107 protein-coding genes and 1 pseudogene are annotated in these 115,343 nt (G+C 68.6%); 39 read left to right on the top strand and 69 right to left on the bottom strand.

Annotation, left to right across the window (positions count from 1 at the left end; translation table 11 throughout):
* Positions 1-129: 129 nt before the first annotated feature.
* Positions 130-1,302 (top strand): Gfo/Idh/MocA family protein, encoded by a 1,173-nt coding sequence (locus HDA44_RS17670; RefSeq protein ID WP_184835778.1) that lies wholly within the window; start codon positions 130-132, stop codon positions 1,300-1,302.
* A 164-nt stretch (positions 1,303-1,466) separates the two neighbouring features.
* Entirely contained in the window at positions 1,467-2,294 is an 828-nt protein-coding gene (locus HDA44_RS17675; RefSeq protein WP_202887414.1) for a hypothetical protein, read from the top strand.
* Here the strand turns inward: HDA44_RS17675 and HDA44_RS17680 are convergent.
* From HDA44_RS17680 to murI, 5 genes are all read right to left on the bottom strand, one after another.
* Positions 2,220-2,906, bottom strand: coding sequence for an acyl-CoA-like ligand-binding transcription factor (locus HDA44_RS17680; protein WP_184835783.1), 687 nt, complete (start codon positions 2,904-2,906; stop codon positions 2,220-2,222). The genes HDA44_RS17675 and HDA44_RS17680 overlap by 75 nt on opposite strands.
* Complete coding sequence (locus HDA44_RS17685) at positions 2,903-4,408, bottom strand: DHA2 family efflux MFS transporter permease subunit (protein WP_184835785.1); 1,506 nt, start codon at positions 4,406-4,408, stop codon at positions 2,903-2,905. Before HDA44_RS17685 ends, HDA44_RS17680 begins: the two co-directional genes overlap by 4 nt.
* 131 nt (positions 4,409-4,539) lie before the next feature.
* Entirely contained in the window at positions 4,540-5,358 is an 819-nt protein-coding gene (locus tag HDA44_RS17690) for an alpha/beta fold hydrolase (protein ID WP_184835787.1), read from the bottom strand.
* 10 nt (positions 5,359-5,368) lie between these two features.
* Positions 5,369-6,115 carry an MBL fold metallo-hydrolase gene (locus tag HDA44_RS17695; RefSeq protein WP_184835789.1) on the bottom strand — a complete coding sequence of 249 codons (747 nt, stop codon included), beginning with the start codon at positions 6,113-6,115 and terminating at the stop codon, positions 5,369-5,371.
* A gap of 163 nt (positions 6,116-6,278) precedes the next feature.
* The gene (gene murI, locus HDA44_RS17700; RefSeq protein WP_184835791.1) at positions 6,279-7,082 is read right to left on the bottom strand and encodes a glutamate racemase; all 804 of its coding nucleotides are present in this window, start codon (positions 7,080-7,082) and stop codon (positions 6,279-6,281) included.
* A gap of 167 nt (positions 7,083-7,249) precedes the next feature.
* On the opposite strand from murI, the gene HDA44_RS17705 reads away from it, so the two are divergent.
* Positions 7,250-7,612 (top strand): hypothetical protein, encoded by a 363-nt coding sequence (locus HDA44_RS17705; protein ID WP_184835793.1) that lies wholly within the window; start codon positions 7,250-7,252, stop codon positions 7,610-7,612.
* Positions 7,613-7,725: 113 nt separating this feature from the next.
* Here HDA44_RS17705 and HDA44_RS17710 read toward each other — a convergent pair whose 3' ends face one another.
* The 3 genes from HDA44_RS17710 to HDA44_RS17720 are packed head-to-tail and all read right to left on the bottom strand — an operon-like array spanning position 7,726 to position 9,419.
* The gene (locus HDA44_RS17710) at positions 7,726-8,673 is read right to left on the bottom strand and encodes a PLP-dependent cysteine synthase family protein (RefSeq protein ID WP_184835795.1); all 948 of its coding nucleotides are present in this window, start codon (positions 8,671-8,673) and stop codon (positions 7,726-7,728) included.
* A gap of 10 nt (positions 8,674-8,683) precedes the next feature.
* Positions 8,684-8,962 (bottom strand): MoaD/ThiS family protein, encoded by a 279-nt coding sequence (locus tag HDA44_RS17715; protein ID WP_184835797.1) that lies wholly within the window; start codon positions 8,960-8,962, stop codon positions 8,684-8,686.
* Position 8,963: 1 nt separating this feature from the next.
* Positions 8,964-9,419 (bottom strand): M67 family metallopeptidase, encoded by a 456-nt coding sequence (locus HDA44_RS17720; RefSeq protein ID WP_319039221.1) that lies wholly within the window; start codon positions 9,417-9,419, stop codon positions 8,964-8,966.
* Between the two features lie 103 nt (positions 9,420-9,522).
* On the opposite strand from HDA44_RS17720, the gene HDA44_RS17725 reads away from it, so the two are divergent.
* Positions 9,523-9,906: a hypothetical protein gene (locus tag HDA44_RS17725; protein ID WP_184835801.1), complete on the top strand. Its 384-nt coding sequence runs from the start codon at positions 9,523-9,525 to the stop codon at positions 9,904-9,906.
* A 162-nt stretch (positions 9,907-10,068) separates the two neighbouring features.
* On the opposite strand, the gene HDA44_RS17730 is transcribed toward HDA44_RS17725, so the two are convergent.
* Together HDA44_RS17730 and clpS are read right to left on the bottom strand one after the other, a co-directional pair.
* Positions 10,069-10,620, bottom strand: a complete 552-nt coding sequence (locus tag HDA44_RS17730; RefSeq protein ID WP_184835803.1) for a DUF2017 family protein — start codon at positions 10,618-10,620, stop codon at positions 10,069-10,071.
* Positions 10,617-10,904, bottom strand: a complete 288-nt coding sequence (gene clpS / locus HDA44_RS17735; protein WP_184835805.1) for an ATP-dependent Clp protease adapter ClpS — start codon at positions 10,902-10,904, stop codon at positions 10,617-10,619. The genes HDA44_RS17730 and clpS overlap by 4 nt, the downstream gene beginning before the upstream one ends.
* Positions 10,905-10,998: 94 nt before the next feature.
* Between clpS and HDA44_RS17740 the strand changes: the two genes are divergently transcribed.
* The gene (locus HDA44_RS17740; RefSeq protein ID WP_202888283.1) at positions 10,999-12,288 is read left to right on the top strand and encodes a nicotinate phosphoribosyltransferase; all 1,290 of its coding nucleotides are present in this window, start codon (positions 10,999-11,001) and stop codon (positions 12,286-12,288) included.
* On the top strand, positions 12,285-12,758 hold the full coding sequence (locus HDA44_RS17745) for a MarR family winged helix-turn-helix transcriptional regulator (RefSeq protein ID WP_184835809.1): 474 nt from the start codon (positions 12,285-12,287) through the stop codon (positions 12,756-12,758). The genes HDA44_RS17740 and HDA44_RS17745 overlap by 4 nt, the downstream gene beginning before the upstream one ends.
* Before the next feature lie 18 nt (positions 12,759-12,776).
* On the opposite strand, the gene HDA44_RS38555 is transcribed toward HDA44_RS17745, so the two are convergent.
* Together HDA44_RS38555 and HDA44_RS17755 are read right to left on the bottom strand one after the other, a co-directional pair.
* Positions 12,777-14,000, bottom strand: coding sequence for an FAD-binding protein (locus tag HDA44_RS38555; protein ID WP_337906086.1), 1,224 nt, complete (start codon positions 13,998-14,000; stop codon positions 12,777-12,779).
* Positions 13,988-14,191, bottom strand: coding sequence for a hypothetical protein (locus tag HDA44_RS17755; protein WP_184835811.1), 204 nt, complete (start codon positions 14,189-14,191; stop codon positions 13,988-13,990). The genes HDA44_RS38555 and HDA44_RS17755 overlap by 13 nt, the downstream gene beginning before the upstream one ends.
* Between HDA44_RS17755 and HDA44_RS17760 the strand changes: the two genes are divergently transcribed.
* Positions 14,184-15,182 (top strand): YdcF family protein, encoded by a 999-nt coding sequence (locus tag HDA44_RS17760; RefSeq protein WP_184835813.1) that lies wholly within the window; start codon positions 14,184-14,186, stop codon positions 15,180-15,182. The genes HDA44_RS17755 and HDA44_RS17760 overlap by 8 nt on opposite strands.
* Positions 15,183-15,196: 14 nt before the next feature.
* On the opposite strand, the gene HDA44_RS17765 is transcribed toward HDA44_RS17760, so the two are convergent.
* From HDA44_RS17765 to HDA44_RS17780, 4 genes are all read right to left on the bottom strand, one after another.
* The gene (locus tag HDA44_RS17765; protein WP_184835815.1) at positions 15,197-15,976 is read right to left on the bottom strand and encodes a TSUP family transporter; all 780 of its coding nucleotides are present in this window, start codon (positions 15,974-15,976) and stop codon (positions 15,197-15,199) included.
* A 68-nt stretch (positions 15,977-16,044) separates the two neighbouring features.
* Positions 16,045-16,710, bottom strand: coding sequence for a response regulator (locus tag HDA44_RS17770; protein WP_184835817.1), 666 nt, complete (start codon positions 16,708-16,710; stop codon positions 16,045-16,047).
* Positions 16,707-17,888: a histidine kinase gene (locus HDA44_RS38560; RefSeq protein WP_184835819.1), complete on the bottom strand. Its 1,182-nt coding sequence runs from the start codon at positions 17,886-17,888 to the stop codon at positions 16,707-16,709. The genes HDA44_RS17770 and HDA44_RS38560 overlap by 4 nt, the downstream gene beginning before the upstream one ends.
* A gap of 66 nt (positions 17,889-17,954) precedes the next feature.
* Complete coding sequence (locus tag HDA44_RS17780; RefSeq protein ID WP_184835822.1) at positions 17,955-19,511, bottom strand: WD40 repeat domain-containing protein; 1,557 nt, start codon at positions 19,509-19,511, stop codon at positions 17,955-17,957.
* A 203-nt stretch (positions 19,512-19,714) separates the two neighbouring features.
* On the opposite strand from HDA44_RS17780, the gene HDA44_RS38565 reads away from it, so the two are divergent.
* From HDA44_RS38565 to HDA44_RS17805, 5 genes are all read left to right on the top strand, one after another.
* Positions 19,715-23,845, top strand: coding sequence for a LamG-like jellyroll fold domain-containing protein (locus HDA44_RS38565; RefSeq protein ID WP_184835824.1), 4,131 nt, complete (start codon positions 19,715-19,717; stop codon positions 23,843-23,845).
* A 2-nt stretch (positions 23,846-23,847) separates the two neighbouring features.
* Positions 23,848-29,712, top strand: a complete 5,865-nt coding sequence (locus HDA44_RS17790; RefSeq protein WP_184835826.1) for an RHS repeat domain-containing protein — start codon at positions 23,848-23,850, stop codon at positions 29,710-29,712.
* Between the two features lie 48 nt (positions 29,713-29,760).
* Positions 29,761-30,540: an SDR family NAD(P)-dependent oxidoreductase gene (locus tag HDA44_RS17795; RefSeq protein ID WP_184835827.1), complete on the top strand. Its 780-nt coding sequence runs from the start codon at positions 29,761-29,763 to the stop codon at positions 30,538-30,540.
* Positions 30,541-30,617: 77 nt separating this feature from the next.
* Positions 30,618-31,196, top strand: coding sequence for an isochorismatase family protein (locus HDA44_RS17800; protein WP_184843801.1), 579 nt, complete (start codon positions 30,618-30,620; stop codon positions 31,194-31,196).
* A 43-nt stretch (positions 31,197-31,239) separates the two neighbouring features.
* Positions 31,240-32,208: a hypothetical protein gene (locus HDA44_RS17805; protein WP_184835829.1), complete on the top strand. Its 969-nt coding sequence runs from the start codon at positions 31,240-31,242 to the stop codon at positions 32,206-32,208.
* Positions 32,209-32,221: 13 nt separating this feature from the next.
* Here the strand turns inward: HDA44_RS17805 and HDA44_RS17810 are convergent, their stop codons facing one another.
* From HDA44_RS17810 to HDA44_RS17820, 3 genes are all read right to left on the bottom strand, one after another.
* The gene (locus tag HDA44_RS17810) at positions 32,222-33,085 is read right to left on the bottom strand and encodes a hypothetical protein (RefSeq protein ID WP_184835831.1); all 864 of its coding nucleotides are present in this window, start codon (positions 33,083-33,085) and stop codon (positions 32,222-32,224) included.
* The gene (locus HDA44_RS17815) at positions 33,082-33,702 is read right to left on the bottom strand and encodes an RNA polymerase sigma factor (RefSeq protein ID WP_184835833.1); all 621 of its coding nucleotides are present in this window, start codon (positions 33,700-33,702) and stop codon (positions 33,082-33,084) included. Before HDA44_RS17815 ends, HDA44_RS17810 begins: the two co-directional genes overlap by 4 nt.
* A gap of 108 nt (positions 33,703-33,810) precedes the next feature.
* Positions 33,811-35,685, bottom strand: coding sequence for a bifunctional metallophosphatase/5'-nucleotidase (locus HDA44_RS17820; RefSeq protein ID WP_184835835.1), 1,875 nt, complete (start codon positions 35,683-35,685; stop codon positions 33,811-33,813).
* Positions 35,686-35,798: 113 nt separating this feature from the next.
* On the opposite strand from HDA44_RS17820, the gene HDA44_RS17825 reads away from it, so the two are divergent.
* Positions 35,799-36,605 (top strand): polysaccharide deacetylase family protein, encoded by an 807-nt coding sequence (locus HDA44_RS17825; RefSeq protein WP_202887415.1) that lies wholly within the window; start codon positions 35,799-35,801, stop codon positions 36,603-36,605.
* Positions 36,606-36,609: 4 nt separating this feature from the next.
* On the opposite strand, the gene HDA44_RS17830 is transcribed toward HDA44_RS17825, so the two are convergent.
* Positions 36,610-37,365 carry a hypothetical protein gene (locus HDA44_RS17830; RefSeq protein WP_337906087.1) on the bottom strand — a complete coding sequence of 252 codons (756 nt, stop codon included), beginning with the start codon at positions 37,363-37,365 and terminating at the stop codon, positions 36,610-36,612.
* A gap of 96 nt (positions 37,366-37,461) precedes the next feature.
* A complete protein-coding gene (locus HDA44_RS17835) occupies positions 37,462-38,667 on the bottom strand; it encodes a homogentisate 1,2-dioxygenase (protein ID WP_184835837.1) in 1,206 nt (401 codons plus the stop codon).
* A gap of 74 nt (positions 38,668-38,741) precedes the next feature.
* Here HDA44_RS17835 and HDA44_RS17840 point away from each other — a divergent pair, with 74 nt between their 5' ends.
* Entirely contained in the window at positions 38,742-39,602 is an 861-nt protein-coding gene (locus HDA44_RS17840) for a hypothetical protein (RefSeq protein ID WP_184835839.1), read from the top strand.
* The gene (gene fahA / locus HDA44_RS17845) at positions 39,599-40,804 is read left to right on the top strand and encodes a fumarylacetoacetase (RefSeq protein WP_184835841.1); all 1,206 of its coding nucleotides are present in this window, start codon (positions 39,599-39,601) and stop codon (positions 40,802-40,804) included. The genes HDA44_RS17840 and fahA overlap by 4 nt, the downstream gene beginning before the upstream one ends.
* Here the strand turns inward: fahA and HDA44_RS17850 are convergent.
* The 3 genes from HDA44_RS17850 to HDA44_RS17860 form a co-directional block, all read right to left on the bottom strand.
* On the bottom strand, positions 40,797-42,182 hold the full coding sequence (locus HDA44_RS17850) for a lanthionine synthetase C family protein (RefSeq protein ID WP_184835843.1): 1,386 nt from the start codon (positions 42,180-42,182) through the stop codon (positions 40,797-40,799). The two genes, fahA and HDA44_RS17850, sit on opposite strands and share 8 nt — an antisense overlap.
* Complete coding sequence (locus tag HDA44_RS17855; protein ID WP_184835845.1) at positions 42,182-44,956, bottom strand: thiopeptide-type bacteriocin biosynthesis protein; 2,775 nt, start codon at positions 44,954-44,956, stop codon at positions 42,182-42,184. The genes HDA44_RS17850 and HDA44_RS17855 overlap by 1 nt, the downstream gene beginning before the upstream one ends.
* Positions 44,957-45,104: 148 nt before the next feature.
* Complete coding sequence (locus HDA44_RS17860; protein ID WP_184835848.1) at positions 45,105-45,278, bottom strand: hypothetical protein; 174 nt, start codon at positions 45,276-45,278, stop codon at positions 45,105-45,107.
* Positions 45,279-45,492: 214 nt separating this feature from the next.
* Between HDA44_RS17860 and HDA44_RS17865 the strand changes: the two genes are divergently transcribed.
* Complete coding sequence (locus HDA44_RS17865; RefSeq protein ID WP_184835850.1) at positions 45,493-49,269, top strand: endo-alpha-N-acetylgalactosaminidase family protein; 3,777 nt, start codon at positions 45,493-45,495, stop codon at positions 49,267-49,269.
* Between the two features lie 78 nt (positions 49,270-49,347).
* Here the strand turns inward: HDA44_RS17865 and HDA44_RS17870 are convergent, their stop codons facing one another.
* From HDA44_RS17870 to hppD, 7 genes are all read right to left on the bottom strand, one after another.
* Positions 49,348-49,761: a hypothetical protein gene (locus HDA44_RS17870; RefSeq protein WP_184835852.1), complete on the bottom strand. Its 414-nt coding sequence runs from the start codon at positions 49,759-49,761 to the stop codon at positions 49,348-49,350.
* Between the two features lie 87 nt (positions 49,762-49,848).
* A complete protein-coding gene (locus tag HDA44_RS17875; protein ID WP_184835853.1) occupies positions 49,849-51,093 on the bottom strand; it encodes a HAMP domain-containing sensor histidine kinase in 1,245 nt (414 codons plus the stop codon).
* A gap of 3 nt (positions 51,094-51,096) precedes the next feature.
* The gene (gene cseB, locus HDA44_RS17880) at positions 51,097-51,795 is read right to left on the bottom strand and encodes a two-component system response regulator CseB (RefSeq protein WP_131293492.1); all 699 of its coding nucleotides are present in this window, start codon (positions 51,793-51,795) and stop codon (positions 51,097-51,099) included.
* 15 nt (positions 51,796-51,810) lie between these two features.
* Complete coding sequence (locus HDA44_RS17885) at positions 51,811-52,392, bottom strand: hypothetical protein (RefSeq protein WP_184835855.1); 582 nt, start codon at positions 52,390-52,392, stop codon at positions 51,811-51,813.
* 138 nt (positions 52,393-52,530) lie between these two features.
* The gene (locus HDA44_RS17890; RefSeq protein WP_184835857.1) at positions 52,531-53,907 is read right to left on the bottom strand and encodes an FAD-binding oxidoreductase; all 1,377 of its coding nucleotides are present in this window, start codon (positions 53,905-53,907) and stop codon (positions 52,531-52,533) included.
* A 90-nt stretch (positions 53,908-53,997) separates the two neighbouring features.
* Positions 53,998-54,471 (bottom strand): hypothetical protein, encoded by a 474-nt coding sequence (locus tag HDA44_RS17895; protein ID WP_184835859.1) that lies wholly within the window; start codon positions 54,469-54,471, stop codon positions 53,998-54,000.
* A 264-nt stretch (positions 54,472-54,735) separates the two neighbouring features.
* Positions 54,736-55,938, bottom strand: coding sequence for a 4-hydroxyphenylpyruvate dioxygenase (gene hppD, locus HDA44_RS17900; protein ID WP_184835861.1), 1,203 nt, complete (start codon positions 55,936-55,938; stop codon positions 54,736-54,738).
* Positions 55,939-56,089: 151 nt separating this feature from the next.
* On the opposite strand from hppD, the gene HDA44_RS17905 reads away from it, so the two are divergent.
* Positions 56,090-56,560, top strand: coding sequence for an Lrp/AsnC family transcriptional regulator (locus HDA44_RS17905; RefSeq protein ID WP_184835863.1), 471 nt, complete (start codon positions 56,090-56,092; stop codon positions 56,558-56,560).
* 178 nt (positions 56,561-56,738) lie between these two features.
* On the opposite strand, the gene HDA44_RS17910 is transcribed toward HDA44_RS17905, so the two are convergent.
* Positions 56,739-57,383: a helix-turn-helix domain-containing protein gene (locus HDA44_RS17910; protein ID WP_184835865.1), complete on the bottom strand. Its 645-nt coding sequence runs from the start codon at positions 57,381-57,383 to the stop codon at positions 56,739-56,741.
* A 145-nt stretch (positions 57,384-57,528) separates the two neighbouring features.
* On the opposite strand from HDA44_RS17910, the gene HDA44_RS17915 reads away from it, so the two are divergent.
* A complete protein-coding gene (locus HDA44_RS17915; protein WP_319039192.1) occupies positions 57,529-58,278 on the top strand; it encodes a hypothetical protein in 750 nt (249 codons plus the stop codon).
* Positions 58,279-58,297: 19 nt separating this feature from the next.
* Here the strand turns inward: HDA44_RS17915 and HDA44_RS17920 are convergent, their stop codons facing one another.
* Positions 58,298-59,530 carry an MFS transporter gene (locus tag HDA44_RS17920; protein ID WP_184835869.1) on the bottom strand — a complete coding sequence of 411 codons (1,233 nt, stop codon included), beginning with the start codon at positions 59,528-59,530 and terminating at the stop codon, positions 58,298-58,300.
* Positions 59,531-59,547: 17 nt separating this feature from the next.
* Positions 59,548-60,309, bottom strand: a complete 762-nt coding sequence (locus tag HDA44_RS17925) for a phytanoyl-CoA dioxygenase family protein (RefSeq protein ID WP_184835871.1) — start codon at positions 60,307-60,309, stop codon at positions 59,548-59,550.
* 121 nt (positions 60,310-60,430) lie between these two features.
* Between HDA44_RS17925 and HDA44_RS17930 the strand changes: the two genes are divergently transcribed.
* Together HDA44_RS17930 and HDA44_RS17935 are read left to right on the top strand one after the other, a co-directional pair.
* Positions 60,431-61,090 (top strand): helix-turn-helix transcriptional regulator, encoded by a 660-nt coding sequence (locus tag HDA44_RS17930; protein ID WP_184835873.1) that lies wholly within the window; start codon positions 60,431-60,433, stop codon positions 61,088-61,090.
* A gap of 14 nt (positions 61,091-61,104) precedes the next feature.
* The gene (locus tag HDA44_RS17935) at positions 61,105-61,653 is read left to right on the top strand and encodes an NUDIX hydrolase family protein (RefSeq protein WP_184835876.1); all 549 of its coding nucleotides are present in this window, start codon (positions 61,105-61,107) and stop codon (positions 61,651-61,653) included.
* Positions 61,654-61,813: 160 nt separating this feature from the next.
* On the opposite strand, the gene HDA44_RS17940 is transcribed toward HDA44_RS17935, so the two are convergent.
* A complete protein-coding gene (locus tag HDA44_RS17940) occupies positions 61,814-62,542 on the bottom strand; it encodes an SDR family oxidoreductase (RefSeq protein ID WP_184835878.1) in 729 nt (242 codons plus the stop codon).
* Positions 62,543-62,643: 101 nt separating this feature from the next.
* On the opposite strand from HDA44_RS17940, the gene HDA44_RS17945 reads away from it, so the two are divergent.
* A complete protein-coding gene (locus tag HDA44_RS17945) occupies positions 62,644-63,486 on the top strand; it encodes an MmyB family transcriptional regulator (RefSeq protein WP_184835879.1) in 843 nt (280 codons plus the stop codon).
* 490 nt (positions 63,487-63,976) lie between these two features.
* Here HDA44_RS17945 and HDA44_RS17950 read toward each other — a convergent pair whose 3' ends face one another.
* Both HDA44_RS17950 and HDA44_RS17955 read right to left on the bottom strand, forming a co-directional pair.
* Complete coding sequence (locus HDA44_RS17950; RefSeq protein WP_184835881.1) at positions 63,977-65,770, bottom strand: DEAD/DEAH box helicase; 1,794 nt, start codon at positions 65,768-65,770, stop codon at positions 63,977-63,979.
* 58 nt (positions 65,771-65,828) lie between these two features.
* Entirely contained in the window at positions 65,829-66,401 is a 573-nt protein-coding gene (locus HDA44_RS17955) for a Uma2 family endonuclease (protein ID WP_184835883.1), read from the bottom strand.
* Between the two features lie 121 nt (positions 66,402-66,522).
* On the opposite strand from HDA44_RS17955, the gene HDA44_RS17960 reads away from it, so the two are divergent.
* Positions 66,523-66,792, top strand: coding sequence for a DUF3039 domain-containing protein (locus tag HDA44_RS17960; RefSeq protein ID WP_184835885.1), 270 nt, complete (start codon positions 66,523-66,525; stop codon positions 66,790-66,792).
* Positions 66,793-66,887: 95 nt separating this feature from the next.
* Here the strand turns inward: HDA44_RS17960 and HDA44_RS17965 are convergent, their stop codons facing one another.
* Genes HDA44_RS17965 through HDA44_RS17975 form a run of 3 tightly spaced genes read right to left on the bottom strand, consistent with a single transcriptional unit; the run spans position 66,888 to position 69,304 of the window.
* The gene (locus HDA44_RS17965) at positions 66,888-67,445 is read right to left on the bottom strand and encodes a YqgE/AlgH family protein (protein WP_184835888.1); all 558 of its coding nucleotides are present in this window, start codon (positions 67,443-67,445) and stop codon (positions 66,888-66,890) included.
* 36 nt (positions 67,446-67,481) lie between these two features.
* Positions 67,482-67,877, bottom strand: a complete 396-nt coding sequence (locus HDA44_RS17970) for a VanZ family protein (RefSeq protein WP_337906091.1) — start codon at positions 67,875-67,877, stop codon at positions 67,482-67,484.
* Positions 67,874-69,304, bottom strand: coding sequence for an NAD-dependent malic enzyme (locus HDA44_RS17975; protein ID WP_184835890.1), 1,431 nt, complete (start codon positions 69,302-69,304; stop codon positions 67,874-67,876). The genes HDA44_RS17970 and HDA44_RS17975 overlap by 4 nt, the downstream gene beginning before the upstream one ends.
* 119 nt (positions 69,305-69,423) lie before the next feature.
* Here HDA44_RS17975 and HDA44_RS17980 point away from each other — a divergent pair, with 119 nt between their 5' ends.
* The gene (locus tag HDA44_RS17980) at positions 69,424-70,419 is read left to right on the top strand and encodes a LacI family DNA-binding transcriptional regulator (protein WP_184835892.1); all 996 of its coding nucleotides are present in this window, start codon (positions 69,424-69,426) and stop codon (positions 70,417-70,419) included.
* Between the two features lie 6 nt (positions 70,420-70,425).
* Here the strand turns inward: HDA44_RS17980 and HDA44_RS17985 are convergent, their stop codons facing one another.
* From HDA44_RS17985 to HDA44_RS18040, 12 genes are all read right to left on the bottom strand, one after another.
* A complete protein-coding gene (locus HDA44_RS17985; RefSeq protein WP_184835894.1) occupies positions 70,426-70,647 on the bottom strand; it encodes a hypothetical protein in 222 nt (73 codons plus the stop codon).
* A gap of 59 nt (positions 70,648-70,706) precedes the next feature.
* Positions 70,707-71,711, bottom strand: coding sequence for a substrate-binding domain-containing protein (locus HDA44_RS17990; protein WP_184835896.1), 1,005 nt, complete (start codon positions 71,709-71,711; stop codon positions 70,707-70,709).
* 39 nt (positions 71,712-71,750) lie between these two features.
* Positions 71,751-72,782 (bottom strand): ABC transporter permease, encoded by a 1,032-nt coding sequence (locus tag HDA44_RS17995; RefSeq protein ID WP_184835898.1) that lies wholly within the window; start codon positions 72,780-72,782, stop codon positions 71,751-71,753.
* Entirely contained in the window at positions 72,779-74,335 is a 1,557-nt protein-coding gene (locus tag HDA44_RS18000) for a sugar ABC transporter ATP-binding protein (protein ID WP_184835901.1), read from the bottom strand. Before HDA44_RS18000 ends, HDA44_RS17995 begins: the two co-directional genes overlap by 4 nt.
* A 173-nt stretch (positions 74,336-74,508) precedes the next feature.
* Positions 74,509-76,023: an ABC transporter substrate-binding protein gene (locus HDA44_RS18005; protein ID WP_184835903.1), complete on the bottom strand. Its 1,515-nt coding sequence runs from the start codon at positions 76,021-76,023 to the stop codon at positions 74,509-74,511.
* 11 nt (positions 76,024-76,034) lie between these two features.
* Entirely contained in the window at positions 76,035-76,811 is a 777-nt protein-coding gene (locus HDA44_RS18010; protein WP_184835905.1) for an exonuclease/endonuclease/phosphatase family protein, read from the bottom strand.
* On the bottom strand, positions 76,808-77,398 hold the full coding sequence (locus HDA44_RS18015) for a histidine phosphatase family protein (RefSeq protein WP_184835907.1): 591 nt from the start codon (positions 77,396-77,398) through the stop codon (positions 76,808-76,810). The genes HDA44_RS18010 and HDA44_RS18015 overlap by 4 nt, the downstream gene beginning before the upstream one ends.
* Entirely contained in the window at positions 77,395-78,384 is a 990-nt protein-coding gene (locus HDA44_RS18020) for an ABC transporter ATP-binding protein (RefSeq protein WP_238353135.1), read from the bottom strand. Before HDA44_RS18020 ends, HDA44_RS18015 begins: the two co-directional genes overlap by 4 nt.
* A gap of 55 nt (positions 78,385-78,439) precedes the next feature.
* Positions 78,440-79,441, bottom strand: a complete 1,002-nt coding sequence (locus HDA44_RS18025; RefSeq protein ID WP_184835912.1) for an ABC transporter ATP-binding protein — start codon at positions 79,439-79,441, stop codon at positions 78,440-78,442.
* On the bottom strand, positions 79,441-80,322 hold the full coding sequence (locus tag HDA44_RS38570) for an ABC transporter permease subunit (RefSeq protein WP_202887417.1): 882 nt from the start codon (positions 80,320-80,322) through the stop codon (positions 79,441-79,443). Before HDA44_RS38570 ends, HDA44_RS18025 begins: the two co-directional genes overlap by 1 nt.
* A 1-nt stretch (position 80,323) precedes the next feature.
* On the bottom strand, positions 80,324-81,250 hold the full coding sequence (gene nikB, locus HDA44_RS18035; RefSeq protein WP_184835914.1) for a nickel ABC transporter permease: 927 nt from the start codon (positions 81,248-81,250) through the stop codon (positions 80,324-80,326).
* Positions 81,250-81,903, bottom strand: coding sequence for a helix-turn-helix domain-containing protein (locus HDA44_RS18040; protein ID WP_184835916.1), 654 nt, complete (start codon positions 81,901-81,903; stop codon positions 81,250-81,252). The genes nikB and HDA44_RS18040 overlap by 1 nt, the downstream gene beginning before the upstream one ends.
* Positions 81,904-82,082: 179 nt before the next feature.
* Here HDA44_RS18040 and HDA44_RS18045 point away from each other — a divergent pair, with 179 nt between their 5' ends.
* From HDA44_RS18045 to HDA44_RS18055, 3 genes are read left to right on the top strand one after another with little or no spacing between them, the layout of a single operon-like run.
* Positions 82,083-83,027 (top strand): DUF6772 family protein, encoded by a 945-nt coding sequence (locus HDA44_RS18045; RefSeq protein ID WP_184835918.1) that lies wholly within the window; start codon positions 82,083-82,085, stop codon positions 83,025-83,027.
* Positions 83,028-83,031: 4 nt separating this feature from the next.
* The gene (locus HDA44_RS18050; RefSeq protein ID WP_184835920.1) at positions 83,032-83,349 is read left to right on the top strand and encodes a hypothetical protein; all 318 of its coding nucleotides are present in this window, start codon (positions 83,032-83,034) and stop codon (positions 83,347-83,349) included.
* Between the two features lie 18 nt (positions 83,350-83,367).
* Entirely contained in the window at positions 83,368-84,453 is a 1,086-nt protein-coding gene (locus HDA44_RS18055) for a LacI family DNA-binding transcriptional regulator (RefSeq protein ID WP_184835922.1), read from the top strand.
* Between the two features lie 48 nt (positions 84,454-84,501).
* On the opposite strand, the gene HDA44_RS18060 is transcribed toward HDA44_RS18055, so the two are convergent.
* From HDA44_RS18060 to HDA44_RS18070, 3 genes are read right to left on the bottom strand one after another with little or no spacing between them, the layout of a single operon-like run.
* Entirely contained in the window at positions 84,502-85,647 is a 1,146-nt protein-coding gene (locus HDA44_RS18060; protein WP_184835924.1) for a CoA transferase, read from the bottom strand.
* 46 nt (positions 85,648-85,693) lie between these two features.
* Complete coding sequence (locus HDA44_RS18065) at positions 85,694-86,719, bottom strand: alpha/beta fold hydrolase (protein WP_184843816.1); 1,026 nt, start codon at positions 86,717-86,719, stop codon at positions 85,694-85,696.
* A 2-nt stretch (positions 86,720-86,721) separates the two neighbouring features.
* On the bottom strand, positions 86,722-88,563 hold the full coding sequence (locus tag HDA44_RS18070) for a hypothetical protein (RefSeq protein WP_184835926.1): 1,842 nt from the start codon (positions 88,561-88,563) through the stop codon (positions 86,722-86,724).
* Between the two features lie 72 nt (positions 88,564-88,635).
* Between HDA44_RS18070 and HDA44_RS18075 the strand changes: the two genes are divergently transcribed.
* On the top strand, positions 88,636-89,388 hold the full coding sequence (locus HDA44_RS18075; protein ID WP_319039169.1) for a MerR family transcriptional regulator: 753 nt from the start codon (positions 88,636-88,638) through the stop codon (positions 89,386-89,388).
* Between the two features lie 247 nt (positions 89,389-89,635).
* On the opposite strand, the gene HDA44_RS18080 is transcribed toward HDA44_RS18075, so the two are convergent.
* From HDA44_RS18080 to HDA44_RS18090, 3 genes are read right to left on the bottom strand one after another with little or no spacing between them, the layout of a single operon-like run.
* Entirely contained in the window at positions 89,636-89,878 is a 243-nt protein-coding gene (locus HDA44_RS18080; protein WP_184835928.1) for a hypothetical protein, read from the bottom strand.
* A 49-nt stretch (positions 89,879-89,927) separates the two neighbouring features.
* Positions 89,928-91,211, bottom strand: coding sequence for a hypothetical protein (locus tag HDA44_RS18085; RefSeq protein ID WP_337906093.1), 1,284 nt, complete (start codon positions 91,209-91,211; stop codon positions 89,928-89,930).
* Between the two features lie 54 nt (positions 91,212-91,265).
* A complete protein-coding gene (locus HDA44_RS18090) occupies positions 91,266-92,720 on the bottom strand; it encodes a flavin-containing monooxygenase (protein ID WP_184835930.1) in 1,455 nt (484 codons plus the stop codon).
* Between the two features lie 67 nt (positions 92,721-92,787).
* On the opposite strand from HDA44_RS18090, the gene HDA44_RS18095 reads away from it, so the two are divergent.
* The gene (locus HDA44_RS18095; protein WP_184835932.1) at positions 92,788-93,411 is read left to right on the top strand and encodes a TetR family transcriptional regulator; all 624 of its coding nucleotides are present in this window, start codon (positions 92,788-92,790) and stop codon (positions 93,409-93,411) included.
* A 343-nt stretch (positions 93,412-93,754) separates the two neighbouring features.
* On the opposite strand, the gene HDA44_RS18100 is transcribed toward HDA44_RS18095, so the two are convergent.
* Complete coding sequence (locus HDA44_RS18100; RefSeq protein WP_184835934.1) at positions 93,755-94,330, bottom strand: helix-turn-helix domain-containing protein; 576 nt, start codon at positions 94,328-94,330, stop codon at positions 93,755-93,757.
* Positions 94,331-94,424: 94 nt separating this feature from the next.
* Between HDA44_RS18100 and HDA44_RS18105 the strand changes: the two genes are divergently transcribed.
* Positions 94,425-94,961 (top strand): GNAT family N-acetyltransferase, encoded by a 537-nt coding sequence (locus HDA44_RS18105; protein WP_337906094.1) that lies wholly within the window; start codon positions 94,425-94,427, stop codon positions 94,959-94,961.
* 149 nt (positions 94,962-95,110) lie between these two features.
* Here HDA44_RS18105 and HDA44_RS18110 read toward each other — a convergent pair whose 3' ends face one another.
* A complete protein-coding gene (locus HDA44_RS18110; protein WP_184835936.1) occupies positions 95,111-95,314 on the bottom strand; it encodes a hypothetical protein in 204 nt (67 codons plus the stop codon).
* A gap of 74 nt (positions 95,315-95,388) precedes the next feature.
* Here HDA44_RS18110 and HDA44_RS18115 point away from each other — a divergent pair, with 74 nt between their 5' ends.
* From HDA44_RS18115 to HDA44_RS18145, 7 genes are all read left to right on the top strand, one after another.
* Positions 95,389-95,664: a hypothetical protein gene (locus HDA44_RS18115; RefSeq protein ID WP_184835938.1), complete on the top strand. Its 276-nt coding sequence runs from the start codon at positions 95,389-95,391 to the stop codon at positions 95,662-95,664.
* 80 nt (positions 95,665-95,744) lie between these two features.
* Entirely contained in the window at positions 95,745-96,665 is a 921-nt protein-coding gene (locus tag HDA44_RS18120; protein WP_184835940.1) for an ABC transporter ATP-binding protein, read from the top strand.
* Positions 96,662-97,396 (top strand): ABC transporter permease, encoded by a 735-nt coding sequence (locus tag HDA44_RS18125; protein ID WP_184835942.1) that lies wholly within the window; start codon positions 96,662-96,664, stop codon positions 97,394-97,396. The genes HDA44_RS18120 and HDA44_RS18125 overlap by 4 nt, the downstream gene beginning before the upstream one ends.
* A 64-nt stretch (positions 97,397-97,460) precedes the next feature.
* Positions 97,461-98,612 carry a histidine kinase gene (locus HDA44_RS38575; protein WP_184835944.1) on the top strand — a complete coding sequence of 384 codons (1,152 nt, stop codon included), beginning with the start codon at positions 97,461-97,463 and terminating at the stop codon, positions 98,610-98,612.
* The gene (locus HDA44_RS18135; RefSeq protein ID WP_184835946.1) at positions 98,609-99,217 is read left to right on the top strand and encodes a response regulator; all 609 of its coding nucleotides are present in this window, start codon (positions 98,609-98,611) and stop codon (positions 99,215-99,217) included. Before HDA44_RS38575 ends, HDA44_RS18135 begins: the two co-directional genes overlap by 4 nt.
* A 40-nt stretch (positions 99,218-99,257) precedes the next feature.
* Positions 99,258-100,391 carry a sulfite oxidase gene (locus HDA44_RS18140; RefSeq protein ID WP_184835948.1) on the top strand — a complete coding sequence of 378 codons (1,134 nt, stop codon included), beginning with the start codon at positions 99,258-99,260 and terminating at the stop codon, positions 100,389-100,391.
* 99 nt (positions 100,392-100,490) lie between these two features.
* Complete coding sequence (locus tag HDA44_RS18145; protein WP_184835950.1) at positions 100,491-100,670, top strand: hypothetical protein; 180 nt, start codon at positions 100,491-100,493, stop codon at positions 100,668-100,670.
* 5 nt (positions 100,671-100,675) lie between these two features.
* On the opposite strand, the gene HDA44_RS18150 is transcribed toward HDA44_RS18145, so the two are convergent.
* From HDA44_RS18150 to HDA44_RS18185, 8 genes are all read right to left on the bottom strand, one after another.
* Complete coding sequence (locus HDA44_RS18150; protein WP_337906096.1) at positions 100,676-102,235, bottom strand: multicopper oxidase family protein; 1,560 nt, start codon at positions 102,233-102,235, stop codon at positions 100,676-100,678.
* Positions 102,236-102,240: 5 nt separating this feature from the next.
* Positions 102,241-102,654 (bottom strand): hypothetical protein, encoded by a 414-nt coding sequence (locus HDA44_RS18155; RefSeq protein WP_184835952.1) that lies wholly within the window; start codon positions 102,652-102,654, stop codon positions 102,241-102,243.
* Entirely contained in the window at positions 102,651-103,184 is a 534-nt protein-coding gene (locus tag HDA44_RS18160) for a DUF1707 SHOCT-like domain-containing protein (protein WP_184835954.1), read from the bottom strand. Before HDA44_RS18160 ends, HDA44_RS18155 begins: the two co-directional genes overlap by 4 nt.
* A gap of 266 nt (positions 103,185-103,450) precedes the next feature.
* Entirely contained in the window at positions 103,451-104,806 is a 1,356-nt protein-coding gene (locus HDA44_RS18165; RefSeq protein WP_184835956.1) for an ABC transporter substrate-binding protein, read from the bottom strand.
* Entirely contained in the window at positions 104,806-105,687 is an 882-nt protein-coding gene (locus tag HDA44_RS18170) for a carbohydrate ABC transporter permease (RefSeq protein ID WP_184835958.1), read from the bottom strand. The genes HDA44_RS18165 and HDA44_RS18170 overlap by 1 nt, the downstream gene beginning before the upstream one ends.
* Positions 105,684-106,625, bottom strand: coding sequence for a carbohydrate ABC transporter permease (locus HDA44_RS18175; protein WP_337906097.1), 942 nt, complete (start codon positions 106,623-106,625; stop codon positions 105,684-105,686). The genes HDA44_RS18170 and HDA44_RS18175 overlap by 4 nt, the downstream gene beginning before the upstream one ends.
* A 71-nt stretch (positions 106,626-106,696) precedes the next feature.
* Positions 106,697-108,832, bottom strand: coding sequence for an alpha-galactosidase (locus HDA44_RS18180; RefSeq protein ID WP_184835960.1), 2,136 nt, complete (start codon positions 108,830-108,832; stop codon positions 106,697-106,699).
* A gap of 347 nt (positions 108,833-109,179) precedes the next feature.
* Positions 109,180-110,091, bottom strand: a complete 912-nt coding sequence (locus HDA44_RS18185; RefSeq protein WP_238353142.1) for a nucleotidyltransferase domain-containing protein — start codon at positions 110,089-110,091, stop codon at positions 109,180-109,182.
* Between the two features lie 185 nt (positions 110,092-110,276).
* On the opposite strand from HDA44_RS18185, the gene HDA44_RS18190 reads away from it, so the two are divergent.
* The gene (locus HDA44_RS18190; RefSeq protein WP_184835964.1) at positions 110,277-110,858 is read left to right on the top strand and encodes a winged helix-turn-helix domain-containing protein; all 582 of its coding nucleotides are present in this window, start codon (positions 110,277-110,279) and stop codon (positions 110,856-110,858) included.
* Positions 110,855-111,526, top strand: coding sequence for an SRPBCC family protein (locus HDA44_RS18195; protein ID WP_184835966.1), 672 nt, complete (start codon positions 110,855-110,857; stop codon positions 111,524-111,526). Before HDA44_RS18190 ends, HDA44_RS18195 begins: the two co-directional genes overlap by 4 nt.
* A gap of 52 nt (positions 111,527-111,578) precedes the next feature.
* Here HDA44_RS18195 and HDA44_RS18200 read toward each other — a convergent pair whose 3' ends face one another.
* Positions 111,579-113,885 (bottom strand): M4 family metallopeptidase, encoded by a 2,307-nt coding sequence (locus tag HDA44_RS18200; protein ID WP_184835968.1) that lies wholly within the window; start codon positions 113,883-113,885, stop codon positions 111,579-111,581.
* Positions 113,886-114,747: 862 nt separating this feature from the next.
* Here HDA44_RS18200 and HDA44_RS38910 point away from each other — a divergent pair.
* Positions 114,748-115,005 (top strand): annotated as a pseudogene (locus HDA44_RS38910) (FHA domain-containing protein); the annotation flags it as partial.
* Between the last annotated feature and the right edge of the window lie 338 nt (positions 115,006-115,343).

Here is a 115,343-nt window from a genome sequence, read left to right on the forward strand (position 1 = left end):
GCACCGAGCGAGACGCCGATGTGCGGCGGGTGACGGGCAGCCCAATTCCACCTGGAGGATCGGTGATTGATTGACAGAATTGCTCGGAGTTAGGCTGTTGCAAACATCTATGTGCAGGAGTTGCCTGGTATGAGTGATCTTCGGTTCGGCGTGGTGGGGCTCGGGGCCCGCAGCCGCCTGGCGCAGTACGCGCACCGTCCCGGCGAGGGGTCCGAGGTCGTGGCCCTGGCCGACCCGTCCGCTCCGCAGCGGGACGCGGCCCTGGAGTTGTACCCGCGGGCGTCGGCGTACGCCTCCCACACCGAGCTGCTGGACCAGAAGCTCGACGGGGTCTTCCTGACCACGCCCGACGACCTGCATGAGGGGCCGGCGGTCGACTTCCTCCAGGCCGGCGTCTCGGTGTTCGTCGAGAAGCCGCTCGCGATCACCACCGAGGGCTGCGACCGGGTCCTGCAGGCGGCGTACGGGTCCGGCGCCCGGCTGTACGTCGGCCACAACATGCGCCACATGCCGGTCGTACTGACGATGCGGAAACTGATCCAGGACGGCGCGATCGGTGACGTGAAGGCGATCTGGTGCCGGCACTTCGTCGGCCACGGCGGCGACTACTACTTCAAGGACTGGCACGCCGACCGCAGCCGTACGACCGGACTGCTGTTGCAGAAGGGCGCCCACGACCTCGACGTGATGCACTGGCTGGCCGACGGCTACACGACCCGGGTCAACGCGATGGGCGCGCTCACGCTGTACGGCGGGATCGAGGACCGGCAGGACCGGTCCGGCCAGCGGTTCGGTGACTTCGTGTCGATCGACCACTGGCCGCCGCTGGAGCAGAAGGGGATGGCTCCGGTGATGGACGTCGAGGACATCTCGATGGCGAACCTGCTGCTCGACAACGGCGTCTTCATGACGTACGAGCAGTGCCACTACACGCCGGACTACTGGCGCAACTACACCGTCATCGGTACGCACGGCCGGCTGGAGAACTTCGGTGACACCGCCGGTGGCGTGGTCAAGGTGTGGAACAGCCGCCGCTCCGGGTACCGCGAGGACGCCGACCTGGTCGTCGAGATCACCGGCGAGAACGAGGACCACGGCGGCGCGGACCCGCATCTGGTCGCCGAGTTCGTGCAGTTCGTCCGCGACGGCGGCGCGACGCTCACCTCTCCGATCGCCGCCCGCGCCGCGGTCGCCGCCGGGTACGCCGCGACTCAGTCGTTGCGCGCGAACGGCGTCCCGCAGGACGTCCCGGCGCTCGACCCCGCCCTGGTCAGCTATTTCGAGAACGGCCAGGCAAAGTAAGGGGTGCTACCATCCACGATGTGACCTGGTACGCCACGATGCGAATGCTGAGCCCTCGGTACGGAGGACTCTAGCGGCGTACGCACCTGTGCTTGCAGCGAGAGGCCCCCTGTGTCGGGGGCCTCTTTCGTTTCCCGAACCTGCAACCACTTGTGGAGCTTCCCGTGTACCCGATCACCTATGTCACCGACTGTTTCGACGGCAACGCCCGGGCCAGACTCAGTACCCGGATCGGCGCCCTGTTCGGCCAGTCGCCGACCATCGTCGCTGCCGACGGACCCGATCCGGAGTCGTTCGCCGCGCTCACCTTGCTCGACTGCCTGATCGCGACCGAGTCCCTCGGCGAAGAAGGTCACCCGACCATCACCCTGCTGAACATCGCGCCGCGCGACGGTGTGTGGCCGAACGGCGTCCCGTTCTGCTGGTTCCGGTACGGCAAGCACCTGGTCGCGAGTACGTTCAACCCGCGCGTACTCGCCCAGGTCCAGCGCGAGCTCGGGATCGAGCGGGTGCACGTCACCGACATCCGCGCCGCGGTGACGGCGGCCGGGTTCGCCCCGGCGGAGGTGGACAAGATCGCCGGCACCCAGTTCCGAAGTCTCTGGTACCTGCCGTTGCTGGCCAAGTGGGTCGCCGACGGCCGGGACGTACCTTCGGCCGAAACCGCGATACCGGAAACGTACGACCCCGAGCCGGTCGTTGCCGTCGTCGACAACTTCGGCAACTGCAAACTCGACCGCCGCTTGGACCTCACCTTCGGCGCCACCCTGACCGTTGCCCAGCGCAACGATGATGGCAGTACGACCCCGGTGGACGTGATCTGCTACCCGCACCTCACCGCCGTACCCCGAAACTCCCCCGGCATCATCCCCGGCAGCTCCGGCACCGGCTACACCGAACTCGTAATCCGCGGCGCCTCAGCCGCAACCACCTTCGGCCTCCAACCCGGCGACCCCCTGACCACAACCGCCGACATCTGCTCGGTCGCTTGAGCTGAGCTTCAGTCCGTCGAGTTGGTCGAAGGCCAGGTCCATGGTTTGCAGGTACTTGGGGAGGGGGGCGTCGATCGCCAGTTGGCGGTAGGTGGCCATCATGACGCCGACGACCGCGCCGGCCCAGGCGCGGACGGACAGGTCGTCGGGGGCGCGGCCGGTGCGTTCGGCGGCGAGGGTGACCAGGAGATCGATGCCTTCGTAGAGCTGGTCGAGCATTCGGACCCGGAGTTCGGGGGCGTTCATGACGAGGCGCTGGCGCTCGGACTCCAGTTCCCATTCGTCGTCGGTCAGCTCGGACATGCTCTGCCGGATCGCCGCCTGGAGGGCCTCGGTCGGGGTCAGTTCAGCGGGCTGGCTACGGAAGAGTTCGATCATCACCGGATCGAGCCGGTCGAGGACGACGGTGTCCTCCTTGGTCGCGAAGTACCGGAAGAACGTCGCCGGTGACACCTCGGCCGCGGCCGCGATCTCCTGCACGGTCGTCTCGGCGTACCCCTGATCCTTGAACAGCCGCAGCGCGTGCTCCTGGATGGCGGCCCGGGTCTTCGCTTTCTTGCGTTCGCGCAGCCCGAGTGGTTTCCCCGGCGGCTCGGCCCTGTGCGCGGTCATGCTCCGATTGTGGCAACTTTCTCCGCCGGCGCGACGGCACCCCGGGTCCGGCGTGGCAGGAAGACCAGCGCGAGCACGATCGACAGCACCGCGATCCCGCCGCACACCCACAGCGTCAGGTCCATCCCGGTCACGAACGCGGCCCGCGCCGACCGGGTCAGCTCCGGCGAACCGATCGCGATCGCGCCGGATGCGCTGTCACGGGCGGCGGTGGCGGCCGCGGGTGGCAGGCCGGTGACGTCCAGGTGATTCCGGTACGCGGCGTTGAGTACCGTACCGAGTATCGCGACCCCGAGCGTGCCGCCGACCTGACGGGACGCCTGGATCAACGCGGACCCCGATCCGCTCTGTTCGAGCGGCAACGCGGCGAGCGCCAATCCGTTCATCGGCGGCAGCGTGAAGCCGATGCTCACCCCGACCAGACTGACCCAGATCGCGGTGTACCCGTACCCGTCGCCGACCTCGGTGAACGCGCCGAGCACCAGCCCGGCCAGCATCAACCCGAACCCGATCAGCACCGGCACTCGCGCGCCGGCCGTCTCGACCAGCCGCTCGGCGACCTTGGCGCCGACCAGCATCCCGCCGATGATCGGCAGCAACCGCAGCCCGGCCTGGAACGCGTCCGCGCCCTGCACCGCCTGGAAGAGCTGCGGTAGCACGAACATCAACCCCACCAGCGCGAACGACGCCAGGGTCGCCAGGACCGTACCCCAGGTGAACCCGGGCGACCGGAACAGCCCGAGGTCGATCAGCGGATGCGTCGCCCGCCGCGCCCAGGCCCAGAAGGCGAACAGCAACAGCACGCCGACCGCGATCGCACCGAGCGTCCAGCCCGATCCCCAACCACGCTCGCCGGCCGCGATGAACCCGTACGTCAGCGCGACCAGCCCGGCCGCGGACAGCCCGATGCCGGGTACGTCGATCCGCCGCGACCGATGCCCTCGCGTCGCCGGAATCAGCAGTGCCACCGCGACCAGACCGACCACGACCAGCGGCAGGTTGATCAAGAAGATCGAGCCCCACCGGTAGTGGTCGAGCAGCCAGCCGCCGAGCACCGGACCGAGCGGGATGCCGAGCGAGTTCGCCATCAGCCAGATCGTCATCGCGCGCTGCCGCTCCGCCGGCGCGAACAGCAGGTTCAGCAGCGACATCGACAACGGGATCAGGAACGCCGATCCGATCCCGAGCGCGGCCCGCGCCGCGATCAGCTCCCCCGGCGTACTCGCGAACGCGCACGCCGCCGACGCCAGCCCGAACACCACCAGCGCCCCGAGCATCAGCCGCTTCGGCCCGAACCGGTCACCCAGCAACCCGGCCGGGAGCAGCAACGACGCCAGCACCAGCGTGTACGCGTTCGCGAACCACTGCAGCTGGCTGGTCGACGCCTGCAGATCCGTGGCGAGCGTCGGCAGCGCGACGTTCAGCACGGTCAGGTCAAGCCCGATCACGATCAGGCTGACGGACATCGCCGCCAGCGCCCACCACCGACGTGGATTCAGCATCCCGAACACCTTTCTGAGATCAGCTCTAATTTGAGAGTAGATCTCAGAATTAAGATTTGTCCACTGCCCAGGCGGCTCCTGGACCGGCCGGCGCTGGACCGGCCGGCTCCTGCCGACGCCGGGCCGGCGGGCTACTCAACCGCGGCGCGCAGCACCTCCCGGACCAGCTCGGGCTGCTCCAGCCATGGCGAGTGGCCGGCGTCCGGGATCAGCTCGAATGTGTGGTTCGGCGCCGCCTCGGCCAGCTCGCGGACCGCGGTGGCCGGACGTGGGTCGTGTTCGCCGTGTACGAAGGTGATCGGCGCCCGGACCGCCGCCACGAGTGCCTTCACCTCCTCGGCCGACCAGCCGTTGATCTCGGCCCCCAGCGCACTGTTCGCCGCGAAGTTGATCGGCAGGTCGACGACCGCGCTCGCGTACGCCCAGGTCATCGCCCGCTCGCGATCCGCGTGATCCGTGAACCACGACAACGCGCGAAACTCGGTCTCCTCGGCGGAGCTCCTGGGCCGGCCGGACACCTCGGTCCGGCCGGACAGTTCCTCAAGCCGCGCGGCCTGCTCGGGCGTCATCCGGCGGGCGCGCTCCGCGTAGTACGGCGTACGCCAATCACCGACGCCGACCCCGTCGAGATACACCACGCCCGCAACCCGATCGGCGTACGCGGCCGCGTACTTCAACGCGAGCGTCGCGCCGAAGGAGTGGCCGATGACAACGATCCGCGAATGACCGAAGTACGCGCGCAACTCGTCGATGTCCCGCGCGAGCCGCGCCATCGTCTGCGTAGCGGACGGGTCCGACCGCCCACAACCGCGCTGGTCGAAGCGATGCACGACGGTCAGGTCGTCGAGCATGCCGGCCAGGACCTCGTAGTCGTCCCATAATCCCGGACCACCATGCAGGATCACGACCGGCGCGCGGCGCGTGCCGACACCGGTTGTGGCCGTCCACAACCGGACACCGTCAGATGTCGAAAACGGCATTCGTACTGGCGATTTCGATCGGCCCGCTGAACGTACGCCGCGCATGCTCCGCTTGGACGACCGGGTCGTACCAGGGTGGAACGTGCGTGATCACGAGCCGTTTCGCACCGGCCTTCGTGGCATGTTCGCCGGCATCGGACGGGGTCAGATGCAGGTCGGCCGGATTGCCCGGATCGCCGTCCGGAAGCGCCGCTTCGGACAGCAACACGTCGGCGCCACGGGCCAGCTCGATCAGCGCTTCGTTCGGCCCGGTATCGCCGGTGTAGACGAGCACCCTGCCGCCGTACTCGACGCGGATCGCGTAGGCCGGGACCGGATGCACCATCGGCGCGGTCCGGATCGTGAACGGCCCGATGGCCTGAACTTCCTGCCAGGCATGGAAGTCCAGCTCCTCCTCCATCCCCGGATCGAGCGGCAGATCGTACGCGAGGGCCATTCGCTCCGACGCACCCGGCGGCCCGTACACGGGGATCCGCGGGATCGGCGCGCCCGGCGCGTACCGGGCCGCGACGTACAGGCCGCACAGGTCCATGCAGTGGTCAGGATGCAGGTGGGAAAGGCCGATCGCCCCGATCTCCGGCACGGCGAGATGCCGTTGCAACGTGCCGAGCGCGCCACTGCCGAGGTCGAGGACCAGGTTGAATCCCTCGGCGGTGACCAGATAGCTCGAGGCGGCCGAGTCCGGCCCGGGGACGGACCCGGAGCAACCGATCACGGTGAGCTTCATACCCGGAACCCTACCGGCGACCACCGACCTTCGCAGGCCGCGCGGACGCGTCGATCCGGTTACCACACAGGCATCCGGGTACCGACCGATGCCCCCGACAACTTCAGCACATTCTTGCGGACATCAACCAATCTTCAACCGAACCGGCAGCGAACCGGCGACGTCAGCGAACCCAGGCGAACTGATCGACGGCGGACAGCACCGGCCCGAGGAAGCGGGAGCCGATCGCCGCGAACTCGTCCGGACTGCCGGTGGTGACGAACCGATGCTGCGGCGCGGGCAGACTGTCCGGGCGGAGCAGTCCGGTTTTGGTCAGCACTCCGTACACGTCCTTGGCGCACTCGTCGGCGCTGCTGACCAGAGTGACATTGTCGCCCATCACGTACGAGATGACGCCGGTGAGCAACGGGTAGTGCGTGCACCCGAGGATGAGGGTGTCGACGCCGGCCTCGACCATCGGGTCCAGGTACTCGTGCGCGGCCTCGATCAGCTCCGGGCCGGACGTCACGCCGGACTCGACGAACGGGACGAACTTCGGGCAGGCCTTGGTGAACAGCTCGATCTGCGGCGCGGCCGCGAACCCGTCCTCGTACGCCAAGGACTGCGCGGTCGCCTTTGTACAGATCACGCCGACGCGCTGGTTCCGGGTCGCGGCGACCGCGCGCCGGGCGGCCGGCAGGATCACCTCGACGACGGGCACGTCGTACCGCTCGCGGGCGTCCCGGAGCATCGCGGCGCTGGCCGAGTTGCACGCGATCACCAGCATCTTCACGCCGGCCTCGACCAGATGGTCCAGGCACTCCAGCGCGTACTCGCGTACCTCAGCGATCGGCTTCGGGCCGTACGGCTGCCGGGCGGTGTCGCCGAGATAGAGGATCGGCTCGTGCGGCAACTGGTCGAGTACGGCGCGCGCGACGGTGAGTCCGCCGAAGCCAGAGTCGAAGATCCCCACCGGTGCATCAGCCACGGGAAGAGCTTATACAGGTCCGCCGCCGGGCAAGCAGGAAGCGAGCCTTACCTAACCCGAATCGGCGACACGCCGGAGTTGTCCACATCTTTACGTTATCGAATTGCCTTTTCCCGTGATGCACGCCACTCTGGAGCGATGTTTGTTCGACCGCCCCTCGTGATGCCATGAACCTGGCGCACCAGATCGCGGTGACGCTCCTGAGCAGCACCGCCGCACCAACTCCGCAACCCGACCACGTGACTGCCGCCTCGGCGGCCGGTCAGGCCACGGAGTCCAGCCAAGGCACCGCCGCAGCCGTCGCGTCGTCCCTCGGGCCGACCGGGCTGTTGCTGTTACTGGCCATGGCGACGATTGCTTTCTACGTCGTCTCGCTGACCCTGCACCCGAACGCGAAATGCAATCGATGCAAAGGTGCCGGCCGGCACCACGGCAGCATGTTCAGCTACGCCCAGCGCCCCTGCAACAGTTGCAAGGGCCGCGGCGTCCATCCCCGACTCGGCCGCAAGGTCCTGTTCAAACAACCCTAGGCGGTGACCATCAGCTCATAGATGCCTTAGGCAACAATCGCGGTACGGCGCTCCGCCCGCCGGCCCGCTCCCCTGCTGGGCTCACGCCCAGAGCTGATCACGCCCAAAGCTGATCACGCCCAGAGCTGGCCTTCGAGCCGGTTCTCGGCTTCGTCCACGGTGCCCTCGTACGCGCCGGTGGACAGGTACTTCCAGCCACCGTCCGGGACGACGAAGGCAATGTCGGCAGGCACGCCCGCACGTACACACTTGGCCGCCTGACCGAGGGCCGCGTGCAGGATCGCGCCGGTGGAGACACCCGCGAAGATCCCTTCGTTGTCGAGCAGCTCACGCACCCGGCGGACCGCGTCCCGCGGGCCGACCGAGAAGCGGGCGTCGATCAGCGTCTCGTCGTACAGCTCGGGGACGAACCCCTCCTCCAGGTTGCGCAGGCCGTAGACCAGCTCGCCGTAGCGCGGTTCGGCGGCGACGATCTTCACCTCCGGCTTGTGATCCCGGAAGAACCGGCCGGCGCCCATCAACGTACCGGTGGTGCCGAGGCCGGCCACGAAATGCGTCACCGACGGCAGGTCGTCGAGGATCTCGCGCGCGGTGCCGTCGTAGTGCGCCAGCGCGTTCGACGGGTTGCCGTACTGGTACAGCATCACCCAGTCGGGATGTTCGGCCGCGACCTGCTTGGCCACCCGGACCGCCTCGTTCGAACCACCGGCGGCGGGCGACGAGATGATCTCGACACCCCACATCCGGAGGATCTGGCGGCGCTCCTCGGAGGTGTTCTCCGGCAGTACGCAGACCATCCGGTACCCGCGCAGCTTGGCCGCCATCGCGAGTGAGATGCCGGTGTTGCCCGAGGTCGGTTCGAGGATCGTGGTGCCCGGGCGGAGCCGGCCGTCCTTCTCCGCGTCCAGCAGCATCCGCAACGCGGCCCGGTCCTTGATCGAGCCGGTCGGATTCCGGTCCTCGAGCTTCGCCCAGAGCCGTACCTCCGCCGACGGCGACAACCGCGGCAGGCCGATCAGGGGCGTACCGCCGACCGAATCGAGCAAGCTGTCGAAGCGCACGGCCGCTCGCTCAGCCGCCGGCGACCGCGGGCAGTACGACGACGACGTCGCCGTCCTTCACCTCGGTCTTCAGGCCGCCGGTGAACCGGACGTCCTCGTCGTTCACGTACACGTTCACGAACCGGCGCAGCTCCTCCGGCTCACCCTCCACGATCCGCTCCTTGAGCCCCGGGTGGTTGCCGTTCACGTCGTCGATGAAAGCGGCCAGGTCGGTACCGTCGCCGGTGACCGCCTTCGCTCCGCCGGTGTAGGTGCGCAGGATCGTCGGCACGCGCAGTTCGATCGCCATCTCAGTGCTCTCCTTCGGTCTCTTGATAGGAACCAACCACGCGGACTTCTTCTTCCCTGACCTCGCCGTCGACGATCCGGTACGAACGGAACTCGACCGGCCCGTCGTACGCCGCGGCGTGCGCGCCGTCCCGGGTCGACACCAGCACGTAGTGCGCGCCCGGCTCCTGGGCCAGGTTGATGTCGGTACGCGACGGGTAGGCCTCGGTGCCGGTGTGCGAGTGGTAGATCACCACCGGCTCCTCGTCCCGGGCGTCCATCTCCTTGTACAGCCGGAGCAGATCACCGGAGTCGAACTCGTAGAACGTCGGCGACATCGCCGCGTTCAGCATCGGCACCAGCCGCACCGCCCGATCGGACCCGACCGGTCCCGCGACCACCCCACACGCCTCGTCCGGATGATCCTTCCGCGCGTGCGCGACGATCGCGTCGTACGTCTCCTGCTCGATGGTCAGCACCCCTCCACGGTAGTAGCCCCAACCCCCCGATCCCGCCGACCGCCCGTGCCGTCCAGATAGTGGATGGTTTCGGAGAGTAGTTCTCTGGTGATACTGCGTGAACATGAGGGGATTGCGAAAGTACTGGGGATATCTGCTGTTCGTCGCGCTGATCACCACGGCGTGGACCTGGACGCTCGGACCGGGCGTACTGGTCGCCGCGTGGGTGCTGGTCACGGCGTTCTTCTTGTTTCAAGCGCCGGTGTACTGCGGCGCCGAGACCCGAGCCGGTCAGCTGTGCCGCAACAACGCGAACGGGATTCTGATGGGCTGCAGCTTCCGCCAGCACAAGTGGCAGAAACTGAAACTGGCCTTCGTTCCACGACGCTGGCGCGAGCTGAACAAAGGCTTGTGGGTCAGCGGCGGCAAGATCCTGGCGACCCTGAGCGCGATCGTCGCCGTCGTCTCCGGCGTTGTCAGCACGACGCTCGCAGTCGTCAACGCCTGACGCTGTTGACTTGTTACCCCTCCCCCGCACCCGCCGGCACCGCCCCGAACAAGAGTGGATATCCACCGCTCTGGTGGGTTCTCCACCCGCATACCGGTGGAGGACCCACCAAACGAGTGGAGAACCCCGCCGACCGCCGGTCCGTCCAGGATGCGGACGTGCTCAGCGCATGTTGTGGAGGAGGGCGGACTGGAGGTAGCCGAGCCAGTCGTAGAGGTCGTAGGTGAGGCGGCGGGGGTCGTCGTCGGCGAGGGATTCCCAGGTGGTGTAGTCGTCCTCGTCCTTGATGTCGAGGCGGGTGCCGATGGCGAGGCGGAGGTCGTTCAGGGCGCGCAGCCAGGAGAGCTGTTCGCCGGGTTCGAGGGCGATCTCGTCGGCGCCGGACTCCTCCAGCGCGGACAGCACCCGCTTGGCGTCGGTGACCTTGCCCTCGCGCAGGCCGCGCTCGGTGAACCGGCGGAACTCGGCCGATGCCATGTCGTCCTGTTTGTACGCGTCCGGAAGCAGCCGCTGGAGCACGACGTCCTCCGGCGGTGCGGTCGGACCGTCCGAGTCGAGTAGGGCCGCGAACGGGTCGGAGGACTCGGTGGTCCGCGGCGGCAGGCCGTCGTACAACAGCTCGACGAGGTTGCGGAGCAGGTTCGCCAGGATGTCGGCCTCGTGCTCGGCGAAGCTGACGACGACCGTCTTGCGGCGCTTGCGGAACCGCGTCACGACTTCTCGCAGGTGGCCCACAGGCCGTAGGTGTGCATCGCTTCCACGTCGCGTTCCATCGCTTCCCGGTTGCCGTTCGACACCGCCGACTTGCCTTCGGCGTGCACCTGCATCATCAGCTTCTCCGCCTTCTGCTTGGAGTAGCCGAAGTAGGTCTGGAAGACGAACGTGACGTAGTCCATCAGGTTGACCGGATCGTTCCAGACGATGGTCACCCAGGGTGGGCTCAACTCGATCGCCTCGTCAACCTCGGCGCTCTCGAGTTCGCTTGGTGCGGTGGTCACCTGTCCATTCTCTCCATCATCGGTTCCGCGTTCGCAATAGGCTGCCCTTGTGACCCACTCGACGGCGCTGCTGACCGACCATTACGAGCTGACGATGCTGCAGGCCAGTCTCGCCGACGGCACGGCGGAGCGCCGCTCGGTCTTCGAGCTGTTCGCCCGCCGGTTGCCGGACGGCCGCCGGTACGGCGTGCTGGCCGGCGTGAACCGGCTGCTCGACGCGCTCGAGCAGTTCCGTTTCGACGAGCCGGCGATCGCCTTCCTGGCCGATCACGGCGTCGTCGACCAGGCTACCCGGGACTGGCTGGCGGACTACCGGTTCAGCGGCGACATCTCCGGGTACGCCGACGGCGAGATCTTCTTCCCCGGCTCCCCGGTGCTGGTGGTGGAGGCGAGCTTCGCCGAGGCAGTACTCCTGGAAACCGTTTTCCTTTCCATCCTCAACCACGACTCGGCAGTCGCCTCGGCGGCGTCCCGGATGACCTGGTGGGCCGGCGGCCGGCCGTGTATCGAGATGGGTTCGCGGCGTACCCACGAGGAGGCGGCGGTCGCGTCCGCGCTGGCGGCGTACATCGCCGGCTTCACCGCGACGTCCAACCTGGAGGCGGCCCGCCGGTACGGGATCCCCAGCACCGGCACCGCCGCGCACTCGTTCACCTTGCTGCACGACCAGGAGCGCGACGCGTTCCGCTCCCAGGTCGATGCGCTGGGCAAAGGTACGACGCTGCTGGTCGACACGTTCGACGTGGCCGAAGCGGTCCGGACCGCGATCGAGCTGACCGGCCCGGAGCTCGGCGCGGTCCGCCTGGACTCCGGCGACCTGCCGTCGCTGGCCGGCCAGGTCCGCGAACAGCTCGACTCGCTCGGCGCGACCAAGACCCGGATCATCGTCACCAGCGACCTGGACGAGTACCAGATCGCCGCGCTCGCCCCGGCCCCGGTCGACGGGTACGGCGTGGGTACGTCGCTGGTCACCGGCTCCGGCTACCCGACCTGCGGTTTCGTGTACAAACTGGTCGCCCGCGAAGACGCGAGCGGTGAGCTCGTCCCGGTGGCGAAGAAGAGCCCGGACAAGATCTCGATCGGCGGCCGGAAATGGGCGCTGCGGCGGCGTACGCCGGCCGGCGTCGCCGAGGTCGAGCTGATCGGCGTCGGCGAACCACCGGTCGACGACGGCGACGATCGCGTACTGCTCAAGCCGCTGGTGGAGTCCGGCAAGATCGTCGGCCGCACCACGCCGGCCGAATCGCAGGCCCACCACGAGAAGGTACGCGACGAGCTGCCCCGATCGGCCAGCCAGCTCAGCCGCGGTGAGCCGGTGATCCCGACCGAGTACATCGGCGACTACGACGCCCGAAACCCGTTCCGGGCGCGGAGCCACACATGAGTGCAACCGAGAAGCAAACGTGGTCCCCCGACGCGCCGGCGGACGAGGCGGACGTACTGATCGCGCTGCGCTTCGCCGACCGCGCCGCCCGCAAGGCAGTAGCCGAGGAGCTGAGCGGGACTGTCCTGCACACGGGCCAGGAGCTGGTGCTCGCCAAGCTGCTGCTGCACGGATCGCTGACGGTGGCGCGGCTGGCCAAGGTCCTTGACGTCGAGGTGCCGACCGCGACCAAGACCACCCAGCGGATGGAAGCGGCCGGGCTGGTCCGGCGGGTGCGGAGCGCGACGGACGGCCGGCAGGTCGGCATCGAGCTGACCGACCACGGCGTCGAGCTCGCCCACACCGTTCAGGAGGTGTACGACCGGGCCGGCCGCCGCGCCCTGGCCGGCCTCGGCCCCGAGGACCGCCGTGTCCTCCGCAACCTGCTCTGGTCCATCACTGGCAACATAGAAGACCTCAACCAGCTCTAGAAACTAGGTGTGCCGGCCTTAACCCCGAGGCAGGTAAGTGTCCAGGTACCCGTTGCGGAACTTGCCGTTCGGGTCGTGCGTATTTGCCAGCGCGATGAAGTCCTGCACCTTCGGATACTGCTCGGTCAGCCCGGTGAAGACCTTGCCCCAGTGCGGCCGCGCGCCCAGCGGCGCCAGCGCCGCTTCGAGCGCGTCGACCACCGGGCGTACCAAGCTCTCGTCCTGAATCCAGGTGAAGTGCAAAGCGACCGTGTCCCGGCCCTGGCTCGGGCTCAGCCAGAGGTCGTCGGCGGCGATCGTCCGCACCTCCGACACTTGCAGTACCGGCGCGAACCGGTTGCCCAGGGCACGCAGTACGCCGATCGCCTCGCCCGCCCGGTCACGCGGTACGAAGTACTCCGACTGCAATTCGTCGCCGTTGCTCGGCGTGAACTCGAGCCGGAAATGCGGCAGCCGCTCGTTCCACGGCCCCGGCACCCCGCCTTGCTGGGTGGCGTACCCGGCCGGCATCACCTTGATCGGATGCCGCGGCCCGTCCGCCAACCGAGCGCCGAGCCATTCCGGCGCGGGTGCCTCCAGCTCGCGCCGTTTGCGCCAGACCATCACGTCCGGGTCGACCCAGTCGGTGAAGGCGCTGACGCTGTAGGCGCTGCTCATCACCGCGTCGAAGTCCGATTCGAGCCGGTCGACCGGTAGCCCGTCGTACACCACCTGACTGATCTGGTACGCCGGCTGCACGTCGAGGGTCAGGCTCACCACGACGCCGAGCGCCCCGAGCGAGACCACCGACCCGGCGAAGTCCGGATCGGCCCGAGTCAGGGTCACCAGCTCGCCGTCCGCGGCCACGAACGTGATGGAACCGACCGCGTCGGCCAGCGGACCGTTGCCGTCACCGGAGCCGTGCGTACCGGTCGCACAGGCGCCGGAGACCGAAATGTGCGGCAGCGACCCGAGGTTGTGCAGCGCGAGCCCTTGGGCCTGCAGCGCGGCGGTGATCTCGCCATACCTGAGTCCGGCCGACACCGTCACGCCGTCCGCGCCGACGTCGACCACCTTCGGCAGGTCCAGCACGCTGACCAGCTCGCCGGTACTGTCCGCGATCCGGTTGAACGAGTGACCGGTGCCGAGCACGCGGACCTTCGCCGCCGCGGCGACCAGCTCCTGCAGTTCCTCGACCGTCCGCGGCCGCCGGAGCTCGCTTGCGAAGTGCACGTTCCCAGCCCAGTTCGTCACAGCACCCACGGCCCGACCTCACTCTCCTCGATGAACCCGACCCGGACGATCCAGCAGACGATCACCGCGCCACCCGGCCGCCCGAGCGTCGCACACCACCGCCGCTTCCGCCGCTCCGCGTCCAAACCCCGGGCGGCCCTCCGGGCGTGGGAGACCCGGCCGCGGCCACGGAGCGTGATTTGATGACGCCCGATGTTCATCTGTTTCGGGATCGCCGCGTTCTGGTTCGTGGTCTTCGGCGTCAGCTTCCTGCGCGACCGGCGGCTGTTCAAGAACGGGATCTTCCTGGTCCTGACGCTGATGTTCGCCGGCCTGGGCGTGATCCTCGCGGTCGAGACGATCAGTCAGCAGGCCGCGCGGGTGCTGGTGCTGCTGATCCTGGCCGCGATCCCGGTCGCGATCTTCGTCCTCGCGGTGTTCCTGGTGATCAACGGCGTCACGATGCTGCGCCGCGAACGCCGCCGGCTGTCGAACCTGCTGTCCTTGCTGGTCGGCCTCGGCATCATCGGCTTCGTCATCTTCAGCGTGCTGGTGCAGAAGATCGGATGGGAACCGCTCGCGATGGTCCGCTGGGCGCTGCTCGGCGTACTGACGTACATCTCCTTCCTGTTCCTCTGCTTTCTGCTGTACGCGTTCGTGTACAGCCGGGTGCGCTCTTCGCGGAAGGTGGACTTCGTCGTCGTACTCGGCTCGGGACTGATCGGTTCCCGCGTACCGCCGTTGCTGGCCAGCCGGCTCGATCGCGCCAAGCAGGTGTACGAGCGCGCGCTCCGCAAGGGACGTTCGCCCCGGCTGATCACCTCCGGCGGGCAGGGCCCGGGCGAGGACCTGCCGGAATCGCACGCGATGGCGGCGTACCTGGTCGCGCAGGGCGTGGCCGCCGATCAGATCATCCGCGAGGACAAGTCGACGACCACCTGGGAGAACCTGATCTTCAGCCGCGATCTGATGGCCGGGGAGCGGCCGCAGTACCGGTGCCTGATCGTGACGAACAACTTCCACGCCTTCCGGGCCGCGATGACCGCCCGGAAGGCGAAGGTCAACGGGCAGGTGATCGGCTCCCCGACCGCGGCGTACTACTGGCCGACGGCAACGATCCGCGAGTTCGTCGCGATCCTGGTCAGCCATCCGTACCTGAACGGCGGGATCTGCCTGCTGATCGTAGCGGGCGCGATCCTGTCGTACCTCTAGCGCGGCGTCAGGATCTAGCGCAGCATCAGGCACGCGGCGATGATCCCGGCGAGGACGATCAGGGCGCGGAGGAGCGGGGCGGGGAGGCGGCGGCCGAGGTGGGCGCCGGCGTAGCCGCCGACGAGGGAGCCGGCGGCGAGCAGGCCGGCGGCGGTCAGGTTCAGGTCGGCGATGAAGACGAAGATGATGCCGGCGACCAGGTTCGCGGCGAACAGGGCGATCGTTTTGAGGCCGTTGACCACGCGGAGGTCGAGGTCGAGACCTACGGCCAGCACGGCCATCATCATCACGCCGGCGCCGGCGCCGAAGTAGCCGCCGTACACGCCGGTCAGGGTGGTGAAGACAGTGGTTGCCGGGGACAACGATCGGTGGAGGCGGCGCGGGTGCTCCGAGCTCGGGTGGTTCGAGCGGGCGCGGAGGCGGCGGGAGATCAGCGGCTGGACGCCGACGATCAGGCAGGTGAAGAGGATCAGCCAAGGTGCGGCGGTGGCGAAGACCTGGGATGGTAGGGCGAGTAGCAGTACCGCGCCGCCGATCGCACCCAGGGCGCAGAGCAGGACGACTGTGATCGTTTGCGCGCGGGGGATCTCGCGTAGTTCGCGGCGGTAGCCGAACGTACCGCTGAGTGCGCCGGGGAGTAGACCGAGGGTGTTCGAGGCGTTCGCGACCACCGGCGGGATGCCGAGCGCGATCAGGACCGGGAAACTCAGCAGTGAGGCGACGCCGACGGTCGAGGTGAGTATCCCGGCACCCAGCCCGGCACCGACCACCGCCAACTGCTCGGCCCCGGTCACCCGTATCTCACCTGTCCGCTCACCGCCCCCGATTATCGATCACACCACCACACACCCGACTGTGGGGGTCACCGGCCGCGGGGTTGGACGAGGTTTGATTCGTAGGCTGCGATCACCAGCTGGGCTCGGTCGCGGGCCTGGAGCTTCGCGAGCAGGTGGCCGACGTGGGACTTGACGGTGCCGTTGCCGACGTGCAGATGAGCGCAGATCTCCTGGTTCGACAGGCCGCGGGCGATCAGCGTCAGGACCTCCCGCTCGCGGTCGGTCACGCCGTCCAGCCCGGACAACGGTGCCTGCCCCGGCTCGGCCATCCGGGCGAACTCGGCGATCAACCGCCGCGTCACCGAGGGAGCAAGCAGCGCCTCACCCGACGCGACCACCCGGATCGCCTGCAACAGCTCGGCCGGCGGAACATCCTTCAGCAAGAACCCGCTGGCGCCCGCGCGCAGCGCCGCGTACACCGCGTCGTCCAGATCGAACATGGTCAGGATCAGCACCCGCGCCGCGTTGCCTTCCGCGCACAGCTGCCGGGTCGCCTCGATCCCGTCCAGGCGGGGCATCCGGACATCCATCAGTACGACATCGGGCCGCTCCCGCCGCGCCAGCTCGACCGCCTCGGCGCCGTCGGCCGCCTCACCGACAGTCGTCAGGCCGGGCGTGGTGTCGATCAGTACGCGGAAACTGCCCCGCAGCAGCGCCTGGTCGTCGGCGACCAGGACCTTGATGTCGTTCATGCGCTCCCCCGGTGGTACGGCAGCCGGACCACTACCTCGAAACCGCCGGCGGTGCCTGGTCCGGCGCGGTACGTTCCGTCGTACACGCTGACTCGTTCCCGGATTCCGATCAGGCCGTGACCATCGCCGACGGCATCGGCAGCGCCAGTACCGTCGTCGGTGACGGCGAGGTCCACCGCGTTCGCGTCGCCACGTACGACGACGCTGCATTGCCGAGCCTGGGCGTGTTTCGTCACGTTGGTGAGGCACTCCTGCACGATTCGGTGGACGGTCAGCTCGACCGCTTCGGGAAGCGGCTCGGATACTTCGATGGTGAGCTCGACGCGTACGCCGGTCGACTCGACCCGCGCGGCGAGGTCCGGGAGCGCGGCCAGTCCGGCCGGTGCGGCGAGGTCGGCGGGCTCGTCGGACGTACGCAGCAGGCCGAGCATGTGCCGGAGCTCGACCAGTGCGTCCCGGCTGGTCGACTCGATGACCGACAGCGCGTCGGACACCTCCTCCGGGCGTACGGCGAGGACGTGGTTCGCGACGCCTGCTTTGACCGCGATCAACCCCATGCTGTGGGCAACGATGTCGTGCAGCTCGCGGGCGATCCGGAGCCGTTCCCCGGCCACTGCTCGCTCGGCCAGCGCCTGGGCGGCGCGAGTCGCCGCGGCTCGGCGGTCGCGGACAACCTGGCCGAGTACCCAGGCGCCGTACATTGCCGCGATCCCGGTGAGGACGAGGGTGACGCTGAACTGACCGGCCGGGGCGCCGGCCATGAAGGCGAGGAGAAGGATCAGGAATCCGCCTCCGCCGGCCAGACCGATCAGGCGGCGGCTGGACACCGGGTGGGGCGCGGGGCGGGTCAGGGCGACGTAATAGAGGACGTAGGACGCGGCGAGTAGCGGGTCGCGCAGGGCTTCGACGCTGACGGCGATCACGGAGACGACGGCCACGACGGCGAGGGCCGGCATCGGCCAGATCCGGCGTAGCGCCATCGGCAGTGCGAAACCGACGGCGACCAGCGCACTCCATCCCCGTCCGGCCGATTCGGCGGCGATCCCCACGACCACCGCGTACCCAACCGCAACGACCACGTCGGCAACAACCAACTGCCGCCGACTCAACCCGTGCCCACCGCCGACAGCGGTGACCGGCTGCCGGCGGCTCAGCTCGTGGCCCCTGCTGTCCGTCACGGTGTGAACCTATCCGAGCGGGCCAGCCGCCGCCTCGGCCCGTGGTCCGTCGGCCCGGGGTCCGACTCAGCGCACCTTCACGCTGACCGTCGGGCTCTTCCGGGTGTTGCGGCCGTCGCTGACCAGCACGTGGTACGACAGCGTCTGCCCGCTGGTCAGGCCGGAGTCGGTCATGGACGTGACGGCCGCCTTCGTCCAGGAGTTCGACGAACGGGTGTACGCACCGACGCGGGTGTTGCCGCGGTACACCAGGTACGTGAGCGAGATGTTGTCCCGGTCGAGCACCGTCGGGAAGGCGATGGTCACCTTGTTCGGGCGCGCGCTCGCAACCTTCGGCGCCGCCGGACGGGCCGGCGCGGCACCACCGGGCACGTTGGTGAACCGCGTCAGCCCTTCCTGCGGTACGCCGTTGACCTGGGTGAAGTCGCCGCCCGCCCAGAGGTCGTTGCCGCCCGACGCGAACGCCAACGGGCCGACCAGCGTCTCGCCACCCGCGTTGGTGTTCGGGAACCACGGCCCGAGCTTGCCGGTGAGCGTGCTGTACACGAGCAGGTGATGCATCCCGGTCTTGTCCGGGAACTCGCCGTCCGCGCTGCAGTCGTGCGCGTGCGAACCCTTGTACAACCAGTTGCCGATCGCCTTGATCGCCTCGGTGGCACCCAGACAGTGGCTCTGCCAGATCAGCTTGCCGCTCTTCGCATTGGCGGCGAGTACGCCGTCGTAGCAGCCGACGCCCGCGCCCGCGTTTGCCGCGAACACCTTGTCCCCTTGGACTTCCAGATCCTTGACGCGACTGTCGCAGCCCGGCGTCAGCTCCGGGATCGCCGCGGCCGCGGGCATCGCGTACGCCGCGCCGGTGCTCGGGTTGACCATGGCGAGGGCGTGGTCGTCGCGGCCGCCGATCTGCGTGAACCCACCGCCGACGAACACCCGCGAACCATCGGTGGACGTCTCCAGCGCGTGGACGTCGTCGTCGGCATCGGGATTCCAGGGCAGCAACGCGCCCGTACTCGAACTGACCGCGGCGACCCGGTTGCGGGCCACCTTGTCCACCAAGCGGAACGAACCGCCGAGGTACACGGTGCTGCCGGTCACCTTCAGTGCCGCGACCCGGTAGTTGACCGCCGGATCCCAGCCGGCCACAAGCTTGCCGGAGGCAACATCGAACATCGCGACCCGGGACCGCGGCACCCCGTCCACGACGGTGAAGTCGCCGCCGATCACCACCCGCTTGCCGTCCGGCGAGGTGGCGACGCTCCAGACCGGCCCGTTCACCCGCGGCGCGAACTTGGTCGGTACGCCGGTGGTCCGGTTGAAGACCGCGAAGTACTTCCGCGGCGCGTCACCGACACCACTCGCGTTGCCCGGCGGGCGGACCCGGGTGAACAGCCCGCCCGCGAAGACCAGGTCTCCGCTGACGGCCAGCGTGTTCACGCTCGCGTTGGTCTGCCAGGCCTTCGACTGCACCGACGACACCGCCGACCCGAACCCGCGCGGCGCGCTGGTCCCAGCCTGCGCGGCCTGATCAGCCTCGGTAGCGGCCTGTACCTTCGGCCCGGCCGGCACCAGCGCCGCGACCAGCACGACCGCGCCGGTACCGGCAGCGAGAACAGCCTTCTTCATGAGCGAATCCCCCAGGGCCTCGCGCTGGCGGAAGCTACCGGCCCACATCTCGGTGACAATCTGCCGTCAAACAGTAACTGCCGGCACAGGTCCGGTGGTCACCGGCCCAGCCGCCGACGCCGCGCAAGCCGCGCGCAAGGCCGGCGCAAGTCCCCCTCCCTACCGTGGTCGCGCCGCGGTGCCCGCCACGGCACAGTCCTCCGGTGCGTGCCCGTCGCGCGCCCCGCGCCACCTGTGAGGTCCCGATGTTCGGTCCCCGATGGCTCTCCCCGGCTCGCTGGATCGCCGCGCTGCTGCTGGCGGTGGCTCTGGTCGCCACCGTCGCCGTTCCCGCCCGGGCCGGCGACGAACCACCGGACGGCGACCTGCCGCTGCCCGAGTGTCCGGCCTTCACCGGCGATCCGTCCGCCGCCGACGAGTTGGAGGCGTACAAGCTCGCGCTCGCCTGTGGCGTCAACATCGAGGTCATGTCATTGCGGGACGTCGATCGGCAGGCGTACGCGACGCCGGCCGGTCTGCTCGACACCCAGATCGCGGTCGAGCCGTACTGGGTCCAGAACGCGGCCGGCGCCTGGGTCGACATCGATCCGGGCTTCGTCGCCCGGCCGGACGGTTCCGCCCAAGCGGCGGCGACGGTGATCCGAGTCGAGACCGGTGCCGGCGGGACCGCGCCGTTCGTGACCGCGACCGACGCGGACAGCGGCGCACTATCGCTGACCTGGCCGAAAGGCTCCCTTCCCAAGCCGGTACTGAACGGAGCGGTGGCCACGTACCCGAATGTGCTGCCCGATGTCGACCTGGCGGTCCAGGCCGAGGCGGTCGGCTTCTCCTGGGTGCTGGTCGTGAAGACCGCGGAGGCGGCGAAGAATCCGGAGCTCGCAACCATCCGGGTCGGGATCACGACGACCGGGCTGACCGTGGCGGAGGACCCTGAGGGCACTGGGTCCGGCCGCGTCGATGTACTGGACGCGAGCGGCAACGTGGTCTTCGAAGCCGGGCAGGGCATCATGTGGGATTCCTCGACGGCCGGTACCGCCCGAAGCCCGCGCCCCGCCAGTACCACCCCTACCGCCACACCTACCACCACCGGGGCCGACCCCGGCCGGATCGGCGAGGTCGACGTCCGGAAGACCGGGACGGGGCTCACCCTGACCCCGGACCCGAAGCTGCTCGCCGACCCGGGCCTGACCTTCCCGCTGTACATCGACCCGCCGTTCACCTCCACCCGCAAGGCCTGGGCGAACGTGTTCCAGGGGCGGGCGAGCACGGGCTGGACCGGCGACACCAGCTGGCCACGGTCCGGCGGTATGCGGGTCGGCCGGGACACCTGGAGCACCTGCGGCGACGGCTGTGGTTTGTGGCGATCGGTGATCAAGCTCGACATCGGGAAGCTGAACGGCAAGTACATTGCCTCGGCGAGCGTCAACATGCTGCAGACCCATACCGGTGGCTGCGCGAACCAGGGCCTGCAACTGTGGCGTACCGCGGAGATCTCGAACGGGACCTCCTGGAACGGCGTCGACTGGCTCTACGGCGATCCGCTGCAGTCCAAGTCGGTGCCGTCGTCGAACACCACCGGCTGCTCGGGCAAGTCCGACGAGTGGGTCGAGTTCGACGGCGCGAACGTGAAGAAGCGCGTCCAATCGGCGGCCGACCACAAGTACGACGCGATCAGCTTCGGCCTGCGGTCGTCCGACGAGGGCTCCCGGGACGCGTGGCGGCGGATCAAGACCTCCACGGTGAAGCTGCACGTCACTTACTACATCTACCCGCCGCACCCGGACCGGCTGACGGTCGACGGTGCCGGCTGCGACCCCACCGAATCCGGTTCACCCTGGGTCAACGAGCGGTACCCGGTCTTCTCCGCGCGGGCCCGGTCGTCGGAGTCCGAGTCCGTGTACCTACGGTTCCGCGTACGCAAGGTTGCCGAGGAGACCAACTTCTTCTGGTACCGCACGCCGGCTCCGATCGCGGCCGGTGCAACACACGCCAAGAAGACCACCACCGCGTTGCCCGATGGCCCGTACAAGTGGCAGGCGCGGAGCGACTCGCGCCAGACCGAAGCGGTGAACTCCGGCTATACGGGCTATTGCTACTTCAAGGTGGACGCGACGACACCGACCGTACCGGTGGTGACCGGGCCGACGGGGGCTGTCACCGAAGGTACGACCGTCAGCCTGCCGATCTCGGCCACCGACCCGTTGGTGAACGGTTCCCGATCGGGCCTGAACCGCTTCGAGTACTCCTGGAACACCGACACCTTCGATCAGCAGGTTGCGTCGACCGGTACGGCGACGATCAAACGTCAGGCGGTCGCGGCGGGGCGGCACGTCCTGTACGTCCGCGCGGTCGACAACGCCGGCAACAAGTCGAGCCACAAGGTGTTCACCTTCTTCGCCGGCCGGAACATCCCGGCCACGCCGATGGCCGCCTGGCGGCTGGGTGGGGATCTCGTCGACGACACCGCGCACGGCAAGAACCTGACCGTCCGTACCGGCACCCCGGGCTTCGCGACCGATCCCGGCGATCCCGCGAACACCGCGGTCAAGTTCGGCGGCAACGACTGCCTCAGCGGACCGACGACGATCCGTACCGACGCGGCCTTCACCGTCGCCCTGTCGGTCCGGATGGACGCGATCAGCGGCAGCGGGTACTCGAAGGTGCTTGCCCAGGGCAACGCGAGCCACTCGATGTTCCAGATCCAGCACAACAGTACTGACAACCGGTGGTCGTTCTCCCTGGTGGACGCGCCGGGCGACACGTACGGCTGGAAGAGCGTCAGTATCGCCAGCCCGGTCGCGCTCGGGAAGTGGTTACGGATCGTCGCGACGTACGACCCGGACGCCGGGCTGTCGAGGCTGTACTTCAACGGCACCCAGGTCGGTGAACTCCCGGTCAGCTTCACGCCCTGGAACGCGACCACCTTCTTCAGCCTCGGCTGCCTGCCGACCGCGAGTGGCCGCGCCGCGCACGGGTTCACCGGCGCGGTGGACAACGTCGGCCTCTGGCAGGGCTTGCTGACCGCGGCCGACATCAAGGCCGGCGCGGTGCTGCCGGCCGGCGAGGTCGCGCGCTGGGAACTGCGCGGCGACGGCACCGACAGCAGTGGTTTCGATCGAGGCCTCACGCTGCCCGCCTCGGCCGAGCCGGACTTCGACCCCTTCGGCCGGCCGGATGGCGCACTGGTCCTGGACGGACAGTCCTGCGCGACCACGAATCCACCGATCGCGCCGTCCGACGCGCCCTTCGGGATCGGCGCGTGGGTCAAACCGGCCCGGCTGACCGGAGGCCGTCAGGTCCTGTTCTCCCAGTCCGGCTCGGCCGGCGCCGGGTTCGCGATGATGATCACCGCGGACGGCAAATGGGAGCTGGGCGCGGTCTCCCAGCTCGGGACCGCGACGATGGCGCCGCGCTCCGCAGGCTCCTACACCCCGCCGAAGCTCGGCTGGCAGTACGTCGAGTTCCAATACCACGGCGACGGGCAGTGGGTGGTGAGCGTCGACGGCGGCCGCGGGCAGTCCTGGTCGCGGGGCGTACCCGGTATCGCGAACGCGCCGCTGAAGGTCGGCTGCCTCGATACCGGAACGGGGCCACGGGACGGTTTCGAGGGCATGCTCCACGACGTCCAGGTGTGGCGCGGCATCAAGCCGGTGACCTCGCCGCGGACCTCGCCACCGGCCGAGCTCGCGTCGTGGTGGGCACTCGAGGAGAGCGGAGCCGACGAGTCCGGTAACGGCCGGAACCTCAGCTTCAGCGCCGAACCCCGGTTCAACGACGGCTGGTGGGACAACCCGGACAGCGCGCTCGAGCTCACCGGTTCGAGCCATGCGGCGACCGCCACACCGGTCGTCGGCACTGATACCTCCTTCACCGTCGGTGCCTGGGTGCGGCTCGACTCACTCGGCGCCGACCAGACCGTGCTGTCGGCGGCCGGCGCGAACACGACCGGCTTCGCGCTGCGATTCAACGCAAGCGAGCAACGGTTCGAATTCGGGATGGCGTCGCAGGACGCCGGTACCGACGTCACCTACGGCTGGGCCCGCGGCGGCCCGGCGCCGGTAGTGGGCACCTGGTACTTCCTCGTCGGCAGCTTCGACCTGCGCACCAAGGCGACCCGCCTGTATGTGGACGGCGCCCAGGTCGCCGCCGGCACCGGACCGGCTCGCCCTTGGAAGGCCGCGGGGCCGTTCGCCCTCGGCGCGGCCGCCACCACCAGCGGTACGCCGTCGGGCCACCTGACCGGGCGCATCGACGATGTCGTTGCCTGGCGCAACGTCGTCTCCGCTCACGCGGTCGCGAACATGTTCGGCACCAATGAGAAGGCGGTGAGCTAGCGATGCGGATTCGCAGCGGTCACAAACGTCGCACGGTCGGAGCCGGTCTCGTCGCCGTCTCGATGATCCTGTCCATCCTCGTCCACACGTCGGCCCCGGCCTTCGCCGGCTTCGAGCGCAACCCACAGGCGTACTCGTCGACCCCTGTCGAGGCCGTCGCCGGCGCTGATTCGGCCTTCCGGGACGCGGCAGCGAACTGGTCCGGACGGCCCGCCGACGCGGGTGGCGACGCCGACGACGGCGACTGGTCCGCCACCGACCTGGCGGCGGCCGGTTCCTGGGCGCAGGGCGGCTCGTCCGGAGCCTTCTCCTACACGTACGACCTGCGGCTGCCACCTGCCGCCGGACCGGTGCCCTCGGTCGGACTGGCCTACTCCTCCGCCGAGCACGACGGCCGCACGTCGGGCACCAACAACCAGGCGTCGGTGGTGGGCGACGGCTGGTCGTCCTCGCCCAGCTTCATCGAGCGGACGTACGTCGCCTGCACCGACGACAAGGGTGGCAATCAGGGCACCGCGGCGACCGGTGACCGCTGCTGGGACGATGACTCGCCGGCGCTGACGATCACGCTCGACGGCGTCAGTACGGCCCTCGTCCGTGACGACGGCACCGGGCAATGGAAGGCCGCCGACGATGTCGACTGGCGGATTCAGCACTCCGGTTCGCGGGCCACGGCGAGCGGCGCGAGTACGGAAACGTGGACCATCACGACCACCGACGGCACCAAGCACGTCTTCGGTTCCGCCGCCGCGTCCCGCTGGACGATGCCGGTGTTCGGCAACCACTCCGGCGAAGGCTGCTTCCGCTCCGGCGACTTCAAGGCGTCGCGGTGCGATCAGGCGTACCGCTGGATGCTCGACAGGTCCGTCGACGTGCACGGGAACTCCGCGCGGTACACCTATCAGACCGAGACCGGCCGGTACTCGGCCGCGGCCGACCTTGGCACGCAGGCGACGTACGTCCGCGACGGCTGGCTGAAAACCGTCGAGTACGGGCTGCGGACCGACGCGACCGCGGTCCGGACGGCCAAGGTGGAGTTCGCGATGGGCGATCGCTGCCTGGCCGACTGCCGCGAAGCGAACGGTGATCCGAAGCGGACGAAGTGGCCGGACACACCGTGGGACCTGGACTGCAAGGCGGGTACCAAGTGCGAGCAGTACTCGCCGGCGTTCTTCACCACCAAACGGTTGACCGGCGTGACCACGTACGTTGCGAACGGCAACGAGTACGCACCGGTCGACTCCTGGGCGCTCACGCACAAGTTCAAGGACTACGGCGACAAGGAGCAAGTCGTCCTCTGGCTGGCGTCGGTGCAGCACACCGGACGGGTCGGTGGCACGGCGGCGACACCGCCGATGGAGTTCGGCGGGACGTTCCTGCCCAACCGGGTCGACAACGGCGAGGCGTTCCCTGGGATCTGGCGGCCGCGGCTGACCTCGATCAAGAACGAGACCGGCGGCGTCACGACGATCAACTACACCGAACCGGACTGCAAGGCCGGGAGCCTGCCGGCCAGTCCGGCCCAGAACGACCGGCGCTGCTTTCCCGCCCGCTACGCGCCTGAAGGGCTGACCGAGCCCGTCGACGTCTACTTCCACAAGTACGTCGTCCGCTCGATCGCGGAGTCGGACGCGACCGGTGGCGGCGACACCGTCTGGAAGTTCTACGAGTACTCGACCACCGGCGGCGGCACGAAGGCACTGTGGGCGTGGAACGACGCCGAGTACGTGCCGAAGAAGAACCGGGACTGGAACCAGTGGCGCGGCTACGCGCAGGTCGTCACCCTGACCGGCGACCCGGCCGGTCCAGGACCGCGGTTGCGATCCCAGGCCCGGTACTACCGCGGGCTGGACGGCGACAGACTGCCGAACGGCCAGAAACGTTCGGTCGCGGTCACGGATTCGGCCGGCAACACCGCGCCGGATCATCGCGCCCTCGCCGGGGCCGAGTGGGAAACGGCTACCTACGACGACACGACCCTGATCGGCACCGAGACGACCTGGTACTGGACGTCGCGAACCGCGAAACGCGGCTACGACGGCGGATCGATCGAGGCCTGGCTGACCGGGGATCGGCGCACCGATACCCGGACGCTGCTGGCGGCCTCGACCTGGCGGACCGCGCGCACCGAGACCAGCTATGACGATCACGGCCGGGAGGTGCAGGTGGATCAGCACGGCGACATCGGCCGCGGCGGTGACGAAAGGTGTGTCCGAACGACGTACGCGGACAACACCGCTGCCTGGCTGCTGGAGTCCGTCTCGACGGTTGAATCGGTGTCGGCCGGCTGCGCGGCGACGGTGAATCGGCCCGCCGACCTGATCGGCGCCGTGCGGGCCTACTACGACGGCAGCACGTCGCTCGGCGCCGCGCCGGCCAAGGGACTGATGACCCGGTCGGACGCGCTGGAGAGCTGGGACGGCGGCCCGGTCTACAAGCCGATCGGATCGTCCAGCTTCGACGCGCTCGGTCGTCAGGTCACGGCGACCGATGCCCTCGGCAACAAGACCACGACCGCGTACACCCCCGCCGCCGGCGGGCCAGTCACTACGGTCGTCAGCACCAACGCCCTCGGGCACGCGACGACCACAAAACTGGCTCCCGCCTGGGGCACCGCGATCGAGACGGTGGACCCGAACGATCGGCGTACGGTCGCCAAGTACGACCCGTTCGGCCGCCGGACCGCTCTCTGGCTGCCCGGCCGGGATCCGGCCGCGGAGAGCGCGAGCCAGAAGTTCACGTACCAGATCTCACCCACCGCCCCGGCCACGGTCAAGACGGAACGGATGATTCACGACGGCTCGTACCTGACCAGCGTCACCCTGTACGACTCGCTGCTGCGCGAACGGCAGGTCCAGGCGCAGACGAACGGCGGCCGGCTTGTCTCGCAAACGGTGTACGACTCGTACGGGCGGGAGCGGTACACGTCCGGCCCGGTGTACAACAACGAATCCGGACCGGACAGCAAGCTCGTACGCATCAGCCGGACGAACGATTTGTCCCGCACCGAGCTCGGGTATGACGGCGCCGGGCGAGTCACGGACGAGGTGTTCGTCGTCAAGGACCAGGAAAAGTGGCGTACGTCGTACCGTTTCGGCGGCGATGCGACGAACTGGCGGACCACCGTGATCGCGCCGGAGGGCGGGACGAGCCGATCCACTCTCGACGACGCGCTGGGCCGGACGGTCGAACTTCGGCAGTACCACGATCGAAGCGCGACCGGCGGTTTCGACTCGACCAAGTACGCCTACGCCCCGAGCGGTCAGCTTCGGCAGGTCACCGATCCGGCGCTGAACAAGTGGACCTACGAGTACGACCTGCGCGGGCGGCGCACCGCGCTGCACGATCCGGACACCGGTACGTCGACGACCGCGTACAACCCGGGCGGGCAGGTCACGGCGACGACCAACGCGAACCGCGAGACCTTGACCTATCAGTACGACTCGTTGAGCAGACCAACCAAGATACTGAATGGCTCCACGGTACTCGTCGATCGCGGGTACGACACCGCCGAGTACGGCATCGGGATGCCGGCGACGGCTACCCGCTGGGTCGACGGTCAGGCGTGGACGACCGAGACCCGCAAGTACACGGCGGAAGGGCGGCCCAAGCAGGAGTACACCACGTTGCCGAGTGCCGCCGGGCCGTTGGCCGGTTCGTACTGGGAGGCGTACACGTACAACGAGGACGGTTCGTTGCACACGTACGGCGCGAAGGGCGCCGGCGGCCTGGCCGCGGAGGTGATGACGCAGTCCTACGATGCGATGGGCCGTCCCGGCCGGGTGACCGCCTGGGGCGACGACTTCGGCTTCGGCAAGGTCTATGTCGACGAAGCCACCTACTCGCCGTACGGGCAGCTGTTGCAACGCAAGCTCGGGGATCCCGTCGACGCCGCCGGCACCTCGGGACAGGTCTGGCAGACGTGGGTGTACGAAGAGGGCACCCGCCGGCTCGCGGAGTTCTACTTCGACAAGGACACCGCCGGTGAGTTCGACGGGACGAACTACGGGGTCGCGGCGTTGTCCTACCGGTACGACGCCGCGGGGAACGTTCTGTCCATCGCCGACGACCCGGTCCACACGTTGAAGGAGCTCGATCCGGAGTTGCAGTGCTTCCGCTACGACTCGCTGCAGCGGCTCACTGCCGCGTGGGCACAGGCGGGTGCGTCCGCTGCCTGCGCGACCGAACCGGCGACCGCGGTCGGTGGACCGGGTCCGTACGGGGCGACGTACCAATACGACGCCATCGGCAACCGGAAGGGCGAAACGCAATGGACTGCCAAGGGCCCGGTGACAAAGGTCTACTCGTACGACGGTCAGGACGGCGCAGGGCCGCATGAGCTGACCGGGGTGACCTCGACCGGTGGTGCATCGACCGCATTCAGGTACGACCAGGCTGGGTTCACCACGGGCATCGACCGCGGCGGCCAGGCCGACGTACTGAACTGGAACCCGGCCGGGCGGCTGGACACGATCAAGTCGAACGGCGGAACGTCGAAGTTCGTCGACGACGCGGACGGGCAACGCATCCTGCGCGCCGACCCCAACGGTGATCTGACCGCATGGGTCGCCGGGTACGAGCTGACGTACACCAAGGCGACCGGGAAGGTCGAGGCCACGCGCTACTACAAGCATGGCGCCGAGGTCGTCGGCGTCCGCAACGGCCGGGGCGACCTCCAGTGGCTGAGTGGCGATCATCATGGGACGAACCAATGGATCGTCAACGGGAACACGCTGACCGTGTCGGTGCGCCGGCGTGATCCGTTCGGGAACCCGCGCGGTCCGGTCCCGGCGAGCTGGCCGGACGACCGTGGCTTTGTCGGCGGGATCGAGAACGACGCGGTCCAGTTGACGACGGTCGGAGCCCGTGAGTACGACTCGGCGACCGGGCGGTTCGTCTCGGCTGACCCGTTGATGGATCTGACCGATCCACAACAGCTCAACGGGTACGCGTACGCGAACAACTCACCGGTGACGACGTCCGACGCGAGCGGGCTGAAGAGCGTCCGAGGGGGACCGAGGGCGCCGGCACCGGCGAAGCGGCCGAAGAAGCAGTCGAAGAGTGCCGGTGGGCAGCGCGGCGGCAAACAGCAGAACACGTCCGCGGTCGCCCGCCAGGGCAACAGCGGCCAGTCCCGGCGGGGGCCGAGCAACGAAGCCCAACCGCCAAGAGCCCCGAAGGGCATCCCCGACCGCCCCGAAAACCCCAAACAACCAGGCAACCGCATCACCAAGGCCGGCGGAGTCGGCGTGGGCGTCTCGATCCCCGACGACCGGGAGTTCTGGGCCTGGAGCGACGCGGTGTGGACCGCGAATCGAGCCGTATGTACCGCGTTGAGCTCGTCGGCGGCGTGTTTGCTCGGATCGACGGATGACCCACCAGGCGGCTACGGAGTGTGCGGCGGCGCGAGTGCGGCGGCCGTCGTGATGGTGGGCGCCAGCATGTGCGCGGTCTACACCAGGGACGACGGCATGGTGTTCTCCACCGCCACGCAGAAGGGGTTCAGCTCGAATGTCAGCGCCGGCATCAACGTCGGTCCGATGCTGACCGAGTCCAGCTCTGCCGACGCGATCGGCGGCACTGGCAAGGGCGGCAGTGTCGAGTCCGGCTTCTGGGACTTCCTCGGGCTCGGGAACACCGTGGTCGTCGCGGACGGGTCGGGCGACCTGACCATCAATCCGTATCTCAGCGCCGGCGTCGGCCTGCTTCCGGTCAGCTTCACAGGCTTCGAGGAATCCGCCCAGGCCTGGACCTTCGACGAGATCGGTGATTGGGGCATCCTCGACCCCTCCTGGCTGGGCACCGGCGGTTCCCCCCTGGGGATGACCTCCGGGCACCTGACCGCAAGCTTGCCCAAGGTTTGTTAGTCGGCTAAATTCTTTGTGTAGCCGACTAACAATATCAAGGGGCAGGTCATGGAGCTGGGGTTCAAGGACGTCGCGGTGCTGGTGACGGGCGCATCGTCGGGGATCGGGCGGGCGACCGCGATCGCGTACGGGCGCGAGGGCGCCCGGGTGGCGATCACCTACAACTCGCGGCAGGACGCGGCCGAGGCGGTGGTGAAGGAGATCGAGGCGGCCGGCGGCGAGGGGTACGCGGTGCCGATGGATCTCGGCGCGCCGGAGACGATCGCGGCCGCGGCCCGGTCGGTGATCGAGCACTGGGGTGGCCTGGACGTGGTGGTCGCGAACGCGGTCAGCTGGGGCACGCTCGGGTACGACGACCGGCCGGAGAAGATCGAGGACTCCAAGCCGGAGTGGTGGACCCAGATCCTGCGGGCGAATCTGGAGGGCAACTACCACCTGGTCCAGCAGGTCGCGCCGGCGCTGCGGCGCTCGGAGCAGGGCCGGCTGGTGCTGATCTCGACCGATCTCGCGGAGCGTGGCATGGCCGGCTCCTGGGCGTACGGCGCGGCCAAGGCCGGACTGCACGGCCTGGCCGCGAGCCTGCAGTGCGATCTGGGCGCGGACGGTGTCCTGGTCAATGTCGTACTGCCCGGCATCACGCTCGAGAACGGCGAGCACCGGGCGATCCCGCGACCGGCGCTGGACCAGATCGCCGCCAAGTTCGCCGCCCGGCACCTGCCGGAGACGACCGAGCTCGCCGACGCGATCCTGTTCCTGACCTCGCCGCGGACCAAGTCGGTCCAGGGCCAGTTGCTCCGCGTCAACGGGGGCGACCTGCTGCTCGGATGATCACAATGCGCGATTGCCGGGGCTGACGCCGGTACGGTGGCATCAGGGAGCAGCAACTCCGGATGAAGGGCGTCGCGATGGCTCGGGCACTGATCGTGGTGGATGTGCAGAACGACTTCTGCGAGGGCGGGAGCCTGGCCGTCGCCGGAGGGGCAGACGTCGCGTTCCGGATCGGTGAGTTGCTGCACCAGTGGCACGAGGCGGATCCGGACGAGCGCCAGTACGCGTATGTCGTGGCCACCCGGGACCATCACATCGACCCGGGTGACCACTTCTCCAAGGAGCCCGACTACGTGCACTCCTGGCCGCCGCATTGCGTCGCCGGTACGGACGGTGTCAGCTTCCACCCGAACCTGGATCCGCAGCCGTTCGACGCGATCTTCGACAAGGGCGAGTACGCGGCCGCGTACTCGGGCTTCGAAGGCAAGTCCCACGAAGGCGGTCACGCGCTCGCCGACTGGCTGCGCGGCAAGGGCGTCACGGACGTCGACGTCTGCGGGATCGCGACCGACTACTGCGTCCGCGCCACCGCCTTCGACGCCCACCAGGCCGGTTTCGGCACCACGGTCCTCACCCACCTGACCGCCGGCGTCGCCCCGGCCAGTACCGAACAAACCCTGGTCGACCTCCGCAACGCCGGCATCATGCTGCTCTGACCTCGCGACGCCCGATGACCGGTTGGGTCCCTACTCTGCTGAAATGAGCGAGCGGACCCGGGCGGGCGCCCTCCGGGTGGTGGTGTTCGGCGGGCTGGCGATCGGCGCCGTCGTCGCGCTGCCGGTCGCGATCGTCACGGCCGTGGTCGCGGACCAGAGGTGCACGCCGGACGAGGAATGCCTGTCGATCGTTGCCGGCCTTGGAGCCGGAGTGCTCGGCGGCGCCGTCGCCCTGGTGATCGCAACGATCCTGCTGGCCCTGCGGCTGCGGCTCGGGGTGATGATCGGCATCGGGCTCGCACTGGGATCGGTGCTGTTCCTCGGCGCCGCCCTGGCAGCCTTGTGGACCGAGCTGATGGAGCCGTTCGTGTTCCTGGCGGCGCTCGGCTTCGCGGTCGCCATGGTCGTGATCCGCGGCCGTCAGCCAACCGCTGACGGCAGGAGCTGGACCCGACCGTCACTCGGGGTGGTTCTGGTCGCAGTGGGTGTCGTGGCGCTCGGTGCACTTCCCACACTGCTCAAGCTCAACAGCGTGTCGTCAGAACAGAAACGGATCGAGGCCGTGATCGCGCGCCCACTGCTGAGCGATGAGCACTGGCCATTCGCCGTCCGCCCCCGGGACGCCGGCTTCGAGTACGACGTGCTGGAACCTGAGCCGGACGGCAGCAAGATCGCGCGCTTCACCGTCACGCTTCGCAACCTCCCGCCGGGACAGGCTCCGTGTGGCGGCTTCACCGACTGGAGTGGCGGCCCGGTCCGGGTCACCGGCTGTACGAAAGTCGGCCCGAACCTCTGGCGCGGGACCGACTCTCGTGGCGAGACCAGGTACTTCGTCCACGACGGCGACCGGCAGTGGGCGCACGTCCGGACCGAGCCGTCCGGCGGCGCGGACGCCCGGCGCGAGCGTGACGCCCGCGCCGGGCAGTTCGCCAGGTCCCTCCGGCCGCACTCCGCGTTCCCCTTGGCCGCGGACACGGCCGGCTGCCGATTCTGCGAGTGGCTCCCGCGCTGATCCCGCGTACTGGTCAGCGGGGGGCTGACACGAAGAGCACGGCGTGGTCGAGCTTGAGCAGGGTGCCTTCCCGGACGATCCAGTTCGCGGGAACCTCGTCGCGGGCATCGGTGTAGTTCGGCCTGACGTTCACCCGGTACTCGGCGCTCACCCCGCGGTCCGTGAGCAGCTTCTTCACCGCGCCGACCGTCATGCCCTGGTACTTCACGCCGGCCAGCGGTTCACCACGCGCGGCCAGGTCACCCGCGGAAGCCAGCTCCTCCCCCGGCTTGGCGGTACGGCCGATGTACAGGTCGGCCTGCCCCTTGTACGGCAGCGGGATGGTGAACTCCGGTACGCACGGCGACGTCATCGCCTGCAGACAGCCGGCCGGCTCGAAGGTGGTCTTGATCCAGTCCGAGCCCTCGCTGAACCCCGCCGCGGGGCTGGTCCCGACCACCGACGGAGAGACCGGCAACAGCCGGAGCTTGATGTTGAGTCCGTGCGCCTCGAACTCTTTGTTGAAGCGCGCCGAGTCCGCCTCCGGGTCGAGGATCTTCACCTTCATCACGTTGCCCTCGGTGACGAAGGACAGTGCCGGGCCGAGCGCCTCCTGCTTCGTACCGCCCGGCCGCTCGATCAGGGTGACGGCCGCACCGGCGACCAGGGCGCCGACGGCGAGCACCGGGACCAGCTTCCGGGCGAGCGGACGCCGGACGGCCGGGCGCCCGGCGCCGGCATTCGCGGTACCGACCACCCGGGTGGCCGGTCCGGCCGGCGAGTGGCCGATCCGGGTCCGCAGCTCCTCCCGGGACTCCGCGCTGACCGCGGCGGCCGGGTCGTCGTTCGCGATCGGGTCCAGGCGCCTGATCAGGTCGAGGTTTTCGGGCTTGCTCATCGGGTCTCTCCTCGGGCAGGCGCCGGCTGCTCGCCGGACACCGAACGGTTCCCATCGGGCTGGTACGGGTGGCTCATCAGACGATCGAGACGACGCCGGGCGCGGTGCAGGCGGACGGCCGCGGTGCTGCGGGTGCAGCCGATCGCGGCGGCCAGCTGGGTGGTGTCGAGACCTTCCCAGGCGACCAGCGACAGCAGCTCCCGGTCGGCGTCCGAGAGCTGACGGAAGACCTCCGAGGCGTGCCGCAGCTCCAGCGCGATCTCGGCCTCGGCCGGAACCGTGCGCAGGTCGTCACGGAGCCGGTCGGCCAGCCCGTGCCGGCGGACCTCACCGCGGCGGTGATTCGCGAGCACCCGCCTGGCGACGCCGTACAGCCAAGGCAGCGGCTGCTTGCCTGGCACCGCGTCCATCCGCCGCCAGGCGACGAGGAAGGTCTCGGCGACCAGATCGGCCGCGTCGGCGCGGATGTCGAGCCTCCGGACGAAGTACCGCAGTACGTCGTCGTGATGGCAGCGGAACAGGGTGTCGAACCCGTTCGGTCCGGGATCCGGCGGCCCACCAACCACACGTGCCGCCTCCCCCGACCCCAGTCCGGGTGTCGTCTGTATGAGCGTCATACCCCGTATCTGTCCGGCGGGCGGGACCGATTACAGGCATTATCCAGACTTTCTGCCCATACGGTCCCGCCCGGCGACAGCATTCGGTAGCCGAGCCCTGACGTGGGGTTACTTCGTGACGGTGATCGGCGCGCCGTTCGAGGTGAGCGACCAGTCGACGGTGTGGAAGGTCTTCGGGTCGACCGTGCCGGTGGCGGTGACGTAGTCGATCATCAACTGGCGGATCTCCACCTGGCGGTTGTAGACGACCGGAGCGGTCTTGACGTGCGGGAAGTTGCCGCCGCCGGACTGCCGGTAGTTGTTGACCGCGACCACGAACTGCTGGTCCGCGGTCACCGCGACCCCGGCGTACGCGAGGTCCGTGATCCGTGCGCCGCCCGGCTTGGCGATGTCGATCTTGTACGTCAGCGGCTTGGCCAGCCCGCCGAGGATGTCGTAGTTGTAGTCGGGCGTACCGTTCGGCGCGGTCGCGGTCGGAGCGTTCGTGACCTGGGCGGACGGGAACGGTCCGGTGCCGGTGACCTGCTTGAAGTACAGCGCGGAGAACTCCAGGTACTCCTTGATCTGCGCGCCGGTCATGGTGACCGCGAGCAGGGTGTTGTCGAAGACGTACAGGCCCGCGACGTCACGCACCGACACGTCGCCGGCCGGGATCGCCGCGTCGCGGTTGAACGGTGCCGCGATCGCGAGTACCGGAAGGGCAGCCTGCGGCGTACCGGCGAGGATTTTCGCGACCGCGTCGGCCTGGACGAAGTTCACGAAGTCCAGCGCGGCGGTGTCCTCCCACGGCGCGGTCGCCGCGGACATCGCCTCGGTGCAGTTGCCGATCTTCGAGTTGACGTACTCGACGACCTTGTCGTGGTCCTTCTGCAGCAGCGCGACCACCTCCGGGTCGGCGGCGACGGTGTTCGCGTTCAGCACCTGGCTGTGCCGGCCGACGACCTTCCACCGGCCACGGTCCTTCCGCAGGTCCAGGTCGATCAGCGACAGCCGCATGCCCCACTTGAGCGGCTCGGTCAGGACGACCTGCTCGCCGGTGAGCTTGTTCGTGACCAGGCGCTCCGGGATCTCCAGGTGCGCGTGGCCGACCAGTACGGCGTCGATGCCCGGAACCGTCTCGGCCATCAGGGCGGCCGCGTTCTCCGGGTACGGCAGCGCGTCGCCGTACGACGAGGACAGGTCCATCCCCGAGTGCACCGACACCACGACCACGTCGGCGCCGGCCTTGCGAACCCGCGGCACCCAGACCTTCGCCTGCTCGACGATGCCGCCGAACTTCAGCTTGTTCTCGACGTTCGCCTTGTCCCAGATCGCGATCCCGGGGTTGGTGATGCCGAGGATGCCGACCGTGATCGGCTTCTCGCCGGGCACGTGCACCCGCTTCAGCACGTACGGCGGGAACGCGGGCAGCCCGGTGGTCCAGTCCTGGGCGTTCGCACCGAGCAGCGGGAACCGCAGCTGCCGCTGGAACTTCCGCAGGATGTCCATCCCGTAGTTGAACTCGTGGTTGCCGAGCGCGGCCGCGTCGTACCCGATCCGGTTCATCGCCGCCGCCATCGGGTGCGTGTGACCACCGGTGATGGGCTCGATCTTGGCGTAGTAGTACGCCAGCGGGGTGCCCTGGATGGTGTCGCCGGCGTCCAGCATCAGCGGGCGCGGCGCGCGCCGGTCGGCGGCGATCCGGTCCCGGACCGCGGTGACCAGGGTGGAGATCTTCGCCAGGCCGATGTCGTTGTGCGCGGCGTCGTCGTACTCGGCGTTCTTGAAGTAGTCCCAGTTGAAGACGTTGCCGTGCAGGTCGGTGGTACCCATCACGGTCAGCCGGACGGTCTTGCCCGGCCCGTGCCCCGAACCTTGCCCCGAACCTTGCGCGGTCTCGCCGGCGTCCGCCGGGACGGCCGTGAACCCGGCCGCGGCCAGCGCGGACGCGCCGCCGATCAGGGTCCGTCTGGTCATCGTCGTCCGCTCACCACTGTTCGTCATCAGGCGCCTCACTCGTCTGCTCGCCGGGATCTCCGGCACGAAAGCACACGATACGGCCGACGTACCCCAACCCGGTTTCGCCCGGCGCTCGCGTACACGAGAAGATGCCCTCCATGACCAAGCCGCCCGGCAAAGTGCTGCCGTTGGTCGCCGCTCTGCTCTGCGGTGCCGTCCTCGCCCAAGCCGCCACTCCGGATGCCGGCTCCGCTCCGGCCGCGTCGCCCGCGGTCCGGATGTCCGCCGGGCCGAGTACGCCCGTCGGTTCGAAACGTGGTGAGCCGTCGTCGAGCAAACCGGTCGTGCCGTCAGTACCGCCGGTGCCGCCGCCGGGGCGACCGGCGGTGCACAAGCCGGGGCCGGGTGATGACTGGAATCTGACCGGGCACGGGAAGGTGCTGTACCTGACCTTCGACGACGGACCGCAGCACGTGTGGACGCCGCGGGTGCTGGCGGTGCTGCGCAAGCACAACGCGCACGCGACGTTCTTCGTCCTCGGCATTCAGGTCGCGCAGTTCCCGGAGCTGGTCACCGCCGAGCGGGCGGCCGGCCACCGGGTCGGCAATCACACCTTCGATCACAAGACGCTGACTCTGCTGCCGGAGGCGAAGATCCGGCAGGAGATCGCCGGCGGCGTACGGTCCAAGTGCCTGCGTCCGCCGACCGGCGCGACGAACGCCAAGATCCAGGCGATCGCGGCCGCGTACCACCAGCGTCAGGTGCTCTGGGACGTCGACACCAGGGACTGGGAGAAGCCCGGCGCGGCGCGGGTCGAGCACGCGATCCTGGCCGGTGCGCGGCCGGGCGCGATCATCCTGATGCACGACGGCGGCGGCGACCGGTCCCAGACCGTCGCCGCGCTGGACCGGGCGCTGACGAAGCTCAGCAAGCAGGGCTACACGTACCGCGCGCTGCCCTGCTGAGCTTCTAGCGGACCACTCCGGCAGTGCCGCCGGAGAAGTGCTTGAGTGCCTCGTCGATGACGTGTACCGGCTGGTCGAGTGCCTTGACCAGGAACATGCCGGTCGGCCGGAGCAGCGGGTTCGGCTTGACCACGGAGCGTACGGACGGCTGATCCAGGCCGCGGACCCCCGCGGTCGTGGCGCCGACGCCCCGGGCCAGCGCGATGTCGAGCGTGTACTGCCCGAGGAGCTTCTGCTGCCGGAAACCGCGGACCGTGTTCCAGGGCAGTACGACCGGGTACGCGGCGCCGTCGCACGCCAGCTCGAGGCCCTTCACGGAGATCCGCATCGCGACCGGCGGCAGTTCGTTCGCGTCGTACCAGTGCGTGCGCCGCTTCTGGATGCGGAACACCATCCAGGTGCTGAGCAGCAGCGGGCTCATCGCCAGGATCAGCAACAGCGCGTACGGCAACATGACCGCGCCGTCGAACGCGAACATCGCGTACAGAGCGGCCGCGACGCCGACGACGCCGAGTACGAGGGTGATGAAGGCGCCGCGCCGCTCGACCGTACGCACCACCTCGCGGCGGCGCAGCACCGTGTCCCGGTCGACCCCGACCACGAACGGCTTGTCCGGCCCGTGCGACGAGACCTGCCCGTGCGACGAGACCTGCTCGTGTGACGGGACCTGGTCGTGCGGCAGGACCTGCTCAGGCGGCAGGGCGTGCTCAACCGGCGGCGCCTGCTCGGTCACCTGGGGCGTGGTCCCGTCCTCAGTCACCGGAGAAGAATCGCACAGGGAGCGTGTCTCCCGCTCCCCCAGCCGAGCGCCGCCCGATCATCCGGCCAGCCATCCGTCAGTCAGCCGGTCGGCCGGTCAGCTCCGGCGGCGGCCCGCCCAGGTCCAGGCGTACACGCCGTCGTCGACCGCGCGGCCGCCCTCGCCGAGCTCGAGTGGGCGGAACGTGTCGACCATCACCGCGAGTTCCTCGAAGCGTTCGGCGCCCAGCGATGCCTCGATCGCGGCCGGCTGCGGGCCGTGCGCGTACCCGCCGGGGTGCAGCGAGATCGACCCGAGCCCGATCCCGGAACCCTTCCGCGCCTCGTAGTCGCCGCCGCAGTAGAACATCACCTCGTCGGAGTCGACGTTCGAGTGGTAGTACGGCACCGGTACGGACAGCGGGTGGTAGTCGACCTTGCGTGGCACGAAGTTGCAGACCACGAAGTTGTTCCCCTCGAACACCTGATGTACTGGCGGCGGCTGGTGCACGCGCCCGGTGATCGGCTCGAAGTCGCTGACGTTGAACGTGTACGGGTACAGGCACCCGTCCCACCCGACGACGTCGAACGGATGCGTCGCGTACGTCATCCGCGAGCCGACGATCCCGCCGGCGCCGTTGCCGCGATGCTTGACCAGGACCTCGACGTCGGTGCCCTCGACCACGAGCGGCTCACTCGTCGGGTGCAGATCCCGCTCGCAGTACGGCGAGTGCTCAAGGAACTGCCCGTACCTCGACAGATAGCGCTTCGGCGGCGCGATGTGCGAGTTGGCTTCGATGCAGTACGCGCTGACGCCGCCAGGTCCGGGCAGCCAGCGGTGCGTGGTCGCGCGCGGGATGATCACGTAGTCGCCCTGGATCGCGTTCAGGACGCCGAACACCGTCTCGACGGTCGCGCTGCCCTTCTCGACGTACACGCACTCGTCGCCGATCGCGTTCCGGTAGTACGGCGACGGCTGCTCGGCGACCGCGTACGAGATCCGGACGTCACCGTTGCCGAGCACCAGCCTCCGGTCCTCCACCGCGTTCGCCTTGGAGGTGTCGGCGAACAAGTCGTGCAGCTTCAGATGCCGCGGGGTGAGTGGGTGATTGGCGACAGTGGCCAGGTCAGGCAGGTCCCAGACCTGGGAGTCGACGATCGCGGACGGTACACCGGCGTGGTACAGCAGGGACGAGTCCGAGGAGAACCCCTCTTCGCCCATCAACTCCTCGTAGTACAGCCCCGATCCTTGGCCACCGTCCGGTTTCCGGAACTGGGTGTGCCGCTTGGGTGGAACTTCCCCGACCTGCCGGTAGAACGCCATCTGTCCCGCTCCCGAGTGTTCGCTATTCGAACGCTTGCGTCCGCTTACCGAAAGCATCCGTTAGGCTCTTGGTCATGTCAACCGTCCCTGCCCTGTTCCGGCACCTGGTCGACGACGCGTCGATGTTCCCGCCGGGCGACCTGCCACTGGCTGAAGCGGTCACCGCCCACCGGGCCCACCTGCGGTCGGCGTACGCCGAGCTGGTCGGTCCGCTCGTCTGCACCGACCAGGATCTGATGAAGGTCGCCGAGCACGCCCGCGCCGAATCCGGCGCCGGCGCATTGCGGGTGTCCGTGGTGATCTCCGGTGGCGCCGGCGGGATCGAGCCCGCGGTGCGCTGGGGTGACCGTTCCAAGGACGTCGAGGTGACCGCGGTCGAGGTCCGGCTGCGCGACGAGGACGACCTGTCCCGGAACGCGCTGCGGGTCGTCCGGGTCTGCGACGACTGCCTCGACGAGGAGATGGCGTACGTGGAGCTCGGCCTGGACGGCGCCTGGGAACGCGCGCTGGACGTGGTCGCCGACGCCGGGTACGCCGCGAAACTCCGCACCGGCGGGCTCGACGCGGCGCTCTTCCCTTCGAGCGATCAGGTCGCGTCCTTCATCACCGCCTGCCTCGACCGCGAAGTCGCGTTCAAATGCACGGCCGGCCTGCACAACGCCGTACGCCACACCGCCGCCGGCACCGGCTTCGAGCACCACGGTTTCCTCAACGTACTGCTGGCGACCCGCGCCTCGCTCGACGGCGGCGCCCACGATGAGCTGGTCGAGCTCTTGGACAGTCGCGACGGTGCGAAGCTCGCCGCGCGGGCGCGTGCGCTTTCCGACGACCAGGCCGCGGGCACCCGCCGGTGGTTCACGTCCTTCGGCTCCTGCAGCATCGAGGAACCACGGCACGACCTGGTCACACTGCAGCTGATGGAGGACGCCCGATGAGCTGGATCGACATCCCGGACGGCTCGCCGTTCGGGCCGGAGAATCTGCCCCTGGGCGTGTTCCGGTACGGCGACGAGGAGCCACGGGTCGGTGCCGCGATCGGCGATCAGGTGATCGATCTCGCGCCGGTCGCGTCGGCGCAGATGCTGGACGGCGCGCAGTTGTTCGCCGAGCCGACGCTGAACGCGTTCCTCGCCCTCGGCCGCCCGGCCTGGAGTGCCACGCGGGAGTGGCTGCTCGACCTCGTCCGCAACGAGAACGACCGCGACACGGTCGAGCCGCATCTGATCCCGCAGTCCGCGGTCAGCATGCAGCTGCCGTTCGAGGTCGCCGACTACGTCGACTTCTATGCCTCCGAACAGCACGCGACCAACCTCGGCCGCCTCTTCCGCCCGGACTCCGAACCACTGCTGCCGAACTGGAAGCACCTCCCGGTCGGCTACCACGGTCGCGCCGGCACGATCGTTGCCAGCGGCACCGACATTGTCCGCCCGTCCGGTCAGCGCAAACCACCGGACGCGAGCGCCCCGGTCTTCGGTCCGTCCCAGCGACTCGACATCGAGGTCGAGCTGGGTTACGTCGTCGGTACGCCGTCCACGCTCGGCGCACCGGTCTCCGTGGACGCCTTCGAGGACCATGTGTACGGGGTGGTGGTCGTCAACGACTGGTCCGCCCGCGACCTGCAGGCCTGGGAGTACGTACCACTGGGCCCGTTCCTGGGTAAGTCCTTCGCGACGTCGATCTCGCCGTGGGTGATCTCGCTGGACGCACTCGCCGCCGCCGCCGTTCCACTTCCGGTACAGGACCCGGCCGTGCTTCCGTACCTGAACGGATCTCGGCTCATGAACTTCGACATCACGTTCGAGGTGTACTTGAACGGGCACCTCGTCAGCACGCCGCCGTACAAGGACATCTATTGGTCGCCTGCGCAGATGCTTGCACACATGACCGTCAATGGCGCGAGTGTCCGTACCGGTGATTTGTTTGCCTCCGGCACCGTCAGTGGAGCGGCGAAGGATCAGCGCGGCTCGTTCATCGAGCTCAGCTGGGGTGGTCGCGAGCCATTGGTTGTCGATGGCAAGGAACATACGTTCCTCGAGGATGGTGACGTGGTCACGATCGCGGCCTGGGCGAACGTTGGCGACGGATCGCGGCTGGGCCTCGGCGAGGTGACCGGACGGATCACGCCGGCGGTCAGCTGAGCAGGAGGGCCGAGTCCCAGTCGGTACGGGGTGGGCGGGCGTAGGCACTCAGCGCAAGCGCGATGCCGGCTGCGCCTTCCATCAGGCCGGGGAGGTCTAGGTGCAGGTCGGCGACCGGCTGGTAGTAGCGGTAACCGAACGGGAGCGCCGGGTCGAAGCGTTCGATCAGCCGGTCGGCCAGGCGGTCCGCGGCCGGCCCGAACTCCTGGCCGGGGTGGCTGCGGTCGAAGAGGACGCAGAGGTAGAGCATGCCGGCCCAGCCGTGGCAGAACGCGTCGTCGGTGATGCCCCAGTCGTCTATCGGCCGGGCCAGGAGCGAGCGGAAGGCGTCGAGTCCGGCGGCGGTCCAGTCCGGGCGGTTCAGCGCGTCCGCCGCGAAGTCCAGGGCGCGGGCGATGCCGGGTGCGCCGTAGCACCAGGAAGCGCGGGCCGGTTGTGGTCGCGGGCGGCGGTCGCGGTTCGCGTACCCGTCGAGTGGCACGAAGCCGGTCCAGTAGTTGCCGTACGCATCCGATTCGCGGCGATCGAGCAACCAGTCGGCCATGGTGGTGATCGCTTCGGCCTGGCCGTCCACGCGGATACCGGCCGACCAGGAAAGGGCGAGGAGGGCGAGCGGGCCGGGGATTCCGTGCGCCAGGCCGAAGTTGGCCTGACCGCGTTCGAACCCAGGGCCGACGATGGTCTTCTCGGTACCGTCGAACCACCAGCCGGGGACCTCGATGCCGTCGATTTTCAAGGGTTCTCGAAGGGAGGACAGGCAGGTGAGGACTTCCTCGAGTACGTCGTGCCGCTCGCGGGCGAGCAGGTAACGGCCGACACCGGCCAGTCCGCTGACGACGTCGACCACGCCGGCGCAGGTTGGTACTTGCGCCTGGCGGGTGGCTTGATGGACGCTCACCAGCCAGCGTGCGTGCTCGCTCATCCGGTCGTCGAGCCTGGTCAGAATGCTCGCGTAATCGCCTGGTTCCCGCGCCGCGATCCGCGTCGCCGTAGCCAACGCGCCAAGTCCTTCCAGCGCCCCCGCCACCGGCAACGCCGCCGACTCCGCGACGGTCCGGCTCAAGTACTCGTGCGCGACCTCCCGCTCCCCCAACTCCGCAAACAAGATCGCCAACGCCCCCGGCCCCCGCGACAAGGTCGTCACATCCCAAGGCGGACACTTCAGGTCCGCGATGTCGATCACGTCACCGTTGGCAGTAGTAGCCGCAACCACCGAGTCCAAATCCCGCAACCGCCCAGCAACCTCCCCAACCACCTCACCCACCCGCGTGGCCCGAGCAGCCGCCAACCCACCCACCTCCACCATCCGCCCAGCCCGAGCAGCCGCCACCCCACCCTCCTCCACCACCTCCGCCGGAAGTGCGTCCACCGGCTTCATCACATGTGCCTTTGTCTGTCGAGCCGGCGCTTCAGGGCGGCTCTCGCCAGTCCGTAGGCTCGTCTTTCGAGTGTTCTGTCCGTACCAAGTAGGCGATTGTTGTGTAGATGCAGCACGCTCATCACCGCCGGCATGCTCACCCCGGCGTACCGCTCGACCGCCGCCCTCCGTTGCCCCCAGCAATCAAACGCCTGGAAATCACCTTGTAACTTGACGAAATCAGCCCGTTCCTTCGGCGAGACAGCGTTAGCCAACTCGATCGCGTACGTCTCCAGGAACCACTGCTCCAACTCACCGAACCCAGCCAGCAGATCCAACTGATTCAACGCCGCCAACCACTCAACCGGCATCGCGAGCTTCCGGCCGGCCCGCAAGCTCAACTGCTCCAGCACCGCCCGACTGTCCGCGCAAAACACGTCCTCCGCGGCCGCCATCACCTCCGCGCCGCCGTACCGCGCCACCTCCGGCTCGTACTCGTCAAGCACCACCGTCCGAATCCGCCCAGCCTCCACCAGCTCGGCCGCCCAAGCGTTCAGCACGGCCGGATCACCATGCCGGAACCGTATCCGCAGATGCGCGTCCGGGTCGCGGTATCGCAGGAAGAACCAACGATCAACCCCCATCCGCGCCACCAACTCCCGAACCGCGCCGGCCAGCAACGCGTCCTGCAGATCCGCCGCCAGGTAGATCTTCGCTGATAACCACTCACCGCCGGGAAGGTAACGCGACGGGCGCTCATCGGCCGTACGCCACGACGGGTTGGCGCCCACCTCAGGCCGTTCCGCGACCGACACCAACGGCACCACGAGTTCGTTGGCATGACCAGCAGTCACCCCGTACGCGTTGAGCGTCTCGCTCACCACCGACGATGGTTCTTTGCGCAGCTGGTCGCGCAACAATCGGCGGTGCAGCGGCACCCGCAGATCCAGGTCGAGGTGATGGTCGAACATGCCGACGCGGATCACGTCCGGTACGGCCAAACGTTCGCGCCATCGGTCCAGCGCGGCATCCCACTCGGCCTGGTCGCGGACAGTCGCCAGCTCGGGATCCGTACGCCACAACGCGGGCGCGAGGATGCTGCGGCCGGAGCGTACGCGCGGGAGCCGCGGCATGACCTCCAGCCGGCCCCACTGCCACGGCGTCCAGAACCGGCGCCCGGCCAGACCGACCGCGGCGAGGAAGCGGGCCACGTTCGGGGCGCCGGTGACGACGTTGAGCATGTTCGGGCGTACGACGGCGAGCTCCCGGCCGAGCCGCTTCGAGAACAGGTACAGCCGCTCACCGGTGGTCCCGACGCAGACGTCGCGGACGTCCACGACGGTCGGGTCGTCCGGGTCGGCGAAGGTGCCGATAGCAAGGGTGTGCGGGAGTACTTGCGGCTCCCGAAGCACGTTGCCGAAGCGCGGCTCGTACGGCGCGAACTTCAACTGCACGGGCAGCGGACCTGGTACGTCGTACAGCTCGCCCAACGCATCCTCAACGCCCAGCAGGCCGGCGAACCGGCCGATCATCGCACCGGCCGCGATCGAACCACTGGTTGCCGCTAGCAAGAACTCGCCGCGCTCCAGCGCCTCCGGTGACTCACCCAGCACCTGAGCACACAAGTCGAGCGAATCCGGCACCCGATCACCCGCGTCGCGCGACCCACCGTGCGCATCGCCCGATCCACCGCCTTGCGCGCCCCTCCCCACGACCAGCTTTTCGACCAATTCATCGTCCAGGACGAGCTCAGGAGTGCCTGCGTTTTCGGCAAGAGCAGCTGCTAGAGCCTGGTCTCGGGCTGCCGAGCAGGTGTTGCTGGGGATCTCCGAACCACCGCGTTCACCCAGCGGAATCCGGTACCCAGCAGGCGGCCCCAGCCCCACCTGCGGGTCCAGCAGATCAAGCACCGGAACCACCCGATCGGTGCCGTACCGATCAAGGAACGCCCGGTGGTAACTCGCCAGCGCCGGCAACCCGTCGCCCGGTGGAGACAGCCGCCACAGCAACGAACCGACCCGCGCGGCTTCATCGGCAACCGCCTGCGGCAGCCGCACGTCAGCATCCACCCGCAGGTCAACCTGCACCACCGCACCATCACCAACATCCGCATACTCGCCGAGGAGGATCTCCCGGGTGATCAGCTGACCAAGTAGTTTGTCGGCATCGGTCGGAGTGGCATCCGGGGTTGCCGCCAACAGGCGGGCGCGGAGGACCTCGTACGCGATCGGCCGCCGAGCCGCCGTGCGGATGAACTGGACTGCTTCCGAGTTCGCCAGCGACAGTTCGCGGCCAGGCTCGTCCTCGGTGAGCTTCCGGAGATACGGCAACACCAGCCGATCCCCGCGTACGACAGCAAGGCTGTTCGCAACCACTCGCTCAGGCAACTGCCCGCGACGTTCCGCGTGCAGCCAACCCTCGTCCGGCAACACCTGTCGCGTGTGCGCCGACCCGATCCGTACCTTCGCCGAACTGCTCAAACTGTCGAAGGTGACCGGCGCGACTCCGGCCAGCAGGCCGAACGGGGTCGGGCGGCCGGTCATCCGCAGCAGGTAGCGGGTGGTCGCGAGGACCGCGCGTTCCAGCTTGGCGCGGTCCAGGTCCGCGCCGGCCAGAATCCGTTGCAGAGAAGCCGCGAGGGACGAGCTGGACAGTTCGATTGCCTCAAGCAACGATGCGTCGGCCAGTACCTCGCGCAAGTAGGCACTGAGCTCGGTGGCGGTCGCGGTGGCGGGGTCGGGTGCGGTCCGGGTCGGTGCCGCGGCGGCGGCGGGAGCGGCCGCCAGCCGCAGCACCCCGAAGGCGCCCGGCCGAAACTCGTCCGACGGTGCACCGGCCGCATTCGCAACTGGTGCAGCGGTTCGGGTCCCGGTTGATGCACCAGCCGCACTCCCAGCTGGCGTTGCTGCTGGTGTCACGGGCGCCTTACCGGTCAGCCGGCCGTCAGCAGCACGGGACGCACGCGGCCATGCCGACCGCGTACGTGTTCACCGTGGTCGGTGTCAGACCGCTGCGCTCGTCGACGTCGCGGGCGTCCTCCGGCCGGGCCGGCCGGTGCAGGGCCGGGTCCGACGCGGGGATGACGTCGAGGTCCAGCTCGAATGCTGTCAGGCTCATGGTGATGACCCTTCGCTCGTTATCGGTAGTCGGGCGACTACCTACCGCGATAATCAACCACGACCGCCGGAAGTTTTTCAACAGCATCGGCAGTTGATGTTGTATTTCTTTTCCCACACGGCGAAAACCGTGAAAAATCTTCAGAATGATCCGATCTGTTCATTAGTGTTCGTTTCTCTTGACGAGCTCGCGCTTACGTGCGAACTTTCTCGACATGAAACGTTCAGTGGGGTGTGGAGTACTGGCTGTAGCGATCACCGCCGCCGCCCTCAGCCTGCCGACCGGGGCCCAGGCGAACGGCGCGAAATCCGATGGCTCGACCGGTGAGCTGACGTTGCGGTCCGCGGAGTTGACGGTCACCGTCGGGGCGAACTTCCCGCGAGTGGTCAAGTACGTCGACAACGCCTCCGGACAGGCCCTCGGGGGTCAGCCGGACGCGATCTCGACCGTGACGATCGACGGCGTACCCCGGACCGCGCACCTCGCCGCGGCCCCGGCGGTCGGCGGCGGGCGCGCGGCGTACACGCTGACTTTCGACGCCCTGCCTGGTGTCGAGTTGGACGCGAGCCTGAGCGTGCAGGGCCGGGTGACGACGTTCGCGATCGACGCCGTCCGCGACACCGAGGCGAGCCGCGTGCACACGATCGACATCCCCGACCACGACTTGGTCTCGGTGGCGAGTACGGATGCCGGTGCGACCACCGCGTTCACCACGCTCGACCCGGACTCGACCAGGACGGCGGACAAGATCACGCCGGTGACCGCGGGTACGCCTGCCGAGACGGCTGCGACCGGCGCCGCGTACGCCTTCGTCAACACGAGTGGGCTGGCGGCGGGGATCGAGTCGAACTCGGTGTACGACAAGCCGGCCGGTCAGTCCGTGGACGACGGCGCCCGGTTCTGGCATCGCGCTCGCAAGGGCGGCGACGGCAGCACGCGGGTAGGGGTCTGGAGCGGTCAGTGGACGTACCGGGCCGACACCGCGCCGTACACCGAGCCGCTGCCGTGGGCCAAGGTCGTGGTGACGCCGGACGCGAACCACGACCGGACGGTGGACTGGGAGGACGGCGCGATCGCGTTCCGCTCGATCATGACCGAGCCGAAGGGCGGCGACCAGGTCAAGGACCGGGTGATCACGCACATCCCGTTCAACTTCGCCAGCCAGGCGACGCATCCGTTTCTGCGCACCCTCGACGACGTGAAACGGATCTCGCTCGCCACCGACGGTCTCGGCCAAATGGCGATCCTGAAGGGATACGGTGCCGAGGGCCACGATTCCGCGCACCCGGACTACGGCGGCAACTACAACACCCGCGCCGGCGGCCTGACCGACCTGAACACCCTGCTGAAACAGGGCAAGTCGTGGAACGCGGCATTCGGCGTACACGTGAACGCGACCGAGTCGTACCCGGAGGCGAACGCGTTCAGCGAGGATCTGGTCGACAAGAACGCCAAGGGCTGGAACTGGCTGAACCAGAGCTACTACATCAAGCAACGGCCGGATCTTGCCTCCGGCAACATCGTGAAGCGGTTCCAGCAGTTGCGCGACGAGACCGACAAGAACCTGCAGGAGCTGTACATCGACGTGTACTACCAGTCCGGCTGGCTTGCCGACGGACTGACCCGGCAGCTGGCCGGCCAGGGCTGGCAGATCGCGACCGAGTGGGCCGACCGGCACGAGCGTACGTCGCTGTGGTCGCACTGGGCGAACGATCTTGATTACGGTGGCGCTACCAACAAAGGTCTGAACAGCAAGATCATCCGGTTCGTCCGCAACCACGAGAAGGATGTCTGGAACAACGACCCGATCCTCGGTCAGTCCGCGATCGTCGAATTCGAGGGCTGGACCGGCGAGACCGACTGGAACGCGTTCTACCAGAACATCTGGCAGCGCAACCTGCCGGCGAAGTTCCTGCAGCAGCAGAAGATCATGGACTGGAACGCGAACGACATCACCTTCACCGGCGGCGTACGCGGCGCGGTCGAGAACGGGAAGCGGACCGCGTACGTGGGTGCCGTGAAGGTGCTGGACGGCGACAAGTACCTGCTGCCGTGGGACAACAACAAGAAGCTGTATCACTACAACCCGGCAGGCGGGCGCACCACCTGGCAACTGCCCGCGGCGTTCGCCGATGTCCGCAGCTTCACCGCCTATCAACTGACCGACACCGGCCGCGCGCACCCGACCACCGTCCGGGCCAAGCAGGGCTCAGTCACGCTCGACGCGGTCGCGGGCAAGCCGTACGTTCTGTACCCGGTAGCCGCGCCGTCCCCACGTCCGGCGAACTGGGGCGCGGGGAGCCACGTACAGGACCCGGGGTTCAATGCCGGCAACCTCTCCGCCTGGCAGCCGGCCGGCGGCGCGAAGATCGACACCCTCGACAACGGTCAGCACGTCGCGTCCCTCGGCAGCAAGGCCTCGTCCCTGCGCCAGCGGATCACCGGACTGACGCGCGGCCGCATCTACAGCGCGTCGGCCTGGATCGAGGTCGAGCCCGGCAAGTCCCGCCCGACGACGATCAGCGTCGACGGGGTCAAGAACGTCGTGTCCAGGTCGACTGCCCAGAACCTGGTTGCCGCCGACGACAAACACGGTGGGTACTACCAACGGGCGCGCGTCGTCTTCCAAGCCAAGGGCGGCACCGCCGACCTGACCATCGGTGCGGTCGCGGGAGCGGCCCGGGTACGGCTGGACGATGTGCGCGTGGTCGAAACCACGCGACCGGGCAGCGGGCTGGTGGACGACTTCGAGAATGTCGACCAGGGCTGGGGTCCGTTCTTGAAGGGCGATGCGGGTGGCGTCACCGATCCGCGGACCGTGCTCGCCCCCAAGCACGCGCCGTACACCCAGGCAGGCTGGAACGGGAAGCTCGTCGACGACGTACTCGATGGCAACTGGTCGCTCAAGTCGCACGAGGAGAACGAAGGTTTGGTATACCGGACCGCGCCGTGGACGGTGAACTTCCAGCTCGGACACAAGTACAAGGTCAGCTTCGACTACGCGAGCGGCCGCGCCGGGCAGTACGCCTGGGTACAGGGAGTGGATCGCCCTGGGTCGGTCGAGGTGAAGGCGACGCCGATCGGCGAACAGCGCACGAAGGCGACCTTCGATCAGGAGTTCGTTGCCGGGTGCGGCGGTGACTATTGGGTCGGACTGCGCAAGCTGACCGACGGCGGTGACCAGGCGGACTTCGTGCTGGACAACTTCGCCGTCGCCGATCTGGGTACGACCTCGGAACCGGCCGACTGTACTTCGGTGGCCGTGTCCGGGCTGACCGGTCTGGTCTCCGGCGAGGCGAACACCGTTACGACCAAGTTCACCAACAACGATGTCGTTGCCGCGAACAACATCACGCTCGGCCTCACCGCGCCGGACGGCTGGACCGTCACGGCAATCACGCCGGCGACCCACACGTCCGTTGCCGCAGGCACCAGCGTGACCACCACGTGGGACGTCACCCCGCCGGCCGGAACGCCGGAAGGCAAGTACCCGCTGACGGCGAGCGGCGGCCGGGCAACGATCGGCGCCGAGGCCACCGTGCTACCGCCGGGAATCGTGCCGCAGTCGCGGATCAAGGTCGCGGACGTGAGCAGCGAGGACGTCGGCACCGGCGGCGCGGCGACCGCCGCACTGGACGGCAATCCCAGCACGATCTGGCATTCCGCCTGGTCCGAGGTCAGTACGCCGGCCGGGTACCCGCATCACCTGACGCTCGACCTCGGCTCGACGTACCAGGTGAACGGATTCAGTTACCTGCCCAGGCAGAGCGGTACGAACGGGATGTTCAAGGGCTACGAGATCTACGTCAGCGCGGACGGCCAGAACTGGGGTACGCCGGTGGCGACCGGTGAGTTCCCGAACTCCCGCGACGCCCAGCGGGTCAACTTCACCGCCACATCCGGCCGGTACCTGAAGTTCGTCGGGACCAGCTCGCTCAACGGCGCCGTCTTCGGCTCCGCCGCCGAGCTGAACGTGTACGGCACGCACTAGTACGCATCCAGTACATGCCAAAGCGGCGCCGCTCCCCGCCCCTTGGGGAGTGGCGCCGCTTGCTGCTGGCCCCACCAATTACTTGGTGATGGTCACCGAGACCGGCGCGGACGCGGTGTTCGCGGCGACGACGCGGAACTTGTTCACGCCGACCCGGCCGCTCTGTACCCAGACCGTGTAGGTCGCGCTCCGGGTCACCTTGGTGGTGGCCGGGAAGTTGACCCACTTGCCGTTCTCCAGCCGCTGCACCTGGACCACGGTGTTGGCGGCGATACCGGAGGTCTTGCCGGTGAAGGAGACCTTCGCCCAGGCCTTCGCGGTGACCTTGTCCGACTTGATCGTGATCGACTTCGCCGCGGCCGGGGTGCTGACCGCCGCGACCTGAGTGGTGGCGGCGTTGGCCTGCAGGGCGCCGGCCACGCCGAGGCCGGCGGCGGCCAGGGCGACACCAGCGAAAGCGGCGGCGGTACGACGCACGAACTGAGCACGCATGATGATGGTTTCCCCTCGTTTTGAAGGGCTCTCGGTGTGGGAGCCCGTTGCACAAGGAGAGACGCGGTGGACCGGCGAAAGGTTGTGTTACGACTCCGTCTCAGGTCCGGCGGGCAGGACCAGCCGGGCCAGCGCCCCACCACCGGGGGCCTCGCCGAACGTCAGCTCGGCGCCGAGCACCTTCGCGTGCCCGGCCGCGATGGTCAGCCCGAGGCCGTGCCCGACCCCGCGCTCGGCCATCCCGGACCGGAACCGGCGCGGGCCCTCGGCAATCAGCTCCTCCGGGTACCCGTTGCCGTGGTCAACCACCTCGACGGTCCGGCCGCTGACCGTCACCTCGACCGGCGGCTTGCCGTGCCGGAGCCCGTTCACGATCAGGTTGGCCAGGATGCGCTCGATTCGGCGCGAGTCGGTGGAAACCGTCTCGTCCGGGCCGGCCTGGTGCACGATCACGCTGTCCGGCGCGAGCGCCTGCTGCATCCGCAGCCGCCCGACCGCCGACCCGACGAACGCGCCCAGGCCGACCAGCTCCAGGTCGGCCTGTTCCACCCCGGAGTCGAACCGGGCGATCTCCAGCAAGTCCTCGACCAGCCGTCGAAGCACCTTCGCCCGGTCCCGTACCAGCTCACTCGGCCGCCCTGGTGGGAGCAACTCGGCCGCGGTGGTCAGCCCGGTCACCGGCGTACGCAGGTCGTGCGCGACGTCCGCGGTGAAGCGGCGCTCGGCCTCCAGCTGCCCGCGCAACGACGTGGCCATCGTGTCCAGCGCGGTGGCCAGCGACTGCACCTCGTCCTTGCCCTTGCCGACCGCCTCGGCCGCGGACGCGTCCAGATCGCCGGCCGCGATCCGGCGCGCCGTACCCGCGACCGCGACGATCCGTTTGGACAGGCTGCCGGCCAGGATCACGCTGACCAGGGCGACCAGCGCGACCGTACCGATGCCGCCGAGCAGCAGCGCCTGCTGCAGCGCCTTCATCGAGTCGTCGCTGTTCTCGTAGTCCTGCTCGATCGACAGCACCTTGCCGTCCTTGACCGCCACCGCCGCCCACATCTTGGCCCGCGGCGACCCCGTCTTGAAGGTCGCCCGCTTGCCCTGCAGTACGGCGTCCCGCAACTGCGGCGGCAGATCCGGATCATCCAGCTTGGCACCGAACACCGGTACGTCGTTGGTGTCGTAGCTCTGCGCCGCGAGCTGGATCCGCTCGTCCGCGAAGCTGCGCGTCCGGTCCAGCCGGGCCGACTGGGCCTGGGTGTAGACCGCGACGCACAGCACCAGAATCGCGAGCGACGAGACGAGCAAGAAAATGAGACCGAGCTTGCCCCGGAGGCCCATCTCCTATGCCCTGAGTTTGTACCCGAAGCCGCGGACGGTTTCGATTCGGTCGGCGCCGATCTTGGTCCGGAGCCGCTGCAGGTGGACGTCGACCAGCCGGCCGTCGCCGCCCCACTCGTAGTCCCAGACCCGCTGCAGCAGCGTCGACCGGCTCAGCACCACGCCGGGGTTGTTGGCGAACTCGATCAGCAGCTTGAGCTCGGTCGGCGTCAGCTGGACGGTCTGTCCACTCCGCCGCACCTCCAGCGCCTCCCGGTCCAGCTCCAGATCGCCGAACGACTCCACCCCGGAGCCGGCCGCCGGGGCCGGACGCTCCGGATCGGACACCGCCCGCCGCATCACCGCCCGAAGCCTGGCCACCAGCACCTGGGTGTCGAACGGTTTGGTCACATAGTCGTCGGCGCCCGCTTCCAGCCCGAGGACGACGTCGAGCGCGTCACCGCGCGCCGACACCATCACGATCGGGACCGTACTGGTCTCACGGATCCGTCGGCACACCGAGATGCCGTCCAGCCCGGGCAGCATGATGTCCAGCATCACGACGTCCGGATGGATCTTCTCGAAACGCTCGATCGCTTCCAGGCCGTCCTCGGCCGTGGTCACGTCGTAGCCGTGCCGCTCGAGGGTCAACTGGGTCGCCTCACGGATCACCGCGTCGTCCTCGACCATGAGAATGCGCGCTGCCGGTTCTTCCGGTACCACCGAACTTCAGTCTCCCTACTGGTCCGTCGAGCTCACCTTGATCATCTGCCGACCGTTCCAACGGTAGACCTCGACCCGGCGACCCGACGGGCAGCAGACCGGGTCGTTGATCGTGAAGATCTTCGACTCGACCACCAGGTCCCCTTGCGGGCTGGCGTTCACGGTCGGCTGCTCGACGTTCAAACTCCAGATCGGTCGCGGGCCGGATGGCTCCACGGCGATCAGGAAGATACCGAAGACGAACTTTTCCAGGGTATGGATCAGGACGATCTGCTGAGGTGTACCGCTGTGCAATACATCAACGGTCCTACCCCTGCTGAGGCAACGCGAAATCACCGTGCAATTCGTGAGAACCGTCCGGGAGTACCCGGACAGCCGCTTGTCGGCGAGCAATCGGACCCGAACTTCGGCCAGATCGACCGCCACCGCCGGGGTACGCATCGGGTGCGGGCTGGGCGTGGTGAGGCCCGGCGTCGACGGCGGGGCCGGCTCCGGTCCCTCGACCCGCAGCCCACCACCGTTCGCGCAGGCGGACAGCAACGCCGTCGCGACCACGGCCGCGAAGGCAGGAAGCACGGCACGGCGCCACTGACCCATCGGGCGCCTCCTACCCTGCATCCGGTCCCCCGCGAATTCTTCTCAGCTTTCGCTACCTATGCTGTCGGCTCGACGTCACATTCGACGGGCATGGACGTCGAATGGCCCCGGCAGTTCTGTTGCGATTGGGTCACAGCCTCACTCGGCAACGATCTTGCCGGGGTTGAGCAGGTTCTTCGGGTCCAGGGCGGACTTGATCGCCCGGTGCACGTCCAGCGCGACCGGACCGATCTCCTCGGCCAGCCAGGTCCGCTTCAGGACGCCGACGCCGTGCTCACCGGTGATCGTGCCGCCGAGCTCCAGCCCGATCTCCATCACCCGGTCGAACGCGACCTGGGCTCGTTCGGCCTGCGCCGGGTCGGCCTGGTCGAAGACCACGGTCGGGTGCATGTTGCCGTCGCCGGCGTGGCCCAGTACGCCGATGGTGATGTCCAGCTCGGCCGACAGCGCTTCCAGCCGGCCGATGAACTCCGCCAGCCGGGTCCGCGGCACGGCGACGTCGTCGATCATCGTGGTCCCGAGCTGCTCCAGCGCGGTCAGTGCCACCCGGCGGCCTTCGAGCAGCATGTCGCCCTCGGCGTCGTCCTCGGCCTCGATGCACTCCAGCGCGCCGTGGTCGCGGCACAGCTTGGCCACCGCGGCGACATCGGCCGCGCCCGCCTCGCCACCCGCGTCGGACTGCGCGATCAGCATCGCCGCCGCCTCGTCCGGCAGATCCATCCGCTTGTACTTGTTCACCGCGCGGATCGTGGTCTGGTCCATGATCTCCAGCAGGCTGAGCGAGACGCCGCTGCGGATGATCTCCAGGATCGCGTTCCCGGCCTCGACGCCGGAGCCGAACAGCGCGGCCATCGTCGTCGGCTTGGCCGCCGCCGGCCGGAGCATCAGCGTCGCCTCGGTGATGATGCCGAGCGTGCCCTCGCTGCCGACGATCAGCTTCGCCAGGTCGTACCCGGCGACGCCCTTGACCGTCCTCCGGCCGGTGCGCAGGAGCCGCCCGTCGGCGAGCACGACCTCCAGGCCGAGTACGTAGTCGGTGGTCACGCCGTACTTCACGCAGCACAGGCCGCCGGAGTTCGTGGACAGGTTGCCGCCGATCGAGCAGAACTCCCAGCTGGACGGGTCCGGCGGGTAGAACAGCCCGTGCTCGGCCACGGCGCGCGACAGTACGGCGTTGTACACGCCTGGTTGCGTGACGACGTACCGGTCGATCGGCTCGATGGCCAGAATCCGGTCCATCTTCTCCAGCGAGATCACGACGCAGCCGTCCAGCGCGTTCGCCGCGCCGGACAGGCCGGACCGGGCACCCTGCGGCACGATCGGTACGCCGGCCTCGTGCGCGATCCGGACCGCGGCCTGGACGTGCGCGGTCTCCCGCGCCAGCACGACGGCCAGCGGCATTCCGGCCGGACAGAACATCGCCCGGTCGTACCGGAAGCTCTCCATCCGGTCCGGGTCCGTCACCAGGGCCTCGGCGGGCAGGGCCTGGCGCAGTTGCTCGACAACCTGACTCATACCGCGAGCCTAGTGAATACCGCTCAGTACCGCGCCCCCTTGTCTCAGCTGGTGCTGGACCTCAGCTGGTGCTCGACGCGGGGGCGCGGTTCAGCGCGTACGTCTGGTGGCGTTCTCCGAGATCTCCTCGTAGCCGCCGCCATAGTTGTGGTACTCCCGGCCGATCGCGACGAAGGTGATACTGCCGCTGGCCGCCTTCACCTTCGGTGTCCGGCAGGTGCGCTGGTTCTGGATGACCGAACCGTTGCCGCCGCTGCTGTCACAGCTGAGCACCCGGCCGTTGCTGCCGCCCCCGTACTGGACCAGGAAGGCGTTCGCCTTCGCGTTGGCCACCAACGGCGACGCCATGGTGATCTCGGCCCAGTACTGCGAGCAGTTGTCCCGGACCAGCCGGATCGTGCCCCAACTGGGCGGTTTGTTGTCTCGTAGCATCGGCGCGGACGCGATGGACGTCGCACCAGAACAGTTGGCGGCCGCGACCGCCTGGGCCGGCGCGGCGGTGAGGGCGAACGCGCCCACCCCGGCAAGGCCCGCGGTGCTGAGCAGAATGCCCAGTGTCTTCATGACGAAACCCTTCCTGAGCACACGCCCCGACGCGCGCTCAGGAACGCACACTACGCGAACACCCGCTGCCCCGACAGTCATTCCGGTAATCGGACGGCGACACGCCGTAACCAGTTGCGCCCAGCAACCTCCGGGCCCCCAACCACCCCACCACAAGAGTGGATATCCACCGCTGTAGTGCCTTCTCCACTCTCGTACCAGTGGAGAACCCCCAACACGAGTGGATATCCACTCGTGTCGGGGGTTGGGGGCACTGGGCAACCGTCAGAGGTTGCCGCGGCGCTCCTGCTCGCGCTCGATCGCCTCGAACAGGGCCTTGAAGTTGCCCTTGCCGAAGCCCAGCGAGCCGTGCCGCTCGATCAGTTCGTAGAAGACCGTCGGGCGGTCGCCGATCGGGGCGGTGAAGATCTGCAGCAGGTACCCGCCCTCGTCCCGGTCGACCAGGATGCCGCGCGACTGCAGCTCGTCGATCGGTACCCGCACCTCGCCGATCCGGGACCGCAGCTCGGGGTCCTGGTAATACGAGTCGGGCGTGTTCAGGAACTCGACGCCGTTCGCCCGCATGATGTCGACGGTCCGCAGGATGTCGTTGGTGGCGAGCGCGATGTGCTGCGCGCCGGCGCCGTCGTAGAACTCCAGGAACTCGTCGATCTGGCTCTTCTTCTTCGCGATCGCCGGCTCGTTCAGCGGGAACTTCACCCGGTGGTTGCCGTTGGCGACGACCTTGCTCATCAGCGCCGAGTAGTCGGTGGCGATGTCGTCACCGATGAACTCGGCCATGTTCACGAAGCCCATCACCTTGTTGTAGAACCCCACCCACTCGTCCATCTTGCCGAGTTCGACGTTGCCGACGACATGGTCGATGGCCTGGAAGAGCCGCTTCGGGTGCCCCTCCGGCCGGGTCACCCGCGTGGTCGCGGCGACGAAGCCAGGCAGGTACGGGCCGTCGTACCGGCTGCGGTCGATCAGGGTGTGGCGGGTGTCGCCGTACGCGGCGATCGCGGCGCGGCGGACCGTACCGTGCTCGTCGGTGACGTCGTTCGGCTCCTCCAGTACGGTGGCGCCGACCTTGCGCGCGTGCGCGATGCACTTGTCCACGTCGGGCACTTCGAGGGCGATGTCCGCGACGCCGTCACCATGCTTGCGGTGGTGGTCGAGCAGCGGGCTCTTCGGGCTCACGCCGCCGGAGATCACGAACCGGGCCGACCCTGCCTTCAGTACGTACGCCTTGCCGTCCTTGGCGCCGGTCTCCGGGCCGGAGTACGCGACCAGGTCCATGCCGAAGGCGAGCTGGTAGTACTTCGCGGTCTGGGTGGCGTTGCCGACCACGAACACCACCGCGTCCATCGCGGTCACCGGGAACGGGTCGGTGGTCTCGTCGTACGGCACCAGGCCGACGAGCTGCTTCAGCTGGTCGAGATCGAGATCGGCGTCGAGCTCCGCGGGGGTGAGGTCGGTGCTGGTCATCGGGTGCTCCTCCAGGTTCGGATCGGTACCCAGAGCCTGGTTCGCGACGACAGGTTGTGCAACAGTTTGTTATTTTGCTGGGCAGGTTGTCCAGTATCTTTGGGGTTGGTCTGGACTATTTGGTCAGGGTGACTATTGCTGGAGGGTTGGTATGTCGGTGGATGCGCTGGACGCGCGGATCCTGGGGTTGTTCGCGTCCGAGCCGCGGGTCGGGGTGCTGGAGGCGTCGCGGCGGCTGGGGGTCGCGCGTGGGACGGTGCAGGCGCGGCTGGATCGGTTGCAGCGCGACGGAGTCGTACGCGGGTGGGGGCCGGACATCGACACCACGGCGATCGGTTATCCGGTGACCGCGTTCGCGACGTTGCAGATCGAGCAGGGGTCCGGGCACACGACGGTGGCGGCGGCGCTGGCGCGGATCCCGGAGGTGCTCGAAGTACACACGATCACCGGCGCCGAGGACCTGTGGTGCCGAATCGTCGCCCGCTCCAACGCCGACCTGCAACGCGTCATCGACCAGGTGGTCATCGTCCAGGGCATCCAAAGAGCTTCAACCGTCATAGCCCTGGCCGAACAAATCCCCCACCGAGTACTCCCGCTAGTAGAAGCAGCCACCAAACCCTGAACCACCCCGCGCCCTCGCCCGCCCGTTTCCGGCTGGGACCATTTGAGAGGTGAACCTCGTAGCTGACCCCTTCACCTCTCGCATGCGGAAGGTGAAGGGACAAGCCGGAAGGTTCACCTCTGAAATGGCCCCACGCTCGGCGTGAACCGGTGGCTGCACCGGGTGGTGGGGGTGCTGGTCAGGCGAGGCGTTTGGCTACTTCTACGGCGGCTCGGGCTACTCGGGGACCGACGAAGTCTCGGTCGAGTTTGCCGAGGACGACCACGCCGATGGAGGCTTCCACGCCTGGTACGCCGAGGACGGGGGACGAGACGCCCTGGGCGCCGGCCTGGAGTTCGCCGGCGGTGATGACGAAGGGGCGGCCGGCGGGGTCGGGTTTGCGGCGGCCGGCCAGGATCGCCTTGCCGGCCGCGCCCTGGTCGAGGGCGTGCCGGGAACCCATCCGGTAGGAGACGTGGAAGTCCGTCCAGCTCGGCTCGATCACCGCGATCGCCAGCGCCTCCTCACCGTCCGCGACGGTCAGGTGCGCTGTCGCGCCGGTGTCCTCGGCGAGCGAACGCAGCACCGGCAGCGCCGCGTCCCGCAGCGTCGGCTGCACCCGGCGGCTGTAGTGCAGGACCGCGAGCCCCAACCGCGCCCGCCCTTCACTGTCCCGCCGCACCAACCGGTGCAGTTCGAGCGTGTTCACCAGGCGGTACACGACCGTACGGCTGACCCCGAGCGCCGCGGCGAGCTCGGTGATGGAGAGCCCGTCCGGTGCGTCCGCCAGCAACTCGAGGACAGTGAGTCCCCGATCGAGCGTCTGGGAAGTTTCGGCTGGCACTGGTGTCCTGTCGGCGTCGTAACTCGAACGATAGCGGCGAGGTGCGTGCCTGGGCGCCGATAGCGTCGAGCTACGGCGCCGACAGGACACCTTGCCAGGGTATCCGCTATTCGGGCACGGACCGATGGGCCCGTATCTTGCTGCCGTGCGAAATTACTGGTCGCTGCTCCCTGCCGTCCTCGTGGCCGTGGTGCTGATCCTGGCGTACGCGGTGCCGACCCTGATCAATCCACAGTGGACGAGCTCGATCACGGCCCTGTTCCGCACCGCGCCGGTGCCGGCCGACGCGACCGAGGACGAGGTCCGCCGGGCGGCCGGAATCCTCGGCCCGCAACAGATCCGCTCCCGCAAGATGCTGGCCGTGACGCTGATCGCCGGCGCGCTGGTGCTGGTCGGCATCAACATCTCGTTCAACCGGGAGGCGGTCGGCTGTTACAAGGCGGCGCGGGCGTTCGGCGCGATCGACGGCCCGGACACCAAGGACCCGTGCGTGAACATGATCTTCGGCACATTCCTCGGCGACGGCCGCGGCAGCAGCTCGGAGAAGTCGCCGCAGCCAGTACAGAACTACCAGCTGGTCAAGGGCAACAAGCCGAAGTACCTGAAGTGGATCCAGAACCCGCCCAAGTACGACAACGCGGACCTCCTGATCGGTACCGGGATCGCCTGCGCCGGCGACCTGCGAATCGAGGAGCACGAGGACAAGGTCCTGGTGTACATCGACGTCGACACCCCGTGCCCGGCCGAGAGCAACGCGTCGATCACCGCGTTCAAGCTGAAGAAGCCGCTCGGCGACCGCAAGCTCGTCACCGTCGGCGACAAGCCGATGACCGAGATCAACCCGGACATGGATTCCTGGTTCACGGTCCTGAAGAAACTCGCGACCGGCGGCTAGACCATCGACGGCCGCGTCGTCAGCTGAGCGCGCGCGTACGCGAGTCGTACTCCCGGAACGCCCGGTTCCGGGCCAGCAGGATCAGCAGTCCGGTGATGCAGACCGCGGCGCCGCCGAGCAGTGCGATCGTCGGGCTGGTCAGCGACGCGGTCGTACCGGCCACGAAGTCACCGAGCCGCGGCCCACCGGCCACCACCACGATGAACACCCCTTGCAGCCGCCCGCGCATCGCGTCCGGCGCGGCCGACTGCAGCACGGTGTTCCGGTACGCGGAACTGACCATGTCCGCGGCACCGGACATCGCCAGGAGCGCGATCCCGAGCCAGATCGTCCGCGACAGCCCGAACAGTCCGACGGCCGCCGCGTACGCCGTGATCGCCAGCACGATCGCGATGCCCTGCCGCCGTACCCGCGTCACCCAGCCGGAGAAGATCACGCCGATCAGCGCGCCGATCGCCGGAGCGGCCTGTAGTACGCCGACGGTCCGGACGCCGCCGCCGAAGAACGCGCCCGCGACCGCCGGGAACAGCGCCCGCGGCTGCGCGAACACCATCGCGAAGATGTCCGCCAGGAACGTCGCCAGCAGCGCCGGCGCGGTCCGTAGGAAACTGAATCCCTCCAGTACCGACCGCAGCCCGGCCCGGCGGACCGATCCCTCCGGAGGCACCGGCGGCAACCGGAAGAGGGCGTACAGCGCGGCCGTGAAGGTGATCACGTCGATCAGGTACGCGGCGGCGAACCCGTGCCAGGCGATCACCGCCGCGCCGAGCAGCGGGCCGGCGGTGAAGCCCAGGTTGAACGCGGCCTGGCTGAGCGTGTTCGCGGCCGGCAGCAGCGCGGGCCTGATCAGCCGCGGGATGATCGCGGACCGGGCCGGGTTGTTGACCGCGAAACACGCCGACTGACAGGCCACCACCGCGTACAGGACGCCGACCTGTCCCCAGTCGAGCTGTGATTGCAGCACCAGCACCATCGAGAGCAGCCACAGCCCTGCCGACGAGATCAGCGCGAGCGTACGGCGGTCGATCGCGTCCGCCATCGCACCGCCGTACAGACCGAACACGATCAGCGGGACCAGCGAGAACAGGCCGACCAGCCCGACCGCGAAGGTCGAGTGCGTCAACGCGTACACCTGGATCGACACCGTCACCGCGGTCATCTGCTGACCGAGCTGCGACACCGTCGACCCGAGCCACAACCGCCGGAAATCAGCGGACTCGCGCAGCGGACGGATGTCGGTGAGCAGACGCACGCCGACAAACTTAACTCTTAAACCTTCGGGAAGAGCTCGTGGTCGAGGGGCGCTCCGATCGTCAGGCTGAGCCCGTCCGTGCAGACGTGACCACTACCTGTGTACGTCGCGTCCGCGTCGATGTAGATCGCGACGTGGGCGATCCGCGGATCGTCGGTCAGGTTCGGCGTCGCGGAGTGCGCCAGGTACGCGTTGTGGAAGGTGCAGTCGCCGGCCTGCAACGGGATCGTGAGCCGCTCCTCCCAGCGCAGATCCGGTGCGGCGCGGAACAGGTCGTCGCGATCGGACAGGTCCTGGCTGCGCAGGTTCTGATGGTCCTGCGAGCCGGGGATGAAGGTCATGCAACCGCGCTCCACCGGTACGTCGACGAGCGCGATCCACGCCGACAAGGAGGCCCGCGATCCGGCGTGCGGCCAGTACGGCGCGTCCTGGTGGAACTCGGTGGCGGCGCCGTTGTGCGGCGGCTTGATCAGCAGTTGGTCGTGCCAGATCCGCAGCGGTACGCCCGCCAGCGCGGTCGCCGCCGCGGCCAGCCGGGGGTCCAACGTGAGTTCTTTCAGTACGGCGTTCTGCTGCCACACGTTGACGTACTGGTTGAAGATCTTCGAGCCCTCGAAGTTGTCGTCGGCGTTCGCGGTCCACTCGGTCGCCGCCGCGGCGAACCGGGCCGCCTCGTCCCGGCTGATGATGTTCCGGAGCCGGACGACGCCGTCGCGGCGATAGGCCGAAATGGTCTCTTCGTCGAGCGTCGCTGGTGCCGTAGGGTCGGTCGTGGTCATCGGCGTACTCCTCGGATTCCCGTGGTCTGGAAGGTGATTCCAGCTTCACGGACCGGGGCGTACGCGGACCAGGCGATGGTTGACCACGAGTTGACTGATCTTGACTTCTCTGGAGTCGCGGATGCACAACATACTGAGCAACGAGGTGTTCCCGGATCCGCGGCTGCCGGTCGCCGGCGAGCGGATCGAGGTGGCCGCCGACGTCGCTGTCCACAGCCATGCGTTCTTCGAGATCGCGGTGGTGGTTTCCGGTCGTGGCACGCATGTGTCGGCGGCCGGGGAGGTGGCGCTGGCGCCCGACTCGGTGGTCGTGCTGCGGCCGGGCGAGTGGCATGGGTACGTCGAGTGCGACCGGCTTGTCGTCCGCAACGCGTATCTCGGACCGGATGTGTTCGCGATGCTCTCCGGCGCGCTGGTGCCCGGGGCCTCGGGTGCGGCACCGGGTACGCGGGAGCCGGCGCATCCGGCGGTGCAGCACGCCATGCGGCTCCTGGAGGCCGACCCGGCCGACGCGTGGACCCTGGAACGGCTGAGCGCCCGCGTCAATCTCGCGCCCGGGTACCTGGTGCGCGTCTTCGGCAAGTCGATCGGGATGGCACCGATGGCGTACCTGAACCGGGTCCGGGCCGAGCGCGCCGCCGGGTTGCTGATCGAGACCGAGCTGCCGATCAGCACGATCGGTACCCAGGTCGGCTGGCCGGATCCGAGCCACGCCACCCGTAGGTTCCGCTCCACTTTCGGGCTCAGTCCATCCCAGTACCGGTCCGCTTTCAGACCGTAGGCGAAGATGTCCCCATGACGTCGTCTTTGCGTACGCCCGACCCGAATCCTGGGTGGCTGTCCGAGTTCGCGCTGGCCGAGACCCGGACCCGGGTGCCGATCCTGTACGTCGAGGCGGTCCCGGCCCGGGTCGACTCGCTCGGCCAGATCGAGCACATCGGCGTACTGCTCCGGACCTCGCCCGCGACCGGCGAGATCACCCGTACCCTGGTCGCCGGCCGGGTGCTGCACAACGAGTCGATCCGGGACGCGCTGCACCGCAACATCGAGAAGGACCTCGGTCCGGCCGCGTTCCCGCGGCTGCCGTCCTCGCTGGTGCCGGTCACGGTCGCCGAGTACTTCCCGTTCCCCGGTATGACGCCGCTGCACGACCCGCGCCAGCACGCTGTCTCGCTGGTGTACGTCGTGCCCGTGACCGGCGAGTGCAACCCGCGCCAGGACGCGCTCGAACTGACCTGGCTCACGCCCGAAGAAGCCCTCGCCCCCAGCCTCCTGAACGACCTGGAAGGCGGCCGCGGCCACCTCCTTAAACAAGCCCTGGCCTGGTCCGGCGCCACCGTCTGACGCCGCGGAGCAACCCGCCGTGCCGCACAGCCCAGCCAGCCCACCGCCGGCCCCGCCTGTTCCCGGGGCCTCAGCTCGCCCGTGATGCACTGCCCGGCGCCCCCCTCACTCTCACAACGAAAGTGCAGTCCGCCCGTGAAGTGCGGTTCGGCGTGCGCGGTTACCAGTCGAGCCTGCCCTCTTCGGCGTAGACCTGTCCGGTTGGGCCGTCCTGCGGCAGGGTAGCTAGCTGGACGGCTACCGCTGCGCCCTGGGCCGGGGTGCGGGCGGCGTCCCAGCCGCCCATGTCGGTGGCGCAGTTGCCCGGGTCGGCGCCGTTGACCAGGATGCCGGTGCCGCGGAGCTCGTTCGCCAGCATCACGGTGACCATGTTCACCGCCGCCTTGGACGAGTTGTACCCGAGCGTCTCCACCGTCGACATCCGCGACTCCGGATCGCCGACCTGCGCGAACGACGCCAGCGACGTCGACAGATTCACGATCCGCGCCGCCGGCGCCGTCCGGAGCAGCGGCAGGAACGCCTGCGTCACCTCCACCAGCCCGATCACATTCGTCTCGAAGGCGGCCCGCAGTACGCCACCATCGATCCGCGACACCGCATCATCACCGGCCGGGATGATCGCCGCGTTGTTGACCAGTACGTCCAGCCGCCCGTACGCCGCGCCGACCTTCGCCGCGGCCGCCCGTACCGATGCCGGATCGTCCACGTCCAGCTGAATCGCGACCGCGTCGATCCCCTCCGCGACCAGCTCCTTCACCGCCAGTTCCCCGCGCTCCGCATCCCGCGCTCCGGCCAGTACGGTGAACCCGCCCGCGCCGAGCTGCCGCGCGATCTCCTTGCCGATACCTTTGTTGGCGCCCGTGACGAGCGCGATCTTGTTCGTGGTCATGTCCTCCACCCTCGGCCGGATCGCGGCGCCCAGGCAGAGCGGGCCGAGCCTGGGACTGCCACTCCCTGGATGCGCCGGACGCCCTCTGCGATCCTGGAACCGTGGATCGACACGGACTGGCCGACTTCCTCCGCGTACGCCGGGAGGCGCTGCAACCATCCGACGTAGGTCTCCCGGCCGGACTGCGCCGCCGTACGCCTGGGCTGCGCCGGGAGGAAGTGGCGAACCTGGCGACGATGTCGACGGATTACTACACCCGGTTGGAGCAGGGCCGTGGCCCGCGCCCGTCGCGGCCGGTGCTGACTGGGCTCGCGCGGGCGCTGCGGTTGTCCGACGACGAGCGTGCGCACCTGTTCCGGCTGGCCGGTGAGCAACCCGGTCCGCCGCCGGGGCCACCGTCCGACGTACGCTCCGGGGTCCTGCGGATGATCGCCCACCTGGACGTGCCTGCGCTGGTACTGGACGCCAAGTACGACGTGCTGGCCTGGAATCCACTCGCGGCCGCGCTGATCACGGACTTCTCCGCTGTCCCGCGGCGCGAACGGAACCTGCTCCGGCTGCGCTTCCTGACCGACCGGCAGGCCGAGCTCTTCGGCGAAAACGCCACCCGGGAGTTCGCCCGCGAAGCAGCCGCTGATCTACGGGCGGCGACCAGCACGTACCCGGACGATCCGGAGCTGGCCCGGTTGGTACGGGATCTGCAGGCCGGCAGTCCGGAGTTCGCCGAGATCTGGTCACGGCACGAGGTCGGCCGGCAGCAGTCGCTCTGCCAGACGATCCATCACCCCCAGGTCGGCCGGATCGACGTCATCTGCGAGGTCCTGGTCGTCCCGGAACGCGACCAACGCGTCATCCTGTACACCACACCCCCCGGCTCCCCCTCCGACCAGGCAATCCGCCTACTCGACGTAATAGGCACCCAAACCCTCACCCCCCAAACCTGAACCCCAACCCACCCATCCGCAACGAAACCGCGGCGCCATTTCAGGGGTGAACGTCTGCGGTTGTCCGTTCACCCTCCGCATGCGGCTGGTGAAGGGACAACGGCGGAGGTTCACCTCTCAAATGCTCACCGGCGCACAGGCAGCTGCGGCACCTGCCGGAACTGCCGGTGCAGCCGGTGCAGCCGGTGCAGCCGCGGGGCCATTTCAGGGGTGAACGTCTGAGGTTGTCCGTTCACCTGCCGCAGGCGGGGCGTGAAGGGGCAACGGGGGAGGTTCACCACTCAAATGCTCACCGGCGCATGGGGGTAGGAGGCGGTGCCGGGTGGGCCGGGGGTGGACTGCGGGGGTTGGCTCCGGGGGGTGGTGCGCTCCGGGGAGGGTGCGCTCCGGGGGGGTGGTGCGCTCCGGGGGGTGGTGCGCTCCGGGGGGGTGGTGCGCTCCGGGAGGTGGTGCGCTCCGGGGGGAGGTGGGCTCCCGGGGGCTCCGGGGGTCAGGCTCGGCGTTGGGTGGCCCAGTGGCGGAGTAGGTCTATGCGTTCGGTGAGTTGTAGGGAGGAGGCGTGGGCGGCGGCGGGGCCGCCTAGTTTGCGGCGGAGGTCGTTGTGGATTACGCCGTGGGGCTGGCCGGTGCGGTGGTTCCAGGCGGCTACCAGGCCGTTCAGCTCGCGGCGGAGCAGGGCGATCTGGTCGTGGGTGGCCAGCTCGGCCGGGGCGGGAGCCGGTTCGGCGGCGCCGCTGGAGCGCTGCGACTTCTTCTGCGCGGCCAGTGACTTCTGCTGACGCTTGTGCAGCAGCTCGCGGACCTGATCCGGCTCCAGCAACCCCGGAAGACCGAGGAAGTCCAGCTCCTCGTCCGACGCGTTGTCCCCGCCGGTGCCGTAGTCGCCGCCGTCGAACACCACCCGGTCGAAACTCGCATCCGACCCGAGCGCCTCGAAGTTGCCCTCCAGCTCGTCGCTGGCCCCCTCGGCCTGGTTCGCCTGCTTCAGCAGATCGTCCTCGAGCGCGAAGATGTCGCCGTCCTCGTTGCTGTTCTTCCGGCCGAGGACATGGTCCCGCTCGACCTCCATCTCGGCCGCGAACCCGAGCAGCCGGGTCACCGACGGCACGAACACCGACGCCGTCTCACCCCGCTTCCGGGCCCGCACGAACCGCCCGACCGCCTGCGCGAAGAACAGCGGCGTCGAGGTCGGCGTCGCGTACACCCCGACCGCCAGCCGGGGCACGTCCACACCTTCGGACACCATCCGGACCGCGACCATCCAGCGCGACTCGTCGTCGGAGAACTTCTGGATCTTCTTGCTGGCCGCCTTCTCGTCCGACAGCACCACCGTCGGCGCCTGACCGGTGAGCTCGCGGAGCGTCTTCGCGTACGCGCGGGCGGTGTTCTGGTCGCCCGAGATCACCAGACCGCCGGCGTCCGGCATGTGCCGGCGTACCTCGGTCAGCCGCTTGTCCGCGGCCGCGAGCACCGCGCCCATCCACTCCCCGGCCGGGTCCAGCGCGGTCCGCAGCGCCTGCGCGGTCAGGTCCTTGGTCAGTGGCTCGCCCAGCCGCGCGGCGACCTCGTCACCGGCCTTGGTCCGCCAGCGCATCTCGCCGGAGTACGACATGAAGATCACCGGGCGGACGACATGGTCACGAAGCGCGTGCCCGTACCCGTACGTGTAGTCGGCCTTGCTCCGGGCGACGCCGTCGTGCGCTTCCTCGTATGTGACGAACGGGATCGGGTTGTCGTCGCTCCGGAACGGTGTACCGGTCAGGCAGAGCCGGCGGGCCGCGGGCTCGAACGCCTCCCGGACGCCTTCACCCCAGCTCAGCGCGTCACCGCCGTGGTGCACCTCGTCCAGGATCACCAGCGTCTTGAACCGCTCGGTCCGGACCCGGAAGGCGAGCGGGTTCACCGCCACCCCGGCGTACGTGACCGCGACGCCCGTGAAGTCCTTGTTGGTCTTGCCACGCCGCCCGGCGAACGCCGGATCGATCGCGATCCCGGCCCGGTCCGCCGCCTCGGCCCACTGGACCTTGAGGTGCTCGGTCGGCGTCACCACGGTGATCCGCTCGATCTGCCGCCGCTGCAGCAGCTCGGCCGCGACGGTCAGCGCGAAGGTGGTCTTCCCGGCGCCCGGTGTCGCGACAGCAAGGAAGTCCCGCGGGTTGCTGTCGAGGTAGAGCTGCAACGCCTCCGCCTGCCAGGCCCGCAGCTTGCTCGCGGTACCCCAGGCGGCGCGGTCCGGGTACGCCGGCGGCAGCACCGCTGGACTGGCCGGAACGTGCGAATCCACAGACAGCTACTCCCCCGAAGTCGACAGTGTGCCGGGCAGGAAGATTACCCGAGATCGGTTACGAGATCAGATCCGTCGGCCGCACGGACACCTCGTACGGACTCGTCAGCCGCGCCACTTCGTCCCCGGTGACCTTCGCGACCTGCACGTATGCGCCGTCCCGCAGCTCCCACGCGATCAGGCTCGGCGTGTCGGGATCGACCACCCAGTACGCCGCGCAACCGGCCGCCTCCAGCCGGGAGAACTTCACCATCAGATCGAACCGCCGCGTACTCGGTGACAACACCTCGACCGCGAGCAACGGCGGCCCGGGCAGATCCCGCTTGGTGAAGGCATCCCGGCGGGCGACCAGGAGATCCGGAATCATCACCGTGTCGTCCGCCAGCACGACGTCGAACGGCGCGATCATGACATAGAGCTCCGGCGGGCAGGTCTGCCGCAGGTGGATGAACAGATTGCCGGCGACATCCTGGTGGTTCCACGACCGGCTGGGAGTCATCAGCAGACTCCCGTCGATGAGTTCGTACCGGTAGCCGTCATCGGGCATCCGATCGAGATCGGCTCTGGTCAGCGGCTTCGCCTGGCTCACCGGCGTCACGGGTGGGGTCGAAATGGGTTCCACGGCACTCATATTGCCTCCTTCGGTTGGTCACGTCCTAGAACATGCCGGGATCTGCCCCTGGTTGCCCCGGGATTCCCTGGGCTGTGGAAAAGTTCCTGGTCGGCTGGTGACACGTCCTACACTCGGGGGTATGAGTACTCAGCTGACCCCCGGCGCGGAGACGGTTGTCGACGAGCGGACCCAGACCTCGCCGGCCGAGCCCGGTGATCACGAGCGGTTCTCGCACTACGTGCCGAAGGACAAGCTGACCGAGGCGATGGTGATGGGTACGCCGGTGGTCGCGCTCTGCGGCAAGGTCTGGGTGCCGAGCCGGGACCCGCAGCGCTTCCCGGTCTGCCCGGAGTGCAAGGAGATCTGGGAGTCCCTCAACCCCGGCGACGACGAGGGCGGCGACGAGTAATCACCCACCGACGCGCCGGCGCCGGCGGCCGGCGCGCGGGTGATCGGCTGAGTCGCGGCCGTGCGGGTGATCGGCTGAGTCGCAGGTGGTTGCGGTCAGTTCTGGGTCGGGTCGTCCGGGTACGTGGCCAGGTACGCGACCTGGTCCGGTTGCCGGCGGAGCACCCGGCGCCAGAGGGTGCCGGGATCGTGGCCGAAGACGTCCTCGGGCCGGGATTCGACCACGTACCAGGCGCCTTCGGTGATCTCGCCTTCGAGCTGGCCGCTGGACCAGCCCGCGTACCCGGCGAAGATCCGCATCCGGGTGATCGCGCCCTCCAGCAGCACCGGCGGTACGTCGAGGTCGATCAGCCCGATCCGGCCGAAACATTCGCGCCAGCCGGGCGGGTCCGCGGACTCCACCACCTCGGCGACGGCGAGCGCGCTGTCGGTACCGACCGGTCCGCCCATGAACAGCACACCGGGCTCGTCCACCGCGGTCGACCAGTCCGGGAGTACGCGGTCGACGGTCAGATCGGCCGCGCGGTTCACCACCACCCCGAGCGCACCGTCGTCGTCGTGGTCCAGCAGCAGGATCACCGAGCGGCGGAAGGGCGGCTCGTCCAGCAACGGCGTCGCCACCAGCAGCGAACCGGTCAGAGTCGAGGCCGTCATACCTCCATCATGGCGTACGCCGGTACTCCCGGAGCATCACGCCGTACGCCGTAGCATCCACCGGCCGAACCAACTACCAAGCCACGCGCCAAGCGCGACACCGACCAGGTCGGCGAGTGAGTCGAACGGATCGCCATCACGCTGCGGCAACCACCAGTGCTGTACCAACTCGCTGACCACCGCGTTCGCCGCCAGCGCACCGAGCAACCAGCGCGCCGGCAAGCGCGCCATCAGCCCGGTCAACGCCACCGCACCGAACAGCAGGCAGTGCACGACCTTGTCCAGCTGCGGGACGCCCACGTCCGGACCCGCCTCGCGCGGCGCGTACACGGCGTACAGCTGAACCGCCACCGCTCCGGCGAAGAGGATGCGCCAGACCCAAAGCACAGTCCCGGAGCGGCGCTCGGCCGTCGTACGAACCAATCCAGTCACAGAGTCGGAGAGTCGTCCGGGAAGAGCTCCGCGGCCGGCGCCTTGCCACCAGCCGCGTCCCGGACCGCGTGCGCGACCATGGTGTGTACCTCCGGGTGGAAGACGCTGGGCACGATGTACGTCGCGTTCAGCTCCTCGTCCGTGACGACACCGGCCAGCGCCTTCGCGGCGGCCAGCTCCATCTCGACCGACACCTTCGACGACTGCGCGTCCAGCAGACCGCGGAAGACACCCGGGAAGACCAGCACGTTGTTGATCTGGTTCGGGTAGTCGCTGCGGCCGGTGGCGACCACCGCGGCGTGCTCGCCGGCCTCGGTCGGGTCCACCTCGGGGGTCGGGTTCGCCAGCGCGAACACGATCGCGTCGTCGTTCATGGTGGCGATGTCGGCGCCGGTCAGGATGTTCGGCGCGGAGACGCCGATGAACACGTCGGCGCCGGCCACCGCGCCCTTCAGGTTCCCGCTGTACTTGGCCGCGTTGGTGTTCTCCGCGATCCAGCGCAGCTCCGGCGACAGGCCGTCGCGCTCGGTGTGGATGACGCCGTCGATGTCGGCGACGCAGGTGTCCTTCACCCCGGCCGCGAGCAGCAGCTTGAGGATCGCGGTCCCGGCCGCGCCGGCGCCGGACAGCACCACGCGTACGTTCGAGATGTCCTTGCCGACGACCCGGAGCGCGTTGTAGAGCGCGGCGAGGACGACCACCGCCGTACCGTGCTGGTCGTCGTGGAAGACCGGGATGTCCAGCTCCTCACGCAGCCGGGCCTCGATCTCGAAGCAGCGCGGCGCGGAGATGTCCTCCAGGTTGATGCCGGCGAAGCCCGGCGCGATCGCCTTCACGATCGAGACGATCTCGTCCGGGTCCTGAGTGTCCAGGCAGAGCGGCCAGGCGTCGATGCCGGCGAACCGCTTGAACAGCGCGGCCTTGCCCTCCATCACCGGCAGCGCGGCCTTAGGGCCGATGTTGCCGAGGCCGAGGACGGCCGAACCGTCGGTGACGACCGCGACGCTGTTCCGCTTGATGGTCAGCCGGCGGGCGTCGTCGGGGTTGTTCGCGATCGCCAGGCAGACCCGCGCGACGCCTGGCGTGTAGATCATCGAGAGGTCGTCCCGGTTGCGGATCGGGTGCTTGGCCTCCATCGAGATCTTGCCGCCGAGGTGCATCAGGAAGGTCCGGTCCGAGACCCGGCCGATCTCGACGCCCGGGACCGCCCGCATCGCCTCGACCAGGCGGCCGGCGTGCTCGGTGTCGGCGGCGGCGCAGGTGACGTCGATCCGCAGCCGCTCGTGGCCGGACGCGGTCACGTCGAGCGCGGTGACCAGACCGCCGGCCTGCTCGACCGCGGTCGTCAGCTTGCTCACCGTCGAGCCACCCGCGGGCACCTCGAGGCGAACGGTGATGGAGTACGAAACACTCGGCAAGGCAGTCACGCGGGTGATCCTCTCACGCCACTGGTAATGCTCGGGGGTTACGTACGTAAAGTGCATGAGCTGGTTCTGGGTAATCCATTACCCGGCCGCTACTGTTCAGTCAGCGGAGGTGATTCGGCGTGGCGACTGTCAGCGATGTGGCGGCTCGGGCCGGGGTGTCTACGGCCACGGTGTCGCGCGCGCTGAACGGGAAGCCGACGGTCGACCCCGAGCTGGCCGAGCGGGTCCGGGCGGCCGCGATCGAGCTCGGGTACCAGCCGAACGGCCCGGCCCGGAACCTGCGCCGGCAGGAGGCGGCGGTGGTCGCGCTGATCATCTCCGACGTGGAGAACCCGTTCTTCACCGCGATCGCGCGCGGCGTCGAGGACGTCGCGCACGAGGTCGGGTACTCGGTGGTGCTGTGCAACTCCGACGAGAGCGCGGAGAAGGAGAACCGGTACGTCGACATCGCGATCCAGGAACGGGTCGCGGGCGTGATCCTGTCCCCGAGCGGCCCGGCCACGGCGGTCGCGAAACTGGCCGCGCGCGGGACCGCGTACGTCGCGGTGGACCGCCCGCTGCCCGGTCACGACAGCGACGTCGTCCTGGTCGACACCCGGCTCGCGGCCCGGGAGGCGACCGCGCATTTGATTGCCCAGGGCTACCAACGGATCGGTTGCGTGACCGGGCCGGCCGGCGTCCGCACCGCCGACGATCGGCTCGCCGGCTATCGCGACGCGCTCAAAGCCGCGCGCCGCCGGAGTACGCCCAAACTGGTCCGCCGGAGTGAGTACAAGGCGGCCGGAGCGCGTCGCGCGGCGCTAGAGCTGTTGTCCCAGCCGGAACCACCGGACGCGCTGCTGATCGCGAACAGCGCGATGGCGGTCGGCGTCCTGCAAGCCCTGCGGGAGCGGGGCGTACGGACCGGGCGCGACCTCGGCCTGGTCACCTTCGACGACGCGCCGTGGGCCGAGCTGGTCGATCCGCCGTTGTCAGTGGTCGCCCAGCCGGCGTACGAGCTCGGCACCGCGGCCGCGCGCCTGCTGCTGGCAAGAATCGCCGACAGCACCCGCCCCGCGACCACGACCACCCTGGGAGCCCGCCTACTGGAACGAGCCAGCTCCCACCGGACCTGAGCGAGCTCAGCCCCGCCCGCTCCCACCACGACCGGAACGCCGGCCGAAGAGGTTCTGCTGTTGTGCACCGTCGGATCGGCCCAGTTTGCTGCCGGCCTTCTTCGCCGCGGCCTGGACGTCCTTGTTCGCGACCTCCGCCTCGTCCATCGCCCGATTGACCTCGGTCGTGTACAACTCGAAAGCCTTGTTGGCAGCCTTGCCGGCCTTTTCATCTCTCTCGGAAACCATCGCTGTCCTCCTTGGCACCAGGCATTCGAACGATCGTTTGATCGTAGGAGCTGCCGGGGTCAGCCGTTCGGGTTCTCCTCGGCGTAGACCTTGGCGGCGTTGGAGGCGTCGATGGTTTGGGTCGGCAGGGTTTGGGTCTTCTCGATCGTGCCGCAGTCGACCAGGATCTTCTTCGCGGCCGCGATCGCCTCCTTGCCGTTGGTCGGGTACGTGAAGGTGGCCGCCAGCCGGCCCTGCTCGACCGCCTTGATCCCGCCGGACGGGATCGGCAGCGCGTCGATGCCGGTGAACTTCATCTCCTTCTCCCGGCCGACCGCCTTCGCGGCCAGGTACGCGCCCTCGGCCATCGGGTCGTTGTGCGAGAACACCACGTCGATCTTCGGGTTCGCCTTCAGCAGCGCGTCCATCTGCGCCTGGCCCTTCTCCCGCAGCCAGTCACCGCTCGCGCCGGCGATCACCTTGACCTTCGGGTTGCCCTTGATCCCCTCGACGAACCCCTCGTGCCGCTCGGCCTGCGGCGTCGCGCCGGCAAGTCCCTTGAGCTCCACCACGTTCCCGCCCGAAGGCAGCAGCTTCTCGGCGATGTACTTGCCGGCCTCGCGCCCGATCTGCACGTTGTCGCCGCCGATGAACCCGGTGTACGCGTCACCCTCGACCTTCCGGTCCAGCACGATCACCGGAATGCCCTTGTCGTACGCCTTCTTCACCACCGCGGTCAGCGGCTTGGCCTCGTTCGGGCTGATGATCAGCAAATCGATCTGCTGGGTGATGTAGTTCTCCACGTCCGCGACCTGCTTGGCGTTGTCCTGCGCCGCGTCGGCGAACTTCACGTCGAACTGCGGTACGTCCTTGGCGGCGGTCTTGATGTCGTCGTCCATCCGCTGCCGGTACGGCTCGGCGACGTTCGCCTGGCTCATCCCGATCGTGTACTTGCCGTCGGCCCCCTTGCAGGACTTGGACGCGCCGGGCGAGGCGCCCGAGGTCTTGTCGCTGGTGGTGCCGCACCCGGCCAGTACCAGCGCGGCAACGGCAGCCGCGGCAACGGGGATTTTCACAGAACGCATGACGAACCTTCCTTACGGGGTGGGCCTTACGAAGTGGGGCTACGAGGTGGGACGGAGTCGTTGCAGCGCGGCGGCGGCGACGATCACCAGGCCCTTGATCAGGAGCTGGATGTTGGAGTCGATGTTGTTCAGGGCGAGGATGTTGTTCAGGACGCCGAGCAGCAGCGCGCCCGCCACCGTTCCGGCCACCGAGCCGCGGCCGCCGGCCAGGCTGGTCCCACCGATCACCACCGCGGCGATCGCGTCCAGCTCGTACCCGATCCCGTCGTTCGGGCTGCCCTGGTTGAGCTGGACGGCGTGCACGATCCCGGCCAGCGACGCGAGCAGCCCGCAGATCGCGAACACCGCGATCTTCACCCGCACCACCGGTACGCCGGACAGCCGGGCCGCCTTCTCGTTGCCGCCGACCGCGTACAGATGCCGGGAGAACGCACTGATCCGGAGAAACACCACCGCGGCGATCGCGACCACGGCGAAGATCAGCACCGGGATCGGTACCAGGCCGCCGAAGGTTCGCTCGCCGAGCAGCGCGAACGACGTCGGCGCCTCGTTCGGCCCGTCGCCGTACGCGATCGCGACGCCTTGGCCACCGGACCAGATCCGGGCCAGACCTCTGGCTATCTGTAAGCCTGCCAACGTCACGATGAAGGACTGGATCCCGATCATCGCGGTCGCGATGCCCTGCAGCGCACCGAAGACCAGGCCGATCAGGAGTACGAGCACGACCGACGGCAGGAAGCCCCAGTCGTTCTCCACCATCAGGACCGCCGAACCGACCGCCGCGAGCCCGAGTACCGCGCCGACCGAGAGATCGATGCCGCCGATCAGGATCACGAACGTCATCCCGACCGCGATGATGCCGATCTCGGACACCGCCCGGACCACGTTCGCCAGGTTGTCGGCGCTGATGAAGAGGATGTCGCCGTTCTTCCGCGGCGAGAAGATGATCGCCGCGATGAACACCGCGATCAGCCCGAACACGCTCTGGAACCGGAACAGCGTCGCGGCCACTCCGGCGGACGACTGCCCGACCGGTGTCGCCGCCACGGCCTTGTCCTGTACGTCGGTCACCGTACTCCTCCGACCTCGTCGTGAACTGTTCCTTGCCCCATCGCCGCCGCCAGCAGGTCGCCTTCGCCGGAGTCCGCGGTACTGAACGACGCCACGTCCCGCCCGTCACGCAGTACCACCACGCGATCGCATACCCCGATCAGCTCGGGTAGTTCGGAGGACGCGAGCAGTACGCCCATGCCCTGCGCGGCGAGCTCGCCCAGGAGCCGGTAGATCTCCGCCTTCGCGCCGATGTCGACGCCGCGCGTCGGCTCGTCGAGCAGCAGCAGCTTCGGCTCGGTCAGCAGCATCCGCGCGAACACCACCTTCTGCTGGTTACCGCCGGACAACGTGCCGACCTCGTCCTGCAGCCGGCCGAACTTCAGCCGCAACCGGTCCGCCATCGACACGGTCGCGGCCCGCTCCATCCGCTTCGCGATCACGCCGAGCCGTCCGTACGCCGGCAGGCTCGAGACGACCGTGTTCGCCAGGATCGAGTGGAACAGGACCAGGCCGGAAGCGCGCCGGTCCTCCGGTACGAAACCGATGCCGTGGGCAAGGGCCTGGCGCGGCCGGTGGACCTGGATCGGCTTGCCCTGGAGCAGGATTCGACCGAGTCGCGGACCGCTGGGCGCGACCCCGTACAAGGTCTCGAGCAGTTCGGTACGGCCGGCGCCGAGCAGGCCGGCCAGGCCGACGATCTCGCCGGCGCGGACGGTCAGCGAGATGCCGTCCGGGTCGCGGCGGCCGGGGCGCGGGCGGCGCGGACGGACGACCAGGTTCTCGACCCGGAGCAGTTCGTCGCCGGTCTGCGCGTCCGGGGTGGTGAACATGGTCTGTACCGGCCGGCCGACCATCGCCTCGACGACTTCGGCCGTACTCAACTCGCGCGGGTCGAAGCTGGTGACGATCCGGCCGTTCCGGAGCACCGTGGCGCGGTCGGCGATCTGCGCGATCTCCTCCATCCGGTGCGAGATGTAGACGATGCCGACGCCGCTCTGCCGGAGCTCGCGGATCACGTCGAAGAGCCGCTCGACCTCGGCGGTGGTGAGTGCCGAGGTGGGTTCGTCCATGATCAGCACCCGCGCGTCCAGGGCGATCGCCTTCGCGATCGTGACCAGCTGCTGCTCGCCGACCCGGAGCTCGCCGACCGGGCGGCGCGGGTCGAGACTGACCCCGCTGCGGTCGAGCAGCTCGCGGGCGGAGCGTTCCATCCGGCGGCGGTCGACGGTCCGCAGCGGCGTACGCAACTCGCGCCCGAGGAAGATGTTGTCCGCCACGGAGAGGCCGGGTACGAGGTCCAGCTCCTGGTGGATCATCGCGATGCCCGCGGACTGCGCGTCGGTCGGGCCGTTGAAGCGCACCGGCTCGCCGTTGATCGCGATCGTGCCGTCGTAGTCGGTGACGTCGCCGGACAGGATCTTCATCAGCGTCGACTTGCCGGCGCCGTTCTCGCCGAGCAGCGCGTGCACCTCACCGGCGCCGAGGACGAAGTCCACTTCCTGGCAGGCCTGCACGCCGCCGTACCGCTTCCCGATCCGGGTCATCCGGATCAGGTCAGCGTGTTCGGCCATGACACCTCCGCGCCGGGGTCGGAAATCCGAGTAATCGATTTCCCGGACGCTAGACCGCGTCCCTCGGACGCGTCAAGCCCTCAGACACCCTCTGGCGGCGAACGGGCGGAACCGTGACCCAGCTTCGTCGCTGGGACGGTCCGCCCGGCACCCTTTCCACTACGATCGAATGGTCAGCTGACGGTCACCTTCGCGAAGAGTGGACGGCCGCTCGGTGGCATCACGAAGCCCTGGACGCGGCTGCGGATGGCCGAGTTCGAGGCCAGGTCCGCCGGGAAGATGCCGACCGCGTCGTCCCAGAGCAGTTGGCCGGCCTCCTGGTACAGCTTCGGCCGCGCGGCCTGGTCCACCGACGAGCGCGCGTCCAGGAGCAGCTTGTCGACGGCCGGGTTGCAGTAGCCGTTGCGCTTCGCGGCACACACGTACAGGCGGGCCAGCGTGTAGTCGGCGTCGCCGGTGCCGGTGACGTTGGTCTGGAGGTTCATGTCCCAGTTGAGCTTGCCGAAGTCCTCCAGCCACTGGGCGCGTTCCTTCTCCAGCGGTTTGACGGTGACGCCGATCTTGGCCCAGTCCGAGATCATCGCCTGCGCCAGCGCGCGGATGTTCGGCCCGCCTTCGAGCGGCCACTGCATCGACGTGGTGAACCCGTTCGGGTACCCGGCCGCGGCCAGCAACTGCTTCGCCTTCGCCGGGTCATAGCTGTACGGCGACAACTTCGGCGCCCCGATCACGCCCTGTGCGACCGGGGCCTGCGCCACCGTCGCCAGCTCGCCGAACAGGTCCTTCACCGTGCCTTCGAGGTTCAGCGCGTGCCACATCGCCTGTCGTACGCGCTTGTCGTTGAACGGTTTGCGGTTGGAGTTGAACCAGTCGAAGTAGTACGTCCAGCTCGGCGTCGTCGCGTAAGTGATCGAGTCACTGCCCTTGACCGATCCGACCTGGTCCGGCGGGATCTGCGTGAGTACGTCGACCTCACCGTTCTGCAGCGCGGTGATCCGCCCGGACACCTCCGGGATGTTCACGAACTCCAGCTTGCCGAGCTTCGGCGCGCCGTCCCAGTACGTCGGGTTCGCGGCCAGCTCCAGCTTCTCGTCGGGCTTGAACGCGGACACCGTGAACGGCCCGGTCCCGATCGGCTTGGTGAAGAACCCGTCCGCGTTGACCTTGCCGGCCGGTCCGATGAACAGGAGCGTCAGGGAACTCAGCAACGTACCGAGTGGTTTGCTGGTCTTGACCGTGATGGTCCGGTCGTCGGTCGCGGCGAACGACGTCACGGTCGAGTACAGCGGTACCAGCGGGCCGTCGAGTTTCTGATGGCGCTGGTACGAAGCGACCACGTCCTTCGCGGTGAACGGCGTACCGTCGGAGAACTTCACGCCCGGGCGGAGTTCGAACACCCAGGTGTTCGGATCGGGGTTCTCCCAGGACGTGGCCAGTACGGGCACGATCTTGCCGCCGTCGACACGGACCAGCGGTTCCATGATTTGCTGGATCGCGGTCTGTACCGCCTCCTCACCCGCGTACTTGTGGGTGTCCAGCGAGACCGGGAACATCGCCGGCGCGTACCGCAGGACCTGATCACCGCCGCCGCTGCTGCTCGGTTCACTGGCCGGTGAACACGCGGCCACTGTGACCACACTGGCCAGTGCGACGACGCCGAGCGCCGCCACGAATCGCTTCCTCAACACAGGGGTTCTCCTCAGGGGTGGTGCCGCGTGAACGAATAGGTGGCGACGACTGGGTAGTGGTCGGAGGGGGCGCGGCCGTCGTGGAAGAAGTCCACGACTTCGCTGGTACGGGCGGCGAGGGGGCCGCGGGCGAAGATCCAGTCGATCGCTTTGGGTGGTGAGGCGAGCGGTGACAACCGGGTTCCGATCGGACCGGTGGCAACCGTCGGCACGACCGGATGGGTCACCGGTGAGTGCCGGCCGAGCGCGGTGAAACTGTCCAGGAACCCGGCGTTGCCGAGCTCCCACTGCGGTGGGCCGATGTCGTTGATGTCGACGGTGAACAGGCAGGCGCCGTCGCCGGCCAGACGTTCGAGCGTCGCGCCGATCGCGCGGGCCTGGGCGATCCGGCGGTTGACGTGGTCGGCGCGTTCGTCGGCGTGCCCGGGCCAGGTGAGGTGCGCGGTGCTGAAGAGCAGTTCGCTGCCGTCGGGCGTGCGGAGGCGTACCCAGAACAGGCGGGCGTCCGGCGAGAGGATGCCGACGTCCTCGGCGCCGTGGTCGAGTTTGGTGAACAGATCGCGGCGCCACCAGAGGTTGCTCTGCGTCGCCCAACCGGCTTCACCGTCGATGCGGTCGTGCTCGGGAAGCACTTCGTCGAGGAGGTCACGGGTGACCGGGCGCAGCTCCTGTACGGCGAGCAGGTCCGGCGGGCGGATCGTGAACAGGCTCTCCAACGCGGCCCGGCGCTCGTCCAGGTAGAACTCCGACCAGAGGTTGTAGGTCATCGCCACGAAGGTGGAAGTCATCGATCCGTCCCGGTCGGCACGTTGTACGAGGTCAGCCCGTCGAGGTGAAGCACGGTCAACGAGCAGTTGCAGGGCGGGTCAAGCGCCATCTCCCCACCCGCGGACAGCCGCAACGCGGAAGCCGCCGCAACCCGAATCGGTCCACCATGAGTAACAACCAACACACATTTGAAATCTGTGATATCCCGCGCTGCCTCCCACACTCGGGCGCGTAGCTGGCTGAAGGTTTCTCCGCCTCCTCTTGCGATGTCTTCGCCGCGGGCGAACGCGTCCACGACGTCGGGCTCCTCGGCGTACACGTCCGTGAACGTCCGCCCGCCCCACGACCCGACGTCGATCTCGCGCCAGCGCCGGTCGATGCGTACGTCGACGTGATCCCGGCTGTCCAAGTACGGCTGCAGCGTCTCGGTCACGCGTTGCAGATCACTCGCGACCACCGCATCGATCGCGTACGTACGCAAGTAGTCGGCAGCGTCCTTTGCCTGCTGGCGCCCGCGCGCGCTCAGGCCCGTACCCTGCTGACCCTGATAGCGATGCTCGGCGTTCCACAGCGACTCGCCGTGGCGGAGAAGGAGAAGTTCGGTCATCGGGCGGCTCCCGCGAGTTCGGTGGCGAAGTGGCATGCGGCCGGATGCAGTTCGAGACGGGTGGTCAGCTCCGGTACGTCGTCAGCGCAGCGGTCTTCCGCCTTCCAGCACCTGGTCCGGAAGCGGCAACCCGACGGCGGCTCCGCCGGGGACGGCACGTCGCCGCCGATGATGATCTGTTCGCGCGCCGGTTTGTCCCACGGTTTCGGGTCCGGCACCGCGGACAGCAGCGCCTGCGTGTACGGGTGCAGCGGTCGCGCGAAGAGTTCGTCGACCGGAGCGGTTTCGACCACGCGGCCGAGGTACATCACCGCGACGCGTTCGGAGATGTGGCGTACGACAGACAGGTCGTGCGCGATGAACAAGTACGCGAGACCGAGGTCCCGGCGGAGGTCCTCCAGCAGGTTCAGCACCTGTGCCTGGACCGATACGTCCAGCGCCGAAACGGCTTCGTCGCAGATCACCAGTTTGGGGCGGAGGGCGAGCGCGCGGGCGATCCCGATCCGCTGCCGCTGACCGCCGGAGAACTGGTGTGGATAGCGTTTCGCGTGATCCGGGTTCAGGCCGACGCGTTCGAGGAGTTCGCGGACCTCGGCACGGTGCCGGTCGCGGGGTACGACGTCGGGGTGGATCTGCCAGGCCTCGGCGATGATCTGCTCGACGGTCGCGCGGGGGTTGAGGGACGCGTACGGGTCCTGGAAGATCATCTGCAGCTGGCGGCGTACCCGGCGCATGGATGCTTTGGGCAACGAGGTGAGCTCCTCGCCGTCGAAGACGATGCTGCCGGAGCGCGCCTGCTCCAGCCCGATGATGGTCCGCGCCACGGTCGACTTCCCCGACCCCGACTCCCCCACCAGCCCGAGCGTCCCACCGGCCGGAATCTCGAACGACACGCCTGCCACTGCCTGAATTTCGCCCACCCGCCGCCGCAGCACCGCGGACCTGAGCGGAAAGGATGTGTGCAGGTCCCGCACCGACAACAACATCTCCCGCGCGGAAGGCGAGCCGGGGTGCGAACCAGTGGGGGTGCTGAATTGCGGTTCAGCCGGCATGGAGGGCTCCTTCCGGGTGGTGGCAGGCGGCTTGGTGGGTGGCGGGGCGGGTGGGGAGGTGGGCCAGCTCGGGCTGAGTGGTGGTGCAGAGGGCGTCGGCGTACTGGCAGCGGGGGTTGAAGGAGCAGCCGGTTGGAAGAGCGAGCAGGTCGGGTGGAGCGCCTTGAATGGGAGTGAGGCGGTCGCGCGGACCGTCCAGGGCGGGGACCGACGCCATCAGCCCGGACGTGTACGGATGCGCGCTGTGTTCGTACACCTCACGCAACGGACCGGTCTCGACGACGCGACCGGCGTACATCAGGACCACCCGATCGGCGACGTCGGCGACCACGCCGAGGTCATGCGTGATCAGCACCAGCGACATGCCCTCCTCGGCCTGCAGCCGGGTCAGCAGGTCCATGATCTGCGCCTGGACCGTGACGTCGAGGGCGGTCGTCGGCTCGTCCGCGATCAGCAGTTTCGGCGCCAGCGCGAGCGCCATCGCGATCATCACCCGCTGCCGCATCCCGCCGGAGAACTGGTGCGGATAGTCGTCCAGCCGCTTCGACGCCGCTGGTATACCAACCCGTTTCATCAGCTCCAGCGCCTCCGCCCGGGCCTGCTTCCGGGACGCGCCGCGATGCCGGCGGAACATCTCGCCGATCTGCGTACCGACCCGGAACACCGGGTTCAGCGAGCTCAACGGGTCCTGGAATACCATCGCGATCTCCCGCCCGCGGAGGCTTTTCGCCGTCCCGGCGGCGAGCAGATCGCGCCCGTCGTACGAAACGCTGCCGCCCGTGACCCGGCCGGCCGGCTTCGGCACGATGCCCAGCAACGCCTGCGCGGTCACGCTCTTCCCGCTCCCGGACTCGCCGAGCAGCGCGACCGTCTCCCCGGCCGCGACGTCGAACGAGGCCCCGTCGACCGCGGTCACCACGCCACCGGAGGTCGCGAATTCGACCCGCAACTCCCGCACGCTCAGCAGCGGGTTCAGCACGCCGTCACCCATCACAGGCTCCTCAACCGCGGGTCGTACCGGTCCCGGAGCGCGTCACCGAGCACGCCGAGCGAGATCACCAGGAACGCCAGCGCGATCCCCGGAACGGTCGAGATCCACCACGCGTCGGCGAGGTAGTTGCGGCCGTTCGCGATCGTCACGCCCCAGCTCGGCGTACTCGCCGGGGTGCCGAGGCCGAGAAAGCTCAGCGACGCCTCGGCGAGGATCACGTGCCCGATCTCGACCGTCGCGACCACCAGCACCGGCGCGACACAGGCCGGCAGGACGCACCGGGTGATCAGCCGCCAGGTGCCGGCGCCGAGGGTCCGGGACGCGTCGACGAACTCCCGCCGCCGGGTCGCCAGCGCCTGCCCGCGCGCTACCCGGGCGAAGGTCACCCAGTTCGCGACCGCGAGCACGATCACCACGTTCACCACCGAGGGACCGAGCAGCGCGGCGATGAAGATCGCCAGCAGGATCGAGGGAAACGCCAGCTGGATGTCGGCGAGCCGCATCAGTACGCCGTCCAGCCAGCCGCCGAAGTACCCGGCGGCCAGTCCGATGGTGACGCCAATGGTTCCGGCGAGCAGCAGCGTCGCCAGCCCGACCGCGATCGAGATCCTTGCCCCCTGCAACATCTGGGCGAGCAGGTCCTGACCGACCTGGTCGGTGCCGAAGATCGCGAACGACCCGTCCGACAGCCGGCTGAACGGTGGTTTCAGCCGGTCGGCGGTCCGGGTGTCGACCGGGTTGTAGTGGACCAGCCACGGCCCGATCGCCGCGGCCACCACGTACCCGGCGATCACCGTGAACCCGAACCGGATTCGCGCCGACCCGGCCCGGTTACGCCGGCGCGCGGCCACCGGCGCCGGTACCGAAAGTTCGACAGTCACGTCAGTCACCCGCCAGACGGACCCGCGGGTCCAGGAAGCCGTACAGAAGGTCAACGAGCAGGTTGATGCCGACGAAGATCGTTGCCACCAGCAAGATCGACGCCTGGACCACGCCGTAGTCGCGGCGCCCGATCGAGTCGATCAGCAACCGGCCGACACCGGGCCAGGCGAACACCGTCTCCACGATCACGGTGCCGCCGAGCAGCGCACCGAGCTGCAGCCCGACCACGGTCACGATCGGGATCAGCGCGTTCCGCAACGCGTGCACGAGGATCACGATCCCCTCGCCGAGTCCCTTCGCCCGCGCGGTCTGCACGTACCCCTCGTGCACCACTTCGAGCAGGCCGCTCCGGGTCAGCCGGACCAGGATCGCCAGGAACGGCAGCGCGAGCGTGATCGTTGGCAGCACCAAGTGTGACCAGGTACCGGAACCCGCGCTGGGCAAGACTTTCAGGCCGCGCGCGAACACCAGGATCAGCACGATCCCCAGCCAGAACGACGGCGTCGACTGGCCCATCAGCGAGAACACCGAGATCGTCCGGTCGACCCAGGTGTGCGCCCGCAGCGCCGCGATCACGCCGAGCGGCAGACCGATCAGCAACGACAGCAGCAGCGCGGTCGACGCCAGCTGGATGGTGGCCGGAACCCGTTGCAGGACAAGGCTCATCGAGTCCGCGTTCAGCCGGAACGACTCGCCGAAGTCGAGGTGCACGACGTTCGCCAGGTACGTCGCGTACTGCTGGATCAGCGAGTGATCGAGCCCGAGCTGGGCGCGGAGCGCGGCGACCTGCGCCTGGTCCGCGTCCGGCCCGAGCATGATGTACGCCGGGTCGCCGGGCACCAGCCGCAGTACGACGAAGATGATCGTGACGGCGCCCCACAGCACGAACAGCGAGAAGAACAGCCGCCGGACAACGTACGCCCCCATCAGACGCCGCTCCGCAGTACCGAAACCACGCGCCGGAGCTCGTCGATCGAGCCGGGCTGGATCAGCTCCGCGCCGAGCGCGCCCGCGCAACTGCCGTCCCGCGCCCGCACCGGCACCGCGACCATCCGCGGCAACGACGCGACCGGCCGCGCGTTGTGCGCGAACCCGGACAGCCGAATCCGCTGCAGGGTGTCGAGCAGATCCGGCGTACCGCTGACCTGATCGACCGGAAGAGCAGAAAGGTACGCGCGACCGAGCGCACTGCGATGCAGCGAAACCGCGTGCCCCGGCCGAATTACCGGGGCGCCCGCGCCGTCGGCAACCGCGGTGATCTGGAGGACCGTGCCGGTGCTCTTCGGTAGTGGTTTGGCGAGGACGACCAGGCGGCCGAGGCGGTTGCCGAGGGCGGCGAGGGCGTGCTCGGAGCCGGGCCGGCGGTCGGTCGTCCGGCGCAGCGCGGACAGGCCGTCGCGCGCGGTGTAGCGGTGGTCGCCGACCCGGTCGGCCAGTCCGTGGGCGCAGAAGGTGGCCAGAATCCGGTGCACGGTGCTCTTGTGCAGACCCACCGTGACGGCCAGCTCGGTCACGCCGTACGCGCGGTCCTCGCGGTTCAGCTCAGCCAGGACGGTGAGCGCACGACTCAGCGACTGCATGGATGCCTCCCAGGGGAAAGGGGGAACCACCGTGAACGTTAACGGTAGCGTTAATGCACCGTAGAAGCGTGTTATTTACGTGTCAATAGACCAGCGTTGCTCAGGGCGAAACGACCCATTGACGGGCAATTCCCGTGAACGTTAACTTGACCGCACATCCACTTCCTGGGAGGCACTGCGTGACGACATCCGACGTGCGCGCCGCTCTGCTCGCCGCCGATCCGCGGCTGTCCAAGTTCTCGCCGCTGCCGCGCATCCTGGCGTTCGACGAGTTCGACAGCGGTACGCACGGCTGGACCGAGCTGCTCGGCAACTACAACGGTCGCGGCGACCTGAGCACGGTCGACGACCACATGCGCGACTTCCGGCCGCCGCAACTGTCGGCCTGCAACTTCTTCGACATCGGTACCCACGGCGCGCTCAGCGGCACGTACGCGCTCAAGCTCGCCACCCGCCCGTACAAGGGCCACACCGCGGTGGCGATCCGGCGGCTGACGATGAGCGGCCGCGGACTCGTCCAGCTGGAGACGTACTTCGCCTTCAAGTCCGAGGCAACGCTCGGCGGCGGCGCCGAACTGGACAACTTCGGCGACGTGCAGTGGGACGGCAACACCCATCCGTCCGAGGCGCAGTTCGGCGCGTTCACGGTCGCGACGGATCTCTGCGGCGACGGTGGGCTGCGGTACCACACGGTCGCGCGATACCAGAACACCGATCTGGACAACCACTTCACCCGGCAGTGGATCGCGCCGACCGTACCCGAACCGACGCCGCGGGAGCACTTCGAAGGCAAGGTGAAACTGCCGTACGCGGCCGACTTCACCGCGCCGAACCCGGAGGACTGGCAGGCGTTCGGTGAGCCGCAGGAGCTCTGCTACAACGAGGTCCCGACCAAGGTGAACTGGCACTACCTGCGCTGGCTGATCGACACCGACAAGCGCAAGAACGTCGAGCTGCAGGTCAACGACCGGGTGATGGACATGCGCGACGTGCCGGTCCCGCCGTACGAGGAACGCTACGAGACGCTCGAGAACCTGTTGAACTTCTACTTCTCGGTCCGCACCCACAGCTCCGTACGCAACTTCCTCTTCCTCGACTCCGTCCTCATCTCGGTTGATTGGTAGGCCCATGCGACAGTCCCTGACGGCGGTCCTGGAACGCGACACCACGTTCGGCACCGGCTTCGCCACCGAGCCGTACGAGGTTGCCTGGGCGAGTGAGGCACGCTGGTTCGTGCAGCACGTCGGCGGTACCGGTACGGCCACGTACGTCACCCAGGTCTCCCCCGACGGCATCACCTGGTGTGACCTCGACGAGCTGGAGCACGTCGCCGTACCGGGCAAACTGGTGAGCTGGCCGGCCACCGGGTTCGGCCACTGGCTGCGGCTGCGCGCTAAGGTCGAGGGCTCGGTCCAGGTCCGGATCCACCTGGCCGTGAAGGCATAGAGAAAGTAGGCGGGGGCGATGACTGAGGCACGGCGCGCGACGCTGCGGGACATCGCGTCCGCGCTCGGGCTGTCGGTGAACACCGTGTCCCGCGCGCTCGGCGACAAGGACAGTGTCAGCGCGCGGACCCGGGCCGCCGTGCAGGCCGAGGCGGCCCGGATCGGGTACGTCCCGAACACGCTGGCCCGGTCGCTCGTCCTCGGCTCCGCGATGACGCTCGGGCTGGTCATCACCAACCCGTCCAACCCGTTCTACGCGCAGCTGATCAGCAGCATCGAGCTTCGGGTCCGCGCCCAGGGGTACTCGTTGCTGCTGCTCGTCACCGACGAGAGCGCGGAGAACGAGCAGCGCGCCACCGAGGCATTGCTGCGCTCCGCGGTCGACGGCGCGGTGGTCGTCCCGGTGCAGGCCGAGTGGGACCACTGGCGCCGCGTCCGCGACACCGGTATCCCGCTGGTGTTCGTCAACCGTGACGTACCCGAGCTCGACTGCGACATGGTCGGGGTCGACTACGAACGCGGATCGTACGAGGCGACCAGCCACCTGGTCGCGGGCGGCGCGCGCCGGCTGCTCCTGCTCGAAGAGGACCTGCCGATCACCACCACCGCGGACCGGATCAGCGGCTTCCGGCGCGCGATGACCGACGCCGGGCTGGACGTCTCCGACGACCTGATCCGTACGGTCCCGACGCGGCGGTACGACTCGCTGGCACTGCCCTGGCAGCCGGAGGAGGCGTACCGGTTCGCGCAAACGCTCTTCACCGACGGGCATCCGGACGCGATCGTGACCGGCAACGACTACTTCGCCCTCGGGTTGCTCCGGGTCCTCGCCGAACGCGGCCTGACCGTACCCGACGACGTCGCGATCACCGGCTACGGCGACCACCCGTACGCGGCGTACCTGCAAACGCCCCTCACCACGGTCCGCCTCCCCGCGGCCGAGGTCGGCACCACCGCCGTCGACCTCCTCCTCCAACGCCTGAAGACCACCGTCGAGCGCCCCCGAAAGACCCTGATCCGGCCGGAGCTGGTGGTGCGTGCCTCAACGGGCGGACGCCCAACACTCACCAACCTCCAGGACCAGCCGAGTGCGACGCTCAGCTGAGCGGGGACTCGGCAGCTGGCGAGTGGTTGGTGAGTGGCGCAGGTTCGCCTACTCCTCCAGCCAGGCGCGCACCGACTCGTTGTGCTCCCCGAGGCGGGGTGGGGCCAGGTTGGTTTCGCGGGCGCCGGCGTGGGGGTTGTCGTCGAAGCGCAGCGGTGGGCCGGGGAGCTGGATCGTGCCGAGGGTCGGGTGCTCGACGTCGATCAACAGACCCTGGGAGCGCGTCTGCTCCCACTCGTACACCTGCTGGAAGTCGCGGACCTTCCCGGCCGGAATCCCCTGCTCCGCAAGGCGTTCCAGCCACACGTCAGCCGGGTACGCCGCGAACGCGCTTTCGATCGCCGTGGTCAAGGCGTCGCGATGCGCGACCCGCTGCGAGTTGACGGCGAACCGTTCGTCGTCCGGGTCGAGTCCGACGATCGGGGCGAACAGGCGCCACAGTCCTTCGCTGCCGACCGCCACCTGCACGATGTCGTCCTGAGTGCGATACAGCCCGTACGGCGCGATCTGCGCGTGATGGTTGCCGACCCGCACCGGCAGCTCGTGCGCGACCGTCCACTTCGTCCCGTGGAACGCGTGCACGCCGACGACCGAGGCGAGCAGGCTGGTGCGTACGACGCGGCCCTTGCCCGTGATCGATCGCTCGTGCAGCGCGGCGAGGGCACCGTACGCGCCGTACATGCCGGCCAGCAGGTCCGCGATCGGGGCACCGACCTTCGTCGGTTCGGACTCGCCGGTGATGCTCATCAGACCGCCCTCGCCCTGCGCGATCTGGTCGTACCCGGCTCGGCCGCCGTCGGGACCGTCGTGGCCGAAGCCGGTGATCGAGAGGATCACCAGGCCGGGGTTGAGCTCGTGCAGCCGCTGCACCGAGAAGCCGAGCCGGTCGAGTACACCGGGGCGGAAGTTCTCGATCAGGAGGTCGGCCTTGCGGACCAGCTTGGTCAGGAACTCCTTGCCGTCGGCGGACTTGAGGTCGGCGGTGACGGACTCCTTGTTGCGGTTCGCGGACAGGTAGTAGGTGGACTCGCCGTCGACGAACGGTGGACCCCAGCCACGGCTGTCGTCACCGCCGTTCGGCGTCTCGACCTTGATCACGCGGGCGCCGAGGTCCCCGAACATCATCGCCGCGTGTGGCCCCGCCAGGGCACGGGTCAGGTCCACGACCACGATGTCGGAGAGAAGGTTCTGCACGGGTCGAGCGTAGGCGAGGACGGGCCGGCCGGCCGTGACGCGACTCTCAGCCGGACACCTTGCGGGCGAGGGACGCGAGACGATGGGTCACGTCGCGGGGCCGTTCCTGCATCAGCATGTGGCCGGCGCCGGGGTAGATCCAGAGCCGGGCGGTGGGTAGTTCGGTGGCCAGCTGGTTGGCGTGGCGGGGCGGGAGCAGGCGGTCGCGGGTACCGTGCATGATCTCGACCGGGATCTCGTCCAGAGCCTTGAGGGCGTGACCTCGGTCGTGCTGGAGGATCGCCTCGAAGAACCCGCCGTACGAAGCGCCGGGCACGATCGCGAGATCCTCCAGGAACAACGCGACCTCAGCCGGATCAGCCTTCTTCCCGAACACGACCCGCCGCAACGCCGGCCCCTGCAACCGCGCGGCCGCCCGCCGGGCGGCGCCGGCCCGGCTCCCGATCCCGGCGCTACGACCGGAGCCACTCAGCCGCTCGCGCCGGGTGCCGGCCGCGCCGACGGCGGCGGCTTCAGCCGAGCGGGTGGTTTCGGTCAGGCGGGTGGTTCGGCGGTCGACTCGGGTGCCTACCAGGTTCATCACGCGGGGGGCGATGCGGGCGGCGGCGGGGTCCAGGCGTTTGGGGAGGCCGAGGGCGCCTTCGGCGATGTGGCCGGAGGAGGTGCTGACCAGGGCAGCCGCGCGAATCCGGTCGCCGAACAGCTCCGGCCGCTGATCGGCCAGCGCCATCAACGTCATCCCGCCCATCGAGTGCCCGGCGTACACCACCGGTCCGTCGCCGACGACCTCGTCCATAACCGTGACCAGGTCGTCAGCCAGTTGCTCGATCCGCATCGACCCGGCCGGCGCCGCTGCGGAGCGCCCGTGCCCGCGATGGTCGTACGTGACCACCCGCACCCCGTCCGCCCCGAGGATCTCCGGCAACCGCTCGACCTGGTTGTGCCACGAACGCGTCGAGCAGGTCCACCCGTGCACAAGCAGCACCGTCACCGGCGCATCCGCCCGCCCACTGACCTCAACGTTCAGCCGCACCCCATCAGCCGTCGTAACCCCAGACCGCTCCAGCTGCATGGTCACCTGGTCTCCCGTTCTGCCGGCGCTGTTCGTGTGTCTGTCGCCAGGTGGGCGGCTCGTAGTCGTCCGCCTCGGGCGCCGCGGCCGACCAGCCAGGCGATTCCGGCGACTTCAAGTAGTCCGACCACCGCGAGCAGCGCGTACCCGGCGTTCCACATCCATCGTGGCACGTCAGTACGTTCCTCGCGCCGCAGCACCTCCTGTTCGTTGATGAACGACACCGTCTGCCCATCCGACACCTGGACAGCCGGTTTCGCGATCGCTACGTCCTCCGGCGCGTACACCCAGGTCGCCACCAGATCGCGCTGCCCTTGGTGCAGCCGGATCATCGACTTCCACTTCCCGTACATCGGCAGCGCGTCCTTGGACCGGTAGGTGCCCTCGGCAACCTTCTCCATCGGGTGGTATACCAAACCACCACCCTGCCAAGCCAGCGCCTCGAACCAGCGCGCCCCATCGGCCGCGTCGCTCGGCGTCAGCGCGATCGTCACGTACGCCGTCGGCTGCGCTCCGGTCACGACCGGCTCCAGCGACACGGTCCCGGACACGCCAGGATGCGCCGACCGCGGTACGCAGAAGAACACCGTCGCCGCGACCGCCACCAAACCGATCGCGCCCAACTGATGCGTACGGCGAACCGCCACCGGCCGGATGTGTTTGATCCCGATCGGCCGCGCTTCTCCGGCCACTTCGGCGTACCGCGTCGCGAGCCAGGCACCGACCAGACCGGCACCGATTCCCGCGACGACGCCGTACCCGATCGCCGCCGGCAGCATCGACGACGGCCACGCGATCGGCATCCAGACCTGACTCCACGCGTACTCCGCGACCACGCCGACCGTCCCGATCAGGACCCCGGCGACCACGCCCAGCCGGAACCGATTCTTGTTGCCGAGGGCAAACGCCACCACCTCGACCAGGATCGCCTCGACGATCAGCAACGGGAAGTGCCCGACGAGTTGGCCCAACGGCTCGGCCACCGCCCAGGCGATCGCGCCGCGGATCACCAGGTACACGGCCAGCGCGCCGAACGTCGACCCCGGTCCGCGACGGGCACGCAGGATCGTGAACGCCATCGCGGCGCCGAAGACGATCAGGATCGGCTGCAGGATCAGCGGGAACTGCGGTACGCCGTAGTTGAACTCGGTGCTGAACAGGTCCCACGCGATCAGCAACGCCCCGACCGAAACGACCTCCTGCAACAGCCGGCGCTTGTTCGGCCAGACAGGACCTAACTGTTCGACCTCGGCGATTGCCAGCAGCCGGGCGAAGATCGAGAAGACCACGCCGCCGATCATCAGCAGGTGGGTCGGTCCCCAGAGCGTGACGTCCTCGCCGAACAACCGGTGCCAGACGTCGTCGAGCGGGAACCCGACCAGCGCGAACGTGCCGCAGACCGTCACCAGCGCGGCGCTGCACGGGATGCGCCAGCCTTTGGTGAGCCGGATCGTCCGGGCCGGGAGCGGCTTGCCGGCGAGTGCGATCGGCAGGACGCCGGACACGATCACGCCCAGGATGCCGAAGAAGATCGGGTAGTGCGCCGGCGTCCCGAACGGACCGGTGTCGCGGCCGCGGGCGATGTGTACGGCGATGTCCCACCAGACGCCGAACGCGCAAGCGAGCAGCGAAACCGCGTGCAGGTACGGAGTGAGCGCGGCCCATCGGGGGACTCCGTCCAGTCTCCCGATGGTGTCCGCGAACCTGCCTACCAGGGTGACGTGCCCGGTGCGTTCCCGCCACAACAGCACGGCTAGTGCGAGGTACAGCAGCGAGACCACGCCGGTGACGATCGCGATCTGGCCGAAGCTCGCCGTACCGGTGGTCGCCAGCGGGATCGCCATCGAGCCTCCTTGAATGCGCCATACATGATGTTACATGCATTATGTAACGAGGAGTCTGGAAGACTGTCAAGGGTGGAACACAAGCCGGACGAGGAGCTCACCGTCGACCAGCTCGCCGCCAAGGTGGGCATGACGGTCCGGAACGTACGGGCGTACGCCGGTCGCGGGCTGATCCCGCCGCCCCGGCTGGTCGGCCGCACCGGGTACTACGGGCAGGATCACGTGGCCCGGCTGACGCTGGTCCGCGAGCTGCTGGAGAAGGGCTACACGCTGGCCGCGGTCGAGCGGATGCTGGGCGAACTGCCCGACGGCGCGCTCGCGCTGGGCGTGTTCGAGACACTGGTGAACCCCTGGACGCCGGCCGAGCCTGAGGTACTGGACGAACGCCAGCTGGCCGAGCGGGCCGGCGTACCGCACGACCCGGCGGTGATCGCGCGGCTGGTCGAGCTGGGAATCGCCGAGCGGATCGACGCCGACCGGCTGCGGATCCCGAACCCGGACCTGCTCCGGACCGGCCTCGAGGTGATCAAGCTCGGCGTACCGCTGGACGCGATCCTGGAGATGCTCCCCCGGCTGTTCACGCAGGCGGACGCGGTCGCGAAGACGTACGTCGAACTGTTCCGCTCGACGGTCTGGCGCGACTTCACCAAGGCCGGGATGCCGGCCGACGGCTGGCCGGAGATCCAGCGCACGCTGGAGGGCATCATCCCGCTGGCCGGCCAGGCGCTGGTGGCCGCGTTCCGGGAGGCGATGGCGCGCGAGATCGAGCTGGTCGCGTACGAAGAGCTGGGCGTCGCGCCGGACGGGCTGCCCTCGACCGGCTAGGCACCGCCACTCGGGGTGGGTCAGGGGTTTCTGGGGTGGGAACTAGGTAATCCTCCGCATGCGTGAACCGGCCGGGATGCGTCAGCGTGTACTTGTCAGAACGGGCCACGAAGCAGGAGGACGACGATGCGACAGATCAGGATCCGTCGGCGGCCCCGCACCGCCACCCGCCGGCTGCAGACCGAAACCCTTGACCTTCGGACACCGTCCGGTCGACGGCTGCCGTTCTGAGCTTCAGCCAACAGGCTCACGGGGACGGGGTACGGGGCGAGGCCCGGCGGACCGCAGGGGTGTCTGCCGGGCCTCGAGCTTTGTCCGGATCGGGGCGCGTGACCCGGTCCGGCAGATCGCCGAGGTCGGCGTACTCGTCCTCGTCGTCGGGCAGGTTCGCCTCGTTCCGCCGCGCGATCCGGAGGAACGCGACGATCAGCGCGATCGGCCCCAGCACCATCGCGGCCTCCGGCACCCCACCCAGATGCAGCCCGATCACGACCCGGCCCCGATCACTGCCCTGCTCATGACGCTGCTCATGACGCTCATCACGACGCCGTCACCAGCGCGATCCCGCCGGCCGTGAACGCGATCATCGCGGCCAGCATCGGGTACTGCGCCCGCCGCAACCGCCGGCGCCGGAACAGCCCGGCAGCGCGATCGTGCGCGGACACGACCCCAAGTACGTGTCCGAGCACGATCGCGCCGATCTGGACCCCCGCGATCACCCCCGTGGTCAGGAACGCGTAGTCGATCCGCGCCCCGCTCGTCCCGAACAGATCCCAGCCACGCCCGAACGGATCGGTCGCGAGCAGCCACCCCGCCTGCCCCTGGAACATCGCGAACGAGAAGTAGTGCGCGACGGCGTACCCGATCGCGATCGGCACCAGCGAGTGCGCGAACGCCTTCGGCAACCCCACCGCGCCGGCCAGGAACAGGCCGGTGACAATCGCCACCGCCACGACCAGGCCGAGCGTGTACACGAGCAGGTGCTGCGCTTTGCCGAATTCGCCGGTCCGCTGCGTCCACACCGACCATCGGGAGATCCCGTCGAACGCGGTCGACCCGAGCAGCAGGCACAACAACCCGACGATCCCGGTCCGCCGCGGCATCGTGGCCAGCCCCGCGAGCGGATTGCGTACGCCGATCACACCATCACTTCCGCGACCGAGCGGCGACAGTCGCGCCAGCACCTCGGCGTACACCTCGAAGCTGTCACCGATGCCGAACCAGGCCGGCCCGAAAACGATGCCCGCGGCAACATTTATGATCGCGTACGCGGTGCCGGCGAGAGCGACGATGCGCGGATCGGAGCCCTCCGGGTACACCAGCTCCAGCCAGAGGAATGCCGCGAGACCGGCCACCGCCGGCCAGTACGCGATGCCGTCGGGCAGTCGCCGGTACGACGCACGCGGGATCAGCGCGGCGAGCGTACGCAACGGGTTGGCAATGCGCCAGATCGGCCCGCAGAGCAGTGAGAGCGGGATGATGCCGACCCAGATCCATACGTACAGCCAGGTCGGCGCCGGGTTTCTGGACGGATCGGGATCACCGAACCAGGCGGCGCCGAGCAGTACGCCGAGCGCCAGCACGCCCGCGACCTTCAGCGTGACGCGGGTCGCGGGGTGATCGACGACCTTCGTCAGCGCGCGCACCGGGCGGCCGGAGACGAGCTCGAACCTCGGCCGGGACCAGAACGCGCCGAGCGCGAAGAACGAGACCGCGACCGCGGCGCCGGCCGAGTACACGGCCAGCCAGGTCGGCACCGGCAGATCCCCGCGGCCGCCGATCCCGTGCAATGCCACCAGCTGGGGCAGCAGTTGGGGCAGCACGGGTCCTCCGATCAGCCGGGGCTATCCGACCGATCGAATGTAACACGCTCAATGTCACATAGCGACAGTCTCGTACTGACCCGGGTCGAACCGCCTGGTCAGCTGCCGGAACCGGAACGTGAACGACGGCCAGAGCGTGGTGTTGCGGCCCTGCGCGTCCAGGTACCAGCTCGTGCAGCCGCCGCGGGTCCAGATCGTGTTCCGCATCGAAGCGCGGACGCCGTCGACGAAGGCGCGCTGGACGTCCCGCCGCACCTCGACCGCCTTGAGACCGTTCGCGTCCATCGTCTTCAGCGCGTCCACGATGTACGCGATCTGGGACTCGATCATGAACACCATCGAGCTGTGACCGAGGCCGGTGTTCGGGCCGATCAGCATGAAGAAGTTCGGGAAGCCGCTGATCGCCGTACCGAGATGGGCTTCCATCCCGTCGGACCACGCGTCCCGCAGCGAGACGCCGTCGCGACCGTGCACCAGGTCCATCACCGGCAGATCGGTGACCCGGAACCCGGTGCCGTAGATGATCGTGTCGACCTCGTGCTTCACGCCGTCAGTGGTGACGATCCCGGTCGGCGTCACCTCGGCGATCCCGTCGGTGACCACCTCGACGTTCGGCCGCGCGACGGCCGGGTAGTAGTCGTCGGACAGCAGCACGCGCTTGCAGCCGAGGGTGAAGTCCGGTGTCACCTTGGCGCGCAGCAACGGGTCGCGGACCTGCTGGGCGAGGTGCCGCTCGGCCACCTTCTGCGCCTGCTTCATGATCGCCGGCAACTTGGTGAACCCGAGCACCATCGACTCGCGGCCCCAGTAGATTCCGGCCCGAACCGCCTTCTGCGCCAGCGGAAACCTGCGGAACACGGACCGCTCCAGCGGCGTGATCTTGCGGTCCGGACGCGGCATCACCCAAGGGGGCGTGCGCTGGAACAGGTGCAGTTCCTCGACCTCAGGCTGGATCGCGGGTACGAACTGAATCGCCGACGCGCCGGTACCGATCACCGCCACCTTCCGGCCGGCCAGGTCGACGTCGTGATCCCACTCGGCCGAGTGGAAGACCGGACCCTCGAACGACTCGATTCCTGGCAGTTTCGGGTAGGCCGGTTCCGCGAGTGGACCCATGCCCGACACCAGTACGTCGGCCGTGAACTCGCCTTCGCCGGTCCGGATGCGCCACCGGTCACCGTCCCAGTCCGCCGACTCGACCGTACGGCCGAAGCGGATGTGGTCGCGGACCCCGAACGCGTCGGTCACCTTGCGGAGGTAGTCCTCGATCTCGGGCTGCGGGGAGAAGGTCGACGACCAGTCCGGGTTGGGCGCGAACGAGAACGAGTACAGGTGCGAGGGCACGTCGCAGCGGCAGCCCGGGTACGTGTTGTCGCGCCAGGTCCCACCCACGTCGCCGGCGCGCTCCAGGACGACGAAGTCCTCGAACCCGGCCTGCTTCAGCCGGACAGCCATCCCGATCCCGGCGAAACCGGTCCCGATCACCACGATCCGATGCTGCTCAACCATGAGGTTCTCCAGCCCGTCAGCGGAACTTACTCCCAGTAAGTTACTCGGAGTCAGTTAGACTGCGCAAGTGACCTCCACCACTCACGACCCGCCGAAACGCCGCCGCGACCGGGCCGCCCGGGAACGCGAGATCCTCGAGGCCGCGGAGCAGATCTTCGGCCGACGCGGCTACCAGGCCACCTCGATGGACGAGGTCGCCGTCATGGGCGGCGTCTCGAAGCCGCTGATCTACCAGTACTACGGCTCCAAGGACGGCCTGTTCCTGGCCTGCCTGTCCCGCCTCCGCGGCCAGCTCCTGGAGGCCGTCGCCGACGCGGTGCTGGCCGCGCCGAATGCCGAGGACGCGCTGTACGCCGGGTTCCTGGCCTGGTTCCGCTTCCTCGACGACCACCCGAGCGCCTGGTCCGTCCTGGTCGACGAAGGCATGCTCGCCACCGGCCCCGCCGCCGAAGCCACCGACGAGGTCCGCGCGGCCTTCATCGAGCTGATCGCCACGATGGTCCGGATGAACCTCCCGGCCGGCCGCGTCACCGACGACGAGATCCAGATCGTTGCCCAGAGCATCTCCGGCGCCACCGAACGCCTGGCCATCTGGCGGACCCGCACCCCGAACCCCCCCACCCCGGAAAAGGTCGCCCACACCCTCCAGAACCTCCTCTGGCAAGGCCTCCACACCCTCAAAACCACCTGACCCCCCGCCCCACCAGCCAGCCCGCACCCCGCCCGCACCCCTGGCCCGCTCCGCCGCACCCCCGCTCCGCCGCACCCCCGCTCCGCCGCACACCCGCTCCGCCGCGCCCCCCGCTCCGCCGCGCCCCCCGCTCCGCCGCTCCGCCGCGCCCCCGCGCCCCCGCTCCGCCGCGCCCCGCCTCGCCCCACCGCCCCGCCCGCCCCGCCCGCCCCGCTCCGGCCCGGCGCGGCCCGACGCGCCCGGCGCGCCCGGCGCCATTTCAGTGGTTAACCAGTGAAATGGCCCGTTCACCCCCCGCATGCGGCAGGTGAACGGGCCAACTGAGAGGTGAACCTCGAAGGTGTCAGGTGGTGCGGGGGGTGCGGGCGCGCATGATGAGGGCGGCGACGTAGTACGAGCAGGGTTTCGTGCTGGGGTTTGAGTACGCGTGCGGCAGGTCGGCGGCGAAGTAGACGGAGTCGCCGGCGGCAAGGTCGACGATCTGGTCGGCCAGGGTGAGCCGGAGCTCCCCCGACTCGATCGCGACGAACTCGTGCGATCCCGGCGCGTACGCCGGAAACTCGCCGGCGTCACACCCGGCCGGCAGCGTGGTGCGAATCCACTCGAAGTTCACGCCGGGGACCACCGGGCTCAGGATCGTCCGGCGCCAGCCGCCGGGCTCGTCGACCGAGTCCTGCTCGGCCGCGCGGCGGATGATCACCCGGGACTGCTCGACTTCGGCCAGCAGTGCCGCCAGGCCGGCGCCGAGCCCGTCGGCGATCCGCGACAGCACCAGCACGGTGGGCACTTTCTGGCCGCGCTCGACCGACGACAGCATGCTCACGCTCACCTCGGCCGCCGCCGCGAGGTCGGTCAGCGTCATGCCCCGCGCGAGCCGCGACTCCTGGATGCGGTGACCCAGTTTCACAAGATCCAGCATTTCGCTATAATAGCATCTGCTTTCACTATAGCGAAAGCGGGTTGCCGTGCCGCACACAGTTGCCGGAGACGCTGTCGTACTCGTCAGAGACGCCGTGGGCTCGCCCGGAGAGCTCAGCGCGATCGCCGCGATCATGTCCCACTACGTCCGGAACACGGTGGTGACCTTCATCGAGTCCCCACCGACGGTCAGCGACTGGGCCGAGCGGTACTGGGATCTCGCCGCGCGCGGACTGCCGTTCCTGGTCGCGGAGGCGGACGGCGACGTCGTCGGTTTCGCGTACGCCGCGCCCTGGCGACCGAAGTCCGCCTACCGGCACACGGTCGAGAACTCGATCTATCTCTCCCCAGCCGCGACCGGGCTCGGTATCGGCACCGCTCTGCTGGAGCGGTTGATCGAGCGGTCGGCGGCGGCCGGCTGCCGGCAGCTGATCGCGGTGATCGTCGACGCCGGCGACCCCGCGTCGGCCAAACTGCACCGGCGGCACGGGTTCTCCGACGCCGGGCGCCTGCACGCGGTCGGTTTCAAGCACGGGCGCTGGCTCGACACGATGCTCCTCCAACGATCCCTGCCCGAGGTCTGCGCTACCCAGCAAGCCGACCGCTCCGACCGTGACGGAGCTCCGGCGTGAGACAGGTCCGACCGTGAGAGGTCCGGCCGTGACAGAGGTGCGGCGTGATGCAGGCGGCTGAGGGTGCGCGGCCAGGTTCGGCGCGTAGCCTCCGCCGGGCGCTGTGGGGGCTTGTGCGTCACCGAGCTGATCAGCTGGGGCGTGTTGTACTACACCGTCCCGGCGACCCTACCGACGCTGGTCGCGCGGACCGGCTGGACCGTGATCGCGATCATGACGGGCTTCAGCTGTGGTTTGCTGGCCAGCGCGGCGGCCGCGATTCCGGTCGGGCTCACCCTCGTCGGCGGGCTCGCAAGCACCGTCTTCGCCCCACTCTCGGGCCTGCTCGCGGCCGAACTCGGCTGGCGCGTCACCTATCTCGTACTAGCTGCCTTCCTGCTCGCCACGACGGGCCCGATCCACTTGATCTGCCTCAACCTGCCACGGGTTGCGCAGACCGGTCGAGTTCGTCACGACCACCACACCAGGCAGGTACGAACCTCCCGCGCGTTCTGGCTTCTCACGACGGCCCTCGCCCCGGAAGCGAGACGTCATCATCCTGGCTGCCGGCGCCGTCAGCCTGGCCGTGCTCGCGCTCACCCCGGGGATCGTCGGGCCGTTGGCGGTGGTCGCGCTTCTCACCGGCGGCGTCTCCGGTGCCTTCACGCTCGTACAGGCGTCGGCGGTCTCGGACCGCTGGGGAACCCCTGAGAGCCGACCCTGAGTTCAGGCTGACGGATGTCATGGGTGGGTGATGACGGTCGATCCAGGTGCCCGGCGGCCGGCCGCGACAAGCTTCTCGGTATGACGACAACGACTGCGGTCACCCTCCGGGGCGTGACCAAGAAGTACGCGGACGTGCAGGCCGTCGCCGGGGTGGATCTGACTATCCGGGCCGGCGAGGTGGTCGCGCTGCTGGGGCCCAACGGGGCGGGTAAATCGACCACCATCGAGATGCTGCTCGGGCTGGTGAAACCCGACCAGGGCAGCGTCCAGGTGTACGCCGGGACGCCCACCGACGCGATCACCGCCGGCCAGGTCGGCGTGATGCTGCAGAGCGGCGGGATCATCGAGGACGCCAAGGTCGGCGAGCTGCTGAACCTGGTCGCGGGGCTGCACAAGGACCCGATGCCGGTCCAGGAGGCGCTCGAGCGGGCCGGGATCGCGGACCTGACCAAGCGGACCATGAAGGGCCTGTCCGGCGGTCAGAAGCAGCGGGTCCGGTTCGCGATGGCGATCATCCCGCAGCCGGACCTGATCGTCCTGGACGAGCCGACGACCGGGATGGACGTCGAGTCCCGCCGCGACTTCTGGGCCTCGATGCACGCCGAGACCGCGCGCGGCCGGACGGTCCTGTTCGCCACCCATTACCTGGAGGAGGCGGACTCGTACGCCGACCGGGTGGTGCTGATGCGCAACGGCAAGATCGTTGCCGACGGCACCGCCGCGCAGATCAAGGCGAGCGTGTCCGGCCGGACCATCCGGGCCACCATCCCCGGCGCCGATCTGGCCGCGCTGGCGTCGCTGCCGGGCGTACGCAACGTGGAGACCCGCGGTGAGGTCGTGCTGCTGAAGTGCGCGGACTCGGACAGCACCCTGCGGCACCTGCTGGAGAACACTCCGGCCCATGACATCGAAGTGACGTCCGCCGACCTCGAGGACGCCGTCCTCGCGCTGTCGGACCAGGACCGCGCCCAAGACACCGCACAGGAGACCCTGGCATGAACCGCGACTACCTGATCTTCGACATCCGCCGGACGCTGCGGAACCGCCGGGTGATGATCTTCTCGATCCTGATGCCGGTCGTCCTGTTCCTGATCTTCGGCCTGACCATCCCGAAGGACGCCAGCGAAGGAAACATCTCGGCGATCGCGTACGTGATGGTCAGCATGGCGATGTTCGGCTCGATGTCGGCCGCGATGAGCAGCGGCGGCGTGATCGCGGCCGAGCGCGACGGCGGCTGGAACCGTACGCTCCGGCTGACCCCGCTGAAGCCGCAGGCGTACGTGGTGAACAAGGTGATCCTGTCGCTGCTGCTGGCCGTACCGCCGCTCGTCGTGGTGTTCCTGATCGGCATGACCGTCGGCCACGTACACCTGAGCGCCGGCCAATGGCTGACGGTCGCACTGGTCTCCTGGCTCGGCGCGCTGCCGTTCGCCGCGCTCGGCCTGGTCATCGGGTACATCGCCAAGCCGGACAGCGTGCAGCCGATCACCGGTCTGAGCACGATGCTGATCGCCGCGTTCGGCGGGCTGTGGCTGCCGGTCAGCCAGATGCCGACGGCGATGAAGTACGTCGCCGAGCTGACGCCCGCGTACTGGACCGGTCAGACCTCGCGGAGCGCGCTGACCCAGAGCGGCGTCGACACGCACGCGCTGCTGGTGGTGATCGGCTGGACCGTCGTCCTCGGCGCGATCGGGCTCCGCCGGTTCCGCGCCGACACCGCCCGCGCCTGACCCGTACCCCCTGCTTGCCCACCAACCGAGCGCGATCATCGACCGAGGGCATACCGTGACGACCGTGAAGACGACACCAACCGCGCCCGACGGCACGGCCGAGCGGGTCGGCATGGTCGCCGGGCCCGGCCGGTGGGCGTGGCTGGCGGCGGGGATCTGGTTGTTCTACCTGTCGCAGCCGCTGCAGAGCGTGGCCGAGAAGCGGAGCGGCGTCGTCCAGGTGGTCGGTTTCCTGACCATCATCCTGTTCGCGGCAAGCTATCTCGCGTTCTTCGGCGTACTCCGGCGGAGCGCGCAGGCGGGGACCTTGCCCCGGTGGCAGCGGTTCGGCTACCTGGCGCTGATGCTCGTGCTGTGTCTGCTGATGATCCCCACCGCCGGGCAGACCGGGCTGACCGGGCTGGTGTACATCTCGGCGGTCGGGATGATGTTGCTGGAGATGCCCGCCTCGATCATCTTCGTCCTGGCGCTGCTGGCCGGCGCCGAGATCTCGATGCGGGTGGTCCCGGGCTGGACCGACGACGGCAGCTACGGGTTCGCGATCTTCCTCGGCGCGCTCGCGGTGTTCGGCATGCGGCGGGCGATCCAGCGCAGCATCGAACTGAACGCGGCCCGGCAGGACATGGCCGAGCTGGCCGTACAGGAGGAGCGGAACCGGTTCGCGCGGGACCTGCACGACATCCTCGGTCACTCGCTGACCGTGATCACGGTCAAGGCGGAGCTGGCCGGGAAGCTGATCGAGGCGAATCCGGGGCGAGCGGCCGCCGAGGTCGCGGACGTGGAGAGCCTGGCGCGGGCGGCACTGGCCGATGTACGGGCCGCGGTCGCCGGGTACCGGGAGCTGAGTTTGGCGGGTGAACTGGTGTCCGCCAGGGCGGCGCTGCAGGCGGCCGCGATCAAGGCGGACCTGCCCACGACGGTGGACGAGGTGCCTGAGGAGAACCGCGAACTGTTCGCGTGGGTGGTACGGGAAGGCGTCACGAACGTCGTCCGGCACTCGGGGGCGAAACGCTGCACGATCCGGATCGCGGCGGCGCAGATCGAAGTACTTGACGACGGCTTGGGTCCGACGCCCGGAGGGGGCGCGTCGGGCCACGGCCTGATCGGGTTGCGCGAACGCGCCGACGCCGCGGACGCCAGCCTCCAGGTCGGTCAGAATGCCGGCGGCGGGTTCCGGCTGGCGGTCAAAGCAAGGGCTGTGAGGATGGAACCGTGAGTATTCGACTGCTGATCGCCGACGACCAGGCCCTCGTCCGGGGCGCGCTGGCCGCGTTGCTGGATCTCGAGCCCGATCTCGAGGTGGTGGCCGAGGTCGGCCGGGGCGACGAGGTGATCGACGCCGCGAAGAACTCGACGCCGGACGTCGCGCTACTGGACGTGGAAATGCCCGGGCTGGACGGGATCGAGGCCGCGGCGGCGCTGCGGACCGCCGTACCCGGGGTGCGGGTGCTGATGGTGACGACGTTCGGCCGGCCCGGGTACCTGCGGCGCGCGATGGAGGCCGGGGCGGCCGGGTTCGTGGTGAAGGACACGCCCGCGACGCAGCTCGCGGACGCGGTCCGGCGCGTACACCAGGGTCTCCGGGTGGTCGATCCGTCGCTCGCCGCGGAGACCTTGGTCGCCGGTACGAGTCCGCTCACCGGCCGCGAGTCCGATGTACTACGGGCGGCCCGGGTCGGCGGTACCGTCGCCGACATCGCCAAGGAACTGCATCTGTCCGAAGGCACCGTACGCAACCATCTTTCCGCCGCGATCGGCAAGACCGGCGCCCGGACCCGCGCCGAGGCCGCCCGGATTGCCCTCGACAACGGCTGGTTGTAGCCCGTCCGTAGGCCTAGTGTTGGTCTCGGGGGAGGCTGTGATGACGATCGAGCAGTTCAGTGTCCGGGGACGGCTGGCGGACACGGGTGAGGGGATCACCGGGGACGAGTTGCAGCTCGCGGCGCGGAACCACGGGATGCCGCTGGAAGGTTTGCGGTACGACGTGACGCCGCCGGGCCTGCACTATGTACTGGTCCATTACGACATCCCGGCAACCAACGCGGCCGACTGGCTGCTGGAAGTCGGCGGGTGCGTGGAGCAGCCGTTGTCGTTCGGGCTGACCGAGTTGCGAGCGATGGCCCGGCGTACGGTCCGCGTCACGCTGGAATGCGCCGGGAACGGGCGCGCCACGTTGCAACCGCGGCCGATCAGTCAGCCGTGGTTGTCGGAAGCGGTCGGTACGGCCGAGTGGACCGGGGTGTTGCTGGCGGATCTGCTGCGGTTGGCCGGGGTCAGTGAGGACGCGGTCGACGTGGTGTTCACCGGAGCGGACCACGGGGTGGAGCGCGGCGTCGAGCAGGACTACCAGCGCGGACTTTCGGTGCCGGAGGCAATCGAATCCGGCGCGATCGTCGCGTGGGAGATGAACGGCGAGCCGCTGCCACCACAACACGGGTATCCGTTGCGGCTGGTGCTGCCGGGGTGGTACGGGATGGCGAGCGTGAAGTGGTTGCGGTCGATCTCGGTGATCGACCATGAGTTCGAGGGGTTTCAGAACGCGGTCGCGTACCGGTTCCGTACCTCGGCTGACGAGCCGGGGGTGGCGGTGACGCGGATCGAGCCGCGGGCGTTGCTGGTCCCGCCCGGCTTTCCGGACTTCATGAGCCGGCATCGCTTTGTTGCCGCTGGCACCGTTCCGCTGTTCGGGCGGGCCTGGTCCGGCTGGGCGCCGATCGAGCGCGTCGAGGTGAGTACCGACGCCGGCGTGAACTGGCACGAAGCCACGTTGGACGCCGCCGTCGGTGCTGGTTCAGGTGCCGGTTTGGGTGCTGAGGGCAACGATGACTTCGCGTGGCGGGCGTTCGCGTACGATTGGGAGGCGACGCCCGGCGAGCACGTGCTCACCGTCCGCGCGTACGACACCAGCGGCCGCGAGCAACCGATCGAAGCCGAGTGGAACCGCGGCGGCTTCGCGAACAACACCGCCCAGCGCATCACCGTCCTGGTCACCTGAAACCCGCGTGTCGTTGAACGTTTCGGCCGTGTCCGCGTCACATCCTGGGTACGTACACGGTTCTCACTTCTTCGTAGCAGCCCAGCTTGGAGTGGCTCGGTGAACGACAACCATCTACACGCGCGCATCTTCCGTACGTCGGACCAGTGGTACGCCGACGTCGACGACGAGCTGGACCCGCAGCCGGACAACCCGCTCTGGTACGGCTCGTACACCACCCAGCCGGCCGCGCTGGAAGCAGCCTGCACCCACCTGGCCGCGCTCCAAGCTGCTTCCTGAGCGTCCTACTCCGGCTTGTTGCCCGAGTCGCCGCCCACTCGGTACGGGGTGGTGATGCCCTCGTACATCAGGTGGGTCATCAGGCCCTGAGAGGCGTGCGGGAGGTTGTGGCAGTGGTCCATCCAGAGGCCTGGATTGTCCGCCACGAAGGCGATCTCGTAGGTCTCCTTGTTGCCCACCTCAAGGGTGTCGGTCCACCAGGGCGAACCGGTCGCGCGGGCGCCGTTGCGGGACAGGACCACCGCGTGGTGACCGTGCAGGTGCATCGGGTGCGCCTGGCCGCTGGTGTTGGAGATCGTCATCCGGACCACGTCACCTTCGGCGACCATGAACATCGGTACGTCCGGGAACTTGTGACCGTTGATCGTCCACCACAACCCTGGTACGCCGTCCAGGAAACCGGGGCGGCGGCCGATCCGGTACTGGAAGTCGCGGTTCGCCTGGCCGGGGTCGAAACCGATCGGCGCGGGCGTTCCGTAGGTGAGCAGGTCTACCGTTTCTGCCGACAGGTTGGCCGTCGGCGGGTTGGTTCCGGCCGGACCGATCGCGAGCGACAGCGTTGGTATACCAGCGATCAGCCGCATTCCGCCGGCAGGCACGACCGCCTCCAGATCGACGCGACCACCGGCAGGCAGTGCGTACGCGGCGGTTGTCGCCGTCGGCCCGTGGACATCCCGTCCGTCAACCGCGACCACCTTGTACGACGTGCCGAGCAGGCCCACGCGCAGGATCGCATTGTCGGTGTTGATCACCCGTACGCGCGCGGCCGTACCCGCTGGGACATCCGCCTGCCAGGCGCCCGTACGCCCGTTGATCGTGCGCTTTCCGTCGTACGTGTGGATGGCCGCGACCACTTCACCTGGTACGGCTGGGGCGATCACGATCGGTCCGAAGAGGCCGCCCTTCACCTCGTCGCTCGAAACCTGGTGCGAGTGGTACCAGTACGTGCCCGCCTGCTCCGCCTTGAAGCGGTAGACGTGCTTTCCACCCACCGGTACCGCATCCTGGGTCACGCCGGCGACACCGTCTTCGGCGTTCGGTACGTCGATCCCGTGCCAGTGCAGCGTCGCGCCGTCCTTCACCGACTCGTTCACGAACGTCACCTGGATGAGATCGCCGACCCGCGCCCGGATGGTCGGGCCGGGTGAGGTTCCGTTGACCGTGTAGCCGTCGATCGTCTCGCCCGATGCCAGTTGGAACGTCTGTTTTCTGGCTGTCAGGGTGACGTTGACATTTGGTATACCAGTCTTCGGGCCGGTCAGGTCGGCGACGCTCGTACCACTCATACCGGCCATTCCAGCCATGTCGTGATCGTGTCCGGGTGCGGCCGGTCCGCCGCCGTAGTCGGCGTACCCCATTTCTGCTGGGTTGTACTCCCCGGGGACGAGACTGGTCGCCCAGAGGTACCCCAGCGGCACAAGCACCGCCAGGGCCACCCCCACCGCAACCAGCCAACCCCAACGACGCTTCTTCGGCTCGGGCGGCTGCTTTGGTTCGGCCGGCTGCGGATCGGCCCGCTCCGGGTCGGTCTGCTCCGGCTCGGGCGGTTGCTTCGGTTCTGTCACTGGGGTCAGCCGGTGGTTACGTGTTGCTTCGGTGTGCCGGCGCGCTGCGCGGCGGTGCTTGCCACGGCGGCGATCGCCAGTCCGTTCAGACCGTGCAGGATTCCCAGCGCGGGTACGCCGAACGCCACCACAGCAAGCAGGAACTGCAGAACCACCAGGCCGACGACAATGCCAGCCAGCACGCGACCACGTGGTACGTCGGTCAGGAACGACACGATCAGGAACACCAGCGCGAGCAAACCGATCACCATGCCCGCGATGCTGTGGTACCGCTCGCCGAAGTTGCTGTAGTCGGCGCCGATCGTGGCACCGTCACCGGCGTCCTTCGAGATGGTGAAGCCGGACAGGGCGATCGACGCGATCTGCAACGCGACCGCAACCGCGATCAGCAGCCCGGTCACCCGGTAGACGCTTCTCATGCCCGCCGCTCCATCCGCCGCTTCCGCGCCACGAACACAGCCGCCACAATCAACACAATCGGCAGAACCGGCGGATGCCCGCCCCCCACCACACACCCAACCGAAACCAGCACCCCAAGCACCCCAAGCGCAATCAGCACCGGCAACGGCACCCGCCCAAAGAACCCCCGCCGACCCCACGGCGGCCCACCAGGCCCACCCGGTCCGCCGCTCGGTCCGGTTGCGCCGGCCGCGTTCTCCGGAGCCGTCCACGGCGGCTTGCGCCAGCCCCACGGGCCCGCCCAGCCCTCGCCGCCCGCATCGGCAGCGGCGCCTTCGCCGGCAGCAGGTGCCTGGTGGGCGCCCGGCAGGTCGACGAACAGGTTGTTCAGGTCTTCGGCGGTGCGAGCGCGGAGTGCCTGCTCGACCCGCTCCGAGTGTTCGTCCGCGCTCAGCCGGCCGGCTTGGTAGTGCTCGCCCAGACGCTTGACCGCGTCCTCACGCTCTGTGTCGCCGATGCGAATCGATCCGCCCGGCCTCTCCTCGGTCATGATTCTCCTCGGTGCTCGTACTTCTCCGATGGCACCAAGGTTGTCGTCCAGCACCCCTGTCTCGCGTCGCCCCACCGGCTGCACCTGCACTACCCCCGGCGGCGCACCCCACCCCCGTCGGCGCACTCCCCCGTACTCCCCTGGGCGTACGCGCCCCCAGGGCAAACCCCGACCCCACTGTGAGAAAGCCACCGCGCACATCCCGGCGCCGAAAACGAGCGGTGGCTTCTCAAAGTGGGAGTCAGGGCGGTGGACGCGTACGGGGGTCAGGCGTTCGCGGCGAGGATCTTGTTGACGTCGGCGTTGGCCTTCGCGAGGGAGCTGGGGTCCGCCTCGAAGGTCATCACCGACTCCATCGCCGGTGTCATCACCGCGCTGACGTCCGCGGCGTTCGGGTTCGCCGGGTACGGGAACACGTCACCGTCCTCGACCGGCTCGAGGAACGGCGTGACATCCCACCCGCTCTTCGCGAACGCGGCCCGCGCCAGCGGCATACTCGCCGCCACCGCCGGGAACACCACTCCGGCCCTGGCGACGATGTCCTGAGCGGTCTGCGAACCAAGGAACTTCACCCACGCCCACGACGCGTCGCGACGGGTCGTCCCGGCCCAGATCGTGTCCGCGAGTCCGTTCATCATCGACATCCGCTTCCCGATCGGCCCGACCGGTAACCGCGCGAGCTTCGTCTTCACCTGCTTCAACTGACCGTACGTTCCGAGCATCCACGACCCGTTCGGCGTCATCGCGTACTTCCCGGCGCCGAACGCCGTCGTGACATCCACCCCGGACTTCGCCTGCGCGTACGTGGGCATCAGGCCTTTCGTGATCAGCCCTCGCCACCAGCCGATCGTGTCGGTGAACTTCGGGTCGGCGTAGAAGAACTTCGTACCCCATGGTTCACCCTCGGAGTACTTCCACCCGTTGCTCGCCGCGTACCAGCTCCAGGTGGTCTGCCCGTCGCCGCCGCCGGCGTCGGCGTACCCGAGCCCGAAGACCTTCACGTTGTGCGGATCGAACCCCGGCTGGTCGCCGCGCCGCCCTTTCGAGTCCACCGTCAGCCGGCGGATGATCTGCTCGAAACTGCCGCCGTCCCGCGGGTTCCAGGTCATCGAGTTGAGCTGCTCGGTACTGATCCCGGCCGCCTCGGCGAACGCGCTGTTGTAGAAGTAGACCTCGGTATCCCAATCCTTCGGCAGTCCGTACCGGTTGCCGTCGGCACCTATCCAGCGATCGGCAAGACCCTGCTGATAGATGCCCAGGTCAACATTGTCGCGTTTGACGTACTCGTCGATCGGCAGCACCTGCCCCTTGTCCGCGAACAGCGGGTACTTCGACGAGTGCCCGGTGAACACGTCCGGCGCGGTGTTCGAGATGAACCCGGTGACGAGCTTCGACCAGTAGTCACCCCAGCCGTACTGCTCGATCTTCACCGAGTACTTCGGGTTCTGCTGGTGGAACACCTTGGCGCATTCGGTATACATCGGCAACTGCGCCGAATCCCACAGCCAGTAGATGATTTCGCCGTCGCCGCGGGCCGCCGCGCCATTGTTGCAGGCGGCAACAGCCGGTACGGCGAGCGCGCCGAGTCCTGCCTTCAGCAAGGTCCTTCGTGAGAGGTTCATCATTTGATCCCGGAGAAGCCGATGGAGTTGGTGATCCGTTTCGCGAACGCGAGGAACAGGATGATCATCGGCAGCGCCGCGATCAGCGTCGCCGCCATCAGCCCGGCCCAGTCCGGACCGCCCTGCGGGGTCTGCGACCGGAACACGCCGAGCGCGACGGTCAGTACCCGGACGTTCTCCTGCTGGCCGACCAGCAACGGCCAGAAGTAGTCGTTCCACGAGTTGATGTAGGTGAGGATCCCCAGCGTCGCGATCGGCGCGGCGCTCATCGGGATCACCAGCCGGAAGAAGATCAGCCGGTGCCCGGCGCCGTCGATCATCGCCGCTTCCTCCAGTTCCCGGTTGATGCCGAGGAAGAACTGGCGCAGGAAGAAGATCGCGAACGGCGTCATGAAGGCACCCGGCAGGATGATGCCGGCGAAACTGTTCAGCAGGCCGAGGTTCTTGATCAGGACGAAGTTCGGCAGCGTGGTGAAGATCGGCGGCACCATCAGCGCGGCCAGGAACAGCGCGAACACCTTGTCCCGGCCGGGCCAGCGCAGTCGCGCGAACGCGTACGCCGCCATCGCGCTGAAGAACACCTGGCATACCGTCGTGACGGTTGCCACGATCAACGAGTTGCGCAGGTACAGCCAGAAGTTGACCGCCGCGCCGGAGCCGCCCTGAGCCTGCGCTTCCTCGATCGTCGCCAGCCCGAGTACACGTTTGAACGCGCCGAGCGTGCTCTCGACCGGTAGTAGCGAACTCGGATGACCGGGCAGCTGGGTGTTGTCGGAGAAGGCGGTCCGCAACATCCAGTAGAACGGGAACAGCGTGACGATCAGCAGGATGGCGAGAAGTACCCACGCGACCGTACGCCCGACACTCACCTGGCGCCTCATCCGAGATCACTCTCCCGCGCCCGCAGCAGCTTCAGCTGGATCAGCGAAACCACGGCGAGGATGACGAAGAGTACGAGCGCCATCGCCGACGCGTACCCGAAGTCGAACCGGGTGAACGCGCGCTCGTAGATGTAGTAGTAGATCACTCTGGTCGCGTTGATCGGACCGCCCTGCGTGGTCACGGCGACCGTGTCGAAGATCTGGAACGACCCGATCATGGTGACCACCAGGACCATCACCAGCACCGGTCGCAGCAGCGGCAGCGTGATCCGCCAGAACGTCTTCCATTCGGTCGATCCGTCCACCTCGGCGGCTTCGTAGACGTACGACGGAATGGTCTGCAGGCCCGCGAAGACGAGCAGGGCCGTGTACCCCATGTGCCGCCAGACGTTGATCCCGGCGACGGTCGGGATCGCCCAGTGCGAGTCGCCGAAGAACGCGACCGGGTCGATCCCGATCCAGCCGAGGGCCTGGTTCACGATGCCGACCTGGAAGTCGAGCATCCAGTACCAGACCAGCGCGACCACGACGTTCGCGACCAGGTACGGCGCCAGGATCACCGCGCGGACGGTGATCGACTTGGTCAGCCGGTACATCACCATCGCGATCCCGACCGCGAGTACGGTCTGGACGCCGATGTTGATCACCACGTACTCGACCGTGACGGCGAGCGCGTTCCAGAAGAAGCTGTCCTGGAGCATCCGCTCGTAGTTGGCCAGGCCGTTGAACTTCGGGGCCGAGAGCAGGCTGTACTCGGTGAAGCTCAGGTACGCGCCGCGCAGGGTCGGCCAGATGTAGAAGACGACGAACCCGAGGGTGGCCGGGGCGAGGAAGATGATGGCGACCTTCAGGTCTCCCAGGCTGCGCCGCTTCCCCGGCGGTGCGGCCTGTTTCCCGTGACTTCGGTCGGTGTCGGGTGGTGCGTTGGTGGTGGTCACGGGGATCTCCTTCTCTGTCCGGCACTGTCTCTGTCCGGCACTGTCCGGCACTTTCCGGCGATCGGGCGGGCTTACCCGATCGCTGTTACGTCCAGCAAGATCGCGTTCTCGGGCCATTGCGCGGGGACCAGGACGCCGACCGAGGCGAGGGCGGCACCGGTCAGCTCAACGCTTCCACCGTCGGCCGACCAGGCGGCGGACCGTGCGGCCGGGCCGGGTGTCGTGACCATCTTGATGCTGTACGTCTGCTGCGGGTCGAGCCCCGGCAGCCGTACCCGGCCGACCGCCGACGTCACCGACTGCCGTACCTGGACGACACCGAACACGGCCCGGGAGCCGTCTTGCGCCACGACGCCGTGTACGAGTACGTCGTCGGGGCCGCGGTCCGCGCGGACGACCTGGCCGGTGTGCAGCAGCGGGCGCAGCTCCTTGTGCAGGGCGACCCAGCCCTTGAGTTCGGCCCGTTCCTCAGGCGTCGCCGAGGCGATGTCCCATTCGATGCCGAAGTGACCGAACAGCGCGGTGATCGCACGGAAGGACAACGTCTGCGTACGCCCGGTGGTGTGCGCCCGCGGCGGGCCGACGTGGCAGCCGATCAACTCCGGCGGGAGCAGCAACTGGGTATACCGCTGGATGGTCTGCCGTTCGAGCGCGTCGTTGCTGTCACTGCCCCAGACCCGGTCCGTGCGCTCCAGAATGCCGAGGTCGACTCTCGCGCCACCGGACGAGCACGACTCGATCTCCAGGCCCGGATGCCGGCGCTTCAACTCGTCGATCAGTTGGTATACCGCTCGTGTTTGCGCGTGGACGCCGGCCTGGCCCGTGTGCTGGTTGCCGCCGTCAACGAAATCACGGTTGTGATCCCACTTCAGGTACGCGATGTCGTACTCGGTCAGCAGGCTGTCGAGCCGCTCGAGGATGTACTCGTAGGCTTCTGGTATACCAAGATTCAGGCCCTGCTGATGCCGCGCGGTCGGCGGCATCCGGTTGCCGGTGGCAAGAATCCAGTCCGGGTGCGCGCGGGCCAGATCTGAGTCCGGGTTCACCATCTCCGGCTCGACCCACAGGCCGAACTGCAGCCCGCGACTCTTCACGTGATCGACCAGCGGATGCAGACCCTTCGGCCAGATCCCTTCGTCGACGTACCAGTCACCGAGCCCCGCGTGATCGTCCCGCCGGCCGCGGAACCAGCCGTCGTCCAGCACGAACCGCTCCGCGCCGACCTCGGCGGCCGCGTCCGCGAGCGCCTTCAGCTTGTCCAGGTCGAGGTCGAAGTACACGGCCTCCCAGGTGTTCAGTACGACCGGACGCTCGGTACGCGGATGGTTCGGCCGGGACCGCAGGTACTCGTGGAACCGCCGCGAAACCTGGTCAAGGCCGATCCCGTACGAGCCGTAGATCCACGGAGTCGCGTACGTGCCGCCCGGGGCAATACGAACTTCTCCCGGCAGCAACAGTTCGCCGCCGCCGATCACCCCGTACCCACTCATCCCGCGCTCGGCGTACGACCGGTGGTTGCCGCTCCAGGCCGTGTGTACGCCCCAGATCTCACCGCTCCGGAAGCCGAACCCCTCGGTGCCGGCCAGCAAGAGCAACGTCGCGTCGGCACCGGTCCGGCCGCGGCGATTGTCGCGAACATGCGCGCCCTGAGTGAACGCATGCCGCTGCGGATGCCGCTCACCGATATGCCGACCAGTCAGATCAAGCAACTCGGTCGCCTCAGTCGGCACCGGCAACGCGAGGTACAGCCCATCCAACGTGTACGTAGTCGAGCCCGTGTTGGTCAGCTCCGCCTTCATCTTCACAAGCCCCGCCCCAGTGACCTCAACCACCAGCCCCAACCCCAGCCCAGCCACCCCATCCACACCCTCAACCCGCACCCCACTACCGCCCCGCACCCCGTCGCCGGTCTGCGTGACGCCGGTGAGCTCGAAGCTCGCCGAGAAGTCCTGGCCGTCGCGGTGACCGTTCAGCCCCGGCAGGCCGAACCACCCCGCGGAGTACTCGGGCACGATCGCGATCGGGCGGTTGTCGTCCAGCCCGTTCCCGTCCTGCACCACGCCGGCACCGCGGCGCAGCTCCAGCAGTGCGTCCGCGCTCAGTTCGCCAAGATCCGCACCCCAGTGCAGTACGGCCGGAAGCCCCGGACCGGAGCAGTCCAGCACCAGTCCGACCCCACCACCCCGAAGCTGCAGAATGTTCGACACTGTTGATTCACTCCGCTTTCTGATTGATTTCAGGACGGAACTATTTCCCGCCCCAGCCCCGTTGTCAATGCTTCACACCGTGAAGTAAATACGGCAGCACCAAGTTCAGCCGTACAACGACAGACCCAAGACCACCCGTCAACCATCAGCCCGACGCCACCCGTCGACCACCGAGCCATGCCCACCCATTGACCGTCGAGCCAAGCTCAACCGCCAACTGTCGCGCTGGGCCCAGCGGCTGACCCCGCGGGCAAGGTCAACGAATCGGGTCAGCACGCGACCCCAGCGCACGACCTCAGCGGATGAGGTCAGCGGATGAGGTCAGCGGATGAGGTCAGCGGATGAGGTCAGCGGGTGAGGTTGCGGCTGCGGACCGAGCGGAGCCAGTCATCGACTCGGGCGACGTCCGGAGTCGCGGGCAGGAGCGTGTGCCGCAGCGCGTCGTCGAGCTCGCCGTGCAGCCGCAGCCGCCAGCGCTCCACCTCGTCCCACGGCAGCTCACCCCGCCTGATCTGCAACAGCCGCTCCCGGTACCGTCCGGCATCAACCACAACATTTGCTTCAAGCAACAACCCACGAGCCGCGATCAGCAGCCGAATCAGATGCATGACGTGCTTCCACTTCGGCGCCCCGTCCCGCCGGAAGTCCGTCTCGAGCTTCTTGAACTGGCTCAGCACATAACCGGAGTACGTTTGGTATGCCAACTGAGATAGGAAGGACCGGCGCAGACCGACCAGCTCCTCGCCCAACGGGGTTTGCTGCACGACGAGCGGCGAGTACAGAACCTCCAGCAGGTTCGGGTTCGACTTCAGCGCGAGCTCGCAGAACCGCTCGACCTCCCAGGAGAACCACTCCGGCTCCGGTCCGTCGACATGCGCCGGCGGTTTCACCAGCGACCAGTACGCCTCGGTCGGCGCCACGTACACCCCGCGGGTATCGGTGTCCGACTGATCGGTATCCAGCCCGAACGCCCGCGACCCAACCACCGCCGCGTAGATCGTGTGCTCCCGCACCAGCCGATCCCCATCCGGCCGAACAAGCCCGATCGCCTCGTCCTGGTACGCCGTCCGCAAACTGAACTGATCCCGCCGAGCAATCGCCTCGCGCCCATCCACCAGCCGAACCACGTACCGCCCATCAGCAGTCACCGCAGCCACCCGCCCCGTCGCACCCCGCTGCGCGATCCCACCCTGACCGTCAGCCACAGCACCCCGAAGCACCACCTGCGCACCCACCGCCAACCGCAGCCCCTGAACCATCACCCACCCATGCTGCCCGACCCCCACCCCCCAATCCATCACCACCGCACCGCACCGCACCGCACCGCACCACCGCACCACCGCCCCTCGCCCCTCGCCCCTCGCCCCTCGCCCCTCGCCCCTCGCCCCTCGCCCCTCGGCGAGCGTGCTCTTGACAAATTTTTCTGTCAATTGGAGATTGGGGTATGCGTTTCGTCGAGGACTCCGAGCAGGTGCGGTTGGCGTTGTCGCCGATCCGGCGGCGGTTGCTGGAGCTGTTGCGGGAGCCGGCGTCGGCCACGCAGCTTGCGGCCGCGCTCGACCTGCCTCGGCAGCGGGTGAACTACCACTTGCGTGAGCTGGAGAAGGCAGGGCTGATCGAGCTGGTCGAGGAGCGTCGGCGTCGCGGCCTCACCGAGCGGATCCTGCGCGCGACGGCCGCGACGCTGGTGGTCGATCCGCTCGTCGTCGACCCGCTGCTCGGCCGGGCGTTCACCGAAATCCAGGACCAGTACGCGGCCGAGCACCTGGTCGGGGTCGCCGCCGCGACCGTGCGGGATGTGGCGCGTATGCAAAGCACAGCGGAGGCGGACGGCAAACGTCTGCTGACGTTCACGCTCGAAACCGAAGTGCGGTTCGCGGAACCAGGCGACGTACACCGCTTCACCAATGCACTGACAGAGGCGGTTCGCCAGGTGGTCGAGGAGTTCGACACCGCAGCCGGTCGCCCGTACCGACTGATCGCAGGCGGCCACCCAGCACCGCGTCGTACCGAAGGAGAATCATGACGTCGAAGATCGTGGTCACCGTCGCCGCTCCGGTGGATGTGGTGTGGGATGCCCTGCGGGACAAGGAGAAGATCCGGCACTGGCATGGCTGGGAGTACGAGGGTGCCGAGGGCGGGCTGGACGAGGAGATCGACCAGATCTACTTCACCCACGTGGTCGAGGACGGTACGACGCTGCGGCTCGGGAACGGTGACGTGTTCGCGGTCGAGCCGGTCGAGGGCGGTGCGCGGATCACGCTGACTCGGGCACCGCTGGGCGCGGACCCCGACTGGGACGCGTACTACGACGACGTCACCGAAGGCTGGATCACCTTCCTCCATCAACTGCGCTTCGCAGTCGAACGGCACCCGGACGAGCCACGGCACACGCTCTTCTATTCCGGCACCGCGCCGATCGCCGGACTTGGTATACCAAAACAGCCAGCCGGCACAGCGTACGAGCTTGAGCTCTTCAGGCAAGAGCTCAAGGGCGAGGTTTGGTATACCACCGACCACCAGACCGGCCTGACAGTAGATGCCTGGGGCAACGGTCTGTTGATCGTCAGCCACATCCCACCCGGCGAGCAGAAGCCGGACGGCGCCTCGATGGCGATCCTCTCCATCTACGGCGACATCGACCGCGACGACCTCGACGCCCGCTGGCAGTCCGGCTGGGCTCAGCTCGGCTAGAACACCGACCGCCGCACCCACGACAGGTGGGTACGGCGGCCGGTGTGGTTGGTCAGCTCAGGTTCAGGCCCGTGTCGTCGATGACGAACGAGGTCTGCAGCGAGACGTCCTCGCTACCGGAGAAGCTGATCGTCACGGTCTGACCCGCGAACGACGACAAGTTGAACGACTTGAGCGAGTAGCCGCTCGCCTTGTTCAGGTTCGAGTACGTCGCCAGCGTGGTCGAGCCCGCCTTCACGGTGAGCTTGTCGTACTGCGTGGTCGTGGTGGTTTCCGCGGAGTCGACGTGCAGGTAGAACGACAGCGTCGCCGAGCACCCGGCCGGGATCGTCACCGACTGGCTCAGGTTGTCGGTGTGCGTCTGGCCGTACCCGTCCAGCCACGCCTTCCAGGTACCGCCGTGCGCCGGCTGGGAGGCGTCGTTGTCGACCACTCCGGTGGAAGCGGTCCATGGTGCTGCCGTACCGGTCTCGAAGCCGGGGTTGCCGAGCTTCTGGCCGGAGCAGGTGCTGCCACCACCGCTGACGGTGATTGTGAACGACGTGCTGCCAGACCCGCCCGCACTTGCGGTCGCCGTCGCCGTGACATTGAACGTACCGCCGGCGGTCGGCGTACCCGACACGGTGCCAGTGGACGAACCGATGGTGACACCAGCCGGCAGACCGGTCGCGGCCCACGTGTACGGCGACGTGCCACCGGATGCAGTCAGCGTGAAGGGCGAGAGCGCCGTACCAACCGAACCAGTCTTGTTGCCCGGGTTGGTGACGGTAACACCGCCTGACGTGGAGCACGTCGGGTCACCGGACTGAGCCGGCACGCTAACCGCGTCCCATGCGGCCTTCACGGTGTTGAACTCAGTGCAGCTACCCGGGTACAGGTTCTTCGCAGCAGTCAGTGTCCAGGTCCGGTACTTCAGGTACGAGCTGCTGCTGGTCTTCATCAGCATCGCGTTGTACATGATCCGGATCGCCTTCTGGATCCCCAGACCGGTAACGGTCGAGCTGTTGCACGTCGGGCTCGCCGGGTTCCCGTTGCTGCCCTGGGACAGCAGGTAGAACCAGTGGTTACCCGGACCGGCGGCCGCGTGTACTTCCGTACCCGGAATCGAGCTGGAGTAGCAGTTCGGGTCACCAAGCGCCGATGGGTTGTACATGTTCCGGATCGGCCCACTGCCGACCAGGTTGATCTCCTCGCCGACCAGGAAGTCCGGAGTGTCGTACGGTGCCGGCTGGTTGCTGTACCACTCGGTAGCCGCGCCGAACGTGTCAGCAACGAACTCCTGCGTACCGCTACCGGAGATACCGCCCGGAGTGTGGTCGTCGATGCCATGGCCCATCTCATGCGCCACCACGTCGATCGAGCCGATCCACTGGTTGGCACTGTTGTGACCGATCTGCACCTGTGAACCGTCGTAGTACGCGTTCTCGTCGTTCAGCCCGACCCGGATCGGCCAAGCACCGCCGCTGCCGTCCATGCCGTTGCGGCCGAGCCAATCGGTCAGCATGTGCTTCTCGGTCTGCGCGGAGTACAACGCGTCGACACAGCCGGTCTCGCGGTTGGTGGCGTCGCCGTTGCCCCAGTTGTCATCCGGTCCGCTGAACGTGGTGTTGTTCGCCGCGTCCTGACAGGACAGGTTGGTGGTGTTCGGGTCCTTCATCGAGTACGTGCTGCCGGACTGCGTTGTGTCCAGGTGCACCGGATTCGGCCCGCTGTACGCCGCTGTGCCGTTGCCGGCCATCACATGCTCTTTGGTACCAAGCACCTTGCCGCTCTGCGCATCCACGTACACGGAGAGGCTCGACGGCTCCTTGCCCTTGTTGCCACTCACCCGGGTCTGCCAGGCAAGCTTTGGTATACCATTCAGCGCGTACACCGCGAGCGTTGGTGTAGTAGCTGAACTGACCTTCGTGAGCTGCTTGTTCGCGGTCTTCCCCGCGGACGCGGCGGTCACCTTCGCAGTGGTCGACAGGTCGGGTACGGCGGTGGTCTGGGCGACCGACGTGTACTTGACCGCACCCTTCTCGTCAGTCACGACGACGAAGTCACCACCGACTACCGGAAGACCCTTGTACGAACGCTCGTACGGGACGTACTGCAGCCCGGACTGCTCCGAGATCACCGGTTTCGCGGTGAACTTGTCCTCCTTCGAAGCATGCAATGCACTGGGCCGGCCGGCCACCAACGACGACGCGGAGTCCACCGCGTACGCCTTGGACTGAGCCTGCGACGGCCGCGGCGGCGGTGCCGCGCTCGGTGCGGCCCCGGCCGCTGAAGCCCCGAGCCCGGCGAGTGCCATCGCCGCGAGGCTGGTGACCCCGAGCACGACGGCAGGTTTGCGGGAACGCTGAAACAAGACCATTGGTGTGGTCCCTTCGCGAGTACGGACGGACCGCGCCGTGCGGGGTCCGACCGGGTGCTTGGGCGGGTTGCGCCTCGCCGGACTGCAGACGGTGCACCACGCCGTCTGGAACCTCCGGCCTACTCACCGGTTCCACCGCGGAAAGCCCCCACTTTCCATCCATCCCCGATGAATCGCGCGGCGCGACACTACGACCCCACCCGCACCCGAACAAGACGCGATCGTGCCGCTGACACCACCATGACAACTGACCGCGTTGTCACCACCACTAACAGCTAACAAACCCACCCCCACCCTGAGATAAATCACAATCCCCCACCACCCCTTGCCACCCACCCGAACCCCACGCCATGCGCCCCGCCCTAGCCACACGCGGTACGCCCCGCCCGCGCCTCGCCCCACCTGCTCCCGAACGGACATCCGCGGCGTGGTTCTCCACTCGTGTTGTGGGTTCACCACCCGCATACCAGTGCAGAACCCACCACATCAGTGGATAACCACAGATGTGGTGGGGCCGCCCGCCGCCCTCGCACTCGGGTGAGGTGGACGACCGGGGTACCCGGCGGGTCGCGGAGGGTTGGCGTGGGGTGCGGGTTGCGTGGGTGCGTGTGTAGCGGGGGTGTTGCGGAGGGTTGGCGTGGGGTGCGGGTTGCGTGGGTGCGTGTGTAGCGGGGGTGTTGCGGAGGGTTGGGGCGGAGGGTTCGGGTTGCGAGGTTGGGGATCTGCTGGTGGTCTGGTGCGGGTGTGGATGGCAGAATCGCGCAGACGGGTTGGACGCCGGCGGGGGTGCGACGCCTCGGCGACGGCGGGACGGAACTCGATCAGGACGACGCCGGCTGGGGTGTGAGTGGAAACCGAATTCGTGCTGTCGCTCGGTGAGCAGCGCTGGCAGTTGCCGACCGAGGCGGACACGTTCACCATCGGCCGTGCCTCGAACGCCGACGTACGCCTCCAGGCAGACGACCAGATCTCCCGCATCCACGCCCGCCTCACCCGCGACGGCGCCACCTGGACCCTGCACGACGAGTCCCGCAACGGCACCGGCCTGAACGGCCGCCGCCTCACCGCCCCCACCCGCCTGACCACGGGCGACCGAATCCACATCGGCCGCAGCGTCATCACCTTCACCCACACCACCTCAACCACCCCACCAGCCCCGCCGGCGCCCATCCCCTCAACCACCCCACCAGCCCCGTCGGCGCCCGTCCCCTCAACCACCCCGCCCACCCCGCCGTCGCCTATCCCCACAACCACTCCACCAAGCAGCCCGCTGGGCGCCCTCGATTCCGCCCCCGCAGATACCCCGCCGAGAACCCCCGACTCCTCCCCCGCGGACGTCCCACCAAGCACCCCCGAACCGGCTCTCGGCGAACAGCTTCCCGACCAGTTCGGTCAGGCTGGAGACCCCGAACCCCCCGTCGGCACAGGCACCCCCGCCTCACCCGGCGCATCCAGCAC

Origin of the sequence: Kribbella solani (assembly GCF_014205295.1) — a bacterium.
Classification (GTDB): Bacteria; Actinomycetota; Actinomycetes; order Propionibacteriales; family Kribbellaceae; genus Kribbella; species Kribbella solani.

Excerpts from the sequence above, each read along its gene's own strand:
- HDA44_RS17850 (WP_184835843.1), bottom strand. The coding sequence starts at position 42,182 with ATGAAGCCGGTGGACGCACTTCCGGCGGAGGTGGTGGAGGAGGGTGGG.
- HDA44_RS17840 (WP_184835839.1), top strand. The coding sequence starts at position 38,742 with ATGTCAACCGTCCCTGCCCTGTTCCGGCACCTGGTCGACGACGCGTCG.
- HDA44_RS17905 (WP_184835863.1), top strand. The coding sequence starts at position 56,090 with ATGTCGGTGGATGCGCTGGACGCGCGGATCCTGGGGTTGTTCGCGTCC.
- HDA44_RS18020 (WP_238353135.1), bottom strand. The coding sequence starts at position 78,384 with ATGTTGTTGTCGGTGCGGGACCTGCACACATCCTTTCCGCTCAGGTCC.
- HDA44_RS17955 (WP_184835883.1), bottom strand. The coding sequence starts at position 66,401 with ATGAGTGCCGTGGAACCCATTTCGACCCCACCCGTGACGCCGGTGAGC.
- nikB (WP_184835914.1), bottom strand. The coding sequence starts at position 81,250 with ATGGGGGCGTACGTTGTCCGGCGGCTGTTCTTCTCGCTGTTCGTGCTG.
- HDA44_RS17740 (WP_202888283.1), top strand. The coding sequence starts at position 10,999 with ATGCTGCAGGCCAGTCTCGCCGACGGCACGGCGGAGCGCCGCTCGGTC.
- HDA44_RS17860 (WP_184835848.1), bottom strand. The coding sequence starts at position 45,278 with ATGAGCCTGACAGCATTCGAGCTGGACCTCGACGTCATCCCCGCGTCG.
- HDA44_RS17745 (WP_184835809.1), top strand. The coding sequence starts at position 12,285 with ATGAGTGCAACCGAGAAGCAAACGTGGTCCCCCGACGCGCCGGCGGAC.
- HDA44_RS18165 (WP_184835956.1), bottom strand. The coding sequence starts at position 104,806 with ATGAACCTCTCACGAAGGACCTTGCTGAAGGCAGGACTCGGCGCGCTC.
- HDA44_RS18010 (WP_184835905.1), bottom strand. The coding sequence starts at position 76,811 with ATGACTTCCACCTTCGTGGCGATGACCTACAACCTCTGGTCGGAGTTC.
- HDA44_RS17990 (WP_184835896.1), bottom strand. The coding sequence starts at position 71,711 with ATGCGTTCTGTGAAAATCCCCGTTGCCGCGGCTGCCGTTGCCGCGCTG.
- HDA44_RS18055 (WP_184835922.1), top strand. The coding sequence starts at position 83,368 with ATGACTGAGGCACGGCGCGCGACGCTGCGGGACATCGCGTCCGCGCTC.
- HDA44_RS17935 (WP_184835876.1), top strand. The coding sequence starts at position 61,105 with ATGACGTCGTCTTTGCGTACGCCCGACCCGAATCCTGGGTGGCTGTCC.
- HDA44_RS18195 (WP_184835966.1), top strand. The coding sequence starts at position 110,855 with ATGACGTCGAAGATCGTGGTCACCGTCGCCGCTCCGGTGGATGTGGTG.
- HDA44_RS17815 (WP_184835833.1), bottom strand. The coding sequence starts at position 33,702 with ATGACGCTCATACAGACGACACCCGGACTGGGGTCGGGGGAGGCGGCA.
- HDA44_RS17705 (WP_184835793.1), top strand. The coding sequence starts at position 7,250 with ATGAACCTGGCGCACCAGATCGCGGTGACGCTCCTGAGCAGCACCGCC.
- HDA44_RS17865 (WP_184835850.1), top strand. The coding sequence starts at position 45,493 with ATGAAACGTTCAGTGGGGTGTGGAGTACTGGCTGTAGCGATCACCGCC.
- HDA44_RS18065 (WP_184843816.1), bottom strand. The coding sequence starts at position 86,719 with ATGCAGCTGGAGCGGTCTGGGGTTACGACGGCTGATGGGGTGCGGCTG.
- HDA44_RS18050 (WP_184835920.1), top strand. The coding sequence starts at position 83,032 with ATGCGACAGTCCCTGACGGCGGTCCTGGAACGCGACACCACGTTCGGC.
- HDA44_RS18000 (WP_184835901.1), bottom strand. The coding sequence starts at position 74,335 with ATGGCCGAACACGCTGACCTGATCCGGATGACCCGGATCGGGAAGCGG.
- HDA44_RS18015 (WP_184835907.1), bottom strand. The coding sequence starts at position 77,398 with ATGACCGAACTTCTCCTTCTCCGCCACGGCGAGTCGCTGTGGAACGCC.
- HDA44_RS17780 (WP_184835822.1), bottom strand. The coding sequence starts at position 19,511 with ATGAAGAAGGCTGTTCTCGCTGCCGGTACCGGCGCGGTCGTGCTGGTC.
- HDA44_RS17755 (WP_184835811.1), bottom strand. The coding sequence starts at position 14,191 with ATGAACATCGGGCGTCATCAAATCACGCTCCGTGGCCGCGGCCGGGTC.
- HDA44_RS17770 (WP_184835817.1), bottom strand. The coding sequence starts at position 16,710 with ATGAACGACATCAAGGTCCTGGTCGCCGACGACCAGGCGCTGCTGCGG.
- HDA44_RS18100 (WP_184835934.1), bottom strand. The coding sequence starts at position 94,330 with ATGCTGGATCTTGTGAAACTGGGTCACCGCATCCAGGAGTCGCGGCTC.
- HDA44_RS17870 (WP_184835852.1), bottom strand. The coding sequence starts at position 49,761 with ATGCGTGCTCAGTTCGTGCGTCGTACCGCCGCCGCTTTCGCTGGTGTC.
- HDA44_RS17835 (WP_184835837.1), bottom strand. The coding sequence starts at position 38,667 with ATGGCGTTCTACCGGCAGGTCGGGGAAGTTCCACCCAAGCGGCACACC.
- HDA44_RS17890 (WP_184835857.1), bottom strand. The coding sequence starts at position 53,907 with ATGAGTCAGGTTGTCGAGCAACTGCGCCAGGCCCTGCCCGCCGAGGCC.
- HDA44_RS17790 (WP_184835826.1), top strand. The coding sequence starts at position 23,848 with ATGCGGATTCGCAGCGGTCACAAACGTCGCACGGTCGGAGCCGGTCTC.
- HDA44_RS17820 (WP_184835835.1), bottom strand. The coding sequence starts at position 35,685 with ATGACGAACAGTGGTGAGCGGACGACGATGACCAGACGGACCCTGATC.
- HDA44_RS17885 (WP_184835855.1), bottom strand. The coding sequence starts at position 52,392 with ATGGGTCAGTGGCGCCGTGCCGTGCTTCCTGCCTTCGCGGCCGTGGTC.
- HDA44_RS18155 (WP_184835952.1), bottom strand. The coding sequence starts at position 102,654 with ATGAGAAGCGTCTACCGGGTGACCGGGCTGCTGATCGCGGTTGCGGTC.
- HDA44_RS17875 (WP_184835853.1), bottom strand. The coding sequence starts at position 51,093 with ATGGGCCTCCGGGGCAAGCTCGGTCTCATTTTCTTGCTCGTCTCGTCG.
- HDA44_RS18025 (WP_184835912.1), bottom strand. The coding sequence starts at position 79,441 with ATGGGTGACGGCGTGCTGAACCCGCTGCTGAGCGTGCGGGAGTTGCGG.
- HDA44_RS17725 (WP_184835801.1), top strand. The coding sequence starts at position 9,523 with ATGAGGGGATTGCGAAAGTACTGGGGATATCTGCTGTTCGTCGCGCTG.
- HDA44_RS17685 (WP_184835785.1), bottom strand. The coding sequence starts at position 4,408 with ATGCTGAATCCACGTCGGTGGTGGGCGCTGGCGGCGATGTCCGTCAGC.
- HDA44_RS18160 (WP_184835954.1), bottom strand. The coding sequence starts at position 103,184 with ATGACCGAGGAGAGGCCGGGCGGATCGATTCGCATCGGCGACACAGAG.
- HDA44_RS17930 (WP_184835873.1), top strand. The coding sequence starts at position 60,431 with ATGCACAACATACTGAGCAACGAGGTGTTCCCGGATCCGCGGCTGCCG.
- HDA44_RS18070 (WP_184835926.1), bottom strand. The coding sequence starts at position 88,563 with ATGGCGATCCCGCTGGCGACCACCGGTACGGCGAGCTTCGGCCAGATC.
- HDA44_RS17895 (WP_184835859.1), bottom strand. The coding sequence starts at position 54,471 with ATGAAGACACTGGGCATTCTGCTCAGCACCGCGGGCCTTGCCGGGGTG.
- HDA44_RS17800 (WP_184843801.1), top strand. The coding sequence starts at position 30,618 with ATGGCTCGGGCACTGATCGTGGTGGATGTGCAGAACGACTTCTGCGAG.
- HDA44_RS17680 (WP_184835783.1), bottom strand. The coding sequence starts at position 2,906 with ATGACCGCGCACAGGGCCGAGCCGCCGGGGAAACCACTCGGGCTGCGC.
- HDA44_RS18200 (WP_184835968.1), bottom strand. The coding sequence starts at position 113,885 with ATGGTCTTGTTTCAGCGTTCCCGCAAACCTGCCGTCGTGCTCGGGGTC.
- HDA44_RS18140 (WP_184835948.1), top strand. The coding sequence starts at position 99,258 with ATGACGATCGAGCAGTTCAGTGTCCGGGGACGGCTGGCGGACACGGGT.
- HDA44_RS18120 (WP_184835940.1), top strand. The coding sequence starts at position 95,745 with ATGACGACAACGACTGCGGTCACCCTCCGGGGCGTGACCAAGAAGTAC.
- hppD (WP_184835861.1), bottom strand. The coding sequence starts at position 55,938 with ATGACCAGCACCGACCTCACCCCCGCGGAGCTCGACGCCGATCTCGAT.
- HDA44_RS17960 (WP_184835885.1), top strand. The coding sequence starts at position 66,523 with ATGAGTACTCAGCTGACCCCCGGCGCGGAGACGGTTGTCGACGAGCGG.
- HDA44_RS18170 (WP_184835958.1), bottom strand. The coding sequence starts at position 105,687 with ATGAGGCGCCAGGTGAGTGTCGGGCGTACGGTCGCGTGGGTACTTCTC.
- HDA44_RS17810 (WP_184835831.1), bottom strand. The coding sequence starts at position 33,085 with ATGAGCAAGCCCGAAAACCTCGACCTGATCAGGCGCCTGGACCCGATC.
- HDA44_RS17695 (WP_184835789.1), bottom strand. The coding sequence starts at position 6,115 with ATGAAGCTCACCGTGATCGGTTGCTCCGGGTCCGTCCCCGGGCCGGAC.
- fahA (WP_184835841.1), top strand. The coding sequence starts at position 39,599 with ATGAGCTGGATCGACATCCCGGACGGCTCGCCGTTCGGGCCGGAGAAT.
- HDA44_RS17940 (WP_184835878.1), bottom strand. The coding sequence starts at position 62,542 with ATGACCACGAACAAGATCGCGCTCGTCACGGGCGCCAACAAAGGTATC.
- HDA44_RS17985 (WP_184835894.1), bottom strand. The coding sequence starts at position 70,647 with ATGGTTTCCGAGAGAGATGAAAAGGCCGGCAAGGCTGCCAACAAGGCT.
- HDA44_RS18040 (WP_184835916.1), bottom strand. The coding sequence starts at position 81,903 with ATGCAGTCGCTGAGTCGTGCGCTCACCGTCCTGGCTGAGCTGAACCGC.
- HDA44_RS17925 (WP_184835871.1), bottom strand. The coding sequence starts at position 60,309 with ATGACCACGACCGACCCTACGGCACCAGCGACGCTCGACGAAGAGACC.
- HDA44_RS17760 (WP_184835813.1), top strand. The coding sequence starts at position 14,184 with ATGTTCATCTGTTTCGGGATCGCCGCGTTCTGGTTCGTGGTCTTCGGC.
- HDA44_RS17965 (WP_184835888.1), bottom strand. The coding sequence starts at position 67,445 with ATGACGGCCTCGACTCTGACCGGTTCGCTGCTGGTGGCGACGCCGTTG.
- HDA44_RS18090 (WP_184835930.1), bottom strand. The coding sequence starts at position 92,720 with ATGGTTGAGCAGCATCGGATCGTGGTGATCGGGACCGGTTTCGCCGGG.
- HDA44_RS17805 (WP_184835829.1), top strand. The coding sequence starts at position 31,240 with ATGAGCGAGCGGACCCGGGCGGGCGCCCTCCGGGTGGTGGTGTTCGGC.
- HDA44_RS17670 (WP_184835778.1), top strand. The coding sequence starts at position 130 with ATGAGTGATCTTCGGTTCGGCGTGGTGGGGCTCGGGGCCCGCAGCCGC.
- HDA44_RS17825 (WP_202887415.1), top strand. The coding sequence starts at position 35,799 with ATGACCAAGCCGCCCGGCAAAGTGCTGCCGTTGGTCGCCGCTCTGCTC.
- HDA44_RS17715 (WP_184835797.1), bottom strand. The coding sequence starts at position 8,962 with ATGGCGATCGAACTGCGCGTGCCGACGATCCTGCGCACCTACACCGGC.
- HDA44_RS17795 (WP_184835827.1), top strand. The coding sequence starts at position 29,761 with ATGGAGCTGGGGTTCAAGGACGTCGCGGTGCTGGTGACGGGCGCATCG.
- HDA44_RS18125 (WP_184835942.1), top strand. The coding sequence starts at position 96,662 with ATGAACCGCGACTACCTGATCTTCGACATCCGCCGGACGCTGCGGAAC.
- HDA44_RS18185 (WP_238353142.1), bottom strand. The coding sequence starts at position 110,091 with ATGGTTCAGGGGCTGCGGTTGGCGGTGGGTGCGCAGGTGGTGCTTCGG.
- HDA44_RS18190 (WP_184835964.1), top strand. The coding sequence starts at position 110,277 with ATGCGTTTCGTCGAGGACTCCGAGCAGGTGCGGTTGGCGTTGTCGCCG.